Below are 111,816 nucleotides of genomic sequence, written 5' to 3'. Positions count from 1 at the left end.
ACGGCCCGACCAGGTATCGACGATGTCGAAGGTGAGTGGCGCATGGACGGGAATCGTCGGATGCAGGCCCGATGCGGGTTGCCACGCCTTGTAGCGGACGCCCGCCACATAGCTGCCGGCAATGCCCGTCGAATGCATCGGGATGCGGCGTCCATTGCAGGCGATGACATGGCGGCCGGGGTCGAAGCCGTCGGCCTTGACCTGGATGCGCTCGACCGAGCTGTCGACATAGCGCACCGTGCCGCCGATCGCCCCCTCCTCGCCCATCACATGCCAGGGCTCGAGCGCCTGCCGCAATTCGAGCTTTACGCCCTGCTGCTCGATAGCGCCGAAGAAGGGGAAGCGGAACTCGCGCTGCGCCTCGAACCATGTCGGATCGAACGGATAGCCAGCCCGTTCGAGATCGGTCAGCACGTCGCGGAAATCCGACCAGACGAAATGCTCCAGCATGAAGCGGTCATGCAACTGCGTGCCCCAGCGGATCAGCGATCCCTGCTGCGGCTGCTTCCAGAACCAGGCGATGAGCGCGCGCAGCAGGAGCTGCTGAGCGAGGCTCATGCGGTAATCCGGCGGCATTTCGAACGAGCGGAACTCGACCAGCCCGAGCCGGCCCGTCGGCCCATCGGGCGAATAGAGCTTGTCGATGCAGATCTCGGCGCGGTGCGTATTGCCGGTGACATCCACCAGCAAATTGCGGAAGAGCCGGTCGACGAGCCAGGGCGGCGGAGCCCCCCAGTTCGGCGAGGGCACTTTCGACATCGCGATTTCCAGCTCGTAGAGGCTGTCGTGCCGCGCCTCGTCGATGCGCGGGGCCTGGCTGGTCGGGCCGATGAACAAGCCCGAGAACATGTAGGAGAGCGAAGGATGGCGCTGCCAGTAGAGCACAAGGCTCTTCAAGAGGTCCGGCCGGCGCAGGAAGGGACTGTCGGCGGGATGGGCACCACCGACCACGACGTGATTGCCGCCGCCCGTTCCCGTGTGGCGGCCATCGGTCATGAACTTCTCGGTGCCGAGGCGCGAAAGACGCGCCTCCTCATAGAGATCGCGTGTCGTCGCGACGCACTGGGTCCAGTCGGCGGCGGGATGGATGTTGACCTCGATGACGCCCGGGTCCGGCGTCACCTTGATGACGTCGATGCGCGGGTCGATCGGCGGCGGATAGCCCTCGACATGAACCGGCAGGCCGAGATCGCGCGCCGAAGCCTCGACGGAGGCGAGCAGCTCCAGATAATCCTCCAGCCGTTCGGTCGGCGGCATGAAGACGCAAAGGCGGCCATCGCGCGGCTCGATCGACAGTGCCGTTCGGACGGCGCCCGTCCCGGTGAAGTACTGCTCGATCTGCTCGGCGCGATCCGCATCGGCGCCGTCCGCGCCACGGCGCGAAACCTGTGCGGCGAGCTCTTCCGGATCAGGCAGCGGCGCGTTGATCGAGCCCGGATCGGCCTGGATGATGAATGGATAGGACGAGGCCGGAACGTAAGGCAGTGACGATAGCGGCAGGCGGAAGCCGACCGGGCTGTCGCCGGGCACAAGGAACATCTTGCCACGGCGGAGCGGCCATTTCTCCGATGCCCAGCGCCGCCGCGGCTGCGCCTTGGCCTGCCAGCGTTGCACGGGCAGCACATAGCCCGAGGGATTGCCGAGGCCGCGCTCGAAGACGCGGGCGATGCGCGCCCGAGCCTCAGGATCATCGAGCTTCGAATCGGACGTCGTGACGTTTTCAGGAAGTTCGGCCTCCTTGAGAATCCAATGGGCCGGATCCTCATAGGCGGGAATGACGTAGCTGGCGCCGATGCCGAGCCGGTCAGCGAGATCCTCGAGCAGCGCGCCGGCCTGTTCGGCCGTCGCCTTCTGCGGCTGGTGCTCGGCGGCAATCAGGCTCGGATCGTTCCAGATCGGCTTGCCGTCCTTGCGCCAGTAGAGCGCGAAGGTCCAGCGCGGCAGGCTTTCGCCCGGATACCACTTGCCCTGGCCATAATGCAGGAACCCGCCGGGCGCGAAGCGTTCGCGCAGGCGGCGGATCAACTCGTCGGCACGGATCCGCTTGGTCGGCCCGACGGCGGCGGTATTCCATTCCGCCGCCTGGTAATCGTCGATCGAGACGAAGGTCGGCTCGCCGCCCATGGTCAGGCGCACATCATGCGCCCTCAGGTCGGCATCGACCTGGTGGCCGAGCGCGTCGAGCGCCGCCCAACTCTCATCGGAGAAAGGCAGCGTCACGCGCGGCTTCTCGGCCACGCGGTCGACCCGCATCTCGAACTCGAATTCCGTCTTGGTGTCGGGCTCGGCCGAGAACGCGCCGGTGATCGGCGCGGCCGACCGGTAATGAGGCGTCGCGCAGAGCGGCAGGTGGCCTTCACCCGTGAAGAGCCCGGAGGTCGGGTCCATGCCGATCCAGCCGGCGCCTGGAACATACACCTCGGCCCATGCGTGCAGATCGGTGAAATCCACCTCGGTGCCCGAGGGTCCGTCGAGCGCCTTCACGTCCGGCTTCAGCTGAATGAGATAGCCCGACACGAAGCGTGCGGCGAGGCCGAGATGGCGCAAGGTCTGCACCAGCAGCCAGCCCGAATCGCGGCAGGAGCCAGCGGCCGTCGAAAGCGTCTCTTCCGGCGTCTGCACGCCGGGCTCCATGCGGATCAGATAGCGTATGTCGCTCTGCAGGCGCTGGTTGATCGAGACCAGGAAGTCGACGATCTGCATCGGGCCGCGCGGGATCGTCTCCATGAAGGACGTCAGCAGCGGACCGGCCGGCTCCGGCACGAGATAGGCGGCGAGTTCCTCGGCGAGCGACGGCTCATAGACGAAGGGAAACTGGTCGGCATAAGGCTCGACGAAGAAATCGAACGGATTATACACCTCGAGCTCGGCCAGAAGGTCGACCTCGATCGCAAATTCCTTGGTCTTTTCCGGAAAGACGAATCGCGCCTGCCAGTTGCCGTGTGGATCCTGCTGCCAATTCACGAAATGATTGGCCGGCGTCACCTTGAGCGAATAGCTCGGCACCTTGGTGCGGCAATGCGGCGCCGTCCGCAGGCGGATGACCTGTGGACCGAGTTGGACGGGCTTGTCGTAGCGGTAGCGGGTAACATGGCGAAGCGCGGCGAGAATCGACATCGTCTGTTCTATTTCTCCGGCGACGGACTTCAGATGACTTTAGCGACGGTAGATCGGTTCTGGATGACGCAACATTCGCGCCAGAGCCGCAGCCCGGCGCGGCAGGACACGACGATCAGGCTTTCGAGACAGTCGAGCGAAACTTCGACGCAAGATATTCTCCCGACCCGACCGGTGGATATTTGGCGCTTTCGCCCGGCGCCAGGCAGGTTTCTATGCAGGCTATTTCGGCATCCCAATTGGGCTGATGGAAAAAGGCCATGGACTGTCGGCGCGCCGAACGACCAATGTCGCGCGGCGGGATCGTCACGCGGTGCAATGTCGACTTCCAGAGGTCGTTCGTCCACCGCTGCATCAGATCGCCGATATTGATGACGAAGCTTCCCGGCGTGGCCGGCACCTTGTGCCAGGCGCCATCGAGCCCCTTGACCTCGAGCCCGCCCGGCGCGTCCTCCTGCATCAGAATCGTGAGCGAGCCATAGTCGGAATGGACGCCGGCGCGCAATTGGCCGGGAACCGGGTCCTCGACCAGATCGGGATAGTTCAGCAGGCGGAGTGCGCTCGCCTCATGGTCGATGAAGCGGTCGAAATGGGTCTCCGGCAGATCGAGCGCGAGCGCGAAGAAGCGCATGATTCGGCCGGCGAGCGCCGACATTTCGCGGTAATAGGCCATCACGGCGGCGCGGAAATCATCACCGCCGACAGGCCAGGGATTGGCTGAGAAGACAAACGCCTCGGCATCGTCGGCGGGCTTGTGGTCGAGCCGGTTGAAGGCGGAAGGCCCGAACGAAAACGTCTCCTTGAGATCGGCCGGCGTCGCATCGCCGAGCGAGGCGGCGAGCGTCTCGCCCTTGACCGGACTATAGCCATAGGGATAGCCCGGATAGGGCATGCCCGCCGTCAGCTTCTCGTCGACGGGCCGGTCGAAAAAGGCGCGCGTCGCCTGCCAGCCCCTCGCGACAACGGCGTCATCCGCGCCGTGGCCCGTCACCATAAAAAACCCTGTCTCGCGGCAGGTCCGGCCGATCGCATCAGCGACCGCACCGGGACCGCGAGGATCGGAAAGATCAATGAGCGGGACGACAGTCATGAAATTCCTCAGACGCGCAACACAACCAGCTTGCAGACTATGGCTGCGCGAGCGTGTTGGGAACTGCCATTCGGCGGGGCATGCACATGATTGAGGCATCGGCGCCGCGACGGATTGCCCTGATCGACGTCATTCGCGGCGGTGCGCTTATCGCCATGATGATCTTTCATGGCGCCTGGGACGTCTCCTATTTCCGCATCATTCGCTTCGATCCCGGCGCTTCGATCGGCTGGATCATCTTTGCGCGCGCGATCGCCGGCACGTTCCTGGCGCTGGTCGGGGTCAGCCTCGTTCTTTCGACGCGGAACGGGTTCAAGCTCCACGCCTATCTTCGCCGCCTCGCCATGGTGGCCGGCGCCGCCGCTCTGGTTTCGATCGCCACCTATTTCGTCCTGCCGCAGGGCTGGGTCTTCTTCGGCATCCTGCACCAGATCCTGATCGCCAGCGTTCTGGCGCTGCCGTTCCTGCGCCTGCCGCCCCTGGTCACATTGGTCTCGGCTGCGTTCATCTTCGTCGTGCCCTTCGCCTTCCGGCATCCAATCTTCGCGTTTCCCGCTCTCTGGTGGGTCGGACTGGCGCCGGAATCGCCGCCATCCTTCGATTATGTCCCGGTCTTCCCATGGTTCGGGGTGGTGCTGGCAGGGCTCGCGCTGGGCCGCTTCGGTGTCGATCAGGGCTGGGATCGGCGCCTCGCACGCTGGACGCCGCGGTTCGCGATCGGACGGCTGCTGGATTTCGGCGGGCGGCACAGCCTCGCCGTCTATCTGATCCACCAGCCGGTGCTCTATGCCTTCTTCTTCGCGGTCGCGCACCTCTTCATGCCGAACGCGGCGGAGGATGCGGCGCGCGCCGATTGCGCCGATCGCTGCGTCGTGCTTGGAAACAGCGCGGAGGGGTGCCAGTCCTACTGCGCCTGCGTCTTCGATGGGCTGAAGGCGAGCAAGCTGCTGGCACCACTGCTCGACGGTTCGATGACGCCGGAACAGACCGACCGACTGCGTGAGACCGCCGGGCTCTGCACGGCCAAGACATTGCCAGCCGTCCCGCCCGCCAGGACCAATGGCGACGAGCCGGCCGAGACGAATTGAGGGAGGATGAGGGTGAGCGACAAGACCGTGACGCCGATCGTGCAATTCGGCACCAGCCGCTTCCTGCAGGCGCATGCCGATCTGTTCCTGTCGCAGGCGCGCGACGCCGGGCAGGATGTCGGACCGGTAACGATCGTGCAGACCACGGGCTCCGGCGCGCGGTCAGGCCGGCTCGGCGCCTTCAACGGCACGCCGATCCCGATCGTCGTGCGCGGCCTCGAGAACGGGCGGCCGATCGAACGGACAGACCACCTCACCATCATCGTGCGGGGGCTATCGGCGGCCAGCCAGTGGGACGAGGTCGAGCGGATCGTCGTCGAGGAAGCTGAGACGCTGATCTCCAACACGTCGGATGCCGGATTTGCACTCGTGCCGGGCGAAAAGCTCGGCGACGGCGTGCCGCAATCCTTCCCGTTGAAGCTCCTGAAGCTGCTCGTCGCACGCTGGCGCGCCGGGCGGCCGCCGCTCACTCTCTTTCCCTGCGAGTTGATCCCGAGGAACGGCGATGTGCTGCGCGGCATCCTCTCCGGACAGGCGACGGCCAACGGACTGCCGCCGGAGTTCCACGATTTCCTCGCCGCCTGCATCTTCGCAAGCTCGCTCGTCGACCGCATCGTTTCCGAGCCGATCGAGCCGGCCGGTGCCGTGGCGGAACCCTATGCGCTCTGGGCAATCGAAAAGCAGCCCGGTCTCGTTCCGCCCTGCGAGCATCCCTCGGTGCGCATGGTGGACGATCTGGCGGTGGTGGAGCGGTTGAAGCTCTTCATCCTCAACCTCGGCCATACGGTGCTCGCCGAGCACTGGAAGGCGACCGGCCGGCCCGAGGGCGAACTGGTGCGCGAGATCATGGCGGACCGCGCGATGCGGTCCATTCTCGACACCCTCTATGACGACGAGGTCCTGCCCATCTTCCGCGCCGGCGGCGTGGACGAGGCACCCGCCTACCGGCTTTCAGTCATCGAGCGATTCGAGAATCCCTTCCTGGCGCATCGCCTGGCGGAGATCTTCGGCAACCATGTCGAGAAGAAGAAGCGCCGGATCGGCGGGCTGCTCGCCTGGAAGGCGATCGTGGCACCGGACCTGCCGACGCCACGGCTCGACGCACTGCTCGCCTCTCCGATCGGCGCCTGAGCGATCAGGGATCGATCACGCCCATCTTCAGGATGATGTTGCCATAAAGCCGGCGCTCGCCGGTCGCGACGATCGCGAAGGACTGCTTCGCCCGCTCATAGAAGGCGAAGCGCTCCAGCTTGACCACCTTGTAGCCCGGATCGCGGCGGTCGACGACATCCTGAAACAGCGTGCAGACCGGCGGCACCGCTTCGGGGTCGCCCACGACTTCCATGCGGATCGCGGTCTCGTCGGCCGCGAAACGGTCGAGCGGCATCAGGCTCAGGATCGCGTCGGCCACCGTCACGGCATCGTGGCCATCCATGCGGATCAGCCGCTTCGCCATGGCGAGCGCGGGAAAATTGGCATCGACGATGGCGATCTCGTCGCCATGGCCCATGGCCCGGAGCGTGTAGAGAAGATCGGGCCCGATGATCGGATCGATGCCACGCAGCATGAGCGTCCCCCTGGCGGCGCGAGGGCCGCTTTCTCGTTGAATCGGCCCAAGCCGGGCCAGCCAAATGATGGGCCGGCCACACCGGCCGCGTCAACGCCCTATGGGCGCGCGTTGTACCCGCGGAACCACGCGACGAAGCGGGCTATCCCCTCGTCGATCCGAACCTGCGGATTGTAGCCGAAGGCGGCATCGGCGGCTTCGATATCCGCGAAGGTCTCGATGACATCGGCCTTTCGCATCGGGGCGAAGACGATCTCGGCCTTGCGGCCGGCCGCAGCCTCGATCGACGCGATGAAATCCATCAGCGCCACCGGCTTGTTGTTGCCGAGATTGAAGATCTTGGCCTCGGCCGGCTGGGGCTGGCGGTCGATCGCCCCCAGCGTGCCGGCGACGATGTCGTCGATATAGGTGAAATCGCGCCGCATCTCGCCATTGTTGAAGACGGTGATCGGCCGGCCTTCGAGAATGGCGCCGGTGAAGAGCCAGGGCGCCATGTCGGGCCGGCCCCACGGTCCATAGACGGTGAAGAAGCGCAGGCCCGTCGAGGCGACGCCATGCACATGGGCATAGCTGTGCGCGATCAGTTCGCCCGCCCGCTTGGTCGCCGCATAGAGCGAGGCAGGCCGGTCGACCCGGTCGGTCTCGCGGAAGGGAATGTCCTCGTTCAGGCCATAGACCGAGGAAGACGAGGCGTAGACGATGTGCCTCAGCTTCGCGAGATGGCGCACCGCCTCGAAGATGACCGTCTGCCCCGTGACATTCGCATCGACATAGGCGAGCGGATTCTCGATCGAATAGGCAACGCCGGCCTGGGCGGCGAGATGGACGACGACCTCGATATCGGCGTGCACCGATATCAGCCGCTCGATCGCCGCCATGTCCGAAACGCTCGCCTCGACAAATTCGAAATGGCGATGCGCGGCGAGCCGGTCGAGCCGCGCGCGCTTCAGCGCGGGATCGTAGTAGCTGTTGAGATTGTCGAGACCAATGACGGTGTCGCCACGCGCGAGCAGCGCGAGGGCGACTTCTGATCCGATAAAGCCGGCCGCGCCGGTGACGAGCGTCTTCATGCCAGCCTCTTAGCCGATTTCCCGGCGGGTCACAAAGGCTTGCAGGCCGGTTGCAGCTCGAAAAGCTTCAATTCCCACGGCGCCGCGTATCCGCTATGAGGAAAGGGCATTCCTCGGATGCGGGCAGGGCTCGCCGGACGTCGCATGATCTCGCAGAAGGCCAAATACGCGTTCAAGGCGCTCATCCATCTGGCGCGCCAGCCCAAGGGCGAAACGATCCAGATCGACGACATCGCCCGGCAGGCGGGCGTCCCCCGCAAGTTCCTCGAACATATCCTGCTCGATCTGAAGCATCGCGGCATCATTGCCAGCCGGCGCGGGCGCACGGGCGGCTACATCCTGATCAAGCCGGCCGAGGAGGTCACGATCGGCCAGGTGCTCCGCGCCATAGACGGGCCGATCGCGCCGCTCTCCTGCATCTCACGCACGGCCTACCAACCCTGCAGCGATTGCCCGGACGAGGCCAATTGCGCCGTCCGAAGGATGTTCGCTGGCGCCTATGCCGCGCAATTGCTGCTCTTCGATGCCACGACGCTCGCCGATGCCCTGCGCGAGGAGGCCGAGACGCTGGAGTTTGAAGCGGATGGCGCGACATTTTCCGCAAACAGCCCCATCTAGGAACGATTTTCTAGAATGGCTGTGCGGCGGCGCGTGTCCGTGGTTTGAATTTGTCGACTACCTATGTCGAGATAACAGCATCATCGATCTAGGGAGCACACGATGGCCCGAACCAATCCGTCCATGGCGCGGCATATCCGGCGCCTTCTCGCCGCGCTGGCGCTGGGCCTCGCAACGGCCATTCCACCGGCATTCGCCGATGTCACCCTGCTGAATGTCAGCTACGATCCGACGCGCGAACTCTACAAGGCCTATAACGAGGCCTTCGCCGCGCACTGGAAGGCGGAGACGGGCGAGGCCGTCACGATCCAGCAGTCGCATGGCGGCTCCGGCAAGCAGGCGCGCTCCGTCATCGATGGGATCGAGGCCGATGTCGTGACGCTGGCCCTGCAGGCCGATATCGATGCGATCGTCAAGGAATCGGGCAAGATCGCGCCGGACTGGCGCTCGAAGCTGCCGCACAATGCCTCGCCCTATACCTCGACGATCGTGTTCCTCGTCCGCAAGGGCAATCCGAAGGGGATCAAGGACTGGGGCGACCTGGTCAAGGACGGCGTCGAGGTGATCACGCCGAACCCGAAGACCTCGGGCGGCGCGCGCTGGAACTATCTGGCCGCCTGGGCCTATGCCAACAAGGCCTTCGGCAATGACGAGGCCAAGATCAAGGAATTCGTCGGCAATCTCTACAAGCACGTCCCGGTGCTCGACACCGGCGCCCGCGGCTCGACGACCACCTTCGCCCAGCGCGGCATCGGCGACGTTCTGCTCGCCTGGGAAAACGAAGCCTTCCTGGCGCAGGAGGAACTCGGCGCCGACAAGTTTGATATCGTCGTGCCGCCGCTCTCGATCCTGGCCGAGCCGCCCGTCGCCGTCGTCGACGCCAATGTCGACGCCAAGGGTACCCGCAAGCAGGCCGAGGCCTATCTGAAGTATCTCTATTCCAAGGAAGGCCAGCAGATCGCGGCCAAGAACTTCTATCGCCCGACCGAGCCCGAGCTCGTCGACGCGGCCGATCTCGCCCGATTCCCGAAGATCGAGCTCGTGACGATCGACGATCCGCAGTTCGGCGGCTGGGCCAAGGTGCAGCCGGAGCATTTCGGTGATGGCGGCATCTTCGACCAGATCTACAAGCCGACCAACTGAGGCGCACTTCCGCATCGGAAGGCATAACTGACGGATCAGCGATTGGCCGCCCTACACATCGCCAGCATCAAGAGGCCGAGCGTCATCCCGGGATTCGGGTTGGCGCTCGGCGTCACTTTGAGCTATCTGGGCCTGATCGTCCTGATCCCGCTGGCGGGCCTGTTCTGGCGCTCGGCGCAGGGCGGCCCAGCCGAGTTCATCCGCATCGCAACCGATGCACGAACGCTCGCGGCGCTGCGCCTCTCCTTCGGCACGGCCTTCATCGCCGCAGCGATCAACGCCGTCTTCGGCATGATCCTGGCCTGGATCCTCGTGCGCTATGATTTCCCCGGCCGGCGCATCATTGACGCGATCGTCGACCTCCCCTTTGCGCTTCCCACAGCCGTCGCAGGCATCGCCTTGACCGCGCTCTATGCGCCGAACGGCTGGATCGGCTCGCTCTTCGAACCGTTCGGGATTCGCATCGCCTATTCCGCGACCGGAATCGTGATCGCGCTCGTCTTCATCGGGCTGCCCTTCGTCGTTCGCAGCGTCCAGCCGGTGCTGGAGGATTTCGACCGCGAGGTCGAGGAGGTCTCGGCGACGCTCGGCGCAACACGCGCGCAGACGGTTCGGCGCGTCGTCATGCCGACCCTGATGCCGGCGCTGCTGACCGGATTCGCGCTCGCCTTCGCGCGCGCCGTCGGCGAATATGGCTCGGTGATCTTCATCGCGGGCAACAGCCCGTACAGGACCGAGATCGCCCCGCTCCTGATCGTCATCAAGCTCGAGGAATTCTCCTATTCGGGCGCGACGACCATTGCCGTGCTGATGCTGATTGCTTCGTTCCTGATCCTGCTTGCCATCAACCTCGTCCAAAGCTGGAGCCGTCGACGCTATGGCGATGTCTGATGCAGCCTTCACCCGCGAGCGCCTGCCCGGCGCCGCGGCGGTTCATTTCCGGCCGGTCACGATCGAGCGACGGCGAGTCCGCGTCGGCCTCATCGTCGTGTCGCTGGTCTTCCTGGCGGTCTTCCTGCTGCTTCCGGTCGTCGCCGTCTTCGTCGAGGCGCTACGCGGCGGACCAAAGGCCTTCATGGATGCGATCTTCGAGCCGGATGCGGCCGCCGCCATCCGCCTGACGCTGCTGGTCGCCGCGATCGCCGTGCCCTGCAATCTCGTCTTCGGCCTCGCCGCCTCCTGGGCTATCGCCAAGTTTGACTTCAGGGGCAAGAGCCTGCTCAACACGCTGATCGACCTGCCCTTTTCTGTCTCGCCGGTCATTTCGGGCCTGATCTACATCCTGATGTTCGGTTCGCACAGCCTGCTCGGGCCGATCCTGAAGAGCTACGGCATCCAGGTGATCTTCGCCGTGCCGGGCATCGTGCTCGCCACGATCTTCGTCACCTTCCCCTTCGTCGCGCGGGAACTCATCCCGCTGATGGAAGAACAGGGACAGGGCGACGAGGAGGCGGCGCTATCGCTCGGTGCATCCGGCTGGCAGGTCTTCTTCCGCGTGACGCTGCCAAACGTGAAATGGGCGCTGCTCTATGGCGTCCTGCTCTGCAACGCCCGCGCCATGGGCGAATTCGGCGCGGTTTCCGTGGTTTCCGGCCATATACGCGGCCTGACCAACACCATGCCGCTGCATGTCGAGATCCTCTACAACGAGTATAATTTCGCAGCAGCTTTCGCGGTCGCATCGCTTCTTGCGCTGCTTGCCCTCTTTACACTCATCGTCAAGTCGGTCTTGGAATGGCGTTATGCCGACGAGATCGCCGCGACCCGCCGCCACTGAGGTGAACATGATGAACGCGATCACCCCGGTCGTCACTGAGGACTCCATCGCGCTCGGCCTGCCGATCGACGTATCGATCGAGAATGTCGTGAAGGCATTCGACGACACGCCCGCTCTGCATGGCGTGTCGCTCGATGTGAAGGCCGGCGAGCTCGTCGCCCTGCTGGGCCCTTCCGGCTCGGGCAAGACGACCCTGCTGCGCATCCTGGCCGGCCTCGACGCGCCGACATCGGGACGCGTGCTCTTCGACGGCTCGGACGCGCTCGGCCTGCCGGTGCAGGATCGCAATATCGGCTTCGTGTTCCAGCACTATGCGCTGTTTCGCCATATGACGGTGTTCGACAACATCGCCTTCGGCCTGACGGTTCGCCCGCGCGCATCGCGCCCGCCAAAGGCGGAGATCCGCAAGCGCGTGCTGCACCTGCTCGACCTCGTCCAGCTCGGCGGCCTGGAGAAGCGCTATCCGGCACAGCTTTCCGGCGGCCAGCGCCAGCGCGTGGCGCTCGCCCGCGCGCTCGCCATCGAGCCGCGTGTCCTGCTGCTCGACGAGCCGTTCGGCGCGCTCGATGCGCAGGTGCGCAAGGATCTCCGCCGCTGGCTGCGCGAGATCCACGACCGCACCGGCCATACGACCTTCTTCGTCACGCATGACCAGGAAGAGGCGCTGGAACTCGCCGACCGCGTGGTCGTGATGTCGAAGGGGCGCATCGAGCAGGTCGGCACCGCGGACGAGATCTATGACCAGCCGGCGAGCCCGTTCGTCTTCTCCTTCATCGGCGAATCCTCTCTGCTGCCGGTCACGCTCGTCGACGGGCAGATCCAGCTCGATGGCCGGCCCGTCGGCCTGGCCGCCCCGCAGGGCCAGTCCGGCACGGCCACGCTCGGCTTCCGGCCGCACGACATTGCGATCGTGCAGGATGGCGGCCCCGCGATCTCGGGCCAGATCATCGCGGAGCGGCGGCATGGTGCGCGCCGCCGGCTAGAGCTCCACGTCGGCGCGGAGGCCCATCGCGCCGAGATCGACGTGCCGGCAGACCAGGGGCGTCAGATCGGCAGCCAGGTTGCCTTCCGGCCCAATCACTGGCGCATCTTCCCCGCCTGAGCCGCGAATCCGGCTGGACGAAAAGCGATTTCGTCTTTTCGACGCGGCGACGAGCGCTTAGTCTCCCGCGGCCGGCGGAAGAGGGCCGGCCATGTGCCGAGGAGACATTGCAAATGAAGCGTTCGCGCATCAACGAGATCATGAAGGAAGCGGACGATTTCATCCGTTCCTTCGGCTTTATCCTGCCGCCCTTCGCCTATTGGACGCCGGAGGAATTCAAGAGCCGTGCCGCGAACGCCAAGGGCATCATCGATGCCCGGCTCGGCTGGGACATCACGGATTACGGCAAGGAGAAGTTCGACGAACTCGGCCTCTTCCTCTTCACGGTCCGGAACGGAAACCAGGCCGATCTGTCGACCGGCCGGGGCATGCTCTATGCCGAGAAGATCATGATCTCGCGCAAGGACCAGCTTTCGCCGATGCACCGCCATGTCGTGAAGGCGGAAGACATCATCAATCGCGGCGGTGGCACGCTGACGCTCGAGCTCTTCATGAGCGATGCGGACGGCAATCCCGACCCGAAGGCCGAAGTCGAGGTTCCGACCGACGGCATCATCCGGAGGATGCCGGCCGGCGGCATCCTGAAGCTCGATCCCGGCGAGAGCGTCACGCTGCTCCCCGGCGTCTGGCACGCCTTCTGGGGCGAGGGCAAGGACGTGCTGATCGGCGAAGTCTCGACCGTCAATGACGACCTGACCGACAACGTCTTCCGCGAGCCGATCGGCCGCTTCTCCAATATCGAGGAAGACGTCGCGCCCTGGCACCTGCTGGTATCGGATTACGACACCTGGCTGAAATAGGCTGAGGGGCGGGCCTATGCGGGGCCCGCCTCCCCTCCTGCGCCGGTTCAGTCGTCGATCCGCTCGTGCGCGTCGGCCTCGCCGCGCTTCCAATAGCCGGAAGCCTTCATCCAGACTTTTGGATGGCCACGCTCTTCCACGACATAGGCGCGCAGGGCTCGCGCGACCGATGATTCCGCGGCGATCCAGACAAAGCCGTCGCCGGCCGGGAGAGCCTTGCGATCGAGCGCCGCCTTCAGTGCTGCGGCATCATCCGCGCCCGCTTCGCTGCGCAGGCTCCAGAGGGAATCCCAATCCGCCCTGGCGTCGAAGGACTGGATCTCCCCGGCATCGGCAATGACCGCCGCCGTGAGCACCGGCTTGCCGGCCGGAAGCTGCTCGACCCAGCGCCCGATGGCAGGCAGTGCCGTCTCGTCGCCGATCAGCCAGTACCAGTCGAAATCATCCGGCACGACCATGGAGCCGCGCGGGCCGCCGATTTCGAGCGTCTGGCCCACGGTTGCGCCAGCCGCCCATTGCGTCGCCGGGCCCGCCTCGTGCAGCGCAAAGTCGATCGTCAGCGTTCCCTTCGCGACATCGAAGGCGCGCGGCGTGAAATCGCGCATCACCGGCTTGCCACCCTCCACAGCCGGATCGACGTCCGGGAAGAACAGCTTGATGTGGTCATCGGGCGCAGCGCTCACGAAATCGGCGAAATCGTCCGACGCGAAATGGATGCGCAGCATGCGGGGCGTCAGCCGATCGACGGCCATCACCGTCAGAAGGCGGCGGCGCGTCTCATGGCGCATACGGCGAATGGCATGGGGTTCCGTCGTGGTCTCGGTCATCACAATCCTCGTCGCGCGCCGCGATCGACGCGCATCGGTACGATCTATCTTCGTTATAACGTAAGATATATCTTTTATCGTGTGACCTGACAAGATGCCCGGATGCCGCCGCCTATTCGGCGGCGGGCACCGCTTCCTTGGACGGCTCCGCCTCGGCGTGAACGAATTTTCCGCCCGCGCCCCACGAGGCCGCAGCCGCGAGCAGGTTCAGGGTCATCGAGAAGGTGAAGGCGAAGACGAGGCCGTGCATGAAAGGGCCGGCCATCAGATGCGGGAAGAACGTCTTGCCCGTGATCTCGGCCGCATTGGCGGCCGGCAGGCTCGCCAGCACGTCGGGCGAGAGCAGTTCGCCCATCGGATTATAGCCGAGGAAGGCAGCGAAGAGGCTCGCCACGGCCGGTGCCGACGCCGCATGATGGGCAATCGCCTCGGGCACGGATTGCTGTACCAGCGCCGCCTCCATCGCGGCCGGCAATTGCTCCGTCAGGCCGACGATCATCAGGCTGAAGAAGATGCCGATCGACAGCACCTGTCCGGCATTGAGCGTGGTCGCGCGCATGCCGGCGGCCTGGCCGCGCTCGGCGGCCGGGACGGAATTCATGATCGCGGTCGAATTCGGCGCCACGAACAGGCCGGAACCGAGCCCGTTGACGAAGAGGAGGAGCGCGAACAACGGATAGCTGAAATCCGGCGGCAGCGTCATCAGCGCGGCGAAGCTCGCGGCGCCGAGCAGCATGCCGCCGACCGCGAAGGGGCGCGCGCCGTGATGATCGGAAAGATAGCCGGAGACCGGCGTCGCGACGAGGAAGCCGAGCGTCAGCGGCAACATGAAGATGCCGGCCCAGAGCGGCGTCTCCTCGAAGGAATAGCCGTGCAGCGGCAGCCAGATGCCCTGCAGCCAGATGATCAGCATGAACTGCAGCCCGCCGCGGCCGATCGAGGCGCCGAGGCTCGCGAGATTGCCGAGCGAGAAGGGCCGGATGCGGAAGAGCTTCAGATCGAACATCGGGAAGGCGACGCGTTGCTCGACGAAGAGGAAGACCAGGATCAGGGCCAATCCGACGATCAGCAGGCCGAGAACCTCCGGACTGGTCCAGGCCATGGCATGGGCGCCATAGGGCTGGATGCCCTCCGTTATGCCGATCAGGATCAGGATCAGGCCGATGCCGAAAGTGAAATTGCCGATCCAGTCGACCGGACGATGCTTCGGCGCCGTGCGATCCTTCAGCTTCCAATAGGCCCAGGCCGTGCCGATCACGCCGAAGGGCACATTGATCCAGAAGACCAGCTGCCAGTTGATGTCGGCAAGCAATCCCCCGATCAGAAGCCCGATGAACGAACCGCCGATCGCCGCCACGGTATTGATGCCCAGCGCCAGGCCGCGCTGATCCTTCGGGAATGCATCGGTCAGGATCGCGGTCGAATTCGCCATCAGCATGGCACCACCGACGCCCTGCACGACGCGCACCGCGATCAGGTACCAGGCCGCGAACGGCCCTGACCCGGGGATCAGGCTCAAGGCGACGGCGCAGACCGTGAAGATCAGGAAGCCCAGATTATAGATCCGCGCCCGGCCGAGGCTGTCGCCGAGCCGTCCGAACGTCACGACCAGCACCGATGTCGCAACCATGTAGCCCATGATCGACCAGAGCAGGATGTTGACGTTGGAGGGCTCGAGCGGCTTGAGCCCGATGCCGCGAAAAATCGCCGGCAGGCTGATCAACAGGATCGAGCCGTTGATCGACGCGGCGAGCATGCCCAGCGTCGTATTGGAGAGCGCGACCCACTTGTAATGTGGATCGCGCGGCGCGTGGTGCTTGTGGACCATGAGGACATTCCCGAGGGCCGTCCGCACGTGGGCGTCGCCTCCGAAAGGCAAGACGCAGGCACCTGACGGCCACAAATTGCTATATGAACCTTACTATCTGCAAGGTGATTCAATAGCAATTAGGGCAGGTGCGCTGACCTGTTCACAAGATCGGGAACGCTTTCGGCGCTAGATGCCTTCGACGGCCTCGAAGCCCTCGAACTGCGGATGACCCAGGAACATCGGCTTGCGATCGCCCGCATTGCGGTGGGCCTTGCGGAACTGTTCCGATTTCGTCCAGGCGACGAAGTCGTCATGGGTCTTCCAGACGGTGTGCGAGGAATAGAGCGTGTGATCCTCGGCTTCCGGACCCTTCAGGAGGTGGAAATCGACGAAGCCTTCCAGTTCATCGAGATGGCGGTCGCGCGAGCGCCAGACCTCCTCGAAATCGGCCTCCGAGCCCTTGATGACCTTGAAGCGGTTCATGGCGATATACATGGTGAAATCCCGTCGTGGTGTGAGCATCGATCGTGGTGAAAGCGGTATCGGCCGCAATAGCGGAATAAGTGAGGAGGGACGACCGGAAACCGGCCTCCCCCCTCGCGTCGAGCAGGTGTCACCACACCGCCCACCCGACGTTTCTCATTGAGCGGATCAGAACTGATAGGTCAGGTTGACCCGGTAGTTGCGACCCGGCTCGGAATAGAAGTCGAGATTGGAGCTCGTATTGGTGACCGTGGTGGGCACGTCGAGCGCGTTGAAGTAAGTCGCGTCGAAGATGTTGAAGACACCACCCTGCAGGCGCAGCCCCTTGAACTGCTTGGGCGTCCACCAGACCGTCCAGTCCGCGACCGCATAGGCCGGCGCGTTGAACGAGCTCGACGTCTGTGCATTCACGGCAGCGGCCGTAACGAGGACATCCGAACCCCATTCCTCGGTCGAATAGCCCACGCCCACAATGCCCTTCAGCGGCGGAACGGAATCGAGCCAGCTATTGTCGGTCTGGTTCTGGCCGACCATCCAGGCAAGCGAACCCCATGTCTTCCAGTGCGGGGCGAACTCCCAATTGCCGCGCGCCTCGATACCGTAGATCCGGACGCTGTCGATGTTCTCATAGCGCGTGACGCCGAGCGGATATTGCGAAAGCGGGTATCCGGCAGCGGCGGCCTCGGCGGCCGTCAGCGACTTCGCGTCGATGAAGTTCTTGTAGTAATTGTTGAAGATCGACAGGCCGCCACCGAGCGCCTGATCGCCATACTTCAGGCCCGCCTCATAGCCCGAACCCTCCTGCGCCTGGAGATCAGGATTGCCGAGTGAGACATAGGCGCCGGGACCGCCATAGGTCAGGTAGAGCTGGCCCGGTGTCGGCGCCGTGAAGGCCTGCGCCCATTGCGCGTAGAAGCTCAGGTCCTCGGTCGCCTTCCATGTACCGAGCAGGCTCGGCGACAGCTTCGAGCCGCTCGAATCCGCCGGCAACCCCTTATAGGCCGGATTGCTCGAATCGTAGCCGTCCGTCTCCTGCGGCTTCTGCTCATACCAGTCGAAACGAAGCCCCGGCGTCAGTGTCACCTGGTCGGTGAGCGCGATGTCGTCCCGGGCATAGATGGCAAGCGTGGTGCCCTTGGCTTCGGGACTGTCGGCCTGATCGCTATGCAGCATCGAGCAGGGCGAGGTCTTGGCATTGGCCGGGCAATTGTCGATGCCGAACGAATATTGCGTGGTGTCGGTCAGGAAGAGTTCGCCGCCAACGGTGAAGTTGTTGCTGTAGCCGGCGATCTGGACGTCCTTCTGCACGAATCCCTTGCCGCCGAACTCATCGATCTGGTTCGAGTTTTCGCGGACATAGGGGCCGATGACGCTGGTGTAGCGATAGCCGTTGACGTCGGCTTCGGTCTGCACGCTCTGCCAGTAGAGGATCGCCTGGGCCTTATCGACCCACATGCCCTTTTCGGGCGCCGCGTAGTCATAGGTCAGCGAGACGCGCTGCCGCTCGGCGACCTCGCCCGTATAATAGTTGCCGGGGCGATAATTGCCGGTCTTCGACTGGCTGGTCATCGCATCCGTGGTCGAATCATACTTGAACGTTTCACCGGTCAGCGTCAGTTCGTGGCCGCCGTCGAAGCTCTGCGACAGTTTGCCGAGCAGGCTGTACTGGTCGTAGTCCATCGGATTGGCTTCGGTGCGCGTCGAGCCGTAGCCGCCGACCGTGCCCTGCGTCTCCGTCTCGTGACCGTTCGAATAGGAGCCCTGGATCAGGAGCGCCGTATCGCTGACCCGGCCCGCGATCGCGTTCGAGGTGGTGATGCTCTGATTGGCGCTGTTATAGGTGTTCTTGGTCAGGAAGCCGAAATTCCTGCCTTCGGTCAGCAGGTCATCGGCGCTCAGCGTCGTCAGCGCCACGAGGCCGCCCATCGCGCCCGAGCCGGCGATGCTGGAATCGGCGCCACGGACCACGTCGATCGCACTCAGGCCGCTGAAATCGAAGGTCGAGAGGCCGCCGCCGTCACCCGTGCGCGCACTGCCGACGCCGAGATAGGGAATGCGGATGCCGTCAATGGTGGTCACGACGTTGTTCTCGTCGAGACCGCGGACATTGATGCTCTTGTTCTGGTCGTTGTAGTTCACGCCGGGTTCGGCGCGCTTGCCGAAATCGTCCCAGCTCTGGATCATCTTCTCGGTGATCTCCGACGAGGTCGTCGTCGTGACCATCGCCGTGCCTTCCTTGGCCGTGACGGCGGGGGAACTGCTGCCGGCAGTCCCGCTGGTCGCCGTCACCTCGACGGCCTGCAATTCGGTCGCGCCAGCGGTCGTCGTCGTCCCTTTCTCCGTGCTCGCAGTCTTCGTGGCCGTAGCCTGCTGCGCCGAAGCCGACATTGCCGACATGCCGAGAAAGAGCGCGGCAGTGGTTCCAGCCATCAACCAAGTCTTGTGTCGAACGACACGCATCGAGACCCCCGTAGGCGTTTGAAGGAAGCGCCTGGCTGGCTGCTCGAGCGGCCGAATCCGGGCCGACGATCTCGCGTGCTTGGCAGGACGCAACCGAAGCAGCGGCTCGGCTTTTCGGCCGAACGCATCGACGGAAGCGATGTTTCACTTGCGGTGATAGGAAAAGATGAGTACGCCAGTCAACTAAATTGTTGCGAATGGTTCGCAACTTTAGAACAACTCAAGAAAGCGACCGTCCCGGCGGTCGTGAAGGCCTCCGCAGCCATGCACACACCCTCCCCCGCCGACGAAAAGACGGAGCCGATCGATCCGGCTGCCGCATCCGAACTGAAGGTTGTTTCCAGTGCCGATCTCTTCGGCGGCGCCCGTGAAATCGTCATTCGCCATGCCGGCGAGAACTACAGGCTGCGGGTCACCCGGGCCGGCAAGCTCATCCTGAACAAGTAGACGGGATCAACACCATGCTCGCGCAGCAGCACCTCCATTTCGGCATGCCCTACCCCTTCGAGCTTCTCATGCGCCGCCGTTCGCAGATCGCCCTCGGCCTCGCCTTTGCCGTCGCGATCACACTGGGTGCCATCGCCCAGTCGAGCGCAGCCGAACGGACCATTCGCGACGGAGCCGGCCGCGAAGTGACCGTGGGAGATGCCAAGCGGATCGTGTCGATCGGCGGCGCGGTGACGGAGATCATCTATGCGCTCGGCGCCGGTGACCGCGTGATCGCGCGCGACTCGACGAGCTTCTATCCCGCCGAGGTCACGCAGAAGCCGGATGTCGGCTATATGCGCGCGCTCTCGGCCGAGGGCGTGCTTTCCGTCAAGCCGGACCTGATCATCGCCGTCGACGGCGCCGGGCCGAAGGAGGCGATCGAGCTGCTCGAGGCAGCCGCCGTGCCGATGGTCGTGGTTCCAGAACACTATTCTGCCGCCGGCATCGTCGAAAAGGTGACTCTGGTCGCCGATGTGCTGGGCGAGCAGGAGAAGGGCAAGGCGCTCGCCACGCGGATCGAGAGCCAGTTCGCGACCCTCGACGCGGCGCTTGCCAAGATTCCGGCCGATCAACGCAAGAAGGCCGTCTTCCTGATGAGCCTCGCTTCCGACAAGCCGCTCGCGGCCGGATCGGGCACGGCCGGCAATGCGATCATCGGCCTGGCCGGTGCAATCAATCCGATGGCCGGCATTCCCGGCTACAAGCCGGCCTCCGACGAAGCGCTCGCGGCCGCACAGCCGGCTTCGATCATCATGATGAACCGCCCGGGTGCCGACGCTCCCGATGCCGACAAGATATTCGCCGTTCCCGCGCTGGCCGCGACGCCGGCTGCCGCCAGCAAGGCGCTGATCGTCATGGACGGGCTCTATCTGCTCGGCTTCGGACCGCGCACCGCCGACGCCGCCCGCGACCTCGCCCATCAGATCTATCCGTCGCTGACACTGCCCGAGTCCTCGGCGGCCAAGTGATGACGATGTCCTTGTCGATGCCGGTCGCCGGCGATCGCCGGAGCCGGGCACAGCTGGCGATCGTCGTCCTCGGCGTGCTTCTCCTCGCGACGATGATCGGCTCGCTCTGCGTCGGCCCGTCGGGGCTTTCGACGGGCGAGGTCGGCCAGCTGATCGCGGATGCGCTCGCGGGTCGCTTCGACGCGGTCGGCAGCACGAGCCACGTCATCCTGTTCGATATCCGTATCCCGCGCACCCTGCTCGGTGCGCTCGTCGGCGCATCGCTCGCCGTCGCCGGAGCCATGATGCAGGGCCTCTTCCGCAACCCGCTCGCCGATCCGGGCCTCGTTGGCGTCTCGTCCGGTGCCGCACTCGGAGCCGTGCTCGTCATCGTCCTCGGCTCGGCCCTGATTGCGCCGATCACCGGCATCGTGCGGATCGGCGCGCTGCCCATCGCGGCCTTTGTCGGTGGATTCGCCACGACACTGACCCTCTATGGCATTGCGACGCGCGAAGGCCGCACATCGGTGGGCACCATGCTGCTCGCCGGCATCGCGCTCGGCGCGCTGGCGGCCGCTCTCACCTCCTATCTCGTCTTCCGCTCGGACGATCTGCAGCTGCGCGAGCTGACCTTCTGGTCGATGGGCAGCCTTGGCGGCGCAACCTGGCCCAAGATCCTGATCGCCACGCCGCCCATCATCGCGGTGCTGGCACTGATGCCGTTCTGCGCGCGCGGGCTGGATGCGCTGGTGCTCGGCGAATCGGAAGCGCGCCATCTCGGCATCGACACCCAGCGCCTGAAAAGCATCGTGATATTCGCGACCGCACTCGCGGTCGGCGTGGCGGTCGCCTTCGCCGGCGTGATCGGCTTTGTCGGCATCGTCGTGCCGCATGTGCTGCGGCTTGCCATCGGGCCGGAACACCGGACCCTGCTGCCGGCCAGCGCGCTGCTCGGCGCAGCCCTGCTGATCGCCGCGGACATGGTCTGTCGTGTCATCGTCGCCCCGGCCGAACTGCCGATCGGCATCGTCACCGCCACGATCGGCGCGCCTTTCTTCCTCTCCATCCTGCTGCGCAAACGCGGCGTGGTCGATCTCTAGGGGGCCGGGATGATCGAAGCCGATCGCATCACCATTCGCGCCGGCAAGCGCGAGATCCTCTCGAGCGTATCGCTGGCGATCCAGCCCGGCCGTGTCACCGGTATCATCGGACCGAACGGCGCCGGCAAATCGACGATATTGAAGGCGATCTCCGGCGAGATCGCGCTTGCGGGCGGCACCATCCGCCTCGATGGCGCCGACATGACCCGCATGAAGGCGCGCCATGTCGCGACGCGCCGCGCGGTGCTGCCGCAATCCTCGTCGCTGGCCTTCCCCTTCACGGTCCACGAGGTCGTGCGCCTCGGCGTCAGCGGCCCACGCAGCATGGAAGCTGTGCGCGAGCGCGTCACCGCGGCGCTGGCGCGTGTCGACCTGAAGGATTATGGCGGCCGCTTCTTCCAGGAGCTGTCCGGCGGCGAGCAGCAACGCGTGCACCTCGCGCGGGTCCTCTGCCAGGTCTGGGAACCGTGCCCGCACGGCAAGCCCAATTACCTCTTCCTCGACGAGCCGACGGCGAGCCTGGATCTGCGCCACCAGCTCCTCACCCTCGACACGGCGCGCGATTTCGCTCGACGGGGCGGCGGCGTGGTGGCGATCCTGCACGACATGAACCTCGCCGCCCTCTATGCCGACCACATCATCGTCGTCGACAAGGGGCGCATTGCCGCCGAAGGACCGCCGCGCGCCGTCCTCACCGACGCCATGCTGCAGGCGGTATTCGGCGTCTCGATCCGCGTCGGACAGGCACCGGCCGACCAGCCCTTCATCCTGCCCCATTCGGTTTTCGCGGCCTGACGTCGAAAACGCGCATGGCGATCCACCGGTCGGGTCGCTAGATTGCGACGCTCGGATTCGGCAGTACGGATAGGGTTCATGGCAGGGGAATCGGTTCTGGTCATCGACGTCGGCACGTCGTCCGTCAAGGCGGTGCTGTTCGACGGCGGCGGCCGGTTGCTGCGCGCGAGCGACCATCCGGTCGAGACGCTTGCGCCGCATCCGGGCTGGGCCGAGCAGGATCCCCGTGGATGGTGGCAGGCCACCATCGAGGCCGTGCGCGCGCTCGAAATCACTGCAATGCCGCTCGCCGTCACGCTGACCGGCTCGATGCAGAACGTGATCGCGCTCGACAGCGAGGGCGCGAGCCTGCGGCCCGCAATCCTCTATAGCGATGCCCGCGTCGGCCCGGACGAGATTGCGGCGCTCAAGACCTATCTCCCCGTCGATTTCGAGCGGCGGATCGGCAATCGCAGCGAGCCGGCCCTGTGCCTGTTTGCGCTCGACTGGCTGCTTCGCCACGAGCCCGGCATGATGGCCTCGGTCGAGCGCCTGCTCTTCGGCGCCAAGGATGCGGTCATTCACCGGATGACCGGTCGCGCCGTGGTCGACCCGACCTGCGCCACCACGACAGGGCTCATGAACCTCGCCGCGCGGAGCTGGGACGCCGAAATCCTGGGCGCGCTCGGCCTTTCCCCGGCCGTTCTGCCCGATATCCTCGATGCCGATGCGCTGGTCGGCCCGCTTCTGCCCGGACCGGCGGCGGCGCTTGGCCTCGAAGAGGGCATTCCCGTCTATGTCGGCGCCGGTGATGGCGGCGCCACCGCCTGGGGCACGGCCAGCGAGGCGCATGACCGGCCCCATGCCTATCTCGGCACGACGGGCTGGATCGCTGCGACCATGCCGCTCAACGTCGCCCGGCCGCCGCGCGACGCCTACACTTTGGCAGCGCCGGTCAAGACGGATGTCATCGTCATCTCGCCCTTCCTCGCGGCGGGACTCGCGATCGACTGGTTTGCCGGCATCGCCGGACGACCGGTCGCCGAGCTCTATGCGGCGGCGGAGACGATCGACGCCGAGCCGCCGGAAGTCCTGTTCCTGCCATACCTCATCGGCGAGCGGGCCCCCTTCTTCGACCGCGCCGTACGCGGCTCGTTTCTCGGCCTCGACCGGCAACATGGTGCCGAAGCGCTCGCCTATGCCGTGCTCGAAGGTCTCGCCCATGCGATCCGCGACAATCTCGACGCCTTGCCGATCCGTCCGAGCACGATTGCACTTGCAGGCGGCGTCGCAGGCAGCTTGACCGTGGCGCGGCTGATCGCCGATGTGACCGGGGCGACCGTGACCGTTCCATCCGCCAGCCGGATCGTGACGGCCTATGGCGCCTTCCGCCTGGTGGCGCCGGTGCTGGGATTGACCACCAATGATGGCGAGGCGGAGACATTGGTCGCGCCGCGCCCGGAGCGCGCCGAGCGTGCCGCGCGCCGCTTCGCCGCCTACCGACTTTCCACCGCCCAGGCCCGCAGTCTGGCGACCTACCTTGCCGGCGAGCCCTTCGTGGAGCCCGGCCAGCCCGAGGCGCCCGCCAAGGTGCCGGCGAAGCGCGGCCGCCCGAAAGGCTCCCGCAACAAGGCCAAGGCCGCGCCGGATCGAGGCTGACGGCCCGGAATCGCGCTGCTTCGCGGCTTGCATGCCTCCCCGCTCAAGCGATATCAATCACGACCATCTTCACGGGGAGTAAAAAGCATGCGGGCTGGAATCTTCGCATTGGCCTTGGCCGGACTGGCCGCGTCGGCGACGGCGGCGAGCGCCACCGACATCGCCGTTCTCACGGCCTTCCAGAGCTCCGTGACGACCAACCAGATGATCAACGTGTTCGAAGCCAAGGCCAAGGAAGCCGGCTGGAATACGACGGTTGTCGATACGCGCGGCGATATGGGCCAGCTCGCGAGCCGCATCGAGGACGTGGTCGCCGCCAAGACGGGCGCGATCGTGCTCGTCTCGGTCGATCCGAAGCTGATTCAGGATCAGGTCAACGCGGCTGCGGCCGCCGGCATCCCCGTCATCGCGATCGATGGCGCGACGGCGCCGGGCGTGGTGCTTAATGTCACCTCGGATAATTTCGAGCTCGGCACCAAGCTCTCCGACTTCCTGTTCGAGAAGCTCGGCCACAAGGGCAACATCGTCAAATATTACTACTCGGCCCATCCCGGCGTGCATCAGCGCGAGCTGGCGCTCGACGAGGCCCTGAAGAAGAACCCCGACATCAAGGTCATCGCCGACCACTATATGGTCGTGCCCGGCCCGATCGACGATGCGCGCAAGACCACGGAAGACCTGCTCAAGAGCAAGGGCGACGAGATCGATGCGATCTGGGCCGCCTGGGACGAGCCGGCCATCGGCGCTCAGCTCGCGATCGAAGCCGACAAGCCCGATTCGAAGATCATCATCGCCGGCATCGACGGCAATCCGCAGGCGATCGAGCTGATCAAGGCCTGCAGCCACATCAAGGGCACGGTCAGCCAGGATTTCGACGCCATGGCGGGCCTCGCGGCCGACGGCCTCACCAAGATCCTCGCCGGCACCAAGCCGGAGAAGCCGGAACTCTACGCCCCGGCCAAGCTGATCACGCCGGAAAGCCTCGGCGTCACCTGCCCGTGACAGAAGCGTCCGGAACGGGGCCGTTCCTCGCCCTTTCCGGCCTGATCAGGCATTTCGGCGCCACGAAAGCGCTCGACGGCGCCGACCTCGTCATCGAGGCTGGCTCCGTCCATGCGCTGGTCGGCGAGAACGGCGCCGGCAAATCGACGCTGATCAAGACGCTGTCCGGCCTCTACCAGCCGGGCGGCGGGTCGATCCGGCTCGACGGGGCGGATATCGCAATCGACGGGCCGAAGGCCGCGGAAGCGCTCGGCTTTCGCTTCATCCACCAGGAACTCAATCTCGTTCCCCATTTCGACGCGGTCGGCAATGCCTGGATCGGGCGGCGCCACCCCAGGCGTGGTCCGTTCCTCGATCACCGCGCCATGCGCCGGCGCGTGGCCGAGATCGCTGCCCGCATCGCGCCGGACCTGCCGCTCGACCGTCCCGCCATCCGCCTGACGCCAGGACAGCGCCAGATGGCGGAGATCGTGCGCGCCCTGATCGAGCCCGCACGTCTTGTCGTCATGGACGAGCCGACATCGAGCCTGAGCGAAGGCGAGGCGGAACGGCTGCACAAGGTCGTGCGGCGACTGGCCGAGGAGGGCACGGCCGTGCTCTTCATTTCGCACCGTCTCGACGAAGTGCTGGAGCTTTGCGGCAGCTATACGGTGCTGCGCAACGGCCGTACCGTCGGCGCCGGGCCGATCGCCGGCATCGACCGGGCGGGGTTGGTGGCGCTGATGTCGGGTGGCGCGAGCGATCACGCCGCCGTTGACCCAATGCGCGATCGATCCGCCCCCCCGGCAGGCAGGAGCGAACGGCCCGGCGCTCTGTTCTCCGCCGATCTCGCCTTCGGGCCTGCCAATGCCCGCTTCACGCTCGAGGCCCGTCCCGGCGAGATCATCGGCCTCTACGGCCTTGTCGGCTCCGGCCGATCGAGCCTGCTGAAGATCCTCTGGGGTGCCTCCGTAGCGCGCGGGACGATAACGATCGCCGGGCGCAAGCTCGTCGGCGGCCCTGCGGACCGGATCCGCAAGGGCATCGCCTATGTGCCCGAGGACCGGCGCCGCGAAGGCTTTGCCGCGACGCTCTCGATCGAGGACAATCTCGCGCTCGCCCATCTTGCCGATTTTCGCGCTGTTGCTGCTGTTCCCATCTCCTCGCGTGGAAAGATCCGGCAATTCGCGGCGGGCGTCGGCGCGCGGCTTCGCCTCGTGGCGGCCAGGCTCGACCGCTCGCCGATGACGCTTTCGGGCGGCAACCAGCAGAAGCTCGTCTTCGGCCGCTGGCTCGGCCGGACGATCCGCGTTCTGCTCGTCGACGAGCCCACCCGCGGCGTCGATGTCGGCGCCAAAGCGGAGATCCACGCCGAGATGCGCCGGATCGCCGCCGAAAGCGCGAGCGTCATCATGGCGACGAGCGATATTGAAGAACTGCTCGCGCTCTCCGACCGCGTGCTCGTGCTACAGACGGGCCGGTTGATCGCCGAACTCGGCGGCACGACGCTCACCCGCTCCGCCGTCGTCGCAGCCGCCTTCGGCCATGCGCCATCCCCCTCTGGTCCCGCCGTTCCGCGACCTTCCGAAGAATTCATCGCATGATCCTGCTTCGCCGCTACGGCACGCTCCTCGCGCTCGCACTCATCATCGTCATCTTCGCGATCGCCTCGCCGCACGCCTTCGGCACGGTGGCGAACCTCGTCAACATCACGCAGCAGATGGCCCTGCTCGCCATCGTCGCGATCGGCGCCACGCTGGTCATGGTGCTCGGCGAGTTCGACTTGTCCGTTTCCAGCGTCGTCTCCTGGGCCGGCATCGCCTCCGTGGCCTTGTTCGGCACTGGCCTCGGCCTTCCCGCCGTCATCGCGCTGGTGCTGGTTTCATCGCTTCTGATGGGATCGATTTCCGGCTTCCTCGTCGCCCGCTTTTCGGTGCCGAGCTTCATCGCGACGCTCGCCTTCGGCACGGTTATTGGCGGCTTCACCTTCTGGGTCTCGAACGGCGCCACGCTCTTTTCCGGCATTCCGCCCGCCTTTCGCGATCTCGGTCGCGGCATGATCCTGGGCATCCCAGTGCCGACGCTCTGGCTCGCGGGCGTGGCGGTGATCTTCTGGCTGCTGCTCGACCAGACCGAATTCGGGCGGAGGCTCTATGCCATCGGGGGAAACCGCGAGGCGGCGCGGCTCGTCGGCCTCCCTGTTCGCCGCGACATGGTTGTCGCCTTCGCGCTCTGCGCCGGGCTCTCGGGCCTTGCCGGCCTGCTGCTCACCGCACGACTCGGCAGCGCTCACCCGACCGGCGGCGGCGGCTACCTGCTGCAGGCCTATGCGGCCGTCTTCCTCGGCATGACGGCCTTTCGCGAGGGCGAACCGAGCATCCCCGGCACGCTGGTGGGCGCCGCGATCATCGCCGTCATTTCCAATGGCCTCACCATTCTCGGCGTACCGAGCTTCCTGCAGGATGTCATGACCGGCGCGATCATCCTAGCCGCCGTCCTGATCCGTCATTTCGGCCGCGACGGGGATTGAGGAACGCGTCGGCGTTCATATCTCTCCTGCGTGGGCCGTCCGGCTCTCACCTCCCCACGCTCATTCCCGAAAGCCCTCGCCATGAAACAGGACATCGAGATCGCGACCGCCGATGGCAGCGCGAAGGCCGGCCTTTTCGCACCCGCATCCGGTCGCGCCACATCCTCCGGCGTCATTCTCTATATGGACGCCTTCGGACCGCGCCCGGCGCTCTACGGCATGGCGGAGCGCCTTGCCGACGCCGGCTATCACGTGCTGGTGCCGGATCTCTTCTACCGCGCAGGCGACTATGGCCCCTTCGACACATCCGCCTTCGGCAATGAGACCACCCGCGCCCAGATCATGGCGCTGATCCACGGCACCTCGCAGGCGATGACGGCGAGCGATACCGGCGCCTTCATCGAGGTGCTGACCAGGGCCGGCGCCACCGGCAGGATCGGCACGGTCGGCTACTGCCTCGGCGGCGGGCGAGCGCTCACAGCCGCAGCCACCTATCCGGACCGGATTGCCGCCGCCGCGAGCTTCCATGGCGGCAATCTCGCAAGCGACGCACCCGACAGCCCGCACCACAAGGCGGGATCGATCAACGGCCGGGTCTATGTCGGCGTCGCCGGCGTCGATGGCAGCTTCCCGCCCGCCCAATCGGCCAGGCTGGCCGAAGCGCTGCGCACAGCCGAAATCGACCATATCATCGAGAACTATATCGGCATGGCCCATGGCTGGACCATTCCAGACCACGGCGTCTATGACGCCACCGGCGCCGCACGGCATTGGAAGCGGCTGCTGGAGTTCTTCGAGGAGACGTTGGGCTGAGGCGCTGTCGCCGGTCTTCAGGCCGCCATGCGACCATGCCGCCGGGCTGCCCGACCGGGCATTGCGGCCATGATGGCGCCGACAACCACCAACGCCGTCGCGAGCGCGAGGCGCCAGCTCAGCGGCGCCTGGCCGGCGAGGACCAGCAGGATCATCGAGAGCGGCGGCGTCGCATAGGACATGGCGCCGAGGATCGCGACATCGCCCTTCTTCGTCGCGTGATCCCAGGCGACGAAGGCCGCGCCGACCGGGCCGACGCCGAGCACGAGCAGCGCGATCGCGGTCGACAGGTCCGGCATGACGAAGGTTTCGCCGACGACGACATGGCCGATCGCGCCGAGCACCGCCACGATCGCGCAGACACCGATCATCGGCTCGCTGCCCGGCGCGCCGAGGCGATTGTTCAGGACGGAATAGAGGCTCCAGACGAAGGCGCAGGCAAAGGCGGCGCCATAGCCGAGCACCGCCGTACCGCCCCATGCGAGCGCATCGCCGCCGCCGATCAGCATGGCGGTGGCGCCGAAGCCGATCAGCCCGCCGACGATCTGCGGCCAGCCGAGCCGCGACGTACCGCCCGGGATCAGGCCGGCGAAGATGACGATCAGCAGCGGCCAGAGATAGTTGATGATCGTCACCGGTCCGGCCGGCGCGAGACGGAACGAGACGAAATAGAGCGCGTGATAGACGAAGATGCCGCCGACCGAGAGCAGCCATGCCTTGGCCGGCCAGGCCTTGAGGCCCGAAACGATGCCGGCCGGGCCTCTGGTCAGCAGGAAGCCGATTCCGACCGTCACCGCACCGATGCCGAAGGTGATCGCCAGCGCCTCGAAGGTCGGGATCGCGCGGCTCAGCGTCGTGACCAACGCCAGCGTCGACCAGAGCAGGATCGCGAGAGCGCCGATCGCCGTGGCGGTACGGGTCGCGCTGGCCATCAGACGGCGCTCTTCAGCAGGCCATGCAGGGCATCGATGTCGTCGAAGCTCTTCGCGACCGGGTGGGGCTGCCCCACGGGAATCACCACCTCGCCACGATCGAGAGCGATCGTCTTCATGCCGATCTCGGCGGCGGCGTCGAGCTCGCGCGTATTATCGGAGAGAAACAGGATCTCGAGCGGGCTGATGCCGATCACGGCCGCGATCGCCGCATAGGATGCGTGATCGAGCTTGGAGCCGACCGCCGTATCGAAGAAGCCGGAGAAGAGCCCGGTCATGTCGCCGCGCGTCGTATGGCCGAAGATCAGCTTCTGGGCCAGTACCGAGCCCGACGAGTAGACATAGAGCGGCAGGCCCGCCGCCTTCCATGCGGCGAGATTTTCCGCCGCATCGGGATAGATATCGCCCTTCAAGGCGCCGGAGCGATAGCCATCCTCCCAGATCATGCCCTGGAGAGCCTTGAGCGGTCCCGCCTTCTTGTCCTCTTCGATCCAGCGCGTGAGCAGCGCGATTGTCGCGGGCTGGTCGAGATCCGGCTCGCTGGCGAGCGCACGGGCCTCGGTGAGGGCCGATTGCACCTCCGGTTCATCACCATGTGCTGCGACGAAATCGCCGAGACGGGCGCGGGCAAAGGGAAAGAGCACATCCTTGACGAAGGAGATGGAGGAGGTGGTGCCTTCGATATCGGTCAGGATGGCGCGGATGGTCTGGCTCGACATCGTCGTTCCCATGGCTCTCGATTTTTCGCGGCCCGCCTTCATTGCGCAAGAGGCCGGGCTGGCGGTTCCGCCTCTACTCCATTAGGTGAGGGCGGTCATCCCTTTTCGTCTGTCCGCGGGAGCATTCGATGAAAGTCAACGGCGTCGCCTATCGTTCGATCTGGCGCGAAGACGGCGCGGCCTCCGTGGTCGTCGTCGATCAGACCCTGCTGCCGCATCGCTTCGATACGCTGACGCTGCACGATGTCGCCGACGCGATCGACGCCATCAAGCGGATGGTGGTGCGCGGCGCGCCGCTGATCGGCGTCACCGGCGCCTATGGCCTCGCCATGGCCCTGCACGACGACCCGTCCGACGCCAACCTCGCCAACGCCTTCGATGCGCTGAACGCCGCCCGGCCGACCGCCGTCAACCTGCGCTGGGCGCTGGAGATCGTGCGCGACGCCGTGGCACCGCTCCCCCCGGCCGAGCGCGCCATTGCGGCCTATGCGACGGCCGATCGTCTCCATGCCGAGGATATCGAGACCAACGGCACGATGGCGGCGCATGGCGCCCGACTGATCCGCGAGATCTGGGAAGCGAAGGGCCGCTCCGGCCCGGTCAATATCCTGACGCACTGCAATACGGGCTGGATCGCCTGCGTTGACTGGGGCACGGCGCTCGGCGTCGTCTACAGCGCCCATGATGACGGCATTCCGGTCCATGTCTGGGTCGACGAGACCCGCCCGCGCAACCAGGGCGCCAGCCTGACGACGTGGGAACTGGGCTCGCACGGCGTGCCGCACACGCTGATCGCCGACAATGCCGGCGGCCATCTGATGCAGCACGGCAAGGTCGATATCTGCCTCGTCGGCGCCGATCGCGTCACCGCCGAGGGCGATGCCTGCAACAAGATCGGCACCTATCTGAAGGCGCTCGCCGCGCACGACAATCACGTGCCCTTCTATGTCGTGATGCCGAGTTCCACGATCGACTGGCGCATCGGCGACGGCGTCAAGGAAATCGAGATCGAGGAACGTGCCGGCGACGAGGTCACGCATATTTCGGGCATTGCCGGCGACGGCACGATCGTGAAGGTCCGCCTCGCGCCGAAGGGCACCAAGGCCGGCAATCCGGCTTTCGACGTGACGCCGGCGCGGTTGCTCACCGGTCTCGTCACCGAGCGCGGCGTCGCCAAGGCAAGCCGCGACGGCCTGCTCGCGCTCTATCCCGAGCGCCGTTAGCCGGCCCCGGCGCGGCTCAGCCGCCGCTGCCCTGCGGACGCTTGCGCGACGTACCCTGCGTCGCGCCGCCATCCTTGGTTGCGCAGAAGCAAAGCGTGCCGGAGCGAACGAGCCGGCCAGTCGGGCATGTGCCGGCGATCAGCTTGCACTGATTGCCGGTATAGGGCGACGTGCCGGCGTTGGGCGGGGGTGTGACGCGCGGCGGGGTCACAGGGGTGAGCCCGAGCGGCGCGCCGCCACTGCCGGTGAAAAGGTTTTGCGCCGAAGCCGTCCCGGCCGTGAGCACCATCAGGATCGCCAGCATCAGCGGCCGGCTGCGAAAGCTCATGTCATTCCTTTCGGCGTCGAAGGATATCCGCGCCCCGTATCCCTGAACATATCGCTCAAAGAGGCCTTGTCCTGCCTGCCGCACGGGCTTTCGAACAGGGGGAGGCTATGTTAGGAAGGCCACGATCCAAGCGGGGCCGCAACGGTTCCCGCTCCACCAAATATGGTGCCGGCCGGTCGACATGACCATGCCGCGACCGAAGAAGAGGTAGACCGACGGCATGGCAGACCGCCCGTCGAGCTTTGATTATGAAGCTCTGCTCGCCTGCGGGCGAGGCGAATTGTTCGGTGAAGGCAACGCGCAGCTCCCGCTGCCGCCCATGCTGATGTTCGACCGCATCACATCGATCAGCGAAGAAGGCGGCGAATATGGCAAGGGCCATATCCGCGCCGAGCTCGACGTGAAGCCGGACCTCTGGTTCTTCCAGTGCCACTTCAAGGGCGATCCTGTCATGCCGGGTTGTCTCGGCCTCGATGCGCTCTGGCAGATGCTGGGCTTCTTCCTTGGCTGGAGCGGCTCTCCCGGCCGTGGCCGCGCGCTTTCCACCGGCGAACTGAAGTTCTCCGGAATGGTGCTGCCGAGCGTGAAACTGGTCGAATATGGCGTCGACCTGAAGCGTGTCCTGCGCTCGAAGCTGGTGCTCGGCATCGGCGATGGCTGGCTGAAAGCCGATGGCGTCACCATCTATCGCGCCAAGGACCTTCGCGTCGGCCTGTTCCAGGGCGAGGCGCAGCCTGCCGTCGGTTGATCGGCAGGTCCGGCCCGCAAGGGGTCGGAACGGTCGCTAACCGAGCGGTACGCTCTTTCTATTTAAGGACGAGAAAACGATGAAGCGGGTCGTCGTGACGGGGATGGGGATCGTCTCTTCCATCGGCAACAACACCCAGGAAGTGCTGGCGAGCCTGCACGAGGCGAAGAGCGGCATTTCCTTCGTAAAGGACTATGCCGATCACGGCTTCCGCAGCCATGTCGCCGGTGCGCCGACGCTGGATCCGGCCGAGATCGTCGATCGCCGCGCCATGCGCTTCCACGGCGGCGGCACCGCCTGGAACCATGTCGCAATGGACCAGGCGATTCGCGACGCGGGCCTCGAGGAGCGTGAAATCTCCAATGAGCGCACCGGCATCATCATGGGCTCCGGCGGTCCGTCGACGCGCACCATCGTAGAGGCGGCGCAGAAGGCGCTCGCCTCCGGCTCGTCCAAGAAGGTCGGCCCGCTCGCCGTGCCGAAAGCGATGTCGTCCTCGCCCTCCGCAACGCTCTCGACCTGGTTCAAGATCAAGGGCGTGAACTATTCCATCTCGTCGGCCTGCGCGACCTCCAATCACTGCGTCGGCAATGCCTATGAGATGATCCAGTACGGCAAGCAGGACCGGATGTTCGCCGGCGGCTGCGAAGAGCTCGACTGGACGCTGTCGGTCCTCTTCGACGCGATGGGCGCCCTCTCCTCCAAGTTCAACGACCGCCCGGCCGTCGCCTCGCGCGCCTATGACGTCAACCGCGATGGCTTCGTGATCTCGGGCGGTGCCGGCGTGCTGGTGCTCGAAGAACTCGAAGTCGCCAAGGCGCGCGGTGCGCGGATCTATGGCGAGATCGTCGGTTATGGCGTCACCTCCGATGGCGCCGACATGGTTGCGCCGTCGGGCGAAGGTGCGGCGCGCTGCATGCGCCAGGCCATCTCCACGGTCGGCGAGAAGATCGACTACATCAACCCGCACGCCACTTCGACGCCGATCGGCGATCTGAAGGAAATGGAAGCGATCCGTGAAGTGTTCGGCGCCGGCGACGATTGCCCGGCCATTTCGGCGACCAAGTCGCTGACGGGCCATTCGCAGGGCGCGACCGGCGTGCACGAATCGATCTATTCGCTGCTGATGCTCAACAACCGCTTCATCGCGGAATCGGCCAATATCGAAGAGCTCGACCCGGCCTTCGCCGACATGCCGATCGTGCGCAAGCGCATCGACGATGCGAAGATCGACACCGTGCTGTCCAACTCGTTCGGCTTTGGCGGCACGAATGCCTCGCTCGTCTTCCAGCGCTATGTGAGCTAGCGCCCGAACCTGAAACAGTGCACACTGCTTCAGGTCCAGTTCACGTGTTGAAACAATCAGTTAGGCTGCGTGATCGTTTCGGGGGAAGCGGTTGGCTCGAGCAAAAAAGTAGACGAGGATTATGACGGGATCTATCAGCAGCCTGATGAGCGGCAAGCGCGGCCTCGTCATGGGCGTCGCCAATGATCATTCGATCGCCTGGGGCATCGCCAAGACCCTCGCCTCCCATGGTGCCGAGCTTGCCTTCACCTATCAGGGTGACGCCTTTGGCCGCCGGGTCAAGCCGCTGGCCGATTCGGTCGGCGCCAAGCTGCTGCTTCCCTGCGATGTCGAGGACGTCGGCTCGGTCGACAGCGTCTTCGATGCGCTGAAAGCCGAATGGGGCTCGATCGATTTCCTCGTCCACGCCATTGCCTTCTCCGACAAGAACGAGCTCAAGGGCCGCTACGCGGAGACGACGCGCGAGAACTTCGTGAAGACGATGGTCATCTCGTGCTTCTCCTTCACGGAGATCGCCAAGCGCGCCGCGGCGCTGATGACCAAGGGCGGCTCGATCGTGACGCTGACCTATGGCGGGTCCACGCGCGTCATGCCGAACTACAACGTCATGGGTGTCGCCAAGGCGGCGCTCGAATCCTCGGTGCGCTATCTCGCCATGGACTTTGGCTGCGATGGCGTGCGCGTCAATGCGATCTCGGCCGGCCCGGTTCGCACGCTCGCCGGCTCGGGCGTTTCGGATGCGCGGCTCATGTACAATTTCCAGAAGCGCAATTCACCGCTGCGCCGGACCGTATCGATCGAGGAGATCGGCGGCACCGCGACCTATCTGCTGTCGGATCTCGGCGCCGGCGTGACCGGCGAGATCCATTTCGTCGATTCCGGCTACAACATCATCTCCATGCCGCGTCTCGACGAGCTCAAGGTTCAAGAAGCCCACGCCGAAGTGAGCCCGGAAGCCGCGGAATAATCCCTTCGGTGCGATTTTTCCTCTTCGCCCTCCGCCACGCGCGGCGGGATCCTGGCTAACGCACCATGCTTCCCGTCGACGATGTCATCCCGGACCTGAAGCGCGCGCTCGACGATAAGCCCGCTGCCGTGCTCGTCGCCCCACCGGGCGCCGGCAAGACCACGCGGGTGCCGCTCGCGCTGCTGGATGCATCCTGGCGGGACGATCGCCGCATCATCATGCTGGAGCCGCGCCGGCTCGCCGCGCGCGCGGCAGCCCGACGCATGGCGCAGACGCTGGGCGAGGATGTCGGCGGCACGGTCGGCTACCGCGTCCGCCTCGAGCGCAGGATCTCGGCGAAAACGCGGATTGAAGTGGTCACCGAGGGCGTGTTCACGCGCATGATCCTCGATGATCCCGCGCTCGACGGCGTCGCCGCCGTGATCTTCGACGAATTCCACGAACGCAGCCTCGACGGCGATCTCGGCCTCGCGCTCGCGCTCGACAGCCAAGGGGCGCTGCGCGACGATCTCCGCATTCTCGTCATGTCGGCCACGATCGACGGCGCCCGCGTCGCGCGGCTGCTGAACGACGCGCCGGTGATCGAGAGCCTCGGCCGGATGTTCCCGGTCGAGACGCGCCATATCGGACGCGATTCCGCGCGCCGCATCGAGGATGATGTCGCCGACGCCGTGCGCCGCGCGCTCGGCGCCGAGAGCGGCAGCATTCTGGTCTTCCTGCCGGGTCAGGCCGAGATTCGCCGCGTCGCGGAGCGGCTCGAAGGCCGTGTCGGCGCCGATGTCGAAATCGCGCCGCTCTATGGCGCGCTCGATTTCGCCGCGCAGGACCGCGCGATCAAGCCGGCCGCGACGGGAAAGCGCAAGGTCGTGCTGGCGACCTCGATCGCGGAGACGTCGCTCACCATCGAGGGCGTGCGGGTCGTGATCGACAGCGGCCTTGCCCGGGCGCCGATCTATGAGCCGGCCACCGGGCTGACGCGCCTGGAAACCCGCCGCGTCTCCCGCGCCGCCGCCGACCAGCGGCGTGGACGCGCGGGGCGCACCGAGCCAGGGGTTTGCTACCGGCTCTGGGATGAAGGCCAGACGGCCGCGCTGCAGCCCTTCGACCGCCCGGAAATGCTGGAAGCCGACCTCGCGCCGCTGGCGCTCGACCTTGCGAGCTGGGGCGTTTCTGATCCTTCCGGGCTCGCCTTTCTCGATCCCCCGCCGAAACCCGCTTGGGAGGAGGCCGTCGCCCTGCTGCAGCGGCTCGACGCGCTCGATGCTGGCCGCAGGCTGACCGATGAAGGACGCGGGCTCGCGCGCCTCTCGCTTCATCCCCGTCTCGGCCACATGCTGCGCCGCGCCGCGGCACTCGATCTCGGCGGACTGGCCGGCGTGATCGCAGCCGTGCTGAGCGAGACCGGCCTCGGCGGCAATGATGTCGATCTGCGCGAGCGGGTTCGCCGCGTCCTCTCCGCGCGCGATCCGCGCAGCCGCGAATCACTCGGCCTCGCCGCGCGCTGGACGCGCGAAGTCGGCGCCAATCCGGAGGCCGGCCGGGACGCCGCCGAACAAGCCGGCGCCGTGCTCGCCTTCGCCTTTCCCGATCGCGTCGCCATGGCGCGCGGTGCACCCGGCGCCTTCGTCATGGCGAATGGGCGCGGTGGCCAGCTCGATGCGGCCGATGCGCTCGCGCGCGAGCCTTTCCTTGCCGTCGCGAGCCTCCAGGGCGCGGCCGAGAATGCCCGCATCCTGACGGCGGCGCCGCTATCACGCGCCGAGATAGAGGCTGCGTTTCGCGCTGACATCGTCGAGGAGGAGAGCATCGCGTTCGACCCTGCGACCGGCTCGGTCCGTGGCCGCAAGATCCGTCGGCTGGGTCGGCTGATCCTCGGCGATACCGCGATCCAGAAAGTGTCCGACGCGGCGATTGCCGTCGCGCTGCTGCAGGAGATCAAGCGGCGCGGGATCGGCTCGCTCGCCTTCGCCGGCAGCGCCGGAGCGCTCCGCGCGCGCCTCGCCTTTCTGCATGCCCGATTCGGCGACGCATGGCCGGATGTCTCGGACGAGGCCTTGACCGACACGCTGGACGACTGGCTGGCGCCCCATCTCATCGGCAAGCGCAGGCTCGACGCGATCGATGCCGGATTGCTCCATGACGCGCTCTCGGCGCTGGTGCCGTGGGATCGACGGGCCGCGCTCGACCGGCTGGCCCCGACCCATTTCGACGCACCATCCGGCTCGCGCCTGCCGATCGATTATTCCGACCCGAATGGCCCGGTGCTGGAAATCCGCGTCCAGGAACTGTTCGGCCTCGATCGGCACCCAGCCGTCGGTGACGGAGCGGTGCCCTTGACCGTGACGCTGCTTTCGCCGGCGCATCGGCCGATCCAGATCACCAAGGATCTGCCGGGCTTCTGGCGCGGGTCATGGAAGGACGTGCGCTCCGACATGCGCGGACGCTATCCCAAGCATGTCTGGCCCGACGACCCCGTCTCGGCGCAGGCGACCAACCGGGCAAAGCCGCGCGGCACGTGATAGAATCAAGCGGATATCACACGGCCCGCGTGCTGCGCGGCGCTCGAACCAACCGAGTCCAGGGAGGCAGGGCATGACCCCTCCGGCGATCAAGCCCGATCCGCGCGCAATCGACGCCTTCGTGACCGAGGATATGATCCTGGTCAGCCTCGCCGATGGCCGCGAACTCTCCGTACCGCTCGCCTGGTCGGAAAAGCTCCTCGCCAGCAGCGAGGCCGAACGCGCCAACTGGCAGCTCGTCGGCACCGGCGAAGCGTTGCGCTGGCCCGATGTCGACGAGGAAATCGCCGTCGTCAGCCTGATGCGGGTCGCCTGAGGCAACTATCTGCGCCAGTGGCGCCCTTCCGTCACCACGCCGAAGAGTTCGGGCGTGCGGGCATAGGCTGCGATCCCCGCAAGGGCCGGCGCCGGATGAACGATGACCGAGGTCGGCATCTTGTCCATCAGCGCCTGGTGCGGCGCCTTGTCGATGAAGGCCTCGCGGAAACCGCTCTCCTTGATGAAGGGCGCGATCTTGGCGGCGATGCCGCCAGCGAGGAACACGCCGCCACGCGCCATGAAGGCGAGCGCCAGATTCCCGGCGAGGCGGCCGAGATGAATGCAGAAGAGCGACAAGGCCTCCTCCGCCGCGCCGTCGGACCCGCCGAGCGCCGCCGCCGTGATCTCGGAGGGATCATCGAAGCGCGCCCGTGCGCCGTCGGCCGCAATGATCGCGCGGTAGAGGCGGACGAGGCCCGCGCCGCAGAGCAGCGTTTCGCCCGCTATGCGACGGTAGGGACCCGTGCCGAAGGGTTCCTCGATATGCGGCCAGATCGCGAAATCGCGGGCCGTGACCGGCGCGAGATCGACATGGCCGCCCTCGCCCGGCACGGGAAACCACGTGCCGCGCGCATGAATGAGAGCCGCCGCGCCGAGGCCCGTGCCCGGCCCGACCACGACCTGGGCCGCATTGGCGACAGGCTCTCCGCCGCCGACGCGCACGAGGTCCTCCTCGCCGAGCGCCGGAAGGGAGAGAGACAGCGCCTCGAAATCATTGAGCAGGATGACTTCGTCGAGGCCGAGCCGCGCGATCATCTTCTTCGGCTCGACCACCCAGGGGCAATTGGTGAGCGGCACCTGATCGCCCTGGACGGGGCCCGCGAGCGCCAGCACGGCCGAGCGCGGCTTGGCATGCGGCAGGACGGTCGCCTCGATGGCGTCGTCAATCGCCGGAAAATCGGCCGTCTGCGCGTTGGGAAAACGCACGACCTCGCCGGTCGCATCGGGCACCAGTGCGAAACGGGCATTGGTCCCACCGATATCGCCGATCAGCGTCGGGAAGGGAACGAAGGCGCGGTCGGCGGTTTCTTGGATCATGATGCCTTGTGCGTAGGGGGTCAGATCGGGCGCTTCAGCGCGCCGTGATTGGCGAGAACGAGTTCCGCGGTCGCCCGGTTGAGCGCCATCGGGATGTTGTAGAGCTCCGCGAGGCGCGTCAGCGCCTTGACGTCGACGTCGTGCGGCATGGGCGTCAGCGGATCGACGAAGAAGATCAGGCCCGAAACGCGCTCTTCCGCAATCAGTGCGCCGATCTGCTGGTCGCCGCCGAGCGGGCCGCTCTTCAGGCGCGTGATTGGCAGATTGGGCAGCGCCTCAGCGATTCGCGCGCCTGTCGTTCCGGTCGCGAAGAGGTCGTAGGCGGAGAGACGATCGGCATGCGCAACCGCGAAACGGACCATGTCGTCCTTCTTCTGGTCATGCGCGACGAGTGCCAAGGCGGGCCGAAGCGGCACCGTCGTCGTCACCATCGTGATGCTCATGCGCCCCTCCTCAGGATCACCCGCCGCGCCAGTGATAGAAAGATCGGGGTCCGAGGAAAAGCCGAAAGTGCAGAAAAGGGTCAACAAAGACCATTGCCGACGTCCGATCATCGAGATCGCGACCCGGCCGACCATCATCCCGCGACGTCATGCGGCACTGCGGCCTGCATGCGATTTCCGTTTCAAATCCTGCTGCGGCGACTATTCTCGGTTGTCAGCGCATCCGCTGGCCCGATCGGCGTGCCCGAGGGCCGGACTGCGCGGCATCATTTGCCCAAAGGAGCCCCCGACTTGGACGCAGAACTCTTCGAACGCGCCAGCGCCGTGCGCCAGAATGCGCACGCACCTTATTCGCACTTTCTCGTCGGCGCCGCGCTTCGCACGGAAGATGGCGCCATCTTCGCCGGCGCCAATGTCGAGAATGCGTCTTTTCCGGAGGGATGGTGCGCCGAGACCTCCGCGCTCGGGCAGATGATCTCGCAGGCCTCGACGGCCAGCGGCCGCCGCGTGGCGGCGATCACCGTCGTCGCAGACCGGGTCGATGGCGGTATCGTCTGCACGCCGTGCGGGGGCTGCCGCCAGCGGCTGAAGGAATTCTCGACGGCGAGCACCGTGATCGAATGCGTCGACCCGACCGGCAAGGGCCAGACCTTCTCGATCTCAGACCTGCTGCCGGCGAGTTTCTTCGTCGAGACCTACGCGCCCTGAGGCGCCAGAAGGCCGTCATTGCCGCCGCGAGCGGAATGACGGCCCCGATCGCGTCTCAGACCCAGCCGCCATCGACGATATAGGCCTGGTTGGTGCAGCCAGACGCTTCATCAGAGGCGAAGAACAGCACCGGCTTGGCGATATCGTCCGGGTAGAGCTTGCGCTTCAGGCACTGCTTCTGCATCAGGTCGGCCTCCGCCTCGGGCGTCAGCCAGAGGTCGATCTGGCGCTGCGTCATGATCCAGCCGGGAACGACCGAGCAGACGCGGATGTTGAACGGGCCGAGATCGCGCGCGAGGCTGCGCGTCAGGCCGAGCACCGCCGACTTCGCCGCCGAATAGCCCGGCATGCCGCCCTGGCCAACCAGCCAGGTGACCGAGCCCATATTGATGATCGAACCGCCGCCGGCCGCCTTCATGTCGTCCATGACGGCCTGCACCGCGAAGAACTGATGGCGCAGGTTGACGTTCATGCGCTCGTCCCAATATTCGGGCGTCACATCCTCGATCTTGTGGCGCTGGTCATGAGCGGCATTGTTGACCAGGATGGTGATGGGGCCGAACTTCGCGCGCACATTGCCGATCGCGGTGCGAAGCGCTGCGATGTCGCGCAGATCGCAGGGTTCGAAATGCACGGAGCCGCCGGCTGCGGTCAATTCCTCGACCAGCTTCTCCGAGGGCTCCTTCGCAATGTCGAGGAAGCCGACCTTCGACCCCTGCGCGACGAAGTGGCGAACGATCGCCTCGCCGATGCCGCTGCCGCCGCCCGTGACGAGAACAGTCCGGCCCTTCAGGCTCGGATAGATGGCGCCCGTCGTCATGATCGATTCCTCCGTCGATTTCTCGCATCTGATCTACGGCCCGCAGGCCGCGCGTGCCTCTTTTAGGCCAAAGCCAAAGAGGGGGGAACTCGGAATCTGAGGGGCGCACGTCAATCCGTGTCGAAGCCTGTTCCCTGACGCGCCGTTTCCCCGGCCCGCATGATAAGGCCGTATGAATAGAGCGGCCGGAGCGGGAGAATCAGGCGAATGGCGAGCGGGGGAAGCGAGCAGCGGACCACCATGCTGGACGCGATCGAGCAGGGTATCCGCACCTTCGAGGGCATCGACGCCAGCGGGCTCGATTTCTCCAGGCTTGACCTGACGGGCATCTCGTTCCAGCGCTGCCAGTTCGCCGGCTGCGATTTCACGGCCGCCACGCTGAACGAGACGCGGTGGACCGGCTGCCGGCTCGGCGGCGCGACCTTCCGGTCGGTCGAGGCACTCGACTCGCAGTTCGAGGCCTCGGACCTCGCCAATACCGACTGGTCGCGATCGCGGCTCGCCCGGACGCGCTTCACCCAGTGCAAGCTCACCGGCGCCAATTTCGCCGAGAGCGGCCTGATCGGGACCGAGTTTGCGGAATGCCTGCTCGTCAGCACCTTCCTGCCCAAGGTGTCGTTCCGCAACAAGACGCTGCTGCGGATGGACTTCAGCGACGCCGAATTGCGCGAGTGCGATTTTCGCGACGCGACCTTTGAGGATTGCAGCCTGCGCGGTACGATCTTGCGCAATTGCCGCTTCGAACGGGCCGATCTCAGGAGCTGCGATCTCGGCGCCCTCGATCTCGCCGCCGCCGCGACGCTGAAAGGCGCCATCATATCGCGGAGCCAGGCGACCGACCTGCTCTCGAATTTCGGCCTGCAGGTTCTCTGACGGGCGGGCCGCCTTTCGCTCCCGAAAGACGCGATCGAATGTCGGTGCCCGTCGCCTCCATTCGTCCTTGGCCTGGAACGGTGAGCCATATCGCCGCTAACTGAAAAGGGCACTCCATGCGCAGATTGATCCTGAAGATGTCGATGTCACTCGATGGCTTCGTCGGCGGGCCGAACGGCGAGGTCGATTGGCTGATGAAGGGCTTCGACGACGCGGCGAGCGCCTGGATCATCGAGGGGCTCTGGCGAGGAGGCCTCCACATCATGGGGAGCCGGACCTATCAGGACATGGTCGCCTACTGGCCGTCCTCGACCGAACCCTATGCGCCGCCGATGAATGCGATCCCCAAGGTCATCTTCTCCCGGCGCGGCACGCTTGCGCCCCCCGGCGCCGAGCCGACAGTGCATGCGCTCGACGATGCCGCGAGGCTGCATGAACGGACGGACGGCGCGCCTCCGGACCCGGCGATTCTGGCCGAGTGGACCAGTTCACGCGTGGCGAGCGGCGATATCGCCGAGGAAATCACCAAGCTGAAGGCCGAACCCGGCAAGGACATCATTGCCCATGGCGGCGCGAGCTTCGCGCAGAGCCTGGTCGCGACCGGCCTGATCGACGAATATCAGCTGATTATCCACCCGGTCGCGATCGGCCGGGGTCTGCCGCTGTTCTCCAAGCTCGAAAAGCCGCTGGAACTGACCCTGGTGAGCCAGACACCCTTCCCCTCCGGGGCCGTCGCGCATGTCTACCGGCCGCGCTGATCGGCGGGGCGAGCGCTCGGTTCACCGTGTCGTGACCGATGTGGCTGTAACGAAACGGGCTTCGCTAACGTAACTCCGACGAACCAACCTCTTCGCATGATCGCGAAGCACCGGGAGTATCGTCATGATCACACGCCGCAATGCCCTGCTCGCGCTGGGTGGCTCGAGCCTCGCTCTCGTCCTGGCGGGTCGGATCGGCCGGACCACGCCGGCCGAGGCCGCCGAAACCTTCGAGATCACCAAGACGGAGGCCGAATGGCGCAAGATCCTCACCGCCGATCAGTTCGACGTGCTGCGCCGGGAAGGGACCGAGACACCGTTCACCAGCCCGCTCAATCATGAAAAGCGCGCGGGAACCTTCGATTGCGCGGGCTGCGCGCTGCCGCTGTTCTCGTCCACGACGAAATATGACAGCGGCACGGGCTGGCCGAGCTTCTGGGCGCCACTCGACAATGCGGTCGGCACGCGGAAGGACACCTCACTCTTCATGACGCGCACCGAGGTGCATTGCCGCCGCTGCGGTGGCCATCTCGGCCATGTCTTCAATGACGGACCGGAGCCGACGGGCCTGCGCTATTGCATGAACGGCGTCGCCATGACCTTCGTGCCCGCCGGCGCCGCCTGAATCACTCCATTTGAAACGCGGGAAGCGGCCTCTGATCGGCCGCTTCCTTTGTACCAGGCGCTCAGGATTTCGTCGCGCCGACGAGAACGGGATCCTTGCGATACTCGTTCGGGAAGACCTGCGACAGGTTCTCGACCTTCGGCAGATCATTATAGACGATATAGGGATAGCTCGGGTTCAAGGTCAGGAAGTCCTGATGATAGGCCTCGGCCGGATAGAAGCCCTTGAACGGCTCGATCCGGGTGACGATCGGCGCCGGGAACAGCTTCGCCTTGTCGAGCTGCGCGATATAGCTTGCGGCGACTTTCGCCTGCTCCGCGTTCATCGGGAACAGCGCCGAGCGATATTGCGTGCCGGTGTCGGGCCCCTGGCGGTTCAGCTCGGTCGGATTGTGGGCGACCGAGAAATAGATCTGCAGCAGACGGCCATAGCTGACCTCGCGCGGATCGAAGGTGATCTGGACCGATTCCGCATGGCCGGTATCGCCGCGGCTGACCGTCTCGTATTGAGCCGTGTCGGCCGCGCCGCCGGCATAACCGGATACGGCATTCTTGACGCCCTTGACGTGCTGGAACACGCCCTGCACGCCCCAGAAGCAGCCACCGGCCAGGACCGCCACCTCGGACGTGCCGCTCGCCGCCTCGTCCACGATCGGTGCGGGGATCACGACCGCGTCCTCGGCCGCATGGCCGAGCCCATGACCGAACAGGATGAGAATGGGCAACGCGACCAGACCGGCCAGCAGGCCGCGACGAACATTGCGGGCCGGCAAGGCCATCGCCCTGCTTACGGCTTCCGCGCTCATCGACCCCGTGCGACTGGATTGAAACATCATGTCCGATCTCCTCGAAAACTGGGTGTGGACCTTCATGTGGTGTCGGCGGCGTGCCGGTTCACCCGGCACGCGCATTCAAATCCCGGCGTACCATTCGTAGCCGCGATCTTCCCAGAAGCCGCCATTGCCGCGCCCGAACGCGGCGAAGCTCTCGACCGCTTCAATCCGCATCAGATATTTGGCGTGCTTGTAGCCGAGCTGGCGCTCGACCCGCAGGCGCAATGGCGCCCCGTTCGGGATCGGCAGATCGGTACCATTCATGCCATAGGCGAGGATGGTCTGCGGATGGAAGGCATCGACCAGATCGATGCTCTCATAATACTGGCCGGTGCCGTCGAGCGTCTTTTCATATTCATCCGCGCAGTGGAACACGAGATAGCGCGCGTTCGGCTTGAGGCGGGCCGCCTGCAGCAGCAGGCCGAGCGGCACGCCGGTCCATTTGCCGATAGCGCTCCAGCCCTCGACGCAGTCATGCCGGGTGATCTGGGTGCGGGAGGGCAATCGTTTCAGTTCGGCCAGCGAAAGACTGAGCGGCTGGTCGACAAGTCCATCGATGACGAGGCGCCAATCGACGAAGTTGTTTTCGGCAAGCGCCGCATATTCGGCGCTGTCCGGCCTGTGGGTGCCGTTCGACTTGAAGACCGGCGACATGTCGGCCTCGGTGAACTCGCGCGCGAGTGCCTTGTCGGAGAGAAAGAGGCGCTGAGCACCCATGGTGATCGTTTCGCCGAGTTTCAGCACGCGGCTGAAGCTGTCGCTGCCGGTCAGCACGTCGCAGCCGGAAAGCGACAGGCCGGCGCCGATCGTCGAGCCGACGATGAAGCTGCGGCGGGTCAGGAGCTTTTTCATGTCCGCGGTCCTTCGAGCCTGATCGCATAGCGGCCGGTCACCATGGAGCGCAGGTTGTTCCAGACGCCCGATAGCAGGACCATGACGAGGTGCACGATGATGAAGGCGACGATCAGCGTGGCACAGATGAAATGGATGGTGCGGGCCGACTGCCGGCCGCCAAAGACATCGACGAGCCAGGGAACGATCGCATTGACACCGGGCGACATGGTGAGGCCGGTCAGGACCATCAGCGCCAGCAGGACCACGACGCCGAGATAAGCGAGCTTCTGCAACGCGTTGTAGCGACGCGCCGCCTCGCCCTTCGGGAAGTCGAGCCGGGCGTGGGTGATGATCTCATGCCCGATATGGGCCGGCTTCAATTCCTCGAGCTTCGGTGCCAGATCGCGGCGGAAATGGCCCGATATGAAACCGTAGACCAGATAGACGGCACCGTTGATGGCAAAGAGCCAGGCAAAGAAGAAATGCCAGTACCGCCCCATGCCGAGATCGCGATAGCTCGGTATCGTCAGCCATGAGGGAAAGGCACGGGCGCGCTCCTGGCCATTATAGCTCGATACGCCGAGCACGCCGGTCGTCGTCAGCGAGACCGGACCGATCGTCGTGACCCCGCGCAGGCCATCCCCGTCCCGGACGGCTTCGATCGCAATGAACGGCGTGTCGGCATCGGCGCCGTATTGCCCCCAATAGAGCGCGGGGTGCGCATTGAAGATCTGCAGGCCGCTCAGGATGAGGAAGCTCAGGCAGAGGACATTGATCCAGTGCGTGATACGCACGGACAGCGCATGCCGCTTCACCAGGATCCTGGTGGCCGGTCTGGCGTCGGCGTCGATGGTGACCATGTCGGGCCTTCCCTGGTGCGCCTGAACAATGCGTAGCGGACCAGGCGATATGCACCCGGTCCGCCAGCGTGATCGCAACTCGTTATCGAGTGGCCCGTTACTTGGCGGGCGCCATGGCGTCCGGCGCCATCGCATCGGGCTTCATCGCGTCGGGTGCCATGGCATCCGGCTTCATGGCGTCGGAGGCCATCGAATCCGTGTTGCAGGCCTCCGCCATCGCCTGCTTCTTCATCGCGTCCGTCTCCATGTCGGCCTTCTTCAGGCAGTCGGCCATCATGGAATCCGAGGCCATCGCATCGGGCTTCATCGCGTCTTCGGCTTGGGCGATGCCGCCGCCGAGCGTCAGCGCGAACAGGGAAAGGGCGAAAGTCCGGGAGAGCGTGTTCATGATCTGAGACATCCTTGATGGTCGTTTCGCACACGGTTTGTGTGCCCTCTGGGATCGCCACCGGCTTCGGGCCATGGCGAGGCGTTCGGTGACCTTGCGGTCTCCGATCTTCTGAACGTCGCGACGAAGACGCGGCGCTATGATCTCGATGTATTCGGGAGCGGCCTTCGCGGCGTTGGCGCTCGGTCTCGATAGGCAATACGGACGCGCCGCCAGTTTCGTTACAGCCTCACGGCTTCGTGATCGGCGAGGCCGTGCCGTCAGGGCGAATTCATTGCCGGCTTGCGCGCAATGGGAGCAAGCCGTTCTCAGCGCCTCGGAAAATTGGAACGCCGGCTTGGCCGCGCCCGTGTAGGATCCCGGCTGAAACTAGGCGCGGGCCTTCACCGCACGCCATGTCCCGATCGACGGACGTTTTGATGATGTCGTTACTGAGAGCGCATCCGGTCACTGCACGAAGCACGGACCGACCTGCCGCGCGAACGCAGCCGGGCGTTGCGAAACGCCGCGGCACATATCACACTCGATGCGCTGAGTCGCGCGGTTTTACGGGGATTTCGTCCGGCTTTCGCCCCGCGGATTCGTGTTGTCTGGCCCGGCCGGCTGTCTAGCCGACGCATTGTCAGTCCTGCCTTCACCGATCCTTTCGAAAGCCTCCATGTCCGATATCACCCAGGAAAGCGCGCGTGACGCCCGGATCGCCGAGGCGGTGCGCGCTTCGGCCCATGCCATAGAATGGCCGACGCTCACATTGGTCCTCGCCGTCTATTTCGGCTGGGCAGCGGTGACCTATTTTCATGCCGCCATGCCGCTCTGGCTCGTATCACTCGTCGGCGCCGTGCTGATCACGGCGCATTCTTCGCTGCAGCACGAAATGCTGCACGGCCACCCGACCCGCTGGCGCGGATTGAACCGCCAGCTCGCCTCGATCCCACTGTCGCTCTGGCTTCCCTATGAGAGCTACCGGATCTCCCATCTCATCCATCATGTCGACGACCGCCTGACCGATCCGCTCGACGATCCGGAATCCTATTACTGGTCGGAGCAAGGCTGGCGCTCGCTCGGCCCGATCGGCCGCGCGCTGGTCTGGGCGCAATCGACGCTCGCGGGGCGGATGCTGATCGGACCATTCTGGAATATCGGACGGTTCCTGCGCGACGAGGCGGGGAAGATCTGGGCCGGCGATCGAACCACGCGCCGCATCTGGAGCGCGCATCTGCTGCATGTCGCGCCAGTTCTGGCCTGGCTCGTCTTCGTCGCCGACATGAACCTCGCTTTCTATCTCTTCGCGATCGTCTATCCCGGCACCGCCATCCTGCTCATCCGCTCCTTTGCCGAACACCGGGCCGAGGCCAATGTGATCGAGCGGACGGCCATCGTGGAGGGATCGTGGCTGCTCGGGCCGCTGTTCCTGTTCAACAATCTCCACGCCGCCCATCACGCACTGCCGACCAAGCCGTGGTACGAGCTGCCCGCCTGGTATCGCGCCAATCGCGAGCGGCTGATCGCCGAGAATGACGGCCTCGTCTACCGGACCTATTTCGACGTCGCACGGCGCTATCTTTTCACGCCGCATGATCGCCCGAGCCACCCCTTCGGCCGCGCGCCCAGCCGATTGGCGGCGGGTGAGGGGACGGAACCGAACCACGCGGCATGATCGCTTCGCTGCCCATGTATGGCGTCGACCCAGCAGCAGTCGAGCGCTTCTGGGGCGTGCTAGCCGCCAAGCTGGCAGAGCGCGGCCTTGCCGATGTACCGGCCCAGTTGGCATGGCCGGATGACCTCGCCGCCCATTGGCGCGCGCCGGACCTCCTCATCAGCCAGGCTTGCGGCTACCCTCTGGTCCAAGGGCTGTCGCACCATGTCCGCGTGGTCGGCGCCTTCTGCTACGCGGCCGAAGGCTGCACTGGCAGCGATTATCGCAGCCGGCTCGTCACGCGGAAGGACCTCGCGCTCGACGGTATCGCGGATTTTCGGGGCCGGACTGTCGCATTCAACAGCCGCGATTCCCAATCCGGCTATAACGGGCTGCGGGCGCTCGTCGCGCCACTCCAGACCGATGGACGCTTCTTCGGTGCGACGGTCGAGACGGGCGCGCATCGGCGCTCGATCGAGGCCGTGCTGGGTGGTGCCGCCGACATTGCGGCGATCGACTGCGTCACCCTCGCACTCATCGCGCGCAGCGAGCCGGAGATCGTCGCAGGCTTGAAGGATGTCGGCGCCACGGCTCCGGCTCCAGGCCTGCCGGTGATCACGTCCGCCACGACCAGCGACGCCGACCTCGAACGCCTGCGTCAGGCAATCGAGGACACAGTCGCCGATCCGGCGCTCGCCGCCATAAGCGAGGCCCTGCTCATCGCTGGTTTCGAACGGCTGGACCTCGCCGACTATGCGCGCTGCACGGCCATGCGCGATTTCGCGATCGAGCGCGGCTATCCAGAACTGGCCTGAGGCCGCACCTGGAGCGTTTCCGAGCGACGTGGATACCGCTTCGCGTGAAGGAAACGTGGCTAGGGGGCGACCTCGACCACGGCCTCGATCTCGACGGTCATGTTGCCGGGCAAGGACGACATGCCCACCGAGGAGCGGGCGTGACGCCCTTTCTCGCCGAAGACTTCGAGGAAGAGGTCGGAACAGCCATTGATGACCTGCGGGTGGCCGCCGAACTCCGGCACGCAATTGACCATGCCGAGGATCTTGCCGATGCGGACCACGCGATCGAGATCGCCGAGCGCCTTCTTCATGACCGAGATCATCACCAGGCCGGTGATGCGGGCGCGTTCATAGCCCTGCTCGAGCGTCACGTCGCCGCCGACCTTGCCGAGCGCATTGGTGCCGTCCGGCAGCAGCGGCCCCTGCCCGCACATGAAGAGGAGATTGCCCATCTGGACATAGGGAAGATAGGTCCCGACCGGGGTCGGCACCTCGGGAAGTACGAGGCCGAGTGACTGCAAGCGTTGTTCGATGAGCATATGCGCCGTCCTTGTTACGGGCGGCATGCTAGAGCATTTTCACGCCGAGTGAAGCGCGGCCCGAGCGAAGAATTCCAACGATCAGAAGGTAATAGCGCCGGCTGAGAGCACCGGTGGCGCGACGCGCGCCTCGGTCTCCGGCAGAAAGGCCGGCATGTCACCCGACAAAAACGCGGTACGACATGCCGGCAGGCCTCTTCCGTCCTACTCGGACGCTGTGACGGTCGAGGCTGGGGCGAGGAAGCGCTGGAAAACAAAGCCGCGCTTGTCGCCTGAGGTCACTTCGCACCATCCCTTGCACTGGACGATGCTGACATTGTCGCCGGCACCGAGCAGCGCCACGACGGGCGCGCCATTGTCCGGATTGCTGCGCATCTTGACGCCGCTGGTGATGCGGGCCGGACCGGCCGCCAGGGCGCCGACGGCTTGCGTCGTCTTCTTGCGCATCACGGTCGCCGGTGCCGCAGCCGTATCCATCACGAGCGGCTGGGCAATCGCCTGCGGCACGGATGCGACCAGTTCTGATCCAGCGGGCGAGGCGGCCGAAGCGGCGGCCTTGCCGGACGGACCCTGAACCGGGTCATTGTCGGCCCTCACCATATCCGCTGAAGGCGCGGATGCGACCGTGACCGGCTTGGCCATATCGGTCTTCGTCGCCGAGGCTGCTTGGGCGGCAGATGCTGCTTGGGCGGCCGATGAATCGGCCTGAACCGGCTCTGTTCCCGCAGCGTCGGCGGTCGCGCCCGGCGCCGGCAGCATGTCCGTCGGGCGAAGCTGCGGCGGCTCCGCCAGAGCCTGATCCTGTGCTGCCCTGTCATAGGACTGCTTCTGCGGCGCCTCGACCTTTGCGGCCGGAGGCGCAATGCTGGCCGTCGCCGACGGATCGAGCGCTGTCGGGCCCGTCTCCGTATTGGCCGTAACCGATTGAACGGTCAGCAGCACGCCGCCGCCGAAGAGCAGGACAAGCCCGCCGGCAAGCAGGATCTTCCGGCTGAAGCGCAGCACGCCTCCCGATCCATCCACTCGCGTCGGCTGCGCGGGCTCGACCGCGGCGCTCTCGGGACGCGGCACACGGCGCGGTGCCCGGACTTGAGCGCGCGGTGGTTCCGGCACGGGCTCTTCATGAGCCATGCTGGCGGCCAGAGCCTCGGCAAACGCCTCCTGGCGCTGCTGCAGAGACGGAGACGGCGCGCCATCGGGTCTCGCCCGCGACAGGAGCAGCTCGATGGCGAGCCGATCATGATCGGGCGCGTCGCCGTTGCGGATGGCCTCGAGTGGAATCTCGGGAAACTCGGCCGCGAACAGGTCGGGCTCCGACAGGAGTGGCGCCGTGCGGCGCGGCGCCTCGCCGGGCCAGAGCGACGCGACGGACTGGAGATCGCTCATCAGCGCCGCCTCGAGCTCCGAGGCCAGATTTTCGAGCAACGGCGAATCCGCCGCCACATCGGCCGGTGCAGGCCATTCTATCGGTGCGGCGTCTTCCTTTTGGGAAGGCACACGGATGATCAGGTCTTCATCAGACTGACGAAGCGGCTGAAGCACATTGGCCGGAGGGTGTCGATCCACCGGCATGGTGAATTCGCGCCGCCGGACAGCGGCGGACCGGGCGAAATTCGTCATGGGCTTGGTCTCTACTCTGTTTCGACATGTACCCCCATACCCGCCAAAACACTCCCGATTTCTTCCTTGGTTAATGCTCTCTAACTACATAACAACATTAGAATAACACGACATATTCCGCTCAGTCATTCACGATCGACCGAACGTAATATGCTTATATGAATGACAGCGAAATGCGGCGACACTTAGTCCTCTATCGATGACGTGGGCGTCAACGCAGGGGCGACAGCGATCGTCTGATGTGGACTCTACGACACGGCGCGCGAACGCTGGCCGTTCAAGGTGCGCAGCGTGAAGAAATAGACAGGCACGCCCGAGATCAACACCAGCATGGCCGCGAAGGGCGCGGCGGCGGCATAGGCGCTGTCATTGGTATGCGACCAGACTTCGGTCGCGAGCGTGGTAACGCCGGTCGGCGCCAGGATCAGCGTGGCGGTCAGCTCGCGCATCAGTTCCAGCGCCACGAGCGCGAGCGCGGCACCAAGGCCGGGCGCCAGCGCCGGCAGTGTTACCGACAGGAAGGCGGCCGCCGGGCCGCGGCCGAGTGTTCGTGCAACTTCTTCGATCTCGCGCGGCACCAGTTCCGCCGAAGCGCGGATCGCGGATTGCGCAAGCGGCATGAACAGGATCGCATAGGCGGCAAAAACCAGCGTGGATGTCTGGTAGACGGCCGGCAAGACGCGGATCGCGATATAGACCAGCGCCAGCGCGACGACGAGACCGGGCAGCCCATGCACGATATAGGGCAGGCGATCGGCGAGACGCGCGATCGGGCCGCGGCTCTTCAACGCCAGCAAGACCAGCGGCAGCGCGACCAGCGTCGTGACGAGCGTGCCGGGAATGGCGAGCGACAGCGAGCCCCAGAGAGCGGGCACGATGGCATCGAGCCCGCGCCCGGCAGAAACGCCCTTGACCAGCCAATAGAGCAGCCGGCCGAACGGCACGCCGAGCGAGACGATGGCGAGCAGGACGAACACCAGCATGATGAGCGGCTTGGCGCGCCCGAGGCGCACGGGCGATCCGCGCCGCGCCGTATTGCGGCCGACCTTGGCGAAGCGGGCGCCCTTGCGCAGCCGCATCTCGGCCCAGGCCACCGGCAGGCAGAGCAGCATCAGCACGGCGGAGAGCACCGCCGCCGAGGCGTTGTCGAATTGCAGCTCATATTGCTGGAAGATCGCGGTCGTGAATGTCTGCACGCGCAGGAGCGACAGCGCGCCGAACTCGGACAGCATATGCGCCGTCACCAGCAGGGCTGCACCGCCGAGTGCCGGCAGCATGCGCGGTACCACGATCGCCACGAAGCTCTGCCATGGCCCATGACCGAGCGAGCGGGAGACCTCCTCCATGCCGGGATCCATACTGCGCAAGGCCGCCGCCGCTGGCAGGAAGACCAGCGGGAAGCTCTCCATGGTCAGGATCAGGATGGCGCCGGGCAGTCCCTGGAATTCCGGCCCGAGCGACTTCCACGCGAAGCTCGCCACAAAGGCCGGCATGGCCAGTGGCAGGCTGCAGAGCACACGCCAGAGCGCGGGCATGGGCAGGTCGCAGCGCTCCGTGCACCATGCGGCGGCAAAGCCGATGAGGACGGAGAAGAGCGTGACGCAGACCGTCAGGGTCGTCGTGTTGACGAACAGCAGCACCGTGCGCGGCCGCAGCAATTCGGCGACGATGCCGCTCCAGCCTGCATCCCAGGAGCGGATCAGCACATAGACCACCGGCAGCGCGATCAGCACTGTCGGCACCAGGGCGGCGAGAATGAGCAGCAAAGACGGGCGGCCGACGCGGCGCCAGCGGCGGCGCGCCGGGACGACCCCGCCCGGAACCTCGCCGAGAAACTCGCTCATCGAGGGTGCCTCAAGCCAGGTCCGCCTCGCGCAGCAGAGCGAGCGCATCCTCGGCGGTGCCGAGTTGCGCCGGCGTGACCGGCGCCGGGTCGAGCTGGTCGAACGGCGTCAGCGGGAACGGCGAGACGACACCCGGCCGCAGCGGATATTCGGCGATCGCGCCGACAATGGCCGCCTGCCCTTCCGCGCTCACCATGAAGGCGACGAATTTCTGCGCGGCGTCCGCGTTCTTCGAGGTCTTCAGCACGCCGGCGCCGGAGACCGTGATCAGCGTGCCGGGATCGCCATGGCCGATATTGTGGATCGCCGACTGCATGTCGTCGGCACCGATCTCGCGGGCGAGTGCATGCCAGTAGTAATTGTTGCTCAGCGCCGTCTCGATCTCGCCGCTCTCCACCGCCTCGACGGCGGCCGAGTCGGAATTATAGACGCGGCCATATTGTTTCAGCCCCTTCAGCCAGGCGAGCGCAGCGTCGCGGCCCTTGAGCAGCGAGACGGCAACGATCTGCTGCTGGAAGGCGCCGCTGTTCGGCGCGAAGGCGACCTTGTCGGCCCAGGCTTCCGCCGCGAAATCCAGCACCGAGGGCGGCAGCGATGCGGGCTCGATCATGCTCTTGTTATAGACGACGACGCGGCAGCGCGCCGTCGCGCCGGTCCATGTGCCGTCCTTCGCGTGATAGGTCTCGGGCACGGCGGCCAGCGTGTCGGCGGCGAGCGGCACGAGCAGGCCTTTTTCGGCGATTGCCGCGAGCGATGGGCTTTCCTCCGACCAGAAGACATCGGCCGGCGAATTCGGCCCTTCCTCGATCAGCTGGCTCGCGAGTTGTGCGCTGTTGCCGTTGCGGGTGGCGACTTCGATGCCCGTCGCCTGCGTGAAGGCGGCGACCAGCGCCTCGACCGGCGGACGGTGCTGGCCATTGTAAAGGGCGAGACGGACCGTGTCGGCGCGCGCCGGCAGCACCGCACCCGAAAGGATCGCCACGCCGCCAAGTCCGGCGCCTGCAATCAACTGACGCCGCGTGACGTCATACATTAGAATAACTCTATGTTATTATTGCCGATTGTTCGAGCGAACGAATACCTCCCCGCCCTATCTGTCAACCATCGAGCGCAAGAGGCGGGGCAATTGCGACGACACACCGCTTGCCCCCTTGCACGCGAGGCGACGGCGGCGCCGCAGGGACCACTCGTTCAGGCTCGTATCTTCGATCCTTGCGGATCATAGAGCGCGTCGAGATGGACCTCCGCCGGATAGCGTTCGCCGGCGATTTCCAGCTCATAGGCACCAGTGAGCACGTAGTCGCGGTCTACGCCCGCCGGATTGCGGACATAGCCATAGCCGATCGGCTTTTCGACCGTGTAGCCATAGCCGCCACTGGCGAGCCAGCCGACGCGCTCGCCATTGCGATAGATCGTCTCGCGCCCGAGCAGGACGAGCGAGGGATCGACGGTGGTGAAGGCGGCGAGCAGGCGCGGCAGCGGCCGGGCAGCCTGCGCCTCGATCGCGGCGCGGCCGAGAAACGGTATCGGCTTCTTGAGCTTCACGAACATGCCCATGCCGGCGACCAGCGGCGAATGATCGGGGCCAATTTCGGCGCCCCAGGCGCGATAGCCCTTTTCGAGGCGGAGCGATTCAATCGCGCGATAGCCGGCAAGGCGCAGACCGAGCGGGCGTCCGGCCTCCATGAGCGCCTCGTAGAGCGTCAGCGCGAATTCGGTCGGCACGTGAAGCTCCCAGCCGAGCTCGCCGACATAGGTGACACGAAGCGCCAGAACCGGGCAGCCGGCGATCTGCAACGGCCTGGCGCGGCCGAAGGGGAAGGCCGCGTGCGAGATGTCGTCGCGCGTCAGCCCCGACAGGATCTCGCGCGCCTTCGGCCCCATCAGCACGAGCGTCGCAAATTGCGAGGTGACGTCGGAAAGGCGCGCATCCATCCCGGCCGGAATGTTGGACGCGATCCAGTGGAAGTCGTGCGTCGCGAAGCCGGTGCCGGTGACGACGTAATATTTGTCGACGGCAAGGCGGGAGACGGTCAGGTCGCATTCGATGCCGCCGCGATCGTTCAGCATCTGGGTATAGACGAGATGGCCGACGGGCTTCGCCACGTCGTTCGCGGCGATCCAGGAGAGCGCGGCTTCCGCGTCGCGGCCGACGAGCTCGAACTTGGCAAACGAAGTCTGGTCGAAGAGGACGGCGGCCTCGCGCGCGGCCTTGTGCTCGCGGCCAACGGCGCCGAACCAGTTCTGCCGGCCATAGGTATAGTGATCCTCCGGCACCTCGCCCGCCGCGAGGTCCGCAAACCAATTGGCGCGTTCAAAGCCGAGCTTTTCGCCAAACGCCGCGCCTTCCGCCTTCAGCCGGTCATAGAGCGGCGAGCGGCGGAGCGGGCGGCCAGAATGATGCTCCTCGAATGGCCAGGCCATGGTGTAGTGCTTGGCATAGGCTTCGAGCGTGCGTGTCCGGATCCAGCCGAGATCCTGGTGATTGCGGCCGAAACGGCGGATGTCGACCGGCCAGAGATCGAAGGGCGGCGCACCCTTGGCGACCCATTCCGCCAGCGCCATGCCGGCACCGCCACCGGACGCGATGCCGAAGGCGTTGAAGCCGGCGCCGACAAAGATGTTCTTCACCTCCGGCGCTTCGCCGAGGATGAAATTGCCATCCGGCGTGAAACTCTCGGGGCCGTTGATGAACTGGCGGATGCCGACCTCGCCCAGCGCCGGCACGCGGCCGAGCGCCTGCTCCATGATCGGCTCGAAATGGTCGAGGTCGTTTTCGAGCAGCTGGAATTCGAAATCGCTCGGCAGCGGATCGACGTCCCAGAGCTTGGGATTGGGCTCGTAGCCCCCCATGACGAGCCCACCGACCTCTTCCTTCCAATAGGTGAGCCGATCGGGATCGCGCAGCGTCGGCAGGCCGGGCGTGACGCCCGGCACCGGCTCGGTGATCAGATATTGGTGCTGCACCGAGACGAGCGGGATGTTGACCCCGGCGAGCCGCCCGATCTCGCGCGACCACTGGCCGGCGCAGATCACCAGCTTGTCGCATTCGACCTGGCCCTGATCCGTCACCACCGCCGCGACCTTGCCATCCTCGACCACGACATCGAGCACGCTGACGCCCTCGCGGATTGTCACGCCCTTCATGCGCGCGCCCTTGGCGAGCGCGGCCGAGATATCGGATGGCGACACCTGCCCGTCGGTCGGCAGGAAGGCCGCGCCGACGACATCGTCGATCTGCATCAGCGGCCAGAGGTCCTGCGCCTCCTTTGGTGACAGCAGGTGCATTTCGAGACCGAAGGAGCGCGCGGTCGTCGCCTGCCGCTTCACCTCGGTCCAGCGCTCGGGATTGCAGGCGAGGCGGAGGCCGCCATTTCGCTTCCAGCCGGTCGCCTGCCCGGTCTCCGCTTCGAGCCGGTCATAGAGCGCGACCGAATAGCCGAGCAATTGGGTGATGTTGGCGGATGTGCGCAATTGTCCGACGAGGCCGGCGGCATGCCAGGTCGAGCCGGATGTGAGCTTGCCGCGCTCGAGGAGCAGCACGTCGCTCACGCCCATGGCGCCCAGATGAAAGGCGACCGATGCGCCGACGATGCCGCCGCCGATGATGACGATCTTGGCGGATGAGGGAAGGTCGGTCATGTGCGTTCCATCACATCGAACAGCGCCAGCGCCGCCTTGAAGCGCGTGAGATATTCGTGGGTGTAGGCTTCGTAGTTGAAGTTGAGCGGGCTGTGCATTTCGGACACCATGCTCCACATCGCCTCGCGCAGCAGGGAGGCTGCCGTCATCGCGGCCGATTTGCGGCGCAGCTCGTCGGTGACCGGCCGCTCGAAATAGAGTTCCAGCAGCCTGTCGCGCGCGTCCTCGCCGAGCGCGCTGTTGGAGGCGAGACCGCCGAGATCGAAGAGCGGCGAGTTGAAGCCGGCATAATCCCAGTCGACCAGCCAGAGCCGCGTGCCGTCATCGATGAAATTGGCGGCCAGAAGATCATTATGGCCGAAGACCAGCTCGATCGGGCCGACGGCGACCTCGAGCCGGTCGGCCGCATCGAGCAGGTCGACCAGCATCGGCAGATAATGGCTCTCATCGTCCTCGAGCTGGTGGGTGTAGTCGCGGATCACCTGGAAGGCCCAGAACATCGGCGCCGGGCCGCGGAAGAAGCGCGGAATATCGCGATGCGCCCGGCGAACGAGCTGGACCAGCCGCGGCAGGTTGCGCGGATCGCGGATGTCCTCGGGCGTGAAGGTGCTGCCCTCGATGAAATCCATGACCAGCGCACCGGGCTCGGCATAGGCGACAATGGGCGAAACGCCGGCCGACGCGGCCGCCTGGCTGGCCGCAAGTTCGTTCGCCCGCACGATGCCATGCACGGGAATATCGCCACCGATGCGGACGACGAATTTGCGCCCCTGATCCTCGACGACGAAATTGGTGTTGGTGAGCCCGCCCGGCAGGGGCTGGGGATCGACCGGCCTGCTCCAGAAGGCGAGCGACGCGGCGAGGGCGCGCGGATCTCTGTGGTCCGACATGAACGGGCGTTCCGGACTGGGAGGGATGTCACGCGACAAGGGACCTCGTCGCAGCCCTATCTCAACCCGGTGTCGGCAGAGGACGCAAGGGGATATCAGGGCGGAGCGGAGAGGGGTTGGCCCGGGGGTCTCGGTTGTAACCCCTCTCCGTCCGAATCGAGCTGACTACGCAATACCTGAACATCAGCTTGGCCTTACAGTCGCAATCCGCCTGCCAAGCCGATCGGCGTCATGAGCCACCAGATCTGGATCAAGTTCGACTGAAAATCGCCACATCTAGGTAAGGTTAACGTTCGATTCAGAGGTCGCGCATTGCAATTTGCGAGACCTCTCGCATTCTGCAACGGCGATCGCGGCCCGAGGCTATCATGGGCACGAAGCTTGGCATGCGCCCGCTGCCCCCCGGGGCCGGCAGGACGGACCCTCACGCCGTTGCCGGGCCGCCTTTCGCGCGGCAAGCCCGGCATTCATCATTCCGCCTCAGTGTGTTGACGCGCGAACTCCCTCACCGCGATCAGCGCCGGCATGAGCGCCCGGCCGGAAGCGGTCACTTCATATGCGACATGCGGCGGCTGCTCCTGGAAATCCTGCCTTGCGACCAGGCCGTCCTGCTCCAATTGCCTGAGATGCTGCGTCAGCATCTTCTGTGAGATCCCCGGTATATCCCGCAATAATTGCGAGCTCCGCATCGTCGGTTCTGCGAACAGGCGAAACAGGATCGGCAGCTTCCATCGTCCACTCAGCATCTGGATAACTCGGGAAACATGCGCCGCCGATCCGTCCGGGCCAAGACAAGTGCGCCGGTCTTCGTGCTCGATGGGCACTTTAAGGTGCGTAATGGCCTCTTCCATCGACCTGTCCTTCTATGGGCTCCGGACAGGCATATGGGGAAACATGCGATGGATTTGAACCTAGACGGCAAGGTCGCTCTGATCACCGGCAGCAGTAAAGGGATCGGCGAAGCAATCGCCCGGGGGCTCGCGCGAGAAGGCGCGATCGTAATCGTCCACGGTCGCAACCGAACAAGAACCGAGGAAGTCGCCGAGGATATCAAGGGTCGAGGCGGCCGTGCCCACGCCGTGGTCGGCGATCTGACCCACGAAGGCGACGTGCAACGTCTCGTCGACCAGACGCAGGCCCTCGTGAGGCCAGTCGAGATATTGATCAACAATGCGGGCGGTTCCGGCGAAACGGAGGACTGGTCAACGACCCGCCCGGAGACATGGGCAGCGGGTTATGATCGAAACGTCCTCGCCGCGGTGCGGGTCACGACCCGCCTGCTGCCGGGCATGCGGGCGGCAAAATGGGGAAGGATCGTCAACATCTCCAGCCTTGCGGCTTTGATGCCGCCGGCCAGAAGGCCGGACTATGCTGCAGCCAAGGCGGCCATGATCGCCATGACGGCCTCGCTGGCGAAGGCCGTCGCATTGGACGGCATTACGGCAAACACCGTCTCGCCGGGAACAATCCATAGCGCCAGCCTCGATGAAGCCTTCCGCAAAGTCGCGTTGAATGAAGGGCTGGCGGCGGACGCGCCATGGCCGGACATCGAGCGGATCGTGCTGCCGATGTTTGCCGACGTTCCGTTGGGGCGGGTCGGAACGCTCGAAGAAATCGCCGACGCCGTCTCGTTCCTCGTCAGCCCGCGCGCCAGCTACATCACCGGCGCCAATCTGAGACTCGTTGGCGGGATGTGGCCCGGCCTGTAACCTCGACTTTGGCCGCCCTGCCTCTTCGGGCCCGCCATCGCCGATGGCGATGAGGGCCCGAGCGGTGCCTCGGCCCGTTCCGGCTATTCCGCCGCCATGCCGAGGCGGGCGTCGCGGCCCTGCCGCGGCAGAGCGAGCCAGACATCGAGGAACGCGTCGAGAAAGGCGGAACTCTCGACGTCGTAGAGCGCCCGGCCCTCGATATGATGGCGGCGCTCCTGGGCTCCCGGCAGCGAAAACCGCTCGGCGCCGCGTGTCGTCCACCGCACCATCATGGCCAGCGTCAGCTCGATATGGAACTGGAACGCGAAGGCGGACGGCCCGTAGCGAAAGGCCTGGTTCTGGAACAGATCGCCCGCCGCGAGCAGCGTCGCGCCGGCCGGCAGTTCGAAGCCTTCATTGTGCCACTGGTAGATCTGCTGCGGCCAGGTGCAGAGCGCCTGGCCAGCCTCGGTGGCGCGGAGCGGATAATAGCCGATCTCGACCAGCCCATCGGGCCGCCGGCTGACCCTGGCGCCGAGATGGCGGGCGAGCATCTGCGCGCCCAGGCATATGCCGAGGAGCGGCGCCTCCTCGGCCAGCGCAACCCGCAGCCAGTCGATCTCGCCGCGGACATAGGGCTCATCGTCATTGGCGCTCATCGGGCCGCCGAAGACGATCGCGCCGGCATGCCCGTCGAGCGTCGCAGGGAGGGCATCGCCGAAGCGGGGCCGGCGAATATCGAGCTTATGCCCCCGAGCGACTAGCCGCTGGCCAACACGGCCGGGGGTGGAATGCTCTTGATGGAGGACGATCAGGACGGGCGGCTTCATCGGCTCCGCTGCGGCGCAACAAGGTGATATCGCCGATGCTAGACGATCGTTCTCAATCCGCCAATGCCGGTCCTCAGCTCAGGACCGGCGCGCCGCCCGACTGAATGATCTTCTTCAGGCGGATGCGCTCGCGGCTCGAAACGCCCAGGAGTTCCGCGACCCGCCAGATCACGTTCTCCTCGAATTCATGCACGTGGTCATCCTGGTAGACGAGGTCCCACATCATGGCGATGATCTGCTCGCGGCCGTCATCGTCGAGGCGATCCTTGAGGATGCTCGTGAAGCGATAGAGATCGACGGCCTCGTCATCGGCCGTCTCCGCCTCGCGGATCAGGTCCTCGGTCTCTTCCTCGGCAAGCGCATAGCGCGCCTTCAGCAGATCATGCAGCCGCGTCCGTTCCTTCTCGGAGACCGAGCCGTCCACGGCGATCACATGATAGAGCAGCGCGGCCGCAGCCAGCCGATGGTCGTCCTCGCTGAAACGCCGTTCTTCATCGGCGCCGGTCAGTTCGGAAAGGAAGCTGCGAAGCGCCTTCAGCATAAGCCTTCTCCCTGGAACCTCGGTTCCCTGCTGTCGAAAATGCCGTCCTCCGCGCCGCGCGATCGAGCCGCACGGGCCTCGCAGCTATAGCCGCGCCGGTCGCGATGGGAAAGATGGCCTCGCCGCTCATCGCAACGCACAAAAAGAAACCGCCGGCCAAGGGCCGGCGGCACATCTATATCTTAATACTAATAACCTCTTGCCCGGACCAAAAATGCCCGAACTCATCAATTCCAACTAGAAAGACGTATCAGATAACTTCAATAGAGTTCAAACACATCAATCCAGACCATCTCGTCCGCTCGATGCGATAAAGGCAGAATAAGGGCATCCGTTTCGCGATGCAAGAGCCTTGTGGGCAATCGCCCGTTTCCGGCCTCGTTTCGCTGCGGCGCACAACAAAAGGCCGGCGCGATAGCTCGCGCCGGCCGGGATTCGTCAAACCCAGCGTCGGATGTCAGCGACGCCGCGCCGCCCCGCCACGGAAGGGTGTTTTCGAGGTGGGCGGAGCCACCGCGTCACCCTTGTGCCGGAAGACCAGCCGCGCCCGATCGAGATCGTATGGCGTCATCTCGACGGTTACGCGGTCGCCCGCCAGCGTCTTGATTCGGTTCTTCTTCATCCGGCCCGCGGTGTAGGCGACGACGACATGCCCGTTCTCGAGTTCAACCCGGAACTTCGCGTCGGGGAGAACCTCGACGACCGTCCCCTCGAATTCGAGCGCTTCTTCCTTCGCCATGGGTCTTATTTTCCTTAGGAGACCTTCAGATTCGTCGCGGACGTCTTGCCACGACGATCGGTCTCGAGCTCGTACGAGATCTTGGCGCCGTCGCGCAAGGTCGACAGACCAGCGCGCTCAACGGCGCTGATATGCACGAAAACATCCTGACCACCCTGATCGGGCTGGATGAATCCGTAGCCCTTGGTCGCGTTAAACCACTTCACAGTACCCGTCGCCATGGAAATCTCCTTCAATCTGGCGGTAGTGAACTTTGCTAACGACAGTCGCGTCGTCAAGCGGCCCGGCGGCGTTGTTGGCCACGCCACCGGTTTTTCTTGCTCTTTTGTTCCATCGGCTGCCCATCGCGTGCCGAATTTTCACCCCGCTGCAAATCGACAGCGGCGCGAGGAGCGGCAGGAGGGGCTTTAAAATTCGTCACGACTTCCGGAATCGGACGGCGAATCAGCCGTTCGATCGCCTTCAGCCGCGATGCTTCGCCAGCGTCAAACAGAGAATAGGCCAATCCGCTCCGACCCGCCCTTGCGGTCCGGCCGATGCGGTGGACATAAGCTTCCGGTTCATCCGGAAGGTCGAAGTTCACGACATGGGTCACGTCGGCGACATCGATGCCGCGCGCCGCAATATCAGTCGCGACGAGTACGCGAAGGCTGCCATCTTTGAAGCCTTCGAGAGCCTTCTGGCGCGCGCCCTGGGACTTGTTCCCGTGCAACGCCAGCGTTTCGATCTTCGCCTTCTGCAGATGCTGCGCGACGCGATCGGCGCCGTGCTTGGTCCGCGTGAAGACGATGACCCGATGCATCGCCAGATCCTGGAGGAGATCGACGAGGAAATGCCGCTTGTCGCCTGCCGGAACGCGGTAGAGCCGCTGCTCGATCCGCTCGACGGTCACGACCTCGGGCGTCACCTCGACCCGGACCGGATCCTTCAGGAGCTTGCGCGACAATTGCGCGATCTCGGCCGGCATGGTGGCCGAGAACAGGAGCGACTGCCGATCCTGCGGCAGCAGCGCCACGATCTTCATCACGTCACGGACGAAACCCATGTCGAGCATGCGGTCCGCCTCGTCGAGGACGAGATGGGTCACCTTGTCGAGGCGCACGACGCGCGCCTGCAGGTGATCGAGCAGACGGCCCGGCGTGGCGACGAGAATGTCGACGCCCTTTTCGAGCGAGCGGATCTGCGGCTGATGGCCGACGCCGCCAAAGACGAGCGCGTGACGAATGCCGAGGAACTTCGCGTATTTGCGCAGTTCAGCATCGATCTGGATGGCCAGTTCGCGCGTCGGCGCAAGAATGAGAGCACGAACACTCTTCGGCTCGAGGCCGTCGGCACGACGCGAAAGATGTTGGAGAAGTGGCAGGCCGAAGGCCGCCGTCTTGCCCGTTCCGGTCTGCGCTATGCCGAGCATGTCGCGACCTTCGAGAAGGGCGGGGATTGCCTGCGCCTGGATTGGCGTCGGCTTAACCAAGCCGGCCACGTCAAGCGCACGCAGGAGCGGTTCGGCAAGGGCCAAATCCGCGAAATTGTTCAATTGATCCAAGAAGTAAGCCTAAATATGCGAGTGCTCTTGGCACTCGTCTGAAGTCATGACCCACGCGCGAAAGGATCAGAGGACGGGGTCGTGCCCCGCTTCAGGCGGGTCAGAACCATGCATTTTCAGCGCATGGAACAGCGCGATCACGATGATCGTCGCCGCGTATATGCGGGTTTCGCACCGAAAAAGCAACTGAAAATTCGATTTGACCGTGTCGGGAGCGCTGTTGAACGCGAGATTTGACCGACTGGATCACATTCTTCTAGCCGCCTTATTGAAATCGCACAATGTCTGTGCAAGCTGCCGGTTCAATCGCCAGAATTGCTCATGTCGTCCTTGCCTCGCCCCGCTGCTTCCCACTCGTCATCCTTCGCCTTGTCGGGAACCACTCTCGGCATCGGGCTGATGGTGCTCGGCATCCTGCTCTATTCGATCAATGACGCGATGGGGAAATGGCTGGTCGGGGCCTATTCCGTCGGCATGATCCTGCTCGTCCGCTCGCTCGGCGCGCTGATCGTGCTGGCGCCCTTCGCCCATCGCGATGGCGGCATCGGCGCCCTGCTCCACGCCCCGCATCGGGGGTTGCAACTGCTGCGCGTCGCGCTCTCGACGACCGAGATCGGCTTTTTCTACTGGGCGGTCAGCTACATGCCGCTCGCCGACACGATGACCTATTATCTCGCGGGCCCGATCTATGTCGCGGCCATGTCCGCGATCTTCCTGAAGGAGAAGATCGATGGCGCCCGCTGGGCCGCGATCCTGGTCGGCTTCGTCGGCGTGATCATCGTGCTCAATCCGTCCTCGTCGACATTGAGCTGGCCGGCGCTGATCGCGATTACCGGCAGCTTCGTCTATTCCGTATTGATGATCGTGACGCGGCAATTGCGCGGGACGGCCGACAGCACGCTGCTCGTCTTCTCGACCGGCGCGGCTTTCCTGGCCGGCGCGGTCCTCGCACCCTTCCAGTGGGTTACGCCGACCCCGCGCGATCTGGCGCTGCTGCTGCTCCTCGGCGTGGTCGCCCTGTTCGCGAGTTTCTGCGTCAACCGTTCGCTGAAGCTCGCCCCCGCCTCTGTGGTCGTGCCCTACCAGTATACGATGCTGATCTGGGCGGTAATCTTCGGCTACATCTTCTTCAACGACACGCCGAAGATGAGCGTACTGATCGGAGCGGCGATCATCATCGCCTCGGGCCTCTTCATATTCTTCCGCGAGCAGACCCGCACGCCGCCGGGGGTGCCCGACGAACTCGCCGAGGAAGTCGCGCCGAGCAATCCCGCCCAGCCTTAGCGTCGCCGCAATTGCGGCCGAAACGCTTGGTCGATGACGCGCCGAACCCCCGGCGCATCGCCTTGGTGGACGGCCGCAATGGGCGTTCCTGCACGCATGGCCGGCTCCGCGCCCGCCGACAGATCAACGCTTTTTGCGCTGAGGCTGGCCGTGGTCGCCGATGTCGACGCGCTGGTCGATCTCGAAGAACGCTGCTTCGCGGGCGACCGCATGTCGAGGCGCAGCTTTCGCAAGCTGGTCGATGCGCCGACCGCCGCGCTCGCCGTGGCCCAGACACCGCACGGCGACCTCGTCGGCTATGCGCTGCTGCTCTTCCGCGCCGGAACCGGCATGGCGCGCCTCTATTCGATCGCGGTGGCGCCCGACCGGCGCAGCGCCGGCATTGGCGAAGCCCTGATGGCGGAGGCCGAGCGGCTCGCCTTTGCGCGTGACCGCATCGTGCTGCGCCTCGAGGTGCGCGAGGATAATCCCGGCGCGATCCGCCTCTATGAACGGCTCGGCTTTCGCCGCATCGGGCGCTATCTCGACTATTACGAGGATCACGCCAACGCGCTGCGCTATGAGAAGCGCCTGCGCGGCGCCGGTCATTCCACCGCCGTGCCCTATTACGAGCAGACGACGGATTTCACCTGCGGCCCGTGCTGCGTGATGATGGCGCTCGCCCATTTCCGGCCGGATTACACGCTCGCGCCCGTCGAGGAGATCAAGCTCTGGCGGCAGGCAACGACGGTGTTCATGATGTCGGGCGTCGGCGGCTGCGATCCGCACGGCCTTGCCGTCTCGGCCGCGCGCAACGGCCTTGCCGCCGCCGTGCATGTCAGCCGCGACGGATCGCTCTTCCTCGATTCCGTGCGCGATCCCGAGAAGCGCCGCGTCATGACGCTGGCGCAGGAGGATTTTCGTCGCCAGACGATCGCCTTCGACATTCCGATCTTTCACACGCCGCTCGATGTCGAGGCGATCCGCGCCGCGCTCGCCGAGGGCGCGCTCGTCATCGTGCTGGTGTCGGCCTATGCCATGTTCGGCAAGAAGGTGCCCCACTGGATCCTCGTGGTCGGCGATGACGGCCGCCATCTCTTCGTCCACGACCCATGGGTCGAGGATCGCGAGCTGGAGACGCATGCCGACGCCGCCAACCTGCCGATTCCCTATGCCGATTTCGAACGCATGGCCCGCTGGGGCCGGGAACCGCTGCGTGCCGCAGTCGTTCTCAAGCAGAGGTAGACTATGTCCGATTGGGTCATACTGGTCGATCATCCCAAGGACTTCCCCAACGAAGATACGCCGCACAAGGTCATCACGACCAAGGACTATCTTGCGCGGACCAATCTCTTTCGCGGCTCGCGTCCCAAGATCATCAACTTGTCGCGCTCCTTCGCCTATCAAAGCCGGGGCTATTACGCCTCGCTGCTCGCCGGCGCGCGCGGCCACCGGGTGGTGCCGACCGTCGAGACGATGATCGACCTCGCCGATCGCTCGCTCTACGCGCAGGCGCTGCCAGAATTGGAAGACCAGCTCGTCAAGGCGCGGCACGAGGACGGGGCAATCCCCGCGCGGCTCCTGGTGATGTTCGGCATCTGCGCCGACAAGCGTTTCGACCGTTTCGCGCGGCTGCTGTTCGACTGGTTCCGCTGTCCGGTTCTGGACGTGACGATCGAGGAGACGAGCCGGCCCGAGATCCGCAAGCTCGCGGCGGTTTCGATCACCAGGCTCGCTCCGGACGAGCTCGCCTTCTTCCACAAGGCCCTGCACGACCGTACGCGGCGCGAATGGCGCTCGCGCAAGACGCGGACGCCACCGCGCCATTCCTTCGCGGTGCTGCACGATCCGCGCGAGAAGATGCCCCCCTCGAACCTCGCCTCACTCAAGCACTGGGCGCGCATCGCGGAGAAGATGGGCGTCGAGGTCGAGCCGATCACGCGGAAGGACCTGGCGCGGCTCGCCGAATTCGATGCGCTGTTCATTCGCGAAACGACCTCGATCGACAACCACACCTACCGCTTCGCCCGCCGCGCCGTGCAGGAGGGCATGCCCGTCATCGACGATCCCATCTCGATGATCCGCTGCACCAACAAGGTCTATCTGCAGGAACTGATGACCGGAAACGGCATCGCCGTGCCGCCGACCGTGATCCTCGCCAGCCATGGCGACATGGAGCGCGCCGCCGACGAGCTCGGCTTTCCCCTCGTGGTGAAGATCCCGGATTCCTCCTTCTCGCGCGGCGTGAAGAAGGTCGGCAATGCGGCGGAGTTCGATGAACTCGCCAAGGCGTGGTTCAAGGATACCGACCTGCTGCTGGCGCAGAAGTTCATGCCGACCGATTTCGACTGGCGCGTCGGCGTCCTCGGCGGCAAGCCGCTCTTCGTCTGCCAATATACGATGGCGAAGCACCACTGGCAGATCGTCAAGCACCAGCCGAACGGCAAGGCGCTCGAAGGCGGCCTGCGCTCCATGACGATCGGCGAGGCGCCGCCGGAGGTGATCGATATCGGGCTCCGCGCAGCGCAATTGATCGGCAACGGCCTCTACGGCGTCGACATCAAGCAGACCGACGATGGCTTCTTCGTCATCGAGGTCAACGACAATCCCAATATCGAGCACGGCATCGAGGATGCGGCCGAGAAGGACCAGGTCTGGATCGAGCTGACACGCTGGTTCGTCGACCGGCTGGAGGCGTGACCCGGCGGGGCGGACCACGCCTCCACGGGATCAGCGATCCCAGGCCTGGATGTTGGTCTGGCGACTGATCTTGCCGTTCTTCAGTTCCGCCATCGCGCTGAAATAGACCTTGGTGCCATTGTCGTAGGTGCAGGTCTCGGCAAAGGCGAGATGGTCGCCTTCGATCACGCTCTCGTCGAGATGATGCTTCATCTTGCGCGCGCAGATATCGTCGTACATGGCGCCGATCGCCTTCTTGCCCTTCAGGACCAGCGGCTTGCTCGGGGGATGGTCCTGGTCGATGACGCGCACCTCGGCATCATCGGCATACATGCCCGTCCAGAGCGCGGCATTGTTGCCCTCGACGGCCTTCTTGAGGCTCGTTCGGTCCATCATGGTCTGCATGACATCCTCCATTGAACGGCCGCACCCAATCAAACGCGGTCCGGTCACCGGGGAAGATGGTCAGGCGTGTCACGGGGCGGGATCGTTCGCCGCCTCGTCGCGCGGAGGTCATGCTTCCGCAGGCGATCGGTGCCGCGCTCGGCGGCTGGAGAGATCGTAGACCCGCCGCGTCGGCGCAGCGATCAACTTCAAGCGATCCGCATGTAGACGACCGCAAAGCCGACGATCACGGCAATCGTGCCGATGATGAGCATATAGCGAAGCTGGTGGGGCGCGACGGCCTGCCGTGCATCAGTCTTGCTGATAAGCGGCGCGGATGGAGCCCCGGCGCGGGCAGCGCGATCAGTTGCGTGAATGGCCATGCATTTCTCCTCTTTCGAGGACAACGCATGAGCCATCGAGGGGTTGCCCTCAGCGCCGGTCGCGCCGCTCGATGTCGATCACGGTGTAGTCGGCCTCGATGGTCGGGCCGGCCCCGTCGCTGCGGAAATCCGTGCGTTCGGGCTCAGGCGACTGCGTCCGCTGTTGCTGCTGCTGCTGACGTTGTAGCGAGCCGAGCATGCTGCGCAGGATCTGACGGCGGAATGCGTAGGCGATCAATCCGATCGGAACCAGGATCAGCGCCAGGCTGAGCGAGAGGATCAGGGCACCCACCAGGATCGCTCCGCCGACAATCACGGCTGCAGCGAGCCTGAGCTTGTCCTTCCAGCTCGAATTCGGTCCCGAAATGTAGAATGCGCGATAGGTCGCCATCGTCTCCGCCTTTTTCAATCAACGGATGATGTGGCCCTCTCCGTCGCCCGATACAAGCGCCGGCCGCCACTCCTCCCCAATCTGGCCCCGGATCATGGCCTGTTCGGGGCCTCGATGCGACCGTTTTGGCGCCCACATCGGACAAGTTGCCATGCCCATCGTTCCGGGGCCGTCATCCTGGATGCGACGACCGCGCCCACCTCCCGCTATCGCAGGTCGGGGCTGCGTACTCCTTGCCGTGGAGCAGCCGCCAACATTGCGCCCTCTCCATGCCCAGATGCCGCCACGTCATGTCCAAGCGGCAAGATCTGCGCTAGAAGGTCGACGGATTACGATGAGGCGGTCGTGGGGCGCTAATGCTGTTTTCGGATCGTATTGAACGAGTTTGCATCGGTTCGGCGCTCAGGGCACTCGCGACCCTGCTGGTGCTTGGCCTCGGCCTCGCCGCAGCAAAGGCCCAGGACGCGTTCTATGCCGCGAGCCCGACCGAGCTCGTCGGCAAGCCGGGCACGCTCATCCGCGCCACGCCGATCGTGCCGCCATCCGGGGCGGCCGCGGCCTACCGGATCCTATATCGCTCGGTCGGCGTGCGGCGCGAGCCGATCGCCGTATCGGGCATCATCATCGTGCCGCAGGGCCTCCCGCCTGTTGGCGGTTGGCCCGTAGTCGCCTGGGCGCATCCCACGACCGGGGTTGCCCAGCATTGCGCGCCCTCGCTCGATCCCGCGCGCTACGACCACATAGCCGGCCTGGCGGATTTCCTGGCGCGCGGCTATGTCGTGGCGGCGAGCGACTATCCCGGCCTCGGCACGCCGGGGTTTCATCCCTATCTCGTCGGCGATAGCCAAGGGCGCGCCGTGCTCGATGCCGTGCGCGCGGCCATGACCATGCCGCAGGTTCCCGCCAGTCCGCGCGTCGTGCCCTGGGGTTATTCGCAAGGCGGCCATGCGGCGCTCTTCGCCGGCCAGATCGCCAAGAGCTATGCGCCGACGCTCCAGATCGTCGGCATCGCGGCCTCGGCGCCACCGACGGAGCTCGGTTCCCTGATCAGGGCCGATGTGGGTAGCATCGTCGGCCGCGTCCTGTCGGCCTATGCGCTCTGGTCATGGTCGAATGTCTATGGCCTGCCGATCACCTCGGCCATCGACAAACGCGTCGTGCTGATCATGCCGCGCATCGCCGACACCTGCACGAAGAGCGCCCATGACAAGCTTCGCCTCGTGCTCGCCGACCAGCTCTTCCAGCAGAACAGCTTGCTGAGCCGCGACGTCACGACCACGCAGCCTTGGCGCGACCTGATCGAGGGCAATACGCCCGGCATCACGCCGCCGGGCGTGCCCGTCTTCCTCGCGCAAGGCGCCTCCGACAAGATCGTGCGGCCGCTGATCACCGAACTCTATTCCGATGTCCTCTGCAGTCGGCGCCGTGCCGTACGCTTCATCATGATCCCCGGCGCCAATCACGAGGCGATGGGGAAGGCGGCGACCCGGCAGGCCGTCGCCTGGATCGCCGACCGTTTCAACGGCCTGCCGCCGCCCAGCGATTGCGAGGCCCAATAGCGCGGTCAGGCTGGCTCGAAATTCATCGCCACGCCATTGATGCAATAGCGCAGGAACGTCGGCGGCGGACCATCGTCGAAGACATGGCCGAGATGGCTCTCGCAGCGGCTGCAGGAGACCTCCGTGCGCACCATGCCATGGCTGCGATCGACTGTGGTCGTGACCGAGCCTTCGATCGGGGCGCCGAAGCTCGGCCAGCCCGTGCCGCTCTCGAACTTGCCGTCCGATGCGAAAAGCGGCTGGCCGCAGCCGGCGCAGGTGAAGCTGCCCTGGCGCTTTTCATGGAGCAGCGCGCAGCTGCCGGGCCGCTCCGTGCCGTGCTGGCGCATGATGTAATATTGCTCCGGCGTCAGGAGGCGCCGCCACTCCTCATCCGTCCGAACAAACGTCGCCGCTGCTGCCGACATCGCATCATCTCCTTTGGGGTGAGCGTCTTAAATAGGTCTCGCCCGCCGCCGCCGCCAGTCTCGGCCAAGCCGCCTGCTGATGGGGATCTCGATGTCCTTCGACTGAGGGAAGGCGGCCCTGCCGTCGCCTCTGTTGTCGACAGCAACCGATCCGCGGCGGCAGCAGAAGGCTGCTTGGGCTGGACTATCGAAGCGTATCAAACGGACAGCCCGCGCACGACGAGCCGTAGATTGCGCGCTTACGGTCGCCGCGCGGCGCGGACCAGCGCGGTCAGCGCGAGCAGCATGCCCGAAGCGGCGAGGCCGGCCGTGACGACGCCGGCCGGCGTCCACCGCGCACTCCCTTGCAGGGTGATGCTCTTTCCCACTTTCAGATCCCAGCTCGCCCGCATTTCTTCGGGGTGATAAGGGGTCCCGCGCTCCTGGTCATTTTGCCCTTCGGTCATGGGTGATCCCTCGAGAATGGGTCGCTTTGATCATCTGGACTGAAGCCGAAGCAATATACATGCGTCAAGCGCAATGGCGCGGCTTCTCCGCCGGCCCTGTCCTCATGGCGAAGTCGATCGCAGACTCACGCCCCGATAGCGAGGACGGCCGAAAGGCTCGGAACGCCGACAGCAAGCCCGCATTGATCCTCGGCTGGGCCCCGCGTCTCGAATCGCTATGCCGGCGCGCGGCATCAGCGCATGCGCCGTTGATGACATCCATCACCGCGCCCCAAATCCATCGGCTGCCAATGGAATGCCCTAAACGACATCGGACCCCGCAGGGTCCGATTTCATCGCATTTCTGCCGATTTCCGGAGCCTCTTGACAGGCTCTGTATTGGGAAATGGTGCCCAGAAGAGGACTCGAACCTCCACGACTTTCATCACTGGTACCTGAAACCAGCGCGTCTACCAATTCCGCCATCTGGGCGACGGCGGGATGCTTAAGGGGCCTCCGCCGGCTTGTCAATCGTCGATGTGACGATCAGAGGGGATAACCCGATTGCCGGGCCAGATCGAGCAGCGGAACGGCCGGGCGCGGGCCCACATGGGTGATGACTTCGGCCGCCACCAATGCGCCGAGTGCCGCGGCCGTCGGGAGATCGAGACCCCGCGCCACCGCGTAGAGGAAGCCCGACGCGTAGAGATCGCCGGCGCCGGTCGTATCCACGACCTGCTCGACGCGCGTCGCGGGGACCTGCTCGATGCCATCGGGCGTCACGACGAACGAGCCTTCCGAGCCCACGGTCACGGCCGCGATCCGGCATTCGGAGCGCAGCGCGTCGAGCGCGGCGCCGAAGCTCGACGTCTGGTAGAACGACTTGATCTCGGCATCATTGGCAAAGACGATATCGATCGTCCCGTCGCGGAGCAGGCGGCCGAAATCGCTGCGGAAACGATCGACGCAGAAGGCGTCCGACAGTGTCAGCGACACTTGCCGCCCCGCCTTGTGCGCGATGGACGCGGCCTTGGCGAAGGCGTCGCGCGCGCTCGGCGCGTCCCAGAGGAAGCCTTCGAAATAGGTGATCTTGGTGTCGGCGACCAGCGCCTCGTCAATGTCGTCCGGCCCGAGCGCATGGCAGGCGCCGAGATAGGTGTTCATCGTGCGCTCGCCATCGGGCGTGATGAAGATCATCGACCGCGCCGTGGGCAGCGTGCCGTCGGTCAGCGGCGGCACATCGAAGCGGGCGCCGATCGCCCGCATGTCGTGGCGATAGACCGCGCCGAGATCGTCATCGGCGACCTTGCCGACATAAGCACAGCGACCGCCGAGAGAGGCTATGCCGGCGACGGTGTTCCCGGCCGAACCACCCGACGCCTCGATCGCCGGACCCATGGCGGCATAGAGCCGCTTCGATTCGACCATGTCGACCAGGCGCATCGAGCCCTTGGTGAGCTTCTGCTCGACGAGGAAATCGTCTTCCGCCCGCGCGAGAATGTCGACGATCGCATTACCGATCCCGAGAACGTCGTAACGGGCTTCCGTCATGAAGAGATCCTGATGAGGCCGGGCCGAACGCCCAGGCGGGAAGGTTGACGGGGGCGGACTATACAGCCGGTCCTACGCCGTGCAACCGTTGAAATCCTTGCGGGGACCATGGGCAGATCCCATCTCCCAACCGCTCGACCGAGCAATCCGAACCCGACGCGACGAGGCCGAGATACATGCTGACCGCCGCCTGGCTGGCCCTGAACGAGATCCTGACCCCGCCGTTCCGTTCGGTGCTCTGGAAGTCGCTGGGCCTCACGATCCTGCTGCTGATCCTCGCCTGGTTCGGGCTGCAGGCGCTCGTGCTTCACTTTGCGACCTGGCCGAGCCAGCCCTGGATCGAGACCTCTGTTGCCATCGTGACCGGCTTCGGGCTCGTCGTCGGCCTTTGCTTCCTCATCGCGCCGGTCTCCGCGCTGATGGCCGGACTCTTCTCCGACGACATAGCGAGCCTGGTCGAGACGACGCACTATCCCTTTGACCCGCCGGGCCGGGGCCTTTCCTTTTCGGCGAGCCTGATCGGCACGCTCGGCTTCACGCTGACGGTGATCGCGGTCAATCTCGTCTGCCTCGTCCTGCTGCTGGTGCCGGGCGTCAATCTGGTCGCCTTCTTCATCGGCAACGGCTATCTGCTCGGCCGCGAATTCTTCGAGGCTGCGGCGGCGCGCTTCCGCTCCGTCGAGGAGGCGCGGGCGCTGCGGCGCGAAAATGCCGTCACCGTGCTCCTCGGCGGCTTCGTCATTGCGCTCTTCCTGGCGATCCCCGTCGTCAACCTGCTGACGCCGCTTTTCGCCACCGCCTTCATGACGCATCTGCACAAGCGCCTGACCGGCTCGGTCCCGGTCCGCATGTCGCAGGTCTGAGACCGCGGCTGCCATTCACAGCGAGGACCGCTTCTGGCACCTTGCGGCTCCGTCCCCGCCACCGGGAAAGCCAGCATGATCACCGACCTACTGCTCGCGATCGTCCACCATCTCCTCGTCTTCATCCTGTTCGCGATCCTCGCCGTCGAACTGGTCTGGCTCAAGCAGGACCTCGATCTGGCGCGACTGAAGCGGCTCGCCAGGCTCGACATGATCTATGGCATCGTCGCCGGCCTGATCCTGATCGTCGGCTTTTCGCGCGTCTTCTTCGGGCTGAAGGGCTGGGAGTTCTATTTCGCCAGTCACTCTTTCTGGGCCAAGATCGCGTGTTTCGCGGCGATCGGCCTGCTCTCGATCCCACCGACGCGCAGAATCCTCGCCTGGAGGCGGCGGGCCGAAAGCGAGCCTGGTTTTATGCCGGCCCCGGCCGAAATTGCCGGCGCGCGGCGCTATCTCCATATCGAGGCGACGATTTTCCTGCTGATCCCGATCTTCGCCGCCGCGATGGCGCGCGGGTTCTGATCGTTCAGGCGATGGTCTTGTCGGGATAGCGGCAGAGGTCCGCGACGATGCAGGCGGGGCATTCGGGCTTGCGCGCCTTGCAGACATAGCGGCCATGCAGGATCAGCCAGTGATGGGCATGCAGGCGGAACTGGTCAGGCACGATGCGTTCGAGCGCCATCTCGACCTCGAGCACATTCTTGCCGGGTGCGAGGCCCGTGCGGTTGCCGACCCGGAAAATATGGGTGTCGACGGCCATGGTCGGCTCGCCAAAGGCGATGTTCAGCACGACATTCGCCGTCTTGCGGCCAACGCCGGGCAGCGCCTCGAGCGCGTCGCGATCGCGCGGCACGACGCCGCCGTGCAGGGCGATCAATTGCCGGGAGAGCGCGATGACGTTCTTCGCCTTGGTGCGGAAGAGGCCGATCGTCTTGATGTGTTCACGCACGGCCTCCTCGCCGAGCGCCACCATCTTCTCGGGCGTGTCGGCGAGCTTGAAGAGCGCGCGCGTCGCCTTGTTGACGCCCGCATCGGTCGCCTGGGCCGAGAGCACCACGGCAACCAGAAGCGTGAAGGGATTGAGATATTCGAGCTCGCCCTTCGGCTCCGGCTCGCGTGCCGCGAAGCGGGCGAAGAACTCCGTCACCTCGGCCTTGCTGAAGGGCTTCGGGCTTTTCGCCTTGCGGACGAGCGGCGGACGCGACGAGGGCTGGGATTTCGACATGGCCCTTCTATAATGATCCGCCATGACCGACCGCAATGACGATGAAGCGCGGACCGTTCTGTTCGCCGCCACCCTGAAGCCCTATCGATCGCTGAGCCCGCGCGGCTTCGCGCTGCTGCTGATGTTCATCGGCGGCACATGCTTTGCGAGTGGGTTGCTGTTCTGGTCGATGGGCGCCTGGCCCATCGCCGGTTTCTTCGGGCTCGACATATTGGCGATCCAGATCGCTTTCCGCCTCAACTATCGCGCGGCGCGGGCATGCGAGATCGTCGAGATGACCGCACATGAACTGCTGGTGCGCCGCATCGCCGCCAATGGGCGGACGCAGGAATTCCGCTTCAATCCCTATTGGGCGCGGCTCGAGGTCGACCGCGTTCCCGACTGGGGCATCACGCGGATGGCGCTGACGTCGCACGGCAAGAGCCTTTCGATCGGCGGCTTTCTCAATCCCGATGACCGCGAAAGCTTCGCGAACGACTTCTCCGATGCGCTGGCGGCGACGCGCCGGGCCTGAACCATGCAGGAATCGGGTGTCGCGCCATCGACGGCGTCACTAGATTGGGCGCATCGTTGAAGGACACGACCGCCATGCTCAACATCGCAACCGCGCTTGCCAGCGCCGATCCGGCCCCACCGGCTGGTCCTGAATCCGATTATGAGATCGTGCGCCGCGCGATCGAGTTCATGACCGAACGGTGGAGGGAGCAGCCTTCGCTCGATCGCCTCGCCGCCCATGTCGGCATGAACCCGCTGGCGTTGCAGAAGCTCTTCACGCGCTGGTGCGGCCTCTCGCCGAAGGCCTTCATCCAGGCCCATACGCTGGACCGTGCCCGCGCGCTCCTCGCCGACGACGCCTCTATCCTCGATACGAGCTATGAGGTGGGCCTCTCCGGCCCGGGCCGGCTGCATGATCTCTTCGTCACCCATGAGGCGATGAGCCCCGGCGCCTACAAGGCGCGCGGAGAAGGTGTCGTCATCCGCTGGGGCTTCCACAATTCGCCCTTCGGCCATGCGCTGATCATGATCACGGATCGCGGCCTCGCAGGCCTCGCCTTCGCCGATCTTGGCGACGAGCGGGCCGCCCTCCTCGACATGCAGGGGCGCTTCCCCTGCGCCGACTATATCGAAGACCAGGCGGCCACGGCCTGCTACGCCGCGCGCATCTTCGAGCCCGAGCGCTGGCGGCCGGAGACGCCGCTCCGTCTGGTGCTGATCGGCTCCGATTTCCAGGTGCGCGTGTGGCAGACCCTGCTCGGCGTGCCGCTCGGCCGTGTCGCGACCTATTCCCAGATCGCGGAAAAGATCGATCATCCCAAGGCGGCGCGGGCCGTCGGCGCCGCAGTCGGGCGAAACCCGATCTCCTTCGTGGTGCCGTGCCATCGCATCCTTGGAAAGTCCGGCGCGCTCACCGGCTACCATTGGGGACTGACGCGCAAGCGCGCCATTCTCGGCTGGGAGGCCGGCGTTTCGGGCCGCGCGGACGACTGATCGCCGGAAAGGCGACGGATCGCGGCTCGACGTCTTGAAGCGGCGGCCAGTTCGATCCTAAATCCGGGCACACGCAGCGCCCGGAGCCTCCATGGCGGATCAGCATCTCTTCATCTTCGGCCTCGGCTTCTCGGCGACGGCTTTCGTCCGCCGCGCGCGCGGCCGATATGCATCGATCAGCGGCACGGTTCGCTCCGCCGAGAAGGCCGAGAGCCTGCGCGCCGAAGGTATCGATGCGCTTCTCTTCGATGGCGTGGTGCGCAACGACGCCGTCACGCAGTCTCTTCACCGCGCAACGCACCTCGTCCAATCGATCGCGCCGGGCGAGGCGGGCGATCCCGCGCTTCGGCTTTATCACGACGACCTGGTCGCCGCCGCCAATCTCGGCTGGATCGGCTATCTCTCGACCGTCGGCGTTTATGGCGACCATGGCGGGGCGTGGGTCGACGAGACGACGGTGCCGCGCCCGGTCTCGCGCCGCTCTCTCGAACGCGTCGCCGCCGAAGCCGACTGGCAGGACCTCGCCAGCGCGCGGCGCATGCCGCTTGCCATCTTGCGCCTTGCCGGCATCTATGGGCCGGGGCGCAATACGTTTGTTCATCTGGCCGGGGGTACGGCGCGCCGGCTCGTCAAGCCGGACCAGGTCTTCAACCGGATCCATGTCGAGGATATCGCCATGGTGATCGAGGCCGCTGCCGAGCGGCGGGCGAGCGGCATTTTCAACGTGACGGATGACGAGCCGGCGCCGCCGCAGGATGTCGTTGCCTATGCGGCCGCGCTCGCCGGCTATCCGCCACTTCCCGACATTCCATTCGAGACCGCGACGCTGACGCCGATGGCGCGATCCTTCTATGGCGAGAACAAGCGCGTCTCGAACAATCGCCTGATCGACGATCTCGGCGTGACGCTACGCTATCCGACCTATCGCGACGCGCTCCGCGCGCTCTGGGAGAGCCAGAGCTGGCGTGGCTGAAACAGGGCGAGACGTCTATCGCCCCATGCCGCCATAGCGCTCGGTACGCACGCTTGCGAATGGAAGCCCCGCGCCGAGCGCCAGCGTGGCCGCTGTCTCGACGAAGGGCGTGGAGCCGCAAATATAGGTGAGCTTCGGCCCCTCGCCGGCAGGAAGGGCGGCAAGTGCCGCCTCCATCAGCGCGGCGTCAATGCGGCCGTGACGAATTCCTTCGTGCGCCGCCGCCTCGCGGGTCAAGGTGGCGATCAGCTTGAACTGCGGCTCTGTCCCGGCGCGGCGGAACAATTCCTCACGCCAGATCATGTCGTCGTAGCGACGGGCCGAGTAGACCAGCACGGCCGGGACATCCGGCGCTACGGCCGCGCGATGACGCAGGATCGACATCAGCGGCACGAGGCCCGAGCCGCCGGCGATCAGCAGGATCGGGCCACCGAGGCTCTTTTCCCAGATGAAGTGGCCGCCAATCGGTCCGCGCAGTTCGATCGTGTCGCCCACTTCCACGACCTCGTGAAAGAACGGCGAGACCTCGCCATTCTCCAGTTCCTCGATCGTGAGGTCGAGCGTGCCGGCCTCTTCCGGCGCGGAAGCGATCGAATAGGACCGCTCGGCCTGATAGCCGTCGGGCGCGGTCAGGCGCACATCGACATGCTGGCCGGCGCGAAAGCCGGGCCATTGCGGCGGACGGAGGCGAAAGGTCTTGACGCTCGGCGTCTCGACCGTGATGGCCTCGACAACGGCCTCCTGCCAGAGAAGGCGCTGCGGCTGGATCGGAACGGTCACGGAATCAGTCACCGGTGAAGCGCTGCTCCCGCCACGGATCGCCATACATGTGATAGCCGCGCAGTTCCCAGAAACCGGCCTCGTCGCGCTGGGTGAACTGAAGGCCGGTGACCCATTTGGCCGATTTCCAGAAATAGAGATGCGGCACGAGAAGTCGCGCCGGACCACCATGGTCGGCCGTAATCGGCTTGCCCTCATAGGCGGTCGCAACCATCGCCTTGCCGTCGATCAGGTCGGCGGTCGGCACATTGGTCGTGTAGCCGTCCGAGCCATGGGCGAGCGTGAACGCGCTCGGCGCCGCGATGCCGGCTTCGGCGAGGATGTCGTCAATCATCACGCCGGACCAGGCGGTGTTGAACTTCGACCATTTCGTCACGCAGTGAATGTCGCGCGTCAGCTTCACGTGCGGCAGCTTGGCGAACTCATCCCAATTCCAGGTCGCCACGGGGCGGACACCGTCCTTGATCGTGAACGACCATTTCTCCAGCGGCACATGCGGCGTCGGCCCGGCCGACAGAACCGGGAAATCCTCGGTCAGATATTGTCCGGGCGGCAGGCGGTTGCCGATCTCGTCGGCGGGGCGCTTACCGATGAATCCTCGCGTTGCCATGGTTGCTCCTGTGCTTCGCCGACTGGATCCGGGTCCAGACCGGTTGTTCGATCCGCTATGCGATCGCCTCGACGGCCGCGACGATCCTGGAAAGATCCTCCGGCCGCGAAAGCCGATGGCCGGCATCCTTGATCAGCGTCAGTACGACATCGTCCTGCGCGAGGCGCGAAACAAGGTCTACAGCATGGCCCCACGGCACATCCTCGTCGAGGACGCCCTGGATGATGTGGACCGGCGCGCCAATCGCGATCGGTGTTTCGCCCAGTAAATGCTGGCGGCCATCATCGATCAATGCCTTTGTGATCAGATAGGGCGTGTCCGAATAGGCGCTCGGCTGCCGCCAGGCGCCGGTCGTCTCCATCTCCAGCCTTGCCGCCTCCGGCATCCGCGCCAGCATCAACGATTCGGTCATATCGATCGCCGGAGCGAGGAGCACCAGCCCCGCGACGCGGGCGGGGTCGCGCTTGCCGAGCCTGATCGCGAGCAGAACGGCGATCCAGCCGCCCATGGACGAGCCGACGAGGATCTGCGGACCCGTCGTGAAGCGTGTGAAGACCGCCTCCGCCTCCTCGAGCCAGCGCGAGATCGTGCCGTCCGCAAAAGCGCCACCCGATGCGCCATGCCCCGAATAGTCGAAGCGCGTCACGGCGCGGCCGTGTTCGGCGCCCCAATGATCGAGCGCCTCGGCCTTGGAGCCGCGCATGTCCGACATGAAGCCGCCGAGGAAAAATATGCCGGGGCCATTCCCGCCGCGCTGCAGCACGGCGATCTCTCGCGCCGCAGCATCGGCGCCGACAACAAAGCTATTGTGTTCCAATTGCATCAATCATGCGTCCCGAAGCGAAAAACCTTGATCCGGCCGGAGGAAACCACCATGTACCGCCTGCTTTTGGTTGACTTTCGCGGCATATTCGCGGAATTTCTGCCTCCTGTCCGGGCATATTGGACCCGATCGATCCGCGCTAGGCTTCGTTGCAGCATGACGGGCTTTTATCTGCGGGTCTTGTGTGTTTTTCCAATCCGGCCAGATCCGTCAATATCATAGGAGCATGTCCCCATTCGCCGTCCCTTCAAAGCGCCGCCGCCCAGCAAGGACGGGCCGCGCATCAACCGCGAAATACGCGGTATCCGAGAAATTCAGCTCATCGACCAGGACGGCCAGAATGTCGGTCTGACGCCGCTCGATGAAGCATTGGCCATGGCCCAGGAAGCCGGCCTCGACCTCGTCGAGATCTCGCCGAACTCCGAGCCGCCGGTCTGCAAGATTCTCGATTTCGGCCGCTTCAAATATCAGACGCAGAAGAAGGCCAACGAGGCCCGCAAGAAGCAGAAGATCGTCGAAGTCAAAGAGATCAAGATGCGCCCCGCCATCGATGACCACGATTACGAGGTCAAGATGAAGGCCATCAAGCGCTTCTTTGAAGAAGGCGACAAGGTCAAGCTGACGCTGCGCTTCCGCGGTCGCGAAATGGCGCACCAGCATCTCGGCATGAAGCTTCTGGAGCGCGTGCGCGACGAGACGGCGGAAATCTCCAAGGTCGAGGCGGAGCCGAAGCTCGAAGGCCGCCAGATGATCATGGTGCTTGCACCGCGCTGAGGCGTCGATCGCCGGCGGGGAACAGCCTTGCCGTTTCGATGCCAGAGAATCGCCGTTCCGGATCGGATTCGGGGCGGCTTTGTTGGATTTGATGAGGCGGCGCCGCAAAGGGCGCTCGAATCCGACCTGTGGGAGCTTGTGCAGACCGCACGCGCCCGCTATAACGCCGCCGTTTCCGAGCCGCCCGGCGCGAGGGATGCTGATGTCAGCAATCTTTCAGGGCATGCCGCGTCGGCTCACGAATGCTTCCATGCCGAAGCGACGCCGCAAGACCGAATGTCGAGAGACAGGCGGTGCGGCGCATTCCGTTTTCGGCGCATGATTAAGGATGAGCAAAATGCCCAAGTTGAAGACGAAGAGCGGAGCGAAGAAGCGCTTCAAGCTCACTGCGACCGGCAAGGTCAAGACCGCCCAGGCTGGCAAGCGGCACGGGATGATCAAGCGTACCGCCAAGTTCATCCGCAATGCGCGTGGCACCACCACGCTGTCGGATGCGGACGCGAAGATCGTCAAGCAGTTCCTGAACGGCTAACCGCCCCCTTACCTGGAGATCTGAACCATGTCGCGAGTGAAGCGGGGCGTAACCGCACACGCCAAGCACAAGAAGACCCTGAAGCGCGCCAAGGGCTTCTACGGTCGTCGCAAGAATACCATCCGGACAGCGAAGGCAGCGGTCGACAAGGCCGCCCAGTACGCCTTCCGTGACCGCAAGGCCAAGAAGCGCAGCTTCCGCGGCCTGTGGATCCAGCGCATCAACGCTGCCGTCCGCGAGGTGTCCGAGGGCCTGACCTACAGCCGATTTATCGACGGCCTCGCAAAGGCTGGTATCGAGGTCGACCGCAAGGTGATGGCCGAGCTGGCAATCAGCCAGCCGGAGGCCTTCAAGGCGCTGGTCGCTCAGGCCGAAGGCGCCCTCAAGGCCGCCTAAGCCGGATGCCGCCGCAAGGCGGCGTCCAACCGGACTTTCCGGGGCCGGAAAAACGCAATCGAGCCGTCGTCGCGATCCCGCGGCGCGGCGTTCGGCGTGATCCGGCGAGCATTTCTCATCGGATCGAACACTGATTGATCCGGCGCGCCACGCGCCCATGAGGAATGAAATGTCCGACCTTGAAAGTCTCGAAGCCGAGATTCGCACGGCCATCGACGGCGCTTCCGACGAAGCGACGCTCGAAGTCGTGCGCGTCGCTGCGCTCGGCAAGAAGGGTTCCGTCTCGGAGCGTCTGAAGGGCCTCGGCGCGATGACGCCCGACGAGCGCAAGACCGCTGGTCCCGCCCTGAACGGCCTGCGCGACCGCATCACCGAAGCCCTCGCCGCCCGCAAGATCATCCTGAAGGAAGCCGGCCTCGCCGAACGCCTCGCCGCCGAGGCCGTCGACGTCACGCTGCCGGTGCGCCAGAGCCCGCTGGAGGGCGGCCGTGTCCATCCGGTCAGCCAGGTCATCGACGAACTGACGGCGATCTTCGCCGATCTGGGCTTCTCGGTCGCCGAAGGGCCCGATATCGAAACCGACCACTACAATTTCACGGCGCTGAACTTCCCCGTCGGCCATCCGGCGCGGGAAATGCACGACACGTTCTTCTTCAATCCGGATGAGCAGGGCGAACGCCTGCTGCTGCGCACGCACACCTCGCCCGTGCAGATGCGCACCATGCAGTCGCAGACGCCGCCGATCCGCATCATCGCGCCCGGCCGCACCTATCGCATGGACAGCGACCAGACCCACACGCCGATGTTCCATCAGGTCGAGGGGCTGGTGATCGACAAGACCAGCCATGTCGGCCATCTGAAATGGCTGCTGGAGGAATTCTGCCGCGCCTTCTTCGAGGTCGAAAAGGTCGAGATGCGCATGCGTCCGTCCTTCTTCCCCTTCACCGAGCCGTCCATGGAAGTCGACATTCGCTGCAAGCGCGTCGGCAACGAGGTGCGCTTCGGCGAGGGCGACGACTGGCTGGAGATCCTTGGCTGCGGCATGGTCCATCCGAACGTGATCCGTTTCGCCGGCCTCGACCCGGACGAATATCAGGGCTTCGCCTTCGGCATGGGCATCGACCGCATCGCCATGCTGAAATACGGCATGCCGGACCTGCGCGCCTTCTTCGACGCCGATCATCGCTGGCTCGCCCATTACGGCTTCCGTCCCCTCGATCTGCCGACGCTGGTCGGCGGCCTGAGCAGCTGAGGGCAGAAACATGAAATTCACTCTCTCCTGGCTCAAAGAGCATCTCGACACGTCCGCCTCGCTCGACGCGATCACGGACGGGCTGACGCGGGTCGGCCTGGAAGTCGAAGGCGTCGAGGACAAGGCGAAGACGCTCGGCGCCTTCACCATCGCCTATGTCGTGTCCGCGGTTCAGCATCCGAATGCCGATCGGCTTCGGGTCTGCATGGTCGACACAGGCTCCGGCGATCCGGTGCAGGTCGTCTGTGGCGCGCCGAATGCACGCGCCGGCATGAAGAGCGTCTTCTCCCCGCCCGGCACCTATATTCCCGGCAAGGACATCACGCTCTCGGTCGGCACGATCCGCGGCGTCGAGAGCCATGGCATGCTCTGTTCGGCCGCCGAGCTCGAGCTTTCGAACGATCATGACGGCATCATCGAGCTGCCGGCCGATGCGCCGGTCGGCGTTCGCTATGCCGATTGGGCCGGGCTCGCCGACCCGGTGATCGACATCGCCATCACGCCCAACCGCTCCGACTGTCTCGGCGTCTACGGCGTCGCGCGCGATCTGGCGGCAGCGGGCCTCGGCACGCTGAAGGACGGCGCGGTCGCGCCCGTGCCGGGACAAGGCCCGGTATCGACCGGCGTGACGCTCGAATTCGGCGATACGCCGTCGCTCTGCCCCGCCTTCGGCCTCCGCCTCGTGCGCGGCGTGAAGAATGGCCCGTCGCCCGAATGGCTGCAGGCGAAGCTGCGCGCGATCGGGCTGCGCCCGATCAATGCGCTGGTCGACATCACCAACTACCTGACCTTCGATCGCGGCCGGCCATTGCATGTGTTCGACGCCGCCAAGATGCAGGGCGGCCTGACCGTCCGCCGCGCCCGGGACGGCGAGACGCTAATGGCGCTCGACGGCAAGACCTATACGCTCGATTCGAGCATGTGCGTCATCGCCGACGACAATGGCGTCGAATCGCTCGCCGGGATCATGGGCGGCGAGGCTTCGGGCTGCTCGGAAGCCACGGTCGACGTGCTGATCGAATCGGCACTCTGGGAGCCGCTCAACATCGCCCAGACGGGGCGCAAGCTCGGCATCAACACGGATGCGCGCTATCGCTTCGAGCGCGGCGTCGACCCGGCCTTCATGGTGCCTGGGCTCGATCTCGCGACGCGGCTGGTGCTGGAGCTTTGCGGCGGTACGCCGAGCGACATTCTCGTCGCGGGCGATATCCCCGAGCCGCGGCTCTCGATCGCTTTCCCGATCTCGGAGGTGAAGCGCCTCGTCGGCATCGACCCGTCCGAGGACGAAATCCGCCGCGTGCTCACCGCGCTCGGTTTCACGGTTTCGGGCCACGCGCCTTCGCTGACCGTCGGCGTGCCATCCTGGCGTCCCGATATTGACGGCAAGGCCGATCTGGTCGAGGAGGTCATGCGCATTCTCGGCGTCGACCGCGTGCCATCGACGCCGCTGCCCAAATCGGAACATGCCGGCAAGCCCGCGATTTCGCTCGGCCAGTTGCGCACGCGACGCGCCAAGCGCGCGCTTGCGACGCGAGGCCTCGTCGAGGCGGTCACTTGGTCCTTCGTGGCGAAGGCGGTGGCGGAGGCCTTTGGCGGCGGCGCACCGGCGCTGGCGCTCGCCAATCCGATCTCGACTGATATGACCGACATGCGGCCCAGCCTGCTGCCGGGCTTGGTGCTGGCGGCCCAGCGCAATGCCGATCGCGGCATTTCGGATCTCGCCTTGTTCGAGGTTGGCCAGATCTTCCGCGGCACGAAGCCGAATGAGCAGTTTACCGCCGCCACCGGCGTTCGCCGCAATACGGCGAACGTCAATGGTTCCGGCCGCCATTGGCAGAGCAAGGCGCCGCCGGTCTCCGTGTTCGATGCCAAGGCCGACGCACTGGCGCTGCTCGACGCGCTCGGCGCTCCGGTCGAGAAGTTCCAGATCATTGCGGGTGGTCCGGCCTGGTTCCATCCCGGCCGTTCCGGGACGATCCAGCTTGGACCGCAGAATGTGATCGGATGGTTCGGCGAGTTCCATCCCGCGACGCTCGAAGCGCTCGACGTGGAGGGGCCGCTCGTCGGCTTCGAACTGATTCTCGAGGCGATTCCGGCGCCGCGTGCACGCCCGACCCGCACCAAGCCGCCACTCGACCTGCTGCCGTTCCAGCCCGTGACGCGCGACTTCGCCTTCGTCGTCGACCGCTCGGTCGAGGTCGCCAAGATCATCAAGGCGGCCCAGTCGGCCGACAAGGTGCTGATCTCGACCGTATCGGTGTTCGATCTGTTCGAGGGCGCCGCGCTCGGGGCGGACAAGAAGTCGGTCGCAATCGAGGTCACGCTGCGCCCGACGCAGAAGACGTTGACGGATGGGGAGATCGAAGCCGTGGCCGCGAAAATCGTGGCCCAGGTTTCGAAGGCGACGGGGGCCGTGCTCCGCACTTAGGCGCGATCTCTCCCGTGGCGCCGCGCCGAATACTACCCGCCCGGCTATCGTGCCGGGCGGCTCATTGAGCGGATGCGCGCATGTCTCGTTACCAGATCCATGGCCACGCCATTATTTCGGACAATGACTGCATCGCCGGCGAAGACGGCCTGACGCCGGAAAGCCTGCGCAACGAGGCGGACTGGGCGCGCTTCCAGGCCGAACTCGACCGTGCCGCGCTGGTCGTCGTCGGCCGGATCGGCCACGAGGTCAACGAGAACACGCGCGGACGCCCGCGCATGATCGTTTCCTCGCGGGCGAACGGCATAGAGAAGCGCGATGATGGCTGGTGGTGGAATCCGGGGCGGGCTTCACTCGGCGAAGCGCTGCGCCTGGCGGCGCCGCAAGGCGGCCTGATCGCCGTGCCGGGCGGACGCCGGGTCAACGATCTCTTCTTGAGCCTTGGCTTCGACGCCTTCCACCTCGCCCGCAAGAAGGGCGTCACGATCCCGAACGGAACGCCGGCCTTCACACGGGCCTGGGCGGCTGGGTCGGTGGAGAGGCTGCTCGCCGGGCATGGCCTTCACGCCGGCGCGCCGATCGATCTCGATCCCGCCGCCGGCGTTACGCTCACGATCTGGGCGCGCTGAGCGCGCCCGACGCGGACTTCAATGGAGGCTGACGGCTTCCAGATCGTGCTCATGCGCGTTCATCACGACAGCCTCGCGGCTATCGGACACCATGAGCGGCGTGCCGCTCGCATCGAGCAGCGCCCAGAAATTCTGGCCCGGCGCCAAGGGCGGCGCATCGGGAAACAGAGCCTTGATATCCTCGGACTTGACCGCCTTGACGAAGGCGAGTTGACCGTGGCCGAGGCCGGCGAGGCTCTCGGGTGAAACAACGATACGTGCATCAGACATGATTTAACTCCTCGATTGAGCGAGCAGAGATCGACGACCTCAATCGCGAACGCCGATCTCGATCCTGCGGACGATCCGCTCGGGCGTCGGCCGTGCGAGGTCGATGGCGAGCAACCCATCCTTCAGTTCGGCGGAAATGATCTCGATGCCATCGGCCAGCACGAAGGTCTTTTGAAACTGCCGTGCCGCAATGCCCCGATGGAGATAGACCCGCTCGCGATCGTCGGTCTGACGGCCACGAATGACGAGTTGGTTCTCCTCGACGGTCACCTCCAGCGCTTCACGGGGAAACCCCGCGACCGCCAGCGTGATCCGCAGGCATTCATCGCGCGCATCCGTCTTTGCCACCCGCTCTATATTGTAGGGCGGGTAACCGTCGCCCGATGCCTTGGCGACGCGGTCGAGCGCACGCTCGATCTCGTCGAACCCCAGAAGCAACGGGCTCGAAAATGCTGAAACACGCGACATTACAAAGTCCTTCCACCAGCGACCTTGTCTTCGGACCCTCTTGGAGGCATCCGGCGGAAACGATCCCGCCTGCAGAATATGGTCGTCGAGGCGGGCAGGTTCAAGCGCCCGTCCGGCGGCCTCAGGGCCGCTCCCAGGTCCCGGATTTCTCCGAGCGGAAAAGCGCGTCGAGCACCGCCATATTGGCGAGCGCATCGTCGATCCCGTATTGCCATGGGCCCGTGCCGCGCACCGCGCGCGAGAACGCCTCGACCTGCAGCGCATATTGGTCGACCGCGGGAATGGTCAGTGTATCGAGCGGCTGGCCGGGTCCGTGGATGTCGATCCCGATCGTCGTCGTCTCGTCGGTCGGCGCCGAGAAGGGGGTCGGCATCTCGATGCGGCCTTCCGTGCCGATGATGCCGACGCGCTGATGGCGGAAGGCCTGCGTCGAAAGGCTTGCCGAGAACTGACGCCCCTCACCGAAATCGGCGAGAATGCTGACGGAACGGTCCGTCCCCATGACGGGGTCGCGATCGATCAGCGCCATCACGCGCACAGGCTCTGCCTCAAAGATGAAGCGTGCCGAGGCGATGGCATAGCAGCCAATGTCGAGGATCGCGCCGCCGCCGGTCTCCGGCTTGTTGCGGATATTGTTCGGATCGATGTTCAGGAACGAGAAGAAGGTCTGGACGGTGTGGACCGGGCCGATGCGGCCGGCCCTGAGCAGCCGCCGGACCTCGTGCCATTGCGGATGATGGCGGATCATGAAGGCTTCGGCGACCAGCAGCGGCCCGGCCGCCGCCTTCAACGTTTCCGCCTCCGCGCGGCTCATGCCGAGCGGCTTCTCGCAGAGCACATGCTTGCCGCGCGCCAGCGCCGCCAACGTCGTCTCGAGATGCAGGTTGTTCGGCAGCGCATTATAGATGACGTCGATCTCGGGATCGTCGAACAACTCCTGATAGGAGCCGTAGGCCTTGGGGATGTCGAAGGCGCCGGCGAAATTGCGGGCATTGTCGAGCGAGCGCGAGGCTACCGCAGCGATCACGGTCGACTCGCTCTTCAGCATGGCCGGGGCGACGCGCTGGCGCGCGATACGCGCCGTGCTGAGGATGCCCCATCTGACCGGCGGCACTGCCGGCTCGCCTGCGAGTTTCACCATGGCCGTTTCCTTCCCTGAGCGTCACGGTCTGCCTGACTACGTCGCGTCATTGCAGATTTTCCCGCGCTTCGCTAGGACACCTGCTCGATAGTCCAGGATCATAACCTCACGAGGAGCGCGCCATGACGATACGCCTGCATCGCGGCGATTTGCCCGATCTCTCCCGCTATGGCGCCTCGGTCGCGATCGACACCGAGACGCTGGGCCTCAACCCGCATCGCGACCGGCTCTGCGTCGTGCAGTTGTCGCCCGGCGACGGAACCGCCGATGTCGTGCAGATCGCGCCCGGCCAGACCGAGGCGCCGAACCTCGTCCGCCTGCTGAGCGATCCTGAGGTCGTCAAGATTTTCCATTTCGCACGATTCGATGTTGCCGTCCTCGGCAAGACGTTCGGCATCGAGGTCGCCCCGATCTATTGCACCAAGATCGCCTCCCGACTGACACGCACCTATACCGATCGCCACGGCCTCAAGGATCTCGTCAAGGAACTGCTCGACGTCGATCTTTCCAAGCAACAACAGAGTTCGGACTGGGCAGCCGAAACACTCAGCGACGCACAGCTTGCTTATGCTGCGTCAGATGTTCTACATCTTCATGCACTCAAAGCTCGCCTGGACGAACGTCTTGCGCGCGAACGGCGAGTTGGACTGGCGGCCGAGTGTTTCCGCTTCCTGCCGACCCGCGCTGCGCTCGATCTCGCCGGATGGGCCGAAGAGGACATTTTCGCGCATTCGTGACCGTGCTGTGACATATGTCGCAGACAGGTTCGTCGTCGAATATCCATATTGTTGGCTTCTATGGCGCTACAGCAGTTGGAGAGCGTATGAATTCGGTGCGGACATCGAGCCACGAAGACAGCCAGGTCGATTGGCTCGCCGAGTCTCGCCCCGACATGGACGAGCGGTACCGCGCCGCCCGTCGCCACAGCTTGCGCGTTCGGATCCTGAAGATCGCCCTGCCCCTTTTCGCCGTGCTGGGGGCGGTCGGCTTCATTGGCTATGTCTACGTGCTCCCGCAATTACCGGCCAATGTCGCCTTCGGTTCGATCGACATCAGCGGCAATGCGATCGTCATGCAGGACCCCCACGTCTCGGGCTTCATGAGCGGCGGGCGCGCGTACGAATTGCGGGCGGACCGGGCCGAGCAATCGCTCAAGAACACCAAGATCGTCACGCTGCAGAATATCGGCGCGACGATCGGGCTGGGGGACGACCAGACCGCCAAGGTGAAGGCGGCGAGCGGCACCTATTATGCCGATAGCGAGCGCATGGTTCTCGACGACCAGATCACGCTCTCGACCACCACCGGCATAGACGGCTCGCTCGCCTCGGCCGATATCGACATGAAGTCGGGGACGATGCGGTCCGACAAGCCGCTGGAAATCTCCTCGCAGGGCAGCACGATCAAGGCTAACAATGTCGAAGTGCAGGACCGTGGCAAGCGTATATCGTTTCGAAACGGTGTGAAGGTAACATACGCTCTGCCCGACGAATCGGACCCATCCAAGAAACGCGCTGCCAGCCCGGTGACCGAATGACCTCTTCGACTGCACGCCTCTTTCTCGCCCTCGCCTTCGTTCCCATGCTGGCCTTTTCCGCCGAGGTGCGCGCCCAGACGCCGACGCCCGGCGACAGCATGTTCAAGGGATTCCAGAGCGGGTCCAAGGGCCCGGTCAATGTCGAGGCCGATTCACTCGACGTCGTCGAGAAGAATGGCCAGCGCGTTTCGACCTTCACCGGGAACGTCACCGTGACGCGGGGCGATTCCGTGCTCAAGGCCGGCAAGATCGCGATCTATTCGGCAGGGTCCGGCGGCAATGGTGACGCGAAGCCGGCCGCGGCGCCCGCCGCTGCGGCAGCCCCGTCGAGTGGCCTGCCGGGCGCGGGCGACTTCACCCGCATCGAGGCCAGCGGCAAGGTCTATGTCAATTCCGGTGATCAGACGGCAACCGGCGAGACCGCTGTCGTCGATATGGTCGGCAAGCTGGTTACGCTGTCGGGCAATGTCGTGCTGAGCCAGGGGCCGAACGTCATCACCGGTGACAGGCTGGTCTGGGATATGACGACGGGCCGCGCGCGCGTCGACCAGAAGCCGGGCGCCCGCATTCGCGGCATCTTCACGCCCGGCTCGACACCGGGCGCTGCAGCCCCCGGCGGCGCGGCTCCGGCCAAGACGCCTTGAGCCGGCACAAAGACGCCTCGCGCCGAAACGATCGCGCCCTGAGGCCCAACCCACACCCGGAGTGTCGCTGATCGTGTCTGGCTACTACCAGGACCATGACGGGGTCGGCTTGGATGCCGAGCAGGCCACGCGTTACGAGGTCGATGCGGGCGGTCCTGGCTGGCTGGTCGCGCACGGGCTCGGCAAGAGCTATCGCCGCCGGCGCGTGGTGAATTCCGCCAGTCTCGCGGTCTCGCGCGGCGAGGCGGTCGGCCTGCTCGGCCCGAACGGCGCCGGCAAGACCACGATCTTCTATATGATCACGGGGCTGATCAAGGCCGATTATGGCCGGATCGATCTCGACGGACACGACGTCACGCATCTGCCGATGTATCGCCGCGCCCGGCTCGGCATCGGCTACCTGCCGCAGGAAACCTCGATCTTCCGCGGCCTGACGGTCGAGCAGAACATCCGCGCCGTGCTCGAGATCGTCGAGCCCAATCGCCGCCGGCGCGAGGAAGAGCTCGATTCGCTCCTGGCCGAGTTCCACATTTCCCATCTGAGGAAGTCGCCGGCGATCGCACTTTCAGGTGGTGAGAGGCGACGCTGCGAGATCGCGCGCGCGCTGGCGAGCCGCCCCTCCTTCATGCTGCTCGACGAACCCTTCGCCGGCATCGACCCGATCGCGGTCGGCGATATTCAGGCTCTGGTGCGCCATCTGACGGCGCGCGGCATCGGCGTGCTGATCACGGATCACAATGTCCGCGAGACGCTCGGCCTGATCGACCGCGCCTATATCATCCATTCCGGCGAAGTGCTGATGGAAGGCCGTCCGGCCGATATCGTCGCAAGCCCGGACGTTCGCCGTCTTTATCTCGGCGAGCAATTTACGCTTTGAATGCAGCGTAGGATACGTTACCAAAGAGGGCACAAGCAAGACTTGGACCACTCCCAAGGGCCCGCCGCGTACCCATGTCACTTTCGCCCAAACTCGAGTTTCGGCAGACCCAGTCTCTTGTGATGACGCCGCAGCTGATGCAAGCCATCAAGCTGCTTCAACTGTCAAATCTCGATCTGGTCACCTATGTCGACGCCGAGCTGGAGCGGAACCCGCTTCTGGAGCGCGACGAGCGCGAGGAACGGGCCGAGAGTGTCTCCGAGCCCGATCGCGCCGCAGAGCTCGCCGAGGATCGTGCCAGCGCCGCGGATGCGGAGGATGGTCGTCCGGACTGGCTGGAGACGCGGCTCGAAATATCGCCGGATGCGATCGCTGACCGGCTCGATACCGATCTCGCCAACGTCTTCCCGGACGATCACGGCCGCGCTTCGGGCGAATCCACGCCGATGCCAGCGACCGATCCGTGGTCGACGCCATCGACGCGTCAGTCCGTCAGCTCGGACGACTATAATCTCGAGGCCTTCGTCGCCGAGCAGCGGTCGCTGACCGATCTCCTGGCCGACCAGCTCGGCCTTGCAATCGGCGACCCGACCCGGCGCCTGATCGGCTATGCGCTGATCGACGAGGTCGACGAGGCCGGCTACATGCGCGGCGATGTGGAAGCGATCGCGGATCGCCTCGGCGCGCCCGTCGAGCTCGTCGAGGAAACGCTCGCTCTGTTGCAGAGCTTCGAGCCGACAGGCGTCTGCGCGCGCAACCTGACGGAATGCCTCGCGATCCAGCTGCGCGAGCGCAACCGGTTCGACCCGCCCATGGCGGCGCTGATCGCCCATCTCGACCTTGCGGCCCGGCGCGATTTCAACGCGCTGAAGCGGATCTGCGGCGTCGACGATGAAGACCTGGCGGAGATGATCGCCGAACTGAGGGCGCTGAACCCCAAGCCCGGCGCTGCCTTCGACACGGTCCCGATCCAGGCGATCGTGCCGGACGTGATCGTGCGGGCCGCCCCCGACGGCAGCTGGCTGATCGAGCTCAATACCGAGACGCTGCCGCGTGTTCTCGTCAACCAGTCCTATTATGCGACGGTGGCGCGCACATCGAAGAAGGATGTCGACCGCGCCTATCTCGCCGAATGCCTGCAAACCGCCAACTGGCTGGTGAAGAGCCTCGACCAGCGCGCCAAGACCATCCTGAAGGTCTCGACCGAGATCGTTCGCCAGCAGGACGCCTTCCTCGCCCATGGCGTCCAGCACCTCCGGCCGCTCAACCTGAAGACGGTCGCCGAAGCCATCGGCATGCATGAATCGACGGTCTCGCGCGTCACCTCGAACAAGTACATGGCGACCGCGCGCGGCATCTTCGAACTCAAGTATTTCTTCACATCGGCGATCGCCTCGTCGGAAGGCGGCGAGGCCCATTCGGCCGAGGCGGTCCGCCACCGCATTCGCTCGCTCATCGATGCGGAGAGCGTCGACGACGTCCTCTCCGACGATACGCTGGTGAAGCTCCTGCGCGATTCCGGCATCGACATTGCACGTCGCACGGTCGCGAAATATCGCGAAGCCCTCAAGATCCCCTCTTCCGTCCAGCGCCGGCGCGAAAAGCTCTCGGCGGCGGTCACCTCGCGTTGATCGCTTTACCCTTGCCTTGCCCTCGACGGATGCCCAGCTTCAGGACATGATGGTCTCGGCTGGGGCGTTTTCTTGACTTCCTGACCAGCCATCACTAGAAGGGCGCGGCGCCGAAGGTATCGGAGGCCTGCGAGACAGGGTCGATCATCGGCCCAAAACGCTGGCAGGCTTTGGATGCCGGTAGTCGTTAGTGCCCGGCGGGGCCGCAATCTGCGCACGCGCAGAGCAGCCTCGGTTCGCAACGAGGACCAAGGGGTACGAAATCCATGTCTCTCCGCATCTCCGGCAAGAATATCGAGATCAGCGACGCCTATCGCACGCATGTCGAAACGCGTATGGGCGCTGCTATCGCCAAATATTTCGACGGAGGCTTCTCGGGCCGTGTCGTGCTCGAACGCGACGGTAGCGGCTACCGCGTCGATTGCGCGCTGCATCTCGACAGCGGCGCTGATCTGCAGGCCGAGGGGCGTGGCCACGAGATTTATCCGACCTTCGAGCAGGCGGCGGAGCGCATCGACAAGCGCCTGCGGCGCTACAAGCGCCGGCTCAAGGACCACCACCACGACGCCAGGAACGGCGTCGACGCGGAGGCGGCGAATTATGTCGTTCTCGCCGCCACCCCGGACGAGGACGAGGAGATCCCGGCTGACTACAGCCCGATGGTGATCGCCGAAGAAACAAAGACGCTCAAGACGCTTTCCGTGTCGGGCGCGGTCATGGCGATGGACCTCGCCAACGCGCCGGTCATCGTCTTCCGTCATGCCGGTCACGGCGGTGTCAACGTCATTTACCGCCGGCATGATGGAAATATTGGGTGGATCGACCCGGCGCAGGCCGGCAAAGGGGATTCCGTCGGACAGTGATTCCGCTTAAAGTCGGAGCACGAATTCGACGCGCTCGGGGAGCGCGTCGAAACGACGGGTCTTGGACCGAAGGTTTGAACGAGGCATTTTGAACCAAGCCATGGACCTCAGCGATCTCATCAGCCCGGATTCGATTGTCCCGGCGCTGAAAGCGAATGGCAAAAAGCAGGCCCTCCAGGAACTGGCGGAAAAGGCGGCGAAGCTGACCGGTCTCGACGAGCGGCAGATCTTCGACACGCTTCTGCAGCGCGAGAGGCTGGGATCGACAGGCGTCGGCAATGGTATTGCCATTCCCCATGGCAAGTTGCCGTCGCTGACGCGCATTCATGGCGTCTTTGCCCGCCTCGTCAAACCGATCGATTTCGAATCCCTGGATGACCAGCCGGTCGACCTCATCTTCCTGCTCCTGGCGCCCGAAAGCGCCGGGGCAGACCATCTGAAGGCACTTGCGCGCATCGCGCGGCTGCTGCGCGAACCGGGCCTTGCCACCAAGCTTCGCGCCTCGAACGACCAGACGGCGCTCTACGCCGTGCTGACGGGCAGCGCAACGGCTTCAAACGCGGCCTGAGCCGCTGGCGCATTGCGCCCAATGCGGTAGGATGTCCGGGCTCGACAGGCGCTGTCGTTCCCGGGGGCCGCATGAAAGCGATCCGCATTCTCTCGGTTGCGCTCATGATGCTCGCCGCAAACGGCAGCATTCAGGTCGATGCGGCCCAGACCGGGCTGGAGCAGGCCTTTTTTGGCCGCGCCGTCGGCCGTGGCCGGTTCCAGAGCGCCATCATCGGACTGGATCGCCGCTTTCTCGTGACGACGAGCGGCCATCAATCGGGCGACCAGTTCGTACTCGACCAGATCTTCCGTTTCGACGACGGCCATATGGACCGGCGCACCTGGCGCTTCCGCAAGATAGGTCCGGGGCGCTATGCCGGCACACGGCAGGACGTCGTCGGCGAGGCGGATGTGCGGGTCGAGCCCGATGCCATCCACCTCTCCTACAATATCGACATGAAGCAGAAATCCGGCGTGACGGTGCGCCTGCATTTCGAGGACAGGATCGAGCGCGGCGGACGCGGCGCGATTTTGAACCGCGCCGTCATCTATGCAATGGGCCTGCCCGTCGGCAGCGTGGAGACCACGCTGATCCGACAGTGAGGCCGCCGCCCATTATTTCAGGGCGCCAGCCGTGAGGCCGCTGACGATCTTGCGCTGCAGCAGCATGAACACGATCAGGATCGGCGTCACATAGATGACCGCATAGGTCATGATGCCGTTCCAGTCGGTCGTGTTCGGACCCATGAAGTTCATCAGCCCGACGGTCGCCGTCTGCAGGTCCTCCTGCGAGATCAGTGAGCGCGAATAGACATATTCGCCGAACGACTGGAGAAAGATCAGCACCGACGTCACCAGGATGCCATTGCGCGCGAGCGGCACGGCGATCCTGAGGAAGGCGCCGAGACGGGACGCGCCGTCGACGCGCGCCGCCTCCTCCAGCTCCTTCGGGATCTGCATGAACGAGGTCCGGCAGAGCACGATGAAGAGCGGAAGCACCTTGGCCGATTGGGCGAGCACGACGGCGAAGCGGGGCGTCGCGATCAGGCCGACCTGATTGAACAGCACGAAGATCGGCGTGGCCATCAGTGAAGGCGGCAACACCTGCATCATCAGCACCAGGAACAGCACGATATCCATGCCGAGCGAGCGAACGCGGGCGAGCGCATAGGCGCAGCCCGTGCCGATCAGCGCCGCGATGATCGTCGTGCCGACGGCGATCACCATCGAGTTCCAGAGATAGACGTCCATCTTCTTGTCGATGAAGGTCTGGACGAAATTGAACTGCGGATGCGTCGGCCAGAAGGTCGGCGGGTAGGTGAAGGTCTCCGAGGACGGCTTGAACGCCGTCAGATACATCCAGTAGAGCGGAAAGAGATAGATCGCCAGGAAGCACAGCGCGACGACGAAGAGCACATAGCGTTTCATGGGTTCGTCCTCAGGCGCTGTATTCGTGCCGCGTGGAGCGGACATAGATGAAGGCGACTACGATGACGAAGCCGAGCATCAGCACGGAGACAGCGCTTCCCGAGGCGATGTCATAGGTCTGGAACGACAGCTGCCACGACCAGTATTGCGCGACGTTCGAGGCGTTGGCCGGTCCGCCCTGGGTCAGCGAGGCGAAGAGATCGAACTGCTGCAACGTGAAGATGATGCCGAGCGAGATCACGGCGCCGAGCGTCGAGCGCATCATCGGCAGCGTCATGAAGAAGAAGCGCTTCCACGGCCCCGCGCCATCGAGTGCCGCGGCCTCATACATGTCCTTCGGAATGCCGGCGAGGCCGACCGAGAGGAGGATCATGTTGAAGGGAATGCCGAGCCAGATATTGGCGATGATGACCGAATAGAGCGAAATGGCGGGGTTCGAGAGCCAGAAGATCTTCTGGTCGATCAGCCCTACCGATGAGAGCAGATAGTTCAGCACGCCGGCATCGCCCGCGAAGATCCATTTCCAGACCGCGCCGGCGACCAGCGCCGGGATGATCCATGCGGCGAGGAAGAAGCCGCGCAGATAGCTCGCGCCGAAGAAATCCTGCTGGAAGAACAGCGCCAGGCCGAAGCCGAACAGAAGCTGGAACGTGATGCAGAGCACGACGAACAGCGCCGTATTGCCCATGATCGGCCAGAAATCCGGATTGGCGAACAGGGTCATGTAGTTCGCCAGGCCGACAAAGGGGCGGCTCAGCGAAGCGAGGCTGAACATGTCCACTTCCTGAAACGACATCAGGATGTTGTAGACGAGGGGAAAGGCCGAGAAGACCAGCAGATAGGCCAGGGCCAGAAGTGCGAGCGCGATATCGAACCCGCGGCCGTCATGGGCGCTGCGAAAGATGGACGACAAGGGCGGGCTCCGTTGAGGTGGGGACGAGCGCCATGGCTGATCCGCCGTGCTGCGCCGGAACCGTCAGGGCCGCCCAAGATGGCGGCCAGTCGATACCCGGCATGTGCAGGCAGGGCGGCCTTGCGAGAAAGGGCTCCAGCCGCGACTACGGCTGAAGCCCGAGGCGAGGCGCGGCCTACTTGCCGAGGACGCCGTTGATTGTCGTCTGAGCCGTGTTCAGGGCGGTCTGCGCATCGGTCTGATGGGTCAGCGCGGCCTGGATCGCGGTCGAGATCGCCTTCGAGATCTTCGCCCAGTCGGGCGAGGGACCGCGCGCGCGGGCATACTTCATGGATTCGGCGAAGACTTCATACTGCGCCGACCATTTCGGGTCCTTGGCCTCGACCGGATAGGACGGCAGGAAGCCGAACTCGTTCCAGACACGCGGCATCTGCGAATACATGTACTCGAGGTACATGAACGCTTCCTTCGGGTGCTGGGTCTTGGCGAAGATCACATTGTTGCCTTCGCCGAGCGCCGAGGCGCGCTTGTCGCCTTCCTTCTCGGTCGGAAGCAATGCGACGCGGAAATCGAACTTCGCGTCCTTCGACATGCGCGGCAGCTCCCAGGGGCCGGAAATGCCCATGGCGGCGTTCTGCGCATTGAAGGTGGCCATCGAATCATACTGGCCGCGGATCAGCGTATCCGGCGAGGCGAGCTTCTCGTCGATGATCTTCTGCCACATCTCGAGCGCACGGACCGCGCCGGGATCGGAGATGTGGTCGAAATCGGCGCCGGTCGACTGCGCCCAGGGCAGGAACTGGAAGGTGCCTTCCTCATTGCCATTGGCGGAGAAGGCGAGGCCATAGACGTTCTTGGACGGATCCGTCAGCTTCTTGGCCGTATCGTAGAGTTCCTGCCAGGTCTGCGGCGGCTTGTCCGGGTCGAGGCCGGCGGCCTTGAACATGTCGGCGTTATAGTAGAGCGCAATCGTGTTCGAGCCGCGCGGGAGGCCATAGACCTTGCCATCCCAGGTGACGGTCGAGAGCGGTCCCGGGAAGATTTTCGTCGTGTCGACGATCGTCGAATCCTTGAGATACGGCGTCAGGTCGAGCAGCGCGCCCTTGGACGACAGGAACGGCGTGTTGGGATTGTCGACATAGGCGATATCAGGCTGCGTGCCCGTCGCCACGGCGCGCATGATGTCGTTTGCCCAATCGGCGAACTCGACATGCTTGATGTTGAACTTGATGTTCGGATGGAGCTTCGTGAACTCGTCCGCCATGACGTAGTTGTAGCCGGGATCCGACTGGCGATCGATGGTCCAGACGTTCAGCGTGACATCCTCGGCCGAGGCTATCGCCGTCGATGCGAGAAGGCCGAGCGCCCCCGCGATCAGAACTAGGGTTTTCTTCATGTTCTCCTCCACGTGAATTTGGTCGTCTACGCTTCCTCAAGCGCGTCGGCTTCTCGTCCCGATCCGCCGGCGGGCCGGCGGATCGTCTCCTCAGGACCCGGCGTTCAGCTCGGGTTCGGCACGAAGGCGGCGCCGCCACGGGCCTCCTTCAGATAGTTGAGCGAGCGGACCTGACCGGTCATTTCGAGCGCATCACGATAGACCGGATCGTGCCAGCCTTCGATGTCGATGCAGCCCTTGTAGCCGGCGAGGCGCAGTTCGCTGATCACGCGTGCCCAGTCGCTGTCGCCGAAGCCGGGCGAGCGCATCTGCACGAAGGGGAACTTCCCGAACACGCCGCTCTCGCGGATCACGTCCCAGCGAATCGTCGCGTCCTTGCCGTGGACGTGGAAAATCTTCGGCGCCCATTTGCGGATCTGCGGGATCGGGTCGATCAGATAGACCATCTGATGGCACGGCTCCCATTCGAGGCCGATATTGTCGTCCGGCGTCTCGTTGAACATCAGCTCCCAGGCGTCGGGATTATGCGCGATGTTCCAGTCGCCCGTAGCCCAGTTGCCGTCCATGGCGCAATTCTCGAAGGCGAGGCGCACGCCCTTGTCTGCGGCGCGCTTGGCGAGATCGCTCCAGACTTCCTTGTAGCGCGGCAGGCTCTCCTCGATCGACTTGCCGCGGATGCGGCCAGTGAAGCCGGCGATCGTCTTGGCGCCGAAGAGATGGGCATTGTCGATCAGCGTTTTCCAGCCTTCGAGCGTCTGCTGGTCGATATCGGTCGTCTCGAGCGGATTGCCGAACATGCCGAGCGTGTCGATCTTCACGTCGGCATCGCCGATCGCATCCTTGAGCTCGGCGGCGAGCTTGGGAATGTCCTTGTTGCCGATCGTCTGCCAGAAGAAGGGCTCGATCGACTCGAAGCCGAGCGGCAGGATCTGGCGAACATAGGCGGCCGGATCGGGCAGATTGCCCTTGATCATGGTGCCGATACGAATGTCGAGGGCGGGATTGCTCACGGTCTGCTCCTAGATGATCACGTCGACCCGGCGGCCGGTCTCGGCGCTTTCAATCGCGCCGAAGGTCATGGCCAGGCTCTTGATGTTCTCGTACCCGACCGTCTCCGGCACGGGGCCGCCACGCGTGGCGGCGATGAAGTCCTGCATGACCCCGAGGTGGCCGCCGGTGCGATCGGACGCGGCGAGGGGAGGAAGCTCGACAGCGACCACCTCGGAGAACAGGCCGTCGATCGCCGTCCCGGCGATCTCGGCACGAATATCGTCATGCCCGTCCCAGACGAGCGAACCCTTGGTTCCCACGATACGCCAGGCACTCTCCCAGCTCGTGCGGAACCCGTCGGCACACCAGCTGCCGCGATAGTTGAAGATCACGCCATCGCCGAACTCGAAGATCGCGGAGGCGGAGGAGCCCTGCTTGTACCAGGAGTTCTTCGGGTTCCATTCGCGGCAATAGACGGCGGAGGGCGCCGCGCCGGCCATCAGGCGCGCGGCGTCGAAGGTATGGATCGCCATGTCGAGCAGGAGCACATGGTCCATCTCTTCGCGAAAACCGCCGAAATGCGGCGCGAGGAAGAAATCGCAGTGAAGGCTGGTCACGTCGCCGATGACGCCCGCGGCGAGCGCGCGGCGGATGCGGCGGACGCCCTCGATATAGCGGCGGTTCTGGACAACGACATGCAGCTTGCCGGCGGCTTCAGCGCGGCGGATCAGGTCTCGCGCCTCGTCGAGCGTCTCCGCCATCGGCTTTTCGGAGAGGACATGGCAGCCCGCGGCCAAGGCCGTCGAGACGATGCGATGACGCGCGCCGGGGATGACGACGTCGAAGACGATGTCGGGATTGGTCTTGGCGATCAGTTCGTCGATATCGGTCGCGATCACGGCCTTGTCGAGGCCGAATTCGGCAGCCCGCGCAGAAGCACGGCTGGCATCAATATCGGCAAGACCGACGATTTCGAGATTGTCGATCGTCTTCGCGGCCTCGAGCCAGGCACGGCTCATAGCTCCGCAGCCGATCAAAACGGCACGTTGCATTCCAGGTCTCCTCCCGCGGCTCTGTCCTCATTTGCTGCACCGCAAACGTTTTCGGTGCGCCGCAAGAGAGCCGTAAACGTTTACGATCACACAATGAAGATCGCCTCTTGTCAAGAGCGCGGATGTAGGCACGAATGGACAAGTGCCGCTGCGCGGTTGTACACCCACCATCGACGATGCCAGGAAGCGCCGTCCGTGCCGCGCCGGCACGGCCGGGCGGACAGGGCTGAAGGAGATCGATCCGCGTGAGCATCCGCGAACTTGCCCGGCACCTGAACATTTCGATCGGGACCGTCTCGCGTGCCCTGAACGGCCGCGCCGACGTCAATGCCGAGACGCGGGAGCGCGTGCTGAAGGCGGCTGCCGAACTCGGCTATGCGCCGAATCAGTCGGGACGCAGCCTGCGCCAGGGCACAACCAATGCCGTCGGCTTCATGATCGAGACAAATCGCGAGACCAGCCTCCACGGCGATACGTTCTTCATGAGCGTCTATGACGGCGTGCAATCGGTCTTCGCGCAGCACCATCTCGATCTCATCATCCTGCCCTGCCCCTTTGACGACGACCCGTGCGACTATGTGCGCCGTGTCGTCTCGCGTCGCTTCGTCGACGGGCTGTTCATCTCCGCGACGCAGCGCCATGACGAACGCATCGACTATCTGATCGAGCGCGAGATTCCCTTCGTTGCACTCGGGCGGAGCCTGTCCGGCGGACCGCATTCCTGGATCGATCTCGATTTTGAGGGCGTGGCCGCCGAATCGGTCCGCCGCCTCGTCGCGCGGGGCCATCGCCGGATCGGTCTCATCAACACCGGCAACGACATCAATCTCGGCTATGTCTTCGCCGATGGCTATCGCAGGGCGATGGCCGAGGCCGGCATTCCCTACCGGCCCGAGTTCGTCATCCGCGCCGACCAGACCAGCGAGGAAGGCGGCTATGGCGCGACCGACCGGCTGCTCGCGCTCGCGGAACGCCCGACCGCCATGCTGCTCGTCAACGAGATCATGGCGATCGGCGCCTATCGACGGCTGCATGATGCGGGATTGATGCCGGGACGCGACATGGCGGTCATCGGCTTCCGACGGAGCCCGCAGGCGCGCTTCCTGTCGCCGACGCTGACCTGCTTCGAGGTCTCGCTGTTCGACATGGGCCGCCGCCTCGCCGAGGCGATGCTCGGCCTGATGCCCGCCTATCGGGATCTCTATCCCGGCCCCGTGGTCCAGGAGATCTGGCCGATGCATCTCGTCGGCGGCGAGAGCGATCCGCCGCCGCTGTCGCTCGTCATGGGCAAAGCGGGCTGAGCAAGACCGCCGGCCCCATCCGTTCGATGATGAGTCGGGTAAGGATCGTCAAACAACCGGAATCCGCCCGCGGACCCGTCGAGACGGGCCAGACGGGCGGCGATGGCCGGCAGTCAATAAGCCGGCTTATACGTCCAGATTGACGACGTTGAGGGCGTTGTCCTGGATGAAGTCGCGGCGCGGCTCGACTTCGTCGCCCATCAGCTTGGTGAAGAGGTCGTCGGCGGCATCAGCCTCCTTGACCCTCACCTGCAGGAGGGAGCGCACGTTCGGATCGAGCGTCGTCTCCCAGAGCTGGCTTGCATTCATCTCGCCCAAGCCCTTGTAGCGCTGCATCTGAATGCCCTTGCGGCCAGCGGCGAAGACCGCATCCAGCAGTGAGCGTGGCCCGAAGATCGGCGTCTCCAGGTCCTTGCGGCGATAGATGCCGGGCGTCTGATAGATCTCGCGCATGCGCGCCGTGATGCTGTCGAGCTTGCGGGCATCGGCCGAATCCACCAGAGCGGCATCGATCATCGCCGCCTCGCGAACGCCGCGCACCTCGCGCTCGAACAGATAGCCGCCATCACGCCCGAGCGTCCCGGTCCAACCGCGCTCCAACTCGTCGGAAATGAAATCGAGCCGCCGCGCGACCTCGACCGCGGCCGCCAATGCCCGCTCGGGATCGTTGAGCACGTCGACATTGAGCGCACCGGCGATCGCCGCCTGCTCGACGACCTTGCGGTCATAGCGCGTGTGCATGCTGTCGAGGATGTGCTTCACGGCGCGCGCGTCGTTCACGATCGCCGTCAGGTCGGCGCCGGCGCGAACTTCGCCATCGCCGAGGCGCAGCGAGGCATCGTCGACGCCCTGGTCGATCAGATAGTCTTCCAGCGCACGCTCATTCTTGAGGTACTGCTCGGAACGCCCCTTGGTGACCTTATAGAGCGGCGGCTGGGCGATGTAGATATGGCCGCGCTCGATCAATTCCGGCATCTGGCGGAAGAAGAACGTCAGCAACAGGGTACGAATATGGGCGCCGTCGACGTCGGCGTCCGTCATGATGATGATCTTGTGGTAGCGCAGCTTGTCGGGCGCGAACTCGTCCTTGCCGATCGACGTGCCGAGCGCGATGATCAGCATGCCGATCTGCTCAGACGAGAGCATCTTGTCGAAGCGCGCGCGCTCGACATTCAGGATCTTGCCGCGCAGCGGAAGCACGGCCTGGTTCTCGCGGTTGCGACCCTGCTTGGCCGAGCCACCTGCCGAGTCACCCTCGACGATGAAGATTTCGGACTTGGCCGGATCGCGCTCCTGGCAGTCGGCGAGTTTGCCCGGGAGAGAGGCGATGTCGAGCGCGCCCTTGCGCCGGGTCAGTTCACGCGCCTTGCGGGCGGCTTCGCGCGCCGTCGCAGCCTCGATGACCTTGGAGATGATGGTCTTCGATTCGCCCGGATGCTCCTCGAACCATTGGCCCAGCATCTCGTTGACGATGTTCTCGACCACGGGACGCACCTCGGAGGAGACCAGCTTGTCCTTGGTCTGCGAGGAGAATTTCGGATCGGGCACCTTGACCGAGAGCACGGCGGTGAGGCCTTCGCGGCAATCGTCGCCGTTGAGCGTCACCTTCTCGCGCTTGGAAATGCCCTGGCTGTCGGCATAGCCGGTGACCTGGCGCGTCAGCGCGCCGCGGAAGCCGGCGAGATGCGTGCCGCCATCGCGCTGCGGGATGTTGTTCGTGAAGCAGAGCACGTTCTCGTGGTAGCTGTCGTTCCACCACATCGCGACTTCGACCGTGATGCCGTCGCGCTCGCTGATCATGGTGATCGGCGCCGGGACGAGCGGCTTCTTGGTGCGGTCGAGATAGCGCACGAAGGCCTCGAGGCCGCCCTCATAGAGCAATTCCTCGCGGCGCGGCTCGACGCCACGACGGTCCGTCAGCACGATGTGCACGCCCGAATTCAGGAAGGCGAGCTCACGCAGCCGGTGCTCGAGCGTCTCGAAATCGAACTCGACCTTGGTGAAGGTCTCCGTCGACGGCAGGAAGGTGACCTCCGTGCCGTTGCGACCGTCCCAATCGCCGACGACTTCGAGCGGTGCCACGGCATTGCCGTGCTCGAAGCGGATCTGATGGATCTTGCCGCCCCGCCAGATCGTCAGCTTCAGCCAGGACGAAAGCGCGTTGACGACGGACACGCCGACGCCGTGCAAGCCGCCCGAAACCTTGTAGGAATTCTGGTCGAACTTACCGCCGGCGTGGAGCTGGGTCATGATGACCTCGGCCGCCGAAACGCCCTCCTCGGCATGCAGATCCGTCGGAATACCGCGACCATTGTCGCGCACGGTGCAGGAGCCGTCGGGATTGAGCGTCACCTGGACTTCGTCAGCATGGCCGGCAAGCGCCTCGTCGATCGCGTTGTCGACGACCTCATAGACCATGTGATGAAGGCCCGAGCCGTCATCCGTGTCGCCGATATACATGCCCGGTCGCTTGCGGACAGCGTCCAAGCCCTTGAGCACCTTGATGGAATCGGCGCCATAGGCTTCAGAGGCGAGATCGCGGGCGGTATCGGACATTCAGGCTTCCTTGGAGGTGTCGCGCGCTCGCGCGCGCGACAAGTCGAATCGTAGTGCTAATATATTGCTTCAACAGCGGAATTACACCCTCGACCCTATCGGATAAACACGGCTGGAAGGTGGCGGGGGATTTCGCTTTTGCCGCTTGCGCCGGAGCGTGCGGACGTCGATCCTGACCAAAGCGCACCCTGGCCGTCTCCGGTGCCGCAAGACCGAACGGAACCATGCACTGGATCGAAGGCTTTCTCGCGACCTACGGGCTCATCGTCGTCTATTTCGGCGTGATCATCGAAGGCGACAGCGTGCTCATTGCGGCTGGGTTTCTCGCCCATCAGGGCGTGATGGACCCTTACGGTGTCTTCCTCGCGGCCTTTGCCGGCTCTCTGACGTCGGACCAGCTGCTCTATTATCTCGGCCGCTATTTCGCGGACACCAGGCTGGTCAAGAAGCAGGTCGAGCGGCCCGCCTTTGCCAAGGTGCTGGAGCTGATCAAGACGCATCGCGTGCTGTTCATCCTCGGCTTCCGCTTCACCTATGGCGTGCGCACGATCAGCCCGATCGCAATCGGCATCGCCGGTGTTCCGGCCGGCCTCTACACCGTCCTCAACGTCAGCGCCGCGATCGTCTGGGCAGCACTGATCACCGGCATCGGCTATCTCTTCGGGCAGCTGATCGAGCGCTATGCCGGGCGCCTGCACGGCATCGAGACCAAGGTGGTGATCGCCCTCGCCATCGGGCTCGCGGTCGTCGCCGCGGGGCATCTCGGCCGCCGCTGGTTCATGCGCCGGCAAGCCAGCCTCGGAACGACCGGGTCGATCGATAAATCAGGCTGAGCCGATCGCGTCGAGGAAGGCCTCGCCATAGAGGACGAGCTTGCGCTCACCCACGCCCTGCACCGCACGCATCTCATCGAGCGAAGCCGGCCGGCTCTCCGCCATTTCGATGAGCGTGCGATCGGGAAAGACCATATAGGCCGGAACGCCTTCATCCTGCGCGATCTCGCGGCGGAGCGCCCGCAATTGCTCGAACAGCGCCGCGGCGGCCGTATCGAGGCCATCGGTGCGGTTTTCCCTCGTCGAGGACATCCGCGCCCGCCGGGCCGGCGCATCCTTGACCTTGCGCAGCGCGATCGTCTCGCGCCCCCGCATGATGGCGTCGCCCTGCTCCGTCAGGCGGAAGCCGCCATGTTCCTCGCTCGCCTCGGCGAGCGCGCCGGCGGCAAAGAGCTGCCGGATGATGGTGCGCCAGATATGGGCGCTCTTGTCCGTGCCAACGCCGAATGTCTTGATCTGGTCATGGCCCTGGCGCTGGATCGTATCGGTCGCCTCGCCGCGCAGGATATCGACCAGATGGGCCGCGCCATAGCGCTGGCCGGTGCGCGCGACGGCCGAAAGCACCTTCTGGGCATCGATCGTCGCGTCCACGAGCTCCGCGCCACCCTGGCAGAGATCGCAGGCGCCACAGGGGCCGCGCTGCTCGCCGAAATAGGCGAGAAGCGTCTGGCGACGGCAGGTCGCCGATTCCGCGAGATCGATCATGGCTGAAAGCCGCCGCTGCTCGACGCGGCGCTGCGCCTCGCTGATTGCCTTGTCGTCGATCTGCCGCCGGCGAAAGGCGATATCCTCAATGCCGTAGAGCGTCAGCGTATCGGCGGGCAGCCCGTCGCGACCGGCGCGGCCGATCTCCTGGTAATAGGCCTCGACGCCCGAGGGCATGTCGGCATGGACCACGAAACGGACATCCGGCTTGTTGATGCCCATGCCGAAGGCGATCGTCGCCACGACGACGACGCCGTCCTCCTGCAGGAAGATGTCCTGATGGCGCGCCCGGACGGCCGGATCGAGCCCCGCATGATAGGCGACGGACCGGATGCCCTTGCCGGTCAGCCAATCGGCGAGCTTCTCGGTCTTGTCGCGCGAGCCGGCATAGATGATGCCGCTATCGCCCTTGTGGCGCGTGAGAAAATCCTCGATCTGCGCGCGGGGCCGCTCCTTCGCTTCGAAGCGCAGATGGATGTTCGGCCGGTCGAAGGAATGCACCACGACGCGCGGCGGGCGCGGGAAGAGCTGGCTGACGATGTCGCCCCGCGTCGCCGCATCGGCCGTCGCGGTCAGCGCCACCACCTGGACCTGGCCGAGCGCCTCGCGCACGGAGGCGAGCTGGCGATATTCCGGGCGGAAATCATGCCCCCATTGCGAAACGCAATGCGCTTCGTCGATCGCAAGGCGCTTCACCTTAGAGGCCGCCAGCAGCGAGACCAGCCCGTCACCGGCAAGCCGCTCGGGCGAGACGAAGAGCAGCGACACCTCGCCGGCGCGGATCCGGCGCAGCGTCTCGCGATTGGCCTCATCGCCATTGCTGGAATTGAGCGTCGCCGCCGAGACACCGACATGGCCCATCTGCTGCACCTGGTCGCGCATCAGCGCGATCAGCGGCGACACGACGACGGTCAGCCCGCCATCGACCACGGCCGGAAGCTGGTAGCACATGGATTTGCCGGAGCCGGTCGGCATCACGGCGAGGACATCCTCGCCCGACAGCACGGCCCCGATCACTTCATCCTGGCCGGGTCGGAAATCGTCATAGCCAAAGACGGATTTGAGCGCCGCGCGGGCACGCGTAAGCGGCATGGATCATCCGGGTCAATTGATTCGTTTGCCGGATGCTAGACCCTTCACCCGCGCTTTTCACGCATGAAGGGCACACCCCGGCAAAGCATAAGGCCCGACGGCTCTATCGTGTCGCGATCGCCACCGCCGCGCCGGCCATCACCGCGCTGCTGCCGCGGTTGACGAGGCGGACCGCCTTGGGACTCGTGATCAGCTGCCGCGCCCGGAGCGCCAAAACGATGTAGAAGCCGAAGACGAGGGCGAGCACGCCGAGCGTCACCACGGCCAGCTCGGCGAAGGCGAGCCCGTCGACACGGGTCAGGTCCACGATGTTGGGCAGAAGCGCCAGATAGAAGATCATCGTCTTCGGATTGCCCATCGTCACCGCGAGGCCGGCGAGGAACAGGCGCAACGTGCTTTCGCGACGCTGATCGGCGACAAGGGCCGGCGGCCGCGCAGGCGCCGTCCACATCTTGTAGGCGATATAGAGCAGATAGGCCGCGCCGGCATATTTGATGACCGTGAAGACCTCGTGGAAGGTCTGCGCCAGCATGGCGAGGCCGAGGACGGCGAACGAAAGCCAGACCACGTCGCCAATCGCCATGCCGGCGGTAAAGGCCACGGCACCATGGCGTCCACGGCCGAGCACACGCGCCAGGATCGCGGCAATACCGGGCCCGGGCGAAAAGGCGGCGACGAAGAGCGCGGCCGCAAAGATCAGCAGACCCGAAATGGACAGGCCGGTCATGATGCATTTCCTCCTGCCGGAATCGTATCGATCCGTCCCGGCTTGACGAGGAATATCTCCGACGATTGCGGCAATTCGGCGAAGAGCGCGGGATCGGCGCCGGTCATGAAGACCTGCCCGCCGAGCCGATCGAGCGCTTCGAACAGTGCCGCGCGGCGGCGCGGATCGAGATGGGCAGCGATCTCGTCGAGGAGCACGATCGGCGCGATGCCGCTCATCCGCGCCACCAGCCGCGCATGCGCGAGGATGATGCCGACGAGGAGCGCCTTCTGCTCCCCGGTCGAGGCGCGGTCGGCGGGTACGTCCTTGGGCCCGTGGCGAACCTTCAGATCGCTGGTCTGCGGGCCGATCAGGGCGCGGCCGGCGGAAGCATCGCGCGGACGGCCATCCCGCAGGGCCGTCCGGAACCGCGCCACCGCCTCGCTTTGGCCGAGAGCCAGCCATTCCTCGACCTTGCCCTCGACCTCGATATCGGCCCAGGGGAAGGGCGAACTGTCGTCGCGATCCTCGGCGATCAGCGCCGCGAGCCGCGCCACCGTCTCGCTGCGGATCGTGGCGACCGCGATGCCGAGTTCGGCGATTTCCGCCTCGATGCCATCGAGCCAGGACCGGTCGGGGGCTGGTTCTTCCAGCAGCTTGTTGCGCGAGCGGAGCGCGCGGTCATAGGCATTGACCCGGCTGCCATGCCGCGCGTCGACGGCGAGCACCAGCCGATCGAGAAAGCGCCGGCGGTCGCCGGCGGAGCCGGAGAAGATCCCGTCCAGCGCCGGGGTCAGCCAGACGATGCGGAGATAATCTGCGAAGGCTGCGGGCGAGGAGGCCGCCGCGCCATCGATCCGGCAGCGCCGGCTGCCGAACTCGCCGCCCGGCTGACGTTCGAGGCCCGTGCCGAGCCGAACCTCGTCATGGCCGGTCCTGAGATGGATCGACACGGCAAAGCCGCCCGGAGCGCCGATCCGCACGATCTCCGAGAGATCCGCCCTACGGAGGCCGCGGCCGGCGGTGAAAAGGGAGAGCGCTTCGAGCAGATTGGTCTTGCCGGCACCGTTTTCGCCCGAGAGCGCCACGAGGCGGCCATGGACGGTCAGGTCCAAGGCCTCGTAGGAGCGGAAATCGGCGAGGATGATGCGCGCAACCTGCGGCGCGGCGATGGGGTCGTCCGCGATCACACGCGCATCGGCATCAGGACATAGAGCGCGTCTTCGTCGCCATCGTCCTGGATCAGCGTCGGCGAACCGGGATCCGCGAGCCGGAAGAGCGCCGTATCCGTCTTCAGCTGCGCGCTGATATCGAGCAGGTAGCGCGAATTGAAGCCGATATCGATCGGATCGGAATCATAGTCGACGTCGAGTTCCTCGGTCGCGGAACCGGAATCCGGATTGTTGACGGTCAGCGCCAGCCGGCCTTCGGAGGAGAGGGCGAGCTTGACGGCGCGGCCGCGTTCGCTCGCGATCGTCGAGACGCGGTCGACGGCGGCGGTGAAGCTGCCGCGATCGACCTTCAGCAGCTTGTCATTGCCCTGCGGAATGACGCGGGCATAGTCCGGGAAGGTGCCATCGATCAGCTTGGAGGTCAGCACGACCGGGCCGAAGGTGACGCGGATCTTGGTATCGGAAATCTCGATCGTCGCCGCCTCGTCGGAATTCTCCAGCAGCTTCTGGATCTCGCCGACGGTCTTGCGCGGGATGATCACGCCGGGCATGCCCTCGGCGCCGGCCGGCACCACGGTCTGCGCGCGCGCCAGGCGATGGCCGTCGGTCGCGACCGCGCGCAGCACAGTGCGGCCCTCGATCGTCGGCGTGTGGAGATAGATGCCGTTCAGATAATAGCGCGTCTCTTCGGTCGAAATCGCGAACTGCGTGCGATCGATCAGCGTCTTGAAGCTCGAAGCCGGCAGCGTGAAGCGGACCGGGAATTCACCCGTGGTCAGATCGGGAAAATCCGATTCCGGCAGCATCTGCAGCGAGAAGTTCGAGCGGCCCGACCGGACCGAGAGCGTCTGGCCGTCGGCGGACGTCTCGAGCACGACCTCGGATCCATCCGGCAGCTTGCGCACGATGTCGTAGAGCATGTGCGCGGGAACCGTCGTGGCGCCGGCCCGGCCAACATCGGCCTGCACCGTCTCCAGGATCTCGAGATCGAGATCCGTCGCCTTCAGCGTCAGCGTCGATCCCGTCGCGCGCAGGAGCACGTTGGAGAGGATCGGGATCGTATTGCGGCGTTCCACCACACGGTGGACGTGATTGAGGGACTTGAGGAGATTGGATCGCTCGAGGGTCGCTCTCATGGAACGCAGAAACCTTGACAGAAAGGCCGCGCTTTGGGCGCGGCACCGAAAGAGGCGGGCATTTGCGCCCTGTACGGACCGTGGAAATTGGCCGGTTCCGGGACGGAACGCAAGGGGCCATGCGCGCTTCGTAAAGGGAACGGGCCGAAGCCCGCCCCGCGAAACGCCGACGACCCGCAGCGGCGCTTCCGCCTATTCGTCGATCATCCGCTTCAGCAGCTCGACTTCCTCGGCGAGGTGCTTGTCGCCCTGCATCAGCTCCTCGACCTTACGCACGGCGTGCAGGACGGTGGTGTGGTCGCGGCCGCCGAAGCGACGTCCGATCTCGGGGAGCGAGCGCGGCGTCAGCGTCTTGGAAAGATACATGGCGATCTGGCGCGGGCGCACGATCGTCCGCGTGCGGCGGCTCGAAAGCAGGTCCGCCTTCGAGACGTTGTAGTGGATCGCGACGATCTTCTGGATGTCCTCGATCTTGACGCGGCGCGGCTCGCGCGCACCGACGAGATCGCGCAGCGTGATCTCGGCCGACGCCATCGTCACGGGCTGGTTGGTGAACTGCCACTGCGCGACGAGGCGATTGAGCGCGCCTTCGAGATCGCGGCCGTTCGAGACCACAGACTGCGCGACATATTCGATGACCGTATCCGGCACGTCGACGCCATTATTCTGGACCTGCGCCGCCACATAGCGGCTCTTCAGGATCTGGCGACGCAGATCGAGATCCGGTGCACCGATTTCGAACGCCACGCCGCCACGAAGGCGCGAGCGAACGCGCTCGTCGAGCGTTTCGAGATCAGCCGCCGGACGATCGGCCGCGACCACCACCTGCCGCGCGCCGTCGATCAGCGCGTTCAGCATGTGGCAGAATTCCTGCTGCACGGACTTGCCCTGCAGGAACTGCAGATCGTCGATCAGCAGCAGGTCGATCTCGCGCAGGCCTTCCTTGAAGGCGATGGCCGACTGGTTCTTCAGCGCCGCCACGAAACGGAACATGAAATGCTCGGCCGTCAGATAGACGACCTTGCGGCTCGGATCGGCCTGGCGGGCCGCCTGCGCGACCGCATGCAGCAGATGCGTCTTGCCGCGCCCGACGCCGGCGTGGATGTAGAGCGGATTATAAGGGGTCGGCCGACCGGCCGGCGTCTCGGCGACGGCGCGCGCCGCCGCATAGGCGACGCGGTTCGCCGTCCCCTCGCAGAAGGTCTCGAAGGTGAAGCGCGGATCGACCGGCGAGCCGGCGCCATCGGCCTCGGTGCGGGCAACCGCCTGGATCGGCGCGGAAGCCGTCGGCAGGAGCGTCGGGGCGATCTGAGGCGCCTCCTCGACCAGCACGGGCTTCTCGACCTTGACCGGCGCGCGAGCACGCACGGCGCCGCGCACGATCAGCTCGACGCGGCGGATCGATTCCATCTCCGACGTCCAGAGCGAGACCAGCTTCTCGAGATAATGCGACTGGATCCAGGACTTCAGGAAGCGCGTGGGCACCGACAGGTTGACGGTGACACCATCAGAATCCTCGAACTCGACGCGCGCGAACCAGCTCGAGAAGACGTCCTCGCCCAGTTCCGTCCTCAGGCGACGCTTAACCCGCTCCCAGAGCGCGGCATCGGCACGGCCGCTCATCGACGACACATCGTCAACAGCGATCGCCCGCAACGCCGAAGCTCCCGAACCGAATTCGCCCGTCCTGTCATCGCGCATCGCAGCCCCTTTTCTCAGTTTGAATTTAGTTACGATTGAACCCACGGCAGGCCCGCGGCTTTCCAGCCGTCAACGAGACCTCTGTGCCGTGCGTCATCCAGGGGCCCCTCGAAGCCCCCCGCAATATTGAAACACCGATCGAACCCGGCCGCCGCCACGGCGCGCGCCGCCGCAAGGCTGCGGGCACCAGACCGGCAGATGAAATAGAGCGCCGTCTCGCGGCCTATGCCGCGACGCTCGAGCTCGGCCGAGAGCACGTCGGCGAAGTCGGCATTGACCTCCATCGCCGGATAGCTCTGCCACTCGACGAGCAGCGTCTCCTTCCCGATCGCACTCAGATCGACAATGCCCACGTAACCCCACTCAGCGCGGGTCCGCACATCGATCAGCATCGCCTGCGGCTCGCTCGAGAGGCCGTCCCAGGCCTCTGTCGGTGAAACATCGCCGGCAAAGCTTCCGGCTGGCGAACGAGACATCGTATCTCCCTCATGCCCTCACTATTCAAAGTAAGGGCTATGCTAGAATTGAACTCTACGCTGGCGTCTGGAGAGCGCCCTCTCAATGGAAGGCAACAAAATACGCGTAGAAACTACAGAATAAACAAACTCAATGTCGGTGATTGCACTAGCCGTCACACTCTTTACTGGCGGGAGGGACAAAACACTCCCAAAGCCGTGACCGGCTCCTACGCACTGGTCGAAGACAACTTCCGTCGCCTTCTCCATGGGGGGAAAATACACAGCCCCCCCGTGCCCCGCAACGCCTCATGACCGAGATAATTCGACCCCGGACCGGCGACGGGTCGGCCGATCGGCCGCCCCTTCCGACTAAACCCTTGCGAGTCAAAGGCTTCACTTCGCGTCGCCGCAAAAGCGGTGCGGAAGCGTAGCGGGCGAAAAATTTTTGAACGTGGCCACTTGACTCCGGAGGAATCGGATGGCGCGACGTAAGCGATGTCCAACCAAGGCATAAGTTATTGGCAAACAATGAAAAAAGGTGCGAAGCAGCGGAAGCTGCCACGGTGCCTTCAGCGGGATTTCTGACATTGAATCAGCCCGTGCAAGCACTTACCCGCATAACAAAAAGCCCGGCCGAAGCCGGGCTGAATGCGAATCCCCAGAAAGGATTAATCAGGCGGTGAGCGCCTTAACGCGGGCCGCGAGACGCGAGACCTTCCGCGAAGCCGTGTTCTTGTGCAGCACGCCCTTCTGGGCGGCGCGCATCAGTTCCGGCTGGGCGTTCTTGAATGCTTCGGCGGCAGCTGCGAGATTGCCGGAAGCGATGGCTTCCTCGACCTTGCGCACATAGGTGCGGACGCGGCTGCGGCGCGTACGGTTGATATCGGCCCGGTGAGCAATCTTGCGGGCAGCCTTCTTGGCGGACGGCGTATTGGCCATGGGGCCTTCCTGATCAATTCGGTTCGTTGGATTTCCGCGCTCATGACCGACGGCCACAGCAATACGGAAGAGGCAGCCTGGTGCCGCCTCGGTTCGAGGGGCGCTTATAGTCGCCTCACGCGTGATCGTCAATCGGCTAAGCGGGTCCGATCGCGGCTTTCAGCGGTTTTGGAACGCCGGTGGCCTTTTCTCGAGGAAAGCGGCCATGCCTTCATGGGCATCCTCGGTCGCGAAAAGCGAATGGAACAGGCGCCGCTCGGTGCGGATTCCGTCGGAAAGCGGCGTCTCGAAGGACCGGCTCACCGCCTCCTTCGCCATCAGGACGGCCGGCCGCGACAGGCCAGCAATCTTCGCGGCGGCGGCGACAGCCGTCTCGACAAGCTCCGCCGCCGGCACGACGCGCGAGACGAGACCGATGCGCTCGGCCTCCGCCGCGTCGATCAGCCGTCCCGTCAGCACCATGTCCATCGCCTTGGCCTTGCCGACGGCGCGGGTCAGGCGCTGCGTTCCGCCGGAGCCGGGAATGAGGCCCAGCGTGATCTCCGGCTGGCCGAATTTCGCCGTATCGGCGGCGAAGACCAGATCGCACATCAGCGCCAGTTCGCAGCCACCGCCGAGCGCGAAGCCGGCGACGGCCGCGATGACCGGCTTGCGGACGCGCGACAGCCGCTCCCACTCGGCGACGAAGTCGTGCATGAAGATGTCGACATAGGAGAGCCGTTGCATCTCGGTGATGTCGGCGCCCGCCGCGAAGGCCTTGTCCGATCCCGTCAGCACGATGGCGCCGATCGCGTCATCGGCCTCGAAGCCATCGAGCGCATGGTTCAGATCGGCGATGAGCTGCCGGCTCAGCGCGTTCAGCGCCTTGGGACGATCGAGGCGGATGAGGCCGACAGCGTCCCGTGTCTCGACGATGATCGTTTCATAGGCCATGAGGCGCTCCGCTCGATGTGATGGACAAGGCGTAGTCGAGCGGACGCATGGCTTCAAGACGGCTCAGCGCTGGCATGTCAGGCAGTGGAAGGTCGAGCGGCCGGATTGGACGGTGCGGGTGACGACGCCTGAGCAGGCGAGATTGGGGCATGGTTCGCCCTCGCGGTCATAGACGCGGAAGGAATGCTGGAAATAGCCGAGTTCGCCATTGGCCTGGCGATGATCGCGCAGCGAGGAGCCGCCGGCCGCGATCGCCGCGCCGAGCACCTCGCGGATCGCTGTGGCGAGGCGCCCGGCCTCCTCAGCGGTGATCGTCCCGGCGGCACGCTCGGGCGACAGGCCGGCCATATGCAGCGCCTCGCAGACATAGATGTTGCCGAGGCCCGCCACGAGGCGTTGATCGAGCAGCGCGGCCTTGAGGGGCGTGCGCTTGCCGGCGAAGAGGCCATGCAACGTCACGCCATCGAAGGCGTTGCCAACAGGCTCGATGCCGAGGCCCGCGAGATGGGGCGTGGTCGCGATATCGGCGCGCCGGACCAGATCCATGAAGCCGAAGCGGCGCGGGTCGTTATAGACGACGCGCTTGCCGTTCGAGAGATGGAAGACGACATGATCATGCGCCGCCTGCTTGTCGCGCGGGTGATAGAAGATGCCGGGCGTCTGGATGGTTCCGTCCTCGACGCGGAACGAACCGGACATGCCGAGATGCATGATCAGGAGCGCGCCATCGTCGAGATCAGCGAGCAGATATTTGGCCCGTCGCCCGAGGCCGATGATCGTCCGGCCCGTCAAACGCTCGGCGAAGCCAGCGGGAAAGGGAAAGCGGAGATCAGGCCGCCTCTGTTCCAGCGCGTCGATCACGGCGCCTTCCATGGCGGGGACGAGACCCTGGCGAACGGTTTCGACTTCGGGCA

At 65.2% G+C, this 111,816-nt stretch carries 113 protein-coding genes and 1 tRNA gene (2 of these 114 running past the window's edge); 55 read left to right on the top strand and 59 right to left on the bottom strand.

What is annotated here, in order from left to right:
* Window positions 1-3,117: the 5' portion of a transglutaminase family protein gene (locus QO014_RS10225; RefSeq protein WP_266348570.1), read on the bottom strand. It extends 207 nt beyond the left edge of the window; 3,117 of the gene's 3,324 nt are visible here — the first part of the coding sequence; its start codon is at window positions 3,115-3,117; the stop codon falls past the left edge of the window.
* A 115-nt stretch (window positions 3,118-3,232) separates the two neighbouring features.
* Window positions 3,233-4,207: an isopenicillin N synthase family dioxygenase gene (locus QO014_RS10220; RefSeq protein WP_266348569.1), complete on the bottom strand. Its 975-nt coding sequence runs from the start codon at window positions 4,205-4,207 to the stop codon at window positions 3,233-3,235.
* Between the two features lie 86 nt (window positions 4,208-4,293).
* Between QO014_RS10220 and QO014_RS10215 the strand changes: the two genes are divergently transcribed.
* Both QO014_RS10215 and QO014_RS10210 read left to right on the top strand, forming a co-directional pair.
* Complete coding sequence (locus QO014_RS10215; protein WP_266348568.1) at window positions 4,294-5,295, top strand: heparan-alpha-glucosaminide N-acetyltransferase; 1,002 nt, start codon at window positions 4,294-4,296, stop codon at window positions 5,293-5,295.
* Between the two features lie 12 nt (window positions 5,296-5,307).
* Complete coding sequence (locus QO014_RS10210; RefSeq protein WP_266348567.1) at window positions 5,308-6,426, top strand: mannitol dehydrogenase family protein; 1,119 nt, start codon at window positions 5,308-5,310, stop codon at window positions 6,424-6,426.
* 4 nt (window positions 6,427-6,430) lie between these two features.
* On the opposite strand, the gene QO014_RS10205 is transcribed toward QO014_RS10210, so the two are convergent.
* Together QO014_RS10205 and QO014_RS10200 are read right to left on the bottom strand one after the other, a co-directional pair.
* Entirely contained in the window at window positions 6,431-6,862 is a 432-nt protein-coding gene (locus QO014_RS10205) for an RbsD/FucU family protein (protein WP_266348566.1), read from the bottom strand.
* A 98-nt stretch (window positions 6,863-6,960) separates the two neighbouring features.
* Entirely contained in the window at window positions 6,961-7,932 is a 972-nt protein-coding gene (locus QO014_RS10200) for an NAD-dependent epimerase/dehydratase family protein (RefSeq protein ID WP_266348565.1), read from the bottom strand.
* A 144-nt stretch (window positions 7,933-8,076) separates the two neighbouring features.
* On the opposite strand from QO014_RS10200, the gene QO014_RS10195 reads away from it, so the two are divergent.
* The 6 genes from QO014_RS10195 (at window position 8,077) to QO014_RS10170 (ending at window position 13,372) form a co-directional block, all read left to right on the top strand.
* Window positions 8,077-8,550 (top strand): RrF2 family transcriptional regulator, encoded by a 474-nt coding sequence (locus tag QO014_RS10195; protein ID WP_266348564.1) that lies wholly within the window; start codon window positions 8,077-8,079, stop codon window positions 8,548-8,550.
* 102 nt (window positions 8,551-8,652) lie between these two features.
* On the top strand, window positions 8,653-9,693 hold the full coding sequence (locus QO014_RS10190) for a sulfate ABC transporter substrate-binding protein (RefSeq protein WP_266348563.1): 1,041 nt from the start codon (window positions 8,653-8,655) through the stop codon (window positions 9,691-9,693).
* Between the two features lie 42 nt (window positions 9,694-9,735).
* Window positions 9,736-10,584 carry a sulfate ABC transporter permease subunit CysT gene (cysT, locus tag QO014_RS10185; protein WP_266348562.1) on the top strand — a complete coding sequence of 283 codons (849 nt, stop codon included), beginning with the start codon at window positions 9,736-9,738 and terminating at the stop codon, window positions 10,582-10,584.
* Entirely contained in the window at window positions 10,571-11,470 is a 900-nt protein-coding gene (gene cysW, locus QO014_RS10180; RefSeq protein WP_266348561.1) for a sulfate ABC transporter permease subunit CysW, read from the top strand. Before cysT ends, cysW begins: the two co-directional genes overlap by 14 nt.
* 64 nt (window positions 11,471-11,534) lie before the next feature.
* Window positions 11,535-12,572 carry a sulfate/molybdate ABC transporter ATP-binding protein gene (locus QO014_RS10175; protein ID WP_266348632.1) on the top strand — a complete coding sequence of 346 codons (1,038 nt, stop codon included), beginning with the start codon at window positions 11,535-11,537 and terminating at the stop codon, window positions 12,570-12,572.
* A 113-nt stretch (window positions 12,573-12,685) separates the two neighbouring features.
* Window positions 12,686-13,372 (top strand): D-lyxose/D-mannose family sugar isomerase, encoded by a 687-nt coding sequence (locus QO014_RS10170; RefSeq protein WP_266348560.1) that lies wholly within the window; start codon window positions 12,686-12,688, stop codon window positions 13,370-13,372.
* 47 nt (window positions 13,373-13,419) lie between these two features.
* Here the strand turns inward: QO014_RS10170 and QO014_RS10165 are convergent, their stop codons facing one another.
* From QO014_RS10165 to QO014_RS10150, 4 genes are all read right to left on the bottom strand, one after another.
* Entirely contained in the window at window positions 13,420-14,199 is a 780-nt protein-coding gene (locus QO014_RS10165; RefSeq protein ID WP_266348559.1) for a siderophore-interacting protein, read from the bottom strand.
* A gap of 112 nt (window positions 14,200-14,311) precedes the next feature.
* The gene (locus QO014_RS10160) at window positions 14,312-16,027 is read right to left on the bottom strand and encodes an MFS transporter (RefSeq protein ID WP_266348558.1); all 1,716 of its coding nucleotides are present in this window, start codon (window positions 16,025-16,027) and stop codon (window positions 14,312-14,314) included.
* A 168-nt stretch (window positions 16,028-16,195) separates the two neighbouring features.
* Window positions 16,196-16,504 (bottom strand): heme-degrading protein HmuQ, encoded by a 309-nt coding sequence (gene hmuQ / locus QO014_RS10155; protein ID WP_266348557.1) that lies wholly within the window; start codon window positions 16,502-16,504, stop codon window positions 16,196-16,198.
* Between the two features lie 156 nt (window positions 16,505-16,660).
* Window positions 16,661-18,922: a TonB-dependent hemoglobin/transferrin/lactoferrin family receptor gene (locus QO014_RS10150; RefSeq protein ID WP_266348556.1), complete on the bottom strand. Its 2,262-nt coding sequence runs from the start codon at window positions 18,920-18,922 to the stop codon at window positions 16,661-16,663.
* Between the two features lie 294 nt (window positions 18,923-19,216).
* Between QO014_RS10150 and hemP the strand changes: the two genes are divergently transcribed.
* The 9 genes from hemP to QO014_RS10105 all read left to right on the top strand — a co-directional run bounded on the left by hemP (window position 19,217) and on the right by QO014_RS10105 (window position 28,245).
* Complete coding sequence (gene hemP / locus QO014_RS10145) at window positions 19,217-19,399, top strand: hemin uptake protein HemP (RefSeq protein ID WP_266348631.1); 183 nt, start codon at window positions 19,217-19,219, stop codon at window positions 19,397-19,399.
* A 14-nt stretch (window positions 19,400-19,413) separates the two neighbouring features.
* Complete coding sequence (locus QO014_RS10140; protein ID WP_266348555.1) at window positions 19,414-20,409, top strand: heme/hemin ABC transporter substrate-binding protein; 996 nt, start codon at window positions 19,414-19,416, stop codon at window positions 20,407-20,409.
* Window positions 20,409-21,488 carry a FecCD family ABC transporter permease gene (locus QO014_RS10135; protein WP_266348554.1) on the top strand — a complete coding sequence of 360 codons (1,080 nt, stop codon included), beginning with the start codon at window positions 20,409-20,411 and terminating at the stop codon, window positions 21,486-21,488. The genes QO014_RS10140 and QO014_RS10135 overlap by 1 nt, the downstream gene beginning before the upstream one ends.
* Window positions 21,489-21,497: 9 nt before the next feature.
* The gene (locus QO014_RS10130; RefSeq protein WP_266348553.1) at window positions 21,498-22,283 is read left to right on the top strand and encodes a heme ABC transporter ATP-binding protein; all 786 of its coding nucleotides are present in this window, start codon (window positions 21,498-21,500) and stop codon (window positions 22,281-22,283) included.
* Window positions 22,284-22,361: 78 nt separating this feature from the next.
* Window positions 22,362-23,921 carry a xylulokinase gene (locus tag QO014_RS10125; RefSeq protein WP_266348552.1) on the top strand — a complete coding sequence of 520 codons (1,560 nt, stop codon included), beginning with the start codon at window positions 22,362-22,364 and terminating at the stop codon, window positions 23,919-23,921.
* A gap of 87 nt (window positions 23,922-24,008) precedes the next feature.
* Window positions 24,009-24,923: a sugar ABC transporter substrate-binding protein gene (locus QO014_RS10120; RefSeq protein WP_266348551.1), complete on the top strand. Its 915-nt coding sequence runs from the start codon at window positions 24,009-24,011 to the stop codon at window positions 24,921-24,923.
* Window positions 24,920-26,506 carry a sugar ABC transporter ATP-binding protein gene (locus QO014_RS10115; RefSeq protein ID WP_266348550.1) on the top strand — a complete coding sequence of 529 codons (1,587 nt, stop codon included), beginning with the start codon at window positions 24,920-24,922 and terminating at the stop codon, window positions 26,504-26,506. The genes QO014_RS10120 and QO014_RS10115 overlap by 4 nt, the downstream gene beginning before the upstream one ends.
* Window positions 26,503-27,432: an ABC transporter permease gene (locus QO014_RS10110; protein ID WP_266348549.1), complete on the top strand. Its 930-nt coding sequence runs from the start codon at window positions 26,503-26,505 to the stop codon at window positions 27,430-27,432. Before QO014_RS10115 ends, QO014_RS10110 begins: the two co-directional genes overlap by 4 nt.
* 81 nt (window positions 27,433-27,513) lie before the next feature.
* Entirely contained in the window at window positions 27,514-28,245 is a 732-nt protein-coding gene (locus QO014_RS10105) for a dienelactone hydrolase family protein (protein WP_266348548.1), read from the top strand.
* Window positions 28,246-28,262: 17 nt separating this feature from the next.
* On the opposite strand, the gene QO014_RS10100 is transcribed toward QO014_RS10105, so the two are convergent.
* Window positions 28,263-29,177 (bottom strand): EamA family transporter, encoded by a 915-nt coding sequence (locus QO014_RS10100; RefSeq protein ID WP_266348547.1) that lies wholly within the window; start codon window positions 29,175-29,177, stop codon window positions 28,263-28,265.
* A complete protein-coding gene (gene mtnC, locus QO014_RS10095; protein ID WP_266348546.1) occupies window positions 29,177-29,896 on the bottom strand; it encodes an acireductone synthase in 720 nt (239 codons plus the stop codon). The genes QO014_RS10100 and mtnC overlap by 1 nt, the downstream gene beginning before the upstream one ends.
* A 128-nt stretch (window positions 29,897-30,024) precedes the next feature.
* Between mtnC and mtnA the strand changes: the two genes are divergently transcribed.
* The gene (mtnA, locus tag QO014_RS10090) at window positions 30,025-31,119 is read left to right on the top strand and encodes an S-methyl-5-thioribose-1-phosphate isomerase (RefSeq protein ID WP_266348545.1); all 1,095 of its coding nucleotides are present in this window, start codon (window positions 30,025-30,027) and stop codon (window positions 31,117-31,119) included.
* 16 nt (window positions 31,120-31,135) lie between these two features.
* Here the strand turns inward: mtnA and QO014_RS10085 are convergent, their stop codons facing one another.
* A complete protein-coding gene (locus QO014_RS10085; RefSeq protein WP_266348544.1) occupies window positions 31,136-31,447 on the bottom strand; it encodes a hypothetical protein in 312 nt (103 codons plus the stop codon).
* A gap of 220 nt (window positions 31,448-31,667) precedes the next feature.
* Here QO014_RS10085 and fabA point away from each other — a divergent pair, with 220 nt between their 5' ends.
* The 5 genes from fabA to QO014_RS10060 all read left to right on the top strand — a co-directional run bounded on the left by fabA (window position 31,668) and on the right by QO014_RS10060 (window position 37,303).
* Entirely contained in the window at window positions 31,668-32,195 is a 528-nt protein-coding gene (gene fabA / locus QO014_RS10080; RefSeq protein WP_266348543.1) for a 3-hydroxyacyl-[acyl-carrier-protein] dehydratase FabA, read from the top strand.
* Between the two features lie 79 nt (window positions 32,196-32,274).
* Window positions 32,275-33,501: a beta-ketoacyl-ACP synthase I gene (gene fabB, locus QO014_RS10075; protein WP_266348542.1), complete on the top strand. Its 1,227-nt coding sequence runs from the start codon at window positions 32,275-32,277 to the stop codon at window positions 33,499-33,501.
* Between the two features lie 121 nt (window positions 33,502-33,622).
* Window positions 33,623-34,468 carry an enoyl-ACP reductase FabI gene (gene fabI / locus QO014_RS10070; RefSeq protein ID WP_266348541.1) on the top strand — a complete coding sequence of 282 codons (846 nt, stop codon included), beginning with the start codon at window positions 33,623-33,625 and terminating at the stop codon, window positions 34,466-34,468.
* A 65-nt stretch (window positions 34,469-34,533) separates the two neighbouring features.
* On the top strand, window positions 34,534-36,987 hold the full coding sequence (gene hrpB, locus QO014_RS10065; protein ID WP_266348540.1) for an ATP-dependent helicase HrpB: 2,454 nt from the start codon (window positions 34,534-34,536) through the stop codon (window positions 36,985-36,987).
* Between the two features lie 73 nt (window positions 36,988-37,060).
* Window positions 37,061-37,303 (top strand): DUF2442 domain-containing protein, encoded by a 243-nt coding sequence (locus QO014_RS10060; RefSeq protein WP_266348539.1) that lies wholly within the window; start codon window positions 37,061-37,063, stop codon window positions 37,301-37,303.
* Between the two features lie 5 nt (window positions 37,304-37,308).
* Here QO014_RS10060 and glk read toward each other — a convergent pair whose 3' ends face one another.
* Both glk and QO014_RS10050 read right to left on the bottom strand, forming a co-directional pair.
* The gene (gene glk / locus QO014_RS10055; protein WP_266348538.1) at window positions 37,309-38,343 is read right to left on the bottom strand and encodes a glucokinase; all 1,035 of its coding nucleotides are present in this window, start codon (window positions 38,341-38,343) and stop codon (window positions 37,309-37,311) included.
* 20 nt (window positions 38,344-38,363) lie between these two features.
* Window positions 38,364-38,786 (bottom strand): methylglyoxal synthase, encoded by a 423-nt coding sequence (locus QO014_RS10050; RefSeq protein WP_266348537.1) that lies wholly within the window; start codon window positions 38,784-38,786, stop codon window positions 38,364-38,366.
* 291 nt (window positions 38,787-39,077) lie between these two features.
* On the opposite strand from QO014_RS10050, the gene cdd reads away from it, so the two are divergent.
* Window positions 39,078-39,494: a cytidine deaminase gene (cdd, locus tag QO014_RS10045; protein ID WP_266348536.1), complete on the top strand. Its 417-nt coding sequence runs from the start codon at window positions 39,078-39,080 to the stop codon at window positions 39,492-39,494.
* 55 nt (window positions 39,495-39,549) lie between these two features.
* Here cdd and QO014_RS10040 read toward each other — a convergent pair whose 3' ends face one another.
* Complete coding sequence (locus QO014_RS10040; protein ID WP_266348535.1) at window positions 39,550-40,314, bottom strand: SDR family NAD(P)-dependent oxidoreductase; 765 nt, start codon at window positions 40,312-40,314, stop codon at window positions 39,550-39,552.
* Window positions 40,315-40,521: 207 nt separating this feature from the next.
* Here QO014_RS10040 and QO014_RS10035 point away from each other — a divergent pair, with 207 nt between their 5' ends.
* From QO014_RS10035 to msrB (QO014_RS10025), 3 genes are all read left to right on the top strand, one after another.
* Window positions 40,522-41,187, top strand: a complete 666-nt coding sequence (locus QO014_RS10035; protein ID WP_266348534.1) for a pentapeptide repeat-containing protein — start codon at window positions 40,522-40,524, stop codon at window positions 41,185-41,187.
* Between the two features lie 116 nt (window positions 41,188-41,303).
* Complete coding sequence (locus tag QO014_RS10030; RefSeq protein WP_266348533.1) at window positions 41,304-41,945, top strand: dihydrofolate reductase family protein; 642 nt, start codon at window positions 41,304-41,306, stop codon at window positions 41,943-41,945.
* A 124-nt stretch (window positions 41,946-42,069) separates the two neighbouring features.
* The gene (gene msrB / locus QO014_RS10025; RefSeq protein ID WP_266348532.1) at window positions 42,070-42,570 is read left to right on the top strand and encodes a peptide-methionine (R)-S-oxide reductase MsrB; all 501 of its coding nucleotides are present in this window, start codon (window positions 42,070-42,072) and stop codon (window positions 42,568-42,570) included.
* 61 nt (window positions 42,571-42,631) lie between these two features.
* On the opposite strand, the gene msrA is transcribed toward msrB (QO014_RS10025), so the two are convergent.
* The 4 genes from msrA to QO014_RS10005 all read right to left on the bottom strand — a co-directional run bounded on the left by msrA (window position 42,632) and on the right by QO014_RS10005 (window position 45,484).
* Window positions 42,632-43,348, bottom strand: coding sequence for a peptide-methionine (S)-S-oxide reductase MsrA (msrA, locus tag QO014_RS10020; RefSeq protein WP_266348630.1), 717 nt, complete (start codon window positions 43,346-43,348; stop codon window positions 42,632-42,634).
* 132 nt (window positions 43,349-43,480) lie between these two features.
* Window positions 43,481-44,254, bottom strand: a complete 774-nt coding sequence (locus QO014_RS10015; protein WP_266348531.1) for a molybdopterin-binding protein — start codon at window positions 44,252-44,254, stop codon at window positions 43,481-43,483.
* Window positions 44,251-45,096, bottom strand: coding sequence for a cytochrome b/b6 domain-containing protein (locus QO014_RS10010; RefSeq protein WP_266348530.1), 846 nt, complete (start codon window positions 45,094-45,096; stop codon window positions 44,251-44,253). Before QO014_RS10010 ends, QO014_RS10015 begins: the two co-directional genes overlap by 4 nt.
* Before the next feature lie 97 nt (window positions 45,097-45,193).
* The gene (locus QO014_RS10005) at window positions 45,194-45,484 is read right to left on the bottom strand and encodes a pentapeptide MXKDX repeat protein (protein WP_266348529.1); all 291 of its coding nucleotides are present in this window, start codon (window positions 45,482-45,484) and stop codon (window positions 45,194-45,196) included.
* A 658-nt stretch (window positions 45,485-46,142) separates the two neighbouring features.
* On the opposite strand from QO014_RS10005, the gene QO014_RS10000 reads away from it, so the two are divergent.
* Window positions 46,143-47,141 carry a fatty acid desaturase gene (locus QO014_RS10000; protein ID WP_266348528.1) on the top strand — a complete coding sequence of 333 codons (999 nt, stop codon included), beginning with the start codon at window positions 46,143-46,145 and terminating at the stop codon, window positions 47,139-47,141.
* Window positions 47,138-47,935 carry a phosphate/phosphite/phosphonate ABC transporter substrate-binding protein gene (locus QO014_RS09995; protein ID WP_266348527.1) on the top strand — a complete coding sequence of 266 codons (798 nt, stop codon included), beginning with the start codon at window positions 47,138-47,140 and terminating at the stop codon, window positions 47,933-47,935. Before QO014_RS10000 ends, QO014_RS09995 begins: the two co-directional genes overlap by 4 nt.
* A 59-nt stretch (window positions 47,936-47,994) precedes the next feature.
* Here the strand turns inward: QO014_RS09995 and QO014_RS09990 are convergent, their stop codons facing one another.
* The 7 genes from QO014_RS09990 to QO014_RS09960 all read right to left on the bottom strand — a co-directional run bounded on the left by QO014_RS09990 (window position 47,995) and on the right by QO014_RS09960 (window position 57,303).
* The gene (locus tag QO014_RS09990) at window positions 47,995-48,456 is read right to left on the bottom strand and encodes a RidA family protein (protein WP_266348526.1); all 462 of its coding nucleotides are present in this window, start codon (window positions 48,454-48,456) and stop codon (window positions 47,995-47,997) included.
* A gap of 204 nt (window positions 48,457-48,660) precedes the next feature.
* Entirely contained in the window at window positions 48,661-49,881 is a 1,221-nt protein-coding gene (locus tag QO014_RS09985; RefSeq protein WP_266348525.1) for an SH3 domain-containing protein, read from the bottom strand.
* Window positions 49,882-50,324: 443 nt separating this feature from the next.
* Entirely contained in the window at window positions 50,325-51,920 is a 1,596-nt protein-coding gene (locus QO014_RS09980; protein ID WP_266348524.1) for an ABC transporter permease, read from the bottom strand.
* Window positions 51,921-51,930: 10 nt separating this feature from the next.
* The gene (locus tag QO014_RS09975) at window positions 51,931-52,953 is read right to left on the bottom strand and encodes an extracellular solute-binding protein (protein WP_266348523.1); all 1,023 of its coding nucleotides are present in this window, start codon (window positions 52,951-52,953) and stop codon (window positions 51,931-51,933) included.
* Between the two features lie 158 nt (window positions 52,954-53,111).
* On the bottom strand, window positions 53,112-55,562 hold the full coding sequence (locus QO014_RS09970; RefSeq protein ID WP_266348522.1) for a GcvT family protein: 2,451 nt from the start codon (window positions 55,560-55,562) through the stop codon (window positions 53,112-53,114).
* Window positions 55,559-56,452 (bottom strand): choline/ethanolamine kinase family protein, encoded by an 894-nt coding sequence (locus QO014_RS09965; RefSeq protein ID WP_266348521.1) that lies wholly within the window; start codon window positions 56,450-56,452, stop codon window positions 55,559-55,561. Before QO014_RS09965 ends, QO014_RS09970 begins: the two co-directional genes overlap by 4 nt.
* A 470-nt stretch (window positions 56,453-56,922) precedes the next feature.
* Complete coding sequence (locus QO014_RS09960; RefSeq protein WP_266348520.1) at window positions 56,923-57,303, bottom strand: winged helix-turn-helix transcriptional regulator; 381 nt, start codon at window positions 57,301-57,303, stop codon at window positions 56,923-56,925.
* A 48-nt stretch (window positions 57,304-57,351) separates the two neighbouring features.
* On the opposite strand from QO014_RS09960, the gene QO014_RS09955 reads away from it, so the two are divergent.
* Window positions 57,352-58,161, top strand: a complete 810-nt coding sequence (locus QO014_RS09955; RefSeq protein WP_266348629.1) for an SDR family NAD(P)-dependent oxidoreductase — start codon at window positions 57,352-57,354, stop codon at window positions 58,159-58,161.
* 83 nt (window positions 58,162-58,244) lie between these two features.
* Here QO014_RS09955 and QO014_RS09950 read toward each other — a convergent pair whose 3' ends face one another.
* From QO014_RS09950 to QO014_RS24630, 5 genes are all read right to left on the bottom strand, one after another.
* Window positions 58,245-58,973 (bottom strand): glutamine amidotransferase, encoded by a 729-nt coding sequence (locus QO014_RS09950; protein WP_266348519.1) that lies wholly within the window; start codon window positions 58,971-58,973, stop codon window positions 58,245-58,247.
* 73 nt (window positions 58,974-59,046) lie between these two features.
* On the bottom strand, window positions 59,047-59,514 hold the full coding sequence (locus QO014_RS09945) for a tellurite resistance TerB family protein (RefSeq protein WP_266348518.1): 468 nt from the start codon (window positions 59,512-59,514) through the stop codon (window positions 59,047-59,049).
* 457 nt (window positions 59,515-59,971) lie between these two features.
* Window positions 59,972-60,253 (bottom strand): translation initiation factor IF-1, encoded by a 282-nt coding sequence (gene infA / locus QO014_RS09940; RefSeq protein WP_266348517.1) that lies wholly within the window; start codon window positions 60,251-60,253, stop codon window positions 59,972-59,974.
* Between the two features lie 14 nt (window positions 60,254-60,267).
* On the bottom strand, window positions 60,268-60,474 hold the full coding sequence (locus QO014_RS09935; RefSeq protein WP_073053266.1) for a cold-shock protein: 207 nt from the start codon (window positions 60,472-60,474) through the stop codon (window positions 60,268-60,270).
* 53 nt (window positions 60,475-60,527) lie between these two features.
* Window positions 60,528-61,664 carry a DEAD/DEAH box helicase gene (locus QO014_RS24630; protein ID WP_503128676.1) on the bottom strand — a complete coding sequence of 379 codons (1,137 nt, stop codon included), beginning with the start codon at window positions 61,662-61,664 and terminating at the stop codon, window positions 60,528-60,530.
* 501 nt (window positions 61,665-62,165) lie between these two features.
* On the opposite strand from QO014_RS24630, the gene QO014_RS09920 reads away from it, so the two are divergent.
* The 3 genes from QO014_RS09920 to QO014_RS09910 all read left to right on the top strand — a co-directional run bounded on the left by QO014_RS09920 (window position 62,166) and on the right by QO014_RS09910 (window position 65,759).
* Window positions 62,166-63,080, top strand: a complete 915-nt coding sequence (locus tag QO014_RS09920; RefSeq protein ID WP_266348516.1) for a DMT family transporter — start codon at window positions 62,166-62,168, stop codon at window positions 63,078-63,080.
* 78 nt (window positions 63,081-63,158) lie between these two features.
* Window positions 63,159-64,304 (top strand): GNAT family N-acetyltransferase/peptidase C39 family protein, encoded by a 1,146-nt coding sequence (locus QO014_RS09915; protein WP_266348515.1) that lies wholly within the window; start codon window positions 63,159-63,161, stop codon window positions 64,302-64,304.
* A 3-nt stretch (window positions 64,305-64,307) separates the two neighbouring features.
* Window positions 64,308-65,759, top strand: coding sequence for a RimK family ATP-grasp domain-containing protein (locus tag QO014_RS09910; protein ID WP_266348514.1), 1,452 nt, complete (start codon window positions 64,308-64,310; stop codon window positions 65,757-65,759).
* 30 nt (window positions 65,760-65,789) lie between these two features.
* Here the strand turns inward: QO014_RS09910 and QO014_RS09905 are convergent, their stop codons facing one another.
* The 3 genes from QO014_RS09905 to QO014_RS09895 all read right to left on the bottom strand — a co-directional run bounded on the left by QO014_RS09905 (window position 65,790) and on the right by QO014_RS09895 (window position 66,896).
* The gene (locus QO014_RS09905) at window positions 65,790-66,143 is read right to left on the bottom strand and encodes a nuclear transport factor 2 family protein (RefSeq protein WP_266348513.1); all 354 of its coding nucleotides are present in this window, start codon (window positions 66,141-66,143) and stop codon (window positions 65,790-65,792) included.
* A 188-nt stretch (window positions 66,144-66,331) separates the two neighbouring features.
* Entirely contained in the window at window positions 66,332-66,505 is a 174-nt protein-coding gene (locus tag QO014_RS09900; RefSeq protein WP_266348512.1) for a hypothetical protein, read from the bottom strand.
* Between the two features lie 49 nt (window positions 66,506-66,554).
* Window positions 66,555-66,896, bottom strand: a complete 342-nt coding sequence (locus tag QO014_RS09895) for a hypothetical protein (protein ID WP_266348511.1) — start codon at window positions 66,894-66,896, stop codon at window positions 66,555-66,557.
* Window positions 66,897-67,252: 356 nt separating this feature from the next.
* On the opposite strand from QO014_RS09895, the gene QO014_RS09890 reads away from it, so the two are divergent.
* The gene (locus QO014_RS09890; protein WP_266348510.1) at window positions 67,253-68,455 is read left to right on the top strand and encodes an alpha/beta fold hydrolase; all 1,203 of its coding nucleotides are present in this window, start codon (window positions 67,253-67,255) and stop codon (window positions 68,453-68,455) included.
* A gap of 5 nt (window positions 68,456-68,460) precedes the next feature.
* On the opposite strand, the gene msrB (QO014_RS09885) is transcribed toward QO014_RS09890, so the two are convergent.
* From msrB (QO014_RS09885) to QO014_RS09870, 4 genes are all read right to left on the bottom strand, one after another.
* Entirely contained in the window at window positions 68,461-68,862 is a 402-nt protein-coding gene (gene msrB / locus QO014_RS09885) for a peptide-methionine (R)-S-oxide reductase MsrB (protein WP_266348509.1), read from the bottom strand.
* Window positions 68,863-69,101: 239 nt separating this feature from the next.
* The gene (locus QO014_RS09880) at window positions 69,102-69,308 is read right to left on the bottom strand and encodes a hypothetical protein (RefSeq protein ID WP_266348508.1); all 207 of its coding nucleotides are present in this window, start codon (window positions 69,306-69,308) and stop codon (window positions 69,102-69,104) included.
* Window positions 69,309-69,694: 386 nt separating this feature from the next.
* A tRNA-Leu gene (locus tag QO014_RS09875) sits at window positions 69,695-69,779 on the bottom strand.
* A 54-nt stretch (window positions 69,780-69,833) separates the two neighbouring features.
* Complete coding sequence (locus QO014_RS09870; protein ID WP_266348507.1) at window positions 69,834-70,838, bottom strand: adenosine kinase; 1,005 nt, start codon at window positions 70,836-70,838, stop codon at window positions 69,834-69,836.
* 176 nt (window positions 70,839-71,014) lie between these two features.
* Between QO014_RS09870 and QO014_RS09865 the strand changes: the two genes are divergently transcribed.
* On the top strand, window positions 71,015-71,701 hold the full coding sequence (locus QO014_RS09865; protein WP_266348506.1) for a sulfate transporter family protein: 687 nt from the start codon (window positions 71,015-71,017) through the stop codon (window positions 71,699-71,701).
* A 75-nt stretch (window positions 71,702-71,776) separates the two neighbouring features.
* A complete protein-coding gene (locus QO014_RS09860; RefSeq protein WP_266348505.1) occupies window positions 71,777-72,223 on the top strand; it encodes a DUF2214 family protein in 447 nt (148 codons plus the stop codon).
* Between the two features lie 4 nt (window positions 72,224-72,227).
* Here the strand turns inward: QO014_RS09860 and nth are convergent, their stop codons facing one another.
* Window positions 72,228-72,926 carry an endonuclease III gene (gene nth / locus QO014_RS09855; RefSeq protein ID WP_266348504.1) on the bottom strand — a complete coding sequence of 233 codons (699 nt, stop codon included), beginning with the start codon at window positions 72,924-72,926 and terminating at the stop codon, window positions 72,228-72,230.
* A 22-nt stretch (window positions 72,927-72,948) separates the two neighbouring features.
* Here nth and QO014_RS09850 point away from each other — a divergent pair, with 22 nt between their 5' ends.
* From QO014_RS09850 to QO014_RS09840, 3 genes are all read left to right on the top strand, one after another.
* Entirely contained in the window at window positions 72,949-73,440 is a 492-nt protein-coding gene (locus tag QO014_RS09850; protein ID WP_266348503.1) for a DUF2244 domain-containing protein, read from the top strand.
* Window positions 73,441-73,514: 74 nt separating this feature from the next.
* Window positions 73,515-74,414: a bifunctional helix-turn-helix domain-containing protein/methylated-DNA--[protein]-cysteine S-methyltransferase gene (locus tag QO014_RS09845; RefSeq protein ID WP_266348502.1), complete on the top strand. Its 900-nt coding sequence runs from the start codon at window positions 73,515-73,517 to the stop codon at window positions 74,412-74,414.
* 91 nt (window positions 74,415-74,505) lie between these two features.
* Window positions 74,506-75,387: an SDR family oxidoreductase gene (locus tag QO014_RS09840; RefSeq protein ID WP_266348501.1), complete on the top strand. Its 882-nt coding sequence runs from the start codon at window positions 74,506-74,508 to the stop codon at window positions 75,385-75,387.
* A 15-nt stretch (window positions 75,388-75,402) separates the two neighbouring features.
* Here the strand turns inward: QO014_RS09840 and QO014_RS09835 are convergent, their stop codons facing one another.
* Genes QO014_RS09835 through QO014_RS09825 form a run of 3 tightly spaced genes read right to left on the bottom strand, consistent with a single transcriptional unit; the run spans window position 75,403 to window position 77,600 of the window.
* Window positions 75,403-76,179, bottom strand: coding sequence for a ferredoxin reductase (locus QO014_RS09835; RefSeq protein ID WP_266348500.1), 777 nt, complete (start codon window positions 76,177-76,179; stop codon window positions 75,403-75,405).
* Window positions 76,172-76,777 (bottom strand): sulfite oxidase-like oxidoreductase, encoded by a 606-nt coding sequence (locus tag QO014_RS09830; protein ID WP_266348499.1) that lies wholly within the window; start codon window positions 76,775-76,777, stop codon window positions 76,172-76,174. The genes QO014_RS09835 and QO014_RS09830 overlap by 8 nt, the downstream gene beginning before the upstream one ends.
* Before the next feature lie 55 nt (window positions 76,778-76,832).
* Window positions 76,833-77,600, bottom strand: a complete 768-nt coding sequence (locus QO014_RS09825) for an alpha/beta hydrolase (protein ID WP_266348498.1) — start codon at window positions 77,598-77,600, stop codon at window positions 76,833-76,835.
* A 234-nt stretch (window positions 77,601-77,834) separates the two neighbouring features.
* Between QO014_RS09825 and infC the strand changes: the two genes are divergently transcribed.
* From infC to QO014_RS09795, 6 genes are all read left to right on the top strand, one after another.
* On the top strand, window positions 77,835-78,374 hold the full coding sequence (gene infC / locus QO014_RS09820; protein WP_266348627.1) for a translation initiation factor IF-3: 540 nt from the start codon (window positions 77,835-77,837) through the stop codon (window positions 78,372-78,374).
* A gap of 337 nt (window positions 78,375-78,711) precedes the next feature.
* Window positions 78,712-78,906 (top strand): 50S ribosomal protein L35, encoded by a 195-nt coding sequence (gene rpmI / locus QO014_RS09815; RefSeq protein WP_073053992.1) that lies wholly within the window; start codon window positions 78,712-78,714, stop codon window positions 78,904-78,906.
* A 27-nt stretch (window positions 78,907-78,933) separates the two neighbouring features.
* Window positions 78,934-79,302 (top strand): 50S ribosomal protein L20, encoded by a 369-nt coding sequence (gene rplT, locus QO014_RS09810; RefSeq protein ID WP_266348497.1) that lies wholly within the window; start codon window positions 78,934-78,936, stop codon window positions 79,300-79,302.
* Window positions 79,303-79,471: 169 nt separating this feature from the next.
* Window positions 79,472-80,554: a phenylalanine--tRNA ligase subunit alpha gene (gene pheS, locus QO014_RS09805; protein ID WP_266348496.1), complete on the top strand. Its 1,083-nt coding sequence runs from the start codon at window positions 79,472-79,474 to the stop codon at window positions 80,552-80,554.
* Window positions 80,555-80,564: 10 nt separating this feature from the next.
* The gene (gene pheT / locus QO014_RS09800; RefSeq protein WP_266348495.1) at window positions 80,565-82,982 is read left to right on the top strand and encodes a phenylalanine--tRNA ligase subunit beta; all 2,418 of its coding nucleotides are present in this window, start codon (window positions 80,565-80,567) and stop codon (window positions 82,980-82,982) included.
* 80 nt (window positions 82,983-83,062) lie between these two features.
* Complete coding sequence (locus QO014_RS09795; protein ID WP_266348494.1) at window positions 83,063-83,611, top strand: dihydrofolate reductase family protein; 549 nt, start codon at window positions 83,063-83,065, stop codon at window positions 83,609-83,611.
* Window positions 83,612-83,629: 18 nt separating this feature from the next.
* Here QO014_RS09795 and QO014_RS09790 read toward each other — a convergent pair whose 3' ends face one another.
* The 3 genes from QO014_RS09790 to QO014_RS09780 all read right to left on the bottom strand — a co-directional run bounded on the left by QO014_RS09790 (window position 83,630) and on the right by QO014_RS09780 (window position 85,490).
* On the bottom strand, window positions 83,630-83,881 hold the full coding sequence (locus QO014_RS09790; RefSeq protein WP_266348493.1) for a BQ00720 family protein: 252 nt from the start codon (window positions 83,879-83,881) through the stop codon (window positions 83,630-83,632).
* A 39-nt stretch (window positions 83,882-83,920) separates the two neighbouring features.
* Window positions 83,921-84,349 carry an Hsp20 family protein gene (locus QO014_RS09785; protein WP_266348492.1) on the bottom strand — a complete coding sequence of 143 codons (429 nt, stop codon included), beginning with the start codon at window positions 84,347-84,349 and terminating at the stop codon, window positions 83,921-83,923.
* 121 nt (window positions 84,350-84,470) lie between these two features.
* Window positions 84,471-85,490 carry a Gfo/Idh/MocA family protein gene (locus tag QO014_RS09780; protein ID WP_266348491.1) on the bottom strand — a complete coding sequence of 340 codons (1,020 nt, stop codon included), beginning with the start codon at window positions 85,488-85,490 and terminating at the stop codon, window positions 84,471-84,473.
* Window positions 85,491-85,612: 122 nt separating this feature from the next.
* Here QO014_RS09780 and QO014_RS09775 point away from each other — a divergent pair, with 122 nt between their 5' ends.
* The 8 genes from QO014_RS09775 to QO014_RS09740 all read left to right on the top strand — a co-directional run bounded on the left by QO014_RS09775 (window position 85,613) and on the right by QO014_RS09740 (window position 92,194).
* Window positions 85,613-86,227: a ribonuclease D gene (locus QO014_RS09775; RefSeq protein WP_266348490.1), complete on the top strand. Its 615-nt coding sequence runs from the start codon at window positions 85,613-85,615 to the stop codon at window positions 86,225-86,227.
* Window positions 86,228-86,313: 86 nt separating this feature from the next.
* Window positions 86,314-87,027, top strand: a complete 714-nt coding sequence (gene lptC, locus QO014_RS09770; RefSeq protein WP_266348489.1) for an LPS export ABC transporter periplasmic protein LptC — start codon at window positions 86,314-86,316, stop codon at window positions 87,025-87,027.
* A complete protein-coding gene (locus tag QO014_RS09765) occupies window positions 87,024-87,671 on the top strand; it encodes an LptA/OstA family protein (RefSeq protein WP_266348488.1) in 648 nt (215 codons plus the stop codon). The genes lptC and QO014_RS09765 overlap by 4 nt, the downstream gene beginning before the upstream one ends.
* On the top strand, window positions 87,631-88,548 hold the full coding sequence (lptB, locus tag QO014_RS09760; RefSeq protein ID WP_370877122.1) for an LPS export ABC transporter ATP-binding protein: 918 nt from the start codon (window positions 87,631-87,633) through the stop codon (window positions 88,546-88,548). Before QO014_RS09765 ends, lptB begins: the two co-directional genes overlap by 41 nt.
* A 74-nt stretch (window positions 88,549-88,622) precedes the next feature.
* The gene (gene rpoN, locus QO014_RS09755) at window positions 88,623-90,179 is read left to right on the top strand and encodes an RNA polymerase factor sigma-54 (protein ID WP_266348487.1); all 1,557 of its coding nucleotides are present in this window, start codon (window positions 88,623-88,625) and stop codon (window positions 90,177-90,179) included.
* Between the two features lie 266 nt (window positions 90,180-90,445).
* Entirely contained in the window at window positions 90,446-91,042 is a 597-nt protein-coding gene (hpf, locus tag QO014_RS09750; RefSeq protein ID WP_266348486.1) for a ribosome hibernation-promoting factor, HPF/YfiA family, read from the top strand.
* Between the two features lie 100 nt (window positions 91,043-91,142).
* Window positions 91,143-91,610 (top strand): PTS IIA-like nitrogen regulatory protein PtsN, encoded by a 468-nt coding sequence (gene ptsN, locus QO014_RS09745; RefSeq protein ID WP_266348485.1) that lies wholly within the window; start codon window positions 91,143-91,145, stop codon window positions 91,608-91,610.
* A gap of 71 nt (window positions 91,611-91,681) precedes the next feature.
* Window positions 91,682-92,194, top strand: a complete 513-nt coding sequence (locus QO014_RS09740) for a DUF3833 family protein (RefSeq protein ID WP_266348484.1) — start codon at window positions 91,682-91,684, stop codon at window positions 92,192-92,194.
* Window positions 92,195-92,206: 12 nt separating this feature from the next.
* On the opposite strand, the gene QO014_RS09735 is transcribed toward QO014_RS09740, so the two are convergent.
* The 5 genes from QO014_RS09735 to QO014_RS09715 all read right to left on the bottom strand — a co-directional run bounded on the left by QO014_RS09735 (window position 92,207) and on the right by QO014_RS09715 (window position 97,370).
* The gene (locus QO014_RS09735) at window positions 92,207-93,019 is read right to left on the bottom strand and encodes a carbohydrate ABC transporter permease (RefSeq protein WP_266348483.1); all 813 of its coding nucleotides are present in this window, start codon (window positions 93,017-93,019) and stop codon (window positions 92,207-92,209) included.
* A 10-nt stretch (window positions 93,020-93,029) separates the two neighbouring features.
* Complete coding sequence (locus tag QO014_RS09730; RefSeq protein WP_266348482.1) at window positions 93,030-93,932, bottom strand: carbohydrate ABC transporter permease; 903 nt, start codon at window positions 93,930-93,932, stop codon at window positions 93,030-93,032.
* A 175-nt stretch (window positions 93,933-94,107) separates the two neighbouring features.
* Entirely contained in the window at window positions 94,108-95,328 is a 1,221-nt protein-coding gene (locus QO014_RS09725) for an ABC transporter substrate-binding protein (RefSeq protein ID WP_266348481.1), read from the bottom strand.
* A 104-nt stretch (window positions 95,329-95,432) separates the two neighbouring features.
* Complete coding sequence (locus tag QO014_RS09720) at window positions 95,433-96,338, bottom strand: sugar phosphate isomerase/epimerase family protein (protein WP_266348480.1); 906 nt, start codon at window positions 96,336-96,338, stop codon at window positions 95,433-95,435.
* Between the two features lie 9 nt (window positions 96,339-96,347).
* A complete protein-coding gene (locus tag QO014_RS09715; protein WP_266348479.1) occupies window positions 96,348-97,370 on the bottom strand; it encodes a Gfo/Idh/MocA family protein in 1,023 nt (340 codons plus the stop codon).
* Between the two features lie 245 nt (window positions 97,371-97,615).
* Here QO014_RS09715 and QO014_RS09710 point away from each other — a divergent pair, with 245 nt between their 5' ends.
* Window positions 97,616-98,671, top strand: a complete 1,056-nt coding sequence (locus QO014_RS09710; protein ID WP_266348478.1) for a substrate-binding domain-containing protein — start codon at window positions 97,616-97,618, stop codon at window positions 98,669-98,671.
* A 126-nt stretch (window positions 98,672-98,797) separates the two neighbouring features.
* Here QO014_RS09710 and gyrB read toward each other — a convergent pair whose 3' ends face one another.
* Entirely contained in the window at window positions 98,798-101,227 is a 2,430-nt protein-coding gene (gene gyrB, locus QO014_RS09705; protein WP_266348477.1) for a DNA topoisomerase (ATP-hydrolyzing) subunit B, read from the bottom strand.
* 224 nt (window positions 101,228-101,451) lie between these two features.
* On the opposite strand from gyrB, the gene QO014_RS09700 reads away from it, so the two are divergent.
* Window positions 101,452-102,060: a DedA family protein gene (locus tag QO014_RS09700; RefSeq protein WP_266348476.1), complete on the top strand. Its 609-nt coding sequence runs from the start codon at window positions 101,452-101,454 to the stop codon at window positions 102,058-102,060.
* Here QO014_RS09700 and recQ read toward each other — a convergent pair.
* The 9 genes from recQ to mutM all read right to left on the bottom strand — a co-directional run.
* Entirely contained in the window at window positions 102,052-103,857 is a 1,806-nt protein-coding gene (gene recQ / locus QO014_RS09695; protein WP_266348475.1) for a DNA helicase RecQ, read from the bottom strand. The genes QO014_RS09700 and recQ overlap by 9 nt on opposite strands.
* 103 nt (window positions 103,858-103,960) lie before the next feature.
* Window positions 103,961-104,584 (bottom strand): LysE family translocator, encoded by a 624-nt coding sequence (locus tag QO014_RS09690; RefSeq protein WP_266348474.1) that lies wholly within the window; start codon window positions 104,582-104,584, stop codon window positions 103,961-103,963.
* Entirely contained in the window at window positions 104,581-105,750 is a 1,170-nt protein-coding gene (recF, locus tag QO014_RS09685) for a DNA replication/repair protein RecF (RefSeq protein WP_266348625.1), read from the bottom strand. The genes QO014_RS09690 and recF overlap by 4 nt, the downstream gene beginning before the upstream one ends.
* Window positions 105,750-106,871 carry a DNA polymerase III subunit beta gene (gene dnaN, locus QO014_RS09680; protein ID WP_266348473.1) on the bottom strand — a complete coding sequence of 374 codons (1,122 nt, stop codon included), beginning with the start codon at window positions 106,869-106,871 and terminating at the stop codon, window positions 105,750-105,752. The genes recF and dnaN overlap by 1 nt, the downstream gene beginning before the upstream one ends.
* A gap of 192 nt (window positions 106,872-107,063) precedes the next feature.
* Window positions 107,064-108,494 carry a chromosomal replication initiator protein DnaA gene (gene dnaA, locus QO014_RS09675; RefSeq protein WP_266348472.1) on the bottom strand — a complete coding sequence of 477 codons (1,431 nt, stop codon included), beginning with the start codon at window positions 108,492-108,494 and terminating at the stop codon, window positions 107,064-107,066.
* A 107-nt stretch (window positions 108,495-108,601) separates the two neighbouring features.
* The gene (locus tag QO014_RS09670; protein ID WP_266348471.1) at window positions 108,602-109,048 is read right to left on the bottom strand and encodes a rhodanese-like domain-containing protein; all 447 of its coding nucleotides are present in this window, start codon (window positions 109,046-109,048) and stop codon (window positions 108,602-108,604) included.
* Window positions 109,049-109,702: 654 nt separating this feature from the next.
* Window positions 109,703-109,969 carry a 30S ribosomal protein S20 gene (rpsT, locus tag QO014_RS09665; protein WP_266348470.1) on the bottom strand — a complete coding sequence of 89 codons (267 nt, stop codon included), beginning with the start codon at window positions 109,967-109,969 and terminating at the stop codon, window positions 109,703-109,705.
* A 159-nt stretch (window positions 109,970-110,128) separates the two neighbouring features.
* The gene (locus QO014_RS09660; RefSeq protein WP_266348469.1) at window positions 110,129-110,902 is read right to left on the bottom strand and encodes an enoyl-CoA hydratase; all 774 of its coding nucleotides are present in this window, start codon (window positions 110,900-110,902) and stop codon (window positions 110,129-110,131) included.
* Window positions 110,903-110,965: 63 nt separating this feature from the next.
* On the bottom strand, window positions 110,966-111,816 hold the 3' portion of the coding sequence (mutM, locus tag QO014_RS09655) for a bifunctional DNA-formamidopyrimidine glycosylase/DNA-(apurinic or apyrimidinic site) lyase (RefSeq protein WP_266348468.1). It continues 10 nt past the right edge of the window; the window shows 851 of its 861 coding nt (coding positions 11-861); its start codon lies beyond the right edge, outside the window; the stop codon is at window positions 110,966-110,968.

It is taken from the genome of Kaistia dalseonensis (assembly GCF_030814715.1).
Classification (GTDB): domain Bacteria; phylum Pseudomonadota; class Alphaproteobacteria; order Rhizobiales; family Kaistiaceae; genus Kaistia; species Kaistia dalseonensis.
This window is presented reverse-complemented; position numbering and strand designations above follow the sequence as displayed.

Bases quoted from the DNA above. Each gene is read 5' to 3' on its own strand.
- QO014_RS09825 (WP_266348498.1), bottom strand. From the start codon at position 77,600: ATGCAATTGGAACACAATAGCTTTGTTGTCGGCGCCGATGCTGCGGCG.
- QO014_RS09715 (WP_266348479.1), bottom strand. From the start codon at position 97,370: ATGCAACGTGCCGTTTTGATCGGCTGCGGAGCTATGAGCCGTGCCTGG.
- QO014_RS09975 (WP_266348523.1), bottom strand. From the start codon at position 52,953: ATGTATGACGTCACGCGGCGTCAGTTGATTGCAGGCGCCGGACTTGGC.
- rpmI (WP_073053992.1), top strand. From the start codon at position 78,712: ATGCCCAAGTTGAAGACGAAGAGCGGAGCGAAGAAGCGCTTCAAGCTC.
- QO014_RS10150 (WP_266348556.1), bottom strand. From the start codon at position 18,922: ATGGCTGGAACCACTGCCGCGCTCTTTCTCGGCATGTCGGCAATGTCG.
- recQ (WP_266348475.1), bottom strand. From the start codon at position 103,857: ATGCCGCTTACGCGTGCCCGCGCGGCGCTCAAATCCGTCTTTGGCTAT.
- pheS (WP_266348496.1), top strand. From the start codon at position 79,472: ATGTCCGACCTTGAAAGTCTCGAAGCCGAGATTCGCACGGCCATCGAC.
- QO014_RS10110 (WP_266348549.1), top strand. From the start codon at position 26,503: ATGATCCTGCTTCGCCGCTACGGCACGCTCCTCGCGCTCGCACTCATC.
- QO014_RS10100 (WP_266348547.1), bottom strand. From the start codon at position 29,177: ATGGCCAGCGCGACCCGTACCGCCACGGCGATCGGCGCTCTCGCGATC.
- QO014_RS09850 (WP_266348503.1), top strand. From the start codon at position 72,949: ATGACCGACCGCAATGACGATGAAGCGCGGACCGTTCTGTTCGCCGCC.
- infA (WP_266348517.1), bottom strand. From the start codon at position 60,253: ATGGCGAAGGAAGAAGCGCTCGAATTCGAGGGGACGGTCGTCGAGGTT.
- QO014_RS10035 (WP_266348534.1), top strand. From the start codon at position 40,522: ATGGCGAGCGGGGGAAGCGAGCAGCGGACCACCATGCTGGACGCGATC.
- QO014_RS10140 (WP_266348555.1), top strand. From the start codon at position 19,414: ATGCTCGCGCAGCAGCACCTCCATTTCGGCATGCCCTACCCCTTCGAG.
- QO014_RS09950 (WP_266348519.1), bottom strand. From the start codon at position 58,973: ATGAAGCCGCCCGTCCTGATCGTCCTCCATCAAGAGCATTCCACCCCC.
- rpoN (WP_266348487.1), top strand. From the start codon at position 88,623: ATGTCACTTTCGCCCAAACTCGAGTTTCGGCAGACCCAGTCTCTTGTG.
- ptsN (WP_266348485.1), top strand. From the start codon at position 91,143: ATGGACCTCAGCGATCTCATCAGCCCGGATTCGATTGTCCCGGCGCTG.
- rpsT (WP_266348470.1), bottom strand. From the start codon at position 109,969: ATGGCCAATACGCCGTCCGCCAAGAAGGCTGCCCGCAAGATTGCTCAC.
- fabB (WP_266348542.1), top strand. From the start codon at position 32,275: ATGAAGCGGGTCGTCGTGACGGGGATGGGGATCGTCTCTTCCATCGGC.
- QO014_RS09900 (WP_266348512.1), bottom strand. From the start codon at position 66,505: ATGGCCATTCACGCAACTGATCGCGCTGCCCGCGCCGGGGCTCCATCC.
- mtnA (WP_266348545.1), top strand. From the start codon at position 30,025: ATGAAAGTCAACGGCGTCGCCTATCGTTCGATCTGGCGCGAAGACGGC.
- QO014_RS10195 (WP_266348564.1), top strand. From the start codon at position 8,077: ATGATCTCGCAGAAGGCCAAATACGCGTTCAAGGCGCTCATCCATCTG.
- QO014_RS09965 (WP_266348521.1), bottom strand. From the start codon at position 56,452: ATGTCGGACCACAGAGATCCGCGCGCCCTCGCCGCGTCGCTCGCCTTC.
- msrB (WP_266348532.1), top strand. From the start codon at position 42,070: ATGATCACACGCCGCAATGCCCTGCTCGCGCTGGGTGGCTCGAGCCTC.
- QO014_RS10060 (WP_266348539.1), top strand. From the start codon at position 37,061: ATGACCCCTCCGGCGATCAAGCCCGATCCGCGCGCAATCGACGCCTTC.
- QO014_RS10120 (WP_266348551.1), top strand. From the start codon at position 24,009: ATGCGGGCTGGAATCTTCGCATTGGCCTTGGCCGGACTGGCCGCGTCG.
- QO014_RS10125 (WP_266348552.1), top strand. From the start codon at position 22,362: ATGGCAGGGGAATCGGTTCTGGTCATCGACGTCGGCACGTCGTCCGTC.
- QO014_RS10135 (WP_266348554.1), top strand. From the start codon at position 20,409: ATGACGATGTCCTTGTCGATGCCGGTCGCCGGCGATCGCCGGAGCCGG.
- QO014_RS09795 (WP_266348494.1), top strand. From the start codon at position 83,063: ATGTCTCGTTACCAGATCCATGGCCACGCCATTATTTCGGACAATGAC.
- QO014_RS09725 (WP_266348481.1), bottom strand. From the start codon at position 95,328: ATGAAGAAAACCCTAGTTCTGATCGCGGGGGCGCTCGGCCTTCTCGCA.
- QO014_RS10165 (WP_266348559.1), bottom strand. From the start codon at position 14,199: ATGACCGAGACCACGACGGAACCCCATGCCATTCGCCGTATGCGCCAT.
- QO014_RS09865 (WP_266348506.1), top strand. From the start codon at position 71,015: ATGCTGACCGCCGCCTGGCTGGCCCTGAACGAGATCCTGACCCCGCCG.
- QO014_RS09780 (WP_266348491.1), bottom strand. From the start codon at position 85,490: ATGGTGAAACTCGCAGGCGAGCCGGCAGTGCCGCCGGTCAGATGGGGC.
- QO014_RS09895 (WP_266348511.1), bottom strand. From the start codon at position 66,896: ATGGCGACCTATCGCGCATTCTACATTTCGGGACCGAATTCGAGCTGG.
- QO014_RS09860 (WP_266348505.1), top strand. From the start codon at position 71,777: ATGATCACCGACCTACTGCTCGCGATCGTCCACCATCTCCTCGTCTTC.
- QO014_RS09995 (WP_266348527.1), top strand. From the start codon at position 47,138: ATGATCGCTTCGCTGCCCATGTATGGCGTCGACCCAGCAGCAGTCGAG.
- gyrB (WP_266348477.1), bottom strand. From the start codon at position 101,227: ATGTCCGATACCGCCCGCGATCTCGCCTCTGAAGCCTATGGCGCCGAT.
- QO014_RS10010 (WP_266348530.1), bottom strand. From the start codon at position 45,096: ATGGTCACCATCGACGCCGACGCCAGACCGGCCACCAGGATCCTGGTG.
- dnaA (WP_266348472.1), bottom strand. From the start codon at position 108,494: ATGAGCGGCCGTGCCGATGCCGCGCTCTGGGAGCGGGTTAAGCGTCGC.
- QO014_RS10015 (WP_266348531.1), bottom strand. From the start codon at position 44,254: ATGAAAAAGCTCCTGACCCGCCGCAGCTTCATCGTCGGCTCGACGATC.
- msrB (WP_266348509.1), bottom strand. From the start codon at position 68,862: ATGTCGGCAGCAGCGGCGACGTTTGTTCGGACGGATGAGGAGTGGCGG.
- QO014_RS09785 (WP_266348492.1), bottom strand. From the start codon at position 84,349: ATGTCGCGTGTTTCAGCATTTTCGAGCCCGTTGCTTCTGGGGTTCGAC.
- QO014_RS10105 (WP_266348548.1), top strand. From the start codon at position 27,514: ATGAAACAGGACATCGAGATCGCGACCGCCGATGGCAGCGCGAAGGCC.
- mtnC (WP_266348546.1), bottom strand. From the start codon at position 29,896: ATGTCGAGCCAGACCATCCGCGCCATCCTGACCGATATCGAAGGCACC.
- QO014_RS09765 (WP_266348488.1), top strand. From the start codon at position 87,024: ATGACCTCTTCGACTGCACGCCTCTTTCTCGCCCTCGCCTTCGTTCCC.
- QO014_RS10200 (WP_266348565.1), bottom strand. From the start codon at position 7,932: ATGAAGACGCTCGTCACCGGCGCGGCCGGCTTTATCGGATCAGAAGTC.
- rplT (WP_266348497.1), top strand. From the start codon at position 78,934: ATGTCGCGAGTGAAGCGGGGCGTAACCGCACACGCCAAGCACAAGAAG.
- QO014_RS09970 (WP_266348522.1), bottom strand. From the start codon at position 55,562: ATGACCGACCTTCCCTCATCCGCCAAGATCGTCATCATCGGCGGCGGC.
- QO014_RS09990 (WP_266348526.1), bottom strand. From the start codon at position 48,456: ATGCTCATCGAACAACGCTTGCAGTCACTCGGCCTCGTACTTCCCGAG.
- nth (WP_266348504.1), bottom strand. From the start codon at position 72,926: ATGTCGAAATCCCAGCCCTCGTCGCGTCCGCCGCTCGTCCGCAAGGCG.
- QO014_RS10130 (WP_266348553.1), top strand. From the start codon at position 21,498: ATGATCGAAGCCGATCGCATCACCATTCGCGCCGGCAAGCGCGAGATC.
- QO014_RS09670 (WP_266348471.1), bottom strand. From the start codon at position 109,048: ATGTCTCGTTCGCCAGCCGGAAGCTTTGCCGGCGATGTTTCACCGACA.
- QO014_RS09735 (WP_266348483.1), bottom strand. From the start codon at position 93,019: ATGAAACGCTATGTGCTCTTCGTCGTCGCGCTGTGCTTCCTGGCGATC.
- QO014_RS10220 (WP_266348569.1), bottom strand. From the start codon at position 4,207: ATGACTGTCGTCCCGCTCATTGATCTTTCCGATCCTCGCGGTCCCGGT.
- QO014_RS09870 (WP_266348507.1), bottom strand. From the start codon at position 70,838: ATGACGGAAGCCCGTTACGACGTTCTCGGGATCGGTAATGCGATCGTC.
- QO014_RS09935 (WP_073053266.1), bottom strand. From the start codon at position 60,474: ATGGCGACGGGTACTGTGAAGTGGTTTAACGCGACCAAGGGCTACGGA.
- hrpB (WP_266348540.1), top strand. From the start codon at position 34,534: ATGCTTCCCGTCGACGATGTCATCCCGGACCTGAAGCGCGCGCTCGAC.
- QO014_RS10005 (WP_266348529.1), bottom strand. From the start codon at position 45,484: ATGAACACGCTCTCCCGGACTTTCGCCCTTTCCCTGTTCGCGCTGACG.
- QO014_RS10205 (WP_266348566.1), bottom strand. From the start codon at position 6,862: ATGCTGCGTGGCATCGATCCGATCATCGGGCCCGATCTTCTCTACACG.
- hpf (WP_266348486.1), top strand. From the start codon at position 90,446: ATGTCTCTCCGCATCTCCGGCAAGAATATCGAGATCAGCGACGCCTAT.
- QO014_RS09945 (WP_266348518.1), bottom strand. From the start codon at position 59,514: ATGCTGAAGGCGCTTCGCAGCTTCCTTTCCGAACTGACCGGCGCCGAT.
- QO014_RS09790 (WP_266348493.1), bottom strand. From the start codon at position 83,881: ATGTCTGATGCACGTATCGTTGTTTCACCCGAGAGCCTCGCCGGCCTC.
- QO014_RS09840 (WP_266348501.1), top strand. From the start codon at position 74,506: ATGGCGGATCAGCATCTCTTCATCTTCGGCCTCGGCTTCTCGGCGACG.
- glk (WP_266348538.1), bottom strand. From the start codon at position 38,343: ATGATCCAAGAAACCGCCGACCGCGCCTTCGTTCCCTTCCCGACGCTG.
- QO014_RS09880 (WP_266348508.1), bottom strand. From the start codon at position 69,308: ATGACCGAAGGGCAAAATGACCAGGAGCGCGGGACCCCTTATCACCCC.
- QO014_RS09845 (WP_266348502.1), top strand. From the start codon at position 73,515: ATGCTCAACATCGCAACCGCGCTTGCCAGCGCCGATCCGGCCCCACCG.
- msrA (WP_266348630.1), bottom strand. From the start codon at position 43,348: ATGGCCTTGCCGGCCCGCAATGTTCGTCGCGGCCTGCTGGCCGGTCTG.
- hemP (WP_266348631.1), top strand. From the start codon at position 19,217: ATGCACACACCCTCCCCCGCCGACGAAAAGACGGAGCCGATCGATCCG.
- QO014_RS09905 (WP_266348513.1), bottom strand. From the start codon at position 66,143: ATGCAGACCATGATGGACCGAACGAGCCTCAAGAAGGCCGTCGAGGGC.
- QO014_RS10040 (WP_266348535.1), bottom strand. From the start codon at position 40,314: ATGACGACGGGCGCCATCTATCCGAGCCTGAAGGGCCGGACTGTTCTC.
- QO014_RS09740 (WP_266348484.1), top strand. From the start codon at position 91,682: ATGAAAGCGATCCGCATTCTCTCGGTTGCGCTCATGATGCTCGCCGCA.
- QO014_RS09955 (WP_266348629.1), top strand. From the start codon at position 57,352: ATGGATTTGAACCTAGACGGCAAGGTCGCTCTGATCACCGGCAGCAGT.
- QO014_RS09915 (WP_266348515.1), top strand. From the start codon at position 63,159: ATGGGCGTTCCTGCACGCATGGCCGGCTCCGCGCCCGCCGACAGATCA.
- fabI (WP_266348541.1), top strand. From the start codon at position 33,623: ATGACGGGATCTATCAGCAGCCTGATGAGCGGCAAGCGCGGCCTCGTC.
- QO014_RS09660 (WP_266348469.1), bottom strand. From the start codon at position 110,902: ATGGCCTATGAAACGATCATCGTCGAGACACGGGACGCTGTCGGCCTC.
- QO014_RS09910 (WP_266348514.1), top strand. From the start codon at position 64,308: ATGTCCGATTGGGTCATACTGGTCGATCATCCCAAGGACTTCCCCAAC.
- hmuQ (WP_266348557.1), bottom strand. From the start codon at position 16,504: ATGTATATCGCCATGAACCGCTTCAAGGTCATCAAGGGCTCGGAGGCC.
- QO014_RS09775 (WP_266348490.1), top strand. From the start codon at position 85,613: ATGACGATACGCCTGCATCGCGGCGATTTGCCCGATCTCTCCCGCTAT.
- QO014_RS10000 (WP_266348528.1), top strand. From the start codon at position 46,143: ATGTCCGATATCACCCAGGAAAGCGCGCGTGACGCCCGGATCGCCGAG.
- pheT (WP_266348495.1), top strand. From the start codon at position 80,565: ATGAAATTCACTCTCTCCTGGCTCAAAGAGCATCTCGACACGTCCGCC.
- QO014_RS10050 (WP_266348537.1), bottom strand. From the start codon at position 38,786: ATGAGCATCACGATGGTGACGACGACGGTGCCGCTTCGGCCCGCCTTG.
- QO014_RS10030 (WP_266348533.1), top strand. From the start codon at position 41,304: ATGCGCAGATTGATCCTGAAGATGTCGATGTCACTCGATGGCTTCGTC.
- lptC (WP_266348489.1), top strand. From the start codon at position 86,314: ATGAATTCGGTGCGGACATCGAGCCACGAAGACAGCCAGGTCGATTGG.
- QO014_RS10085 (WP_266348544.1), bottom strand. From the start codon at position 31,447: ATGAGCTTTCGCAGCCGGCCGCTGATGCTGGCGATCCTGATGGTGCTC.
- QO014_RS10170 (WP_266348560.1), top strand. From the start codon at position 12,686: ATGAAGCGTTCGCGCATCAACGAGATCATGAAGGAAGCGGACGATTTC.
- QO014_RS09830 (WP_266348499.1), bottom strand. From the start codon at position 76,777: ATGGCAACGCGAGGATTCATCGGTAAGCGCCCCGCCGACGAGATCGGC.
- QO014_RS09690 (WP_266348474.1), bottom strand. From the start codon at position 104,584: ATGACCGGCCTGTCCATTTCGGGTCTGCTGATCTTTGCGGCCGCGCTC.
- fabA (WP_266348543.1), top strand. From the start codon at position 31,668: ATGGCAGACCGCCCGTCGAGCTTTGATTATGAAGCTCTGCTCGCCTGC.
- QO014_RS09960 (WP_266348520.1), bottom strand. From the start codon at position 57,303: ATGGAAGAGGCCATTACGCACCTTAAAGTGCCCATCGAGCACGAAGAC.
- QO014_RS10160 (WP_266348558.1), bottom strand. From the start codon at position 16,027: ATGGTCCACAAGCACCACGCGCCGCGCGATCCACATTACAAGTGGGTC.
- QO014_RS24630 (WP_503128676.1), bottom strand. From the start codon at position 61,664: ATGCTCGGCATAGCGCAGACCGGAACGGGCAAGACGGCGGCCTTCGGC.
- dnaN (WP_266348473.1), bottom strand. From the start codon at position 106,871: ATGAGAGCGACCCTCGAGCGATCCAATCTCCTCAAGTCCCTCAATCAC.
- QO014_RS10190 (WP_266348563.1), top strand. From the start codon at position 8,653: ATGGCCCGAACCAATCCGTCCATGGCGCGGCATATCCGGCGCCTTCTC.
- QO014_RS09890 (WP_266348510.1), top strand. From the start codon at position 67,253: ATGCTGTTTTCGGATCGTATTGAACGAGTTTGCATCGGTTCGGCGCTC.
- QO014_RS09700 (WP_266348476.1), top strand. From the start codon at position 101,452: ATGCACTGGATCGAAGGCTTTCTCGCGACCTACGGGCTCATCGTCGTC.
- cysW (WP_266348561.1), top strand. From the start codon at position 10,571: ATGGCGATGTCTGATGCAGCCTTCACCCGCGAGCGCCTGCCCGGCGCC.
- QO014_RS10215 (WP_266348568.1), top strand. From the start codon at position 4,294: ATGATTGAGGCATCGGCGCCGCGACGGATTGCCCTGATCGACGTCATT.
- QO014_RS09980 (WP_266348524.1), bottom strand. From the start codon at position 51,920: ATGAGCGAGTTTCTCGGCGAGGTTCCGGGCGGGGTCGTCCCGGCGCGC.